General features: G+C 60.5%; 113 protein-coding genes and 2 tRNA genes (2 of these 115 running past the window's edge). 58 read left to right on the top strand and 57 right to left on the bottom strand.

Annotation, left to right across the window (positions count from 1 at the left end):
* Positions 1–1,011, top strand: the 3' portion of a protein-coding gene (locus AB4Z24_RS05480) for a class I SAM-dependent methyltransferase (RefSeq protein ID WP_441706384.1). It extends 240 nt beyond the left edge of the window; 1,011 of the gene's 1,251 nt are visible here — the last part of the coding sequence; its start codon lies off the left edge, out of view; its stop codon occupies positions 1,009–1,011.
* 12 nt (positions 1,012–1,023) lie between these two features.
* On the opposite strand, the gene AB4Z24_RS05475 is transcribed toward AB4Z24_RS05480, so the two are convergent.
* Both AB4Z24_RS05475 and AB4Z24_RS05470 read right to left on the bottom strand, forming a co-directional pair.
* Entirely contained in the window at positions 1,024–1,761 is a 738-nt protein-coding gene (locus tag AB4Z24_RS05475) for a lysophospholipid acyltransferase family protein (protein ID WP_441706383.1), read from the bottom strand.
* Positions 1,762–1,927: 166 nt separating this feature from the next.
* Complete coding sequence (locus AB4Z24_RS05470; RefSeq protein ID WP_441706382.1) at positions 1,928–2,074, bottom strand: hypothetical protein; 147 nt, start codon at positions 2,072–2,074, stop codon at positions 1,928–1,930.
* Positions 2,075–2,444: 370 nt separating this feature from the next.
* Here AB4Z24_RS05470 and AB4Z24_RS05465 point away from each other — a divergent pair, with 370 nt between their 5' ends.
* Complete coding sequence (locus tag AB4Z24_RS05465) at positions 2,445–2,630, top strand: hypothetical protein (RefSeq protein ID WP_441706381.1); 186 nt, start codon at positions 2,445–2,447, stop codon at positions 2,628–2,630.
* Here AB4Z24_RS05465 and AB4Z24_RS05460 read toward each other — a convergent pair.
* Entirely contained in the window at positions 2,627–2,851 is a 225-nt protein-coding gene (locus tag AB4Z24_RS05460; protein ID WP_441706380.1) for a hypothetical protein, read from the bottom strand. The two genes, AB4Z24_RS05465 and AB4Z24_RS05460, sit on opposite strands and share 4 nt — an antisense overlap.
* A gap of 139 nt (positions 2,852–2,990) precedes the next feature.
* Between AB4Z24_RS05460 and AB4Z24_RS05455 the strand changes: the two genes are divergently transcribed.
* From AB4Z24_RS05455 to fcl, 3 genes are all read left to right on the top strand, one after another.
* Positions 2,991–3,272 (top strand): hypothetical protein, encoded by a 282-nt coding sequence (locus AB4Z24_RS05455; RefSeq protein WP_441706379.1) that lies wholly within the window; start codon positions 2,991–2,993, stop codon positions 3,270–3,272.
* Between the two features lie 209 nt (positions 3,273–3,481).
* Positions 3,482–4,558, top strand: coding sequence for a GDP-mannose 4,6-dehydratase (gene gmd / locus AB4Z24_RS05450; protein WP_441706378.1), 1,077 nt, complete (start codon positions 3,482–3,484; stop codon positions 4,556–4,558).
* A gap of 17 nt (positions 4,559–4,575) precedes the next feature.
* On the top strand, positions 4,576–5,529 hold the full coding sequence (gene fcl, locus AB4Z24_RS05445; RefSeq protein ID WP_441706377.1) for a GDP-L-fucose synthase: 954 nt from the start codon (positions 4,576–4,578) through the stop codon (positions 5,527–5,529).
* A gap of 58 nt (positions 5,530–5,587) precedes the next feature.
* On the opposite strand, the gene AB4Z24_RS05440 is transcribed toward fcl, so the two are convergent.
* The gene (locus tag AB4Z24_RS05440) at positions 5,588–5,782 is read right to left on the bottom strand and encodes a hypothetical protein (RefSeq protein WP_441706376.1); all 195 of its coding nucleotides are present in this window, start codon (positions 5,780–5,782) and stop codon (positions 5,588–5,590) included.
* Positions 5,783–6,286: 504 nt separating this feature from the next.
* Here AB4Z24_RS05440 and AB4Z24_RS05435 point away from each other — a divergent pair.
* From AB4Z24_RS05435 to AB4Z24_RS05425, 3 genes are all read left to right on the top strand, one after another.
* The gene (locus AB4Z24_RS05435; protein WP_441706375.1) at positions 6,287–6,514 is read left to right on the top strand and encodes a hypothetical protein; all 228 of its coding nucleotides are present in this window, start codon (positions 6,287–6,289) and stop codon (positions 6,512–6,514) included.
* Between the two features lie 15 nt (positions 6,515–6,529).
* Positions 6,530–6,739, top strand: coding sequence for a histone deacetylase (locus AB4Z24_RS05430; RefSeq protein ID WP_441706374.1), 210 nt, complete (start codon positions 6,530–6,532; stop codon positions 6,737–6,739).
* A gap of 191 nt (positions 6,740–6,930) precedes the next feature.
* A complete protein-coding gene (locus AB4Z24_RS05425) occupies positions 6,931–7,227 on the top strand; it encodes a hypothetical protein (RefSeq protein ID WP_441706373.1) in 297 nt (98 codons plus the stop codon).
* Positions 7,228–8,198: 971 nt separating this feature from the next.
* Here the strand turns inward: AB4Z24_RS05425 and AB4Z24_RS05420 are convergent.
* The gene (locus AB4Z24_RS05420; RefSeq protein ID WP_441706372.1) at positions 8,199–8,645 is read right to left on the bottom strand and encodes a hypothetical protein; all 447 of its coding nucleotides are present in this window, start codon (positions 8,643–8,645) and stop codon (positions 8,199–8,201) included.
* A gap of 382 nt (positions 8,646–9,027) precedes the next feature.
* Here AB4Z24_RS05420 and AB4Z24_RS05415 point away from each other — a divergent pair, with 382 nt between their 5' ends.
* Positions 9,028–9,276, top strand: a complete 249-nt coding sequence (locus AB4Z24_RS05415; protein WP_441706371.1) for a hypothetical protein — start codon at positions 9,028–9,030, stop codon at positions 9,274–9,276.
* A gap of 45 nt (positions 9,277–9,321) precedes the next feature.
* Here AB4Z24_RS05415 and AB4Z24_RS05410 read toward each other — a convergent pair.
* A tRNA-Gly gene (locus AB4Z24_RS05410) sits at positions 9,322–9,395 on the bottom strand.
* A gap of 182 nt (positions 9,396–9,577) precedes the next feature.
* Between AB4Z24_RS05410 and AB4Z24_RS05405 the strand changes: the two genes are divergently transcribed.
* Positions 9,578–10,438 (top strand): aldo/keto reductase family oxidoreductase, encoded by an 861-nt coding sequence (locus AB4Z24_RS05405; protein ID WP_441706370.1) that lies wholly within the window; start codon positions 9,578–9,580, stop codon positions 10,436–10,438.
* A gap of 144 nt (positions 10,439–10,582) precedes the next feature.
* Entirely contained in the window at positions 10,583–10,894 is a 312-nt protein-coding gene (locus tag AB4Z24_RS05400; protein WP_441706369.1) for a hypothetical protein, read from the top strand.
* Positions 10,895–10,969: 75 nt separating this feature from the next.
* On the opposite strand, the gene mscL is transcribed toward AB4Z24_RS05400, so the two are convergent.
* Positions 10,970–11,359, bottom strand: a complete 390-nt coding sequence (gene mscL, locus AB4Z24_RS05395; RefSeq protein WP_441706816.1) for a large-conductance mechanosensitive channel protein MscL — start codon at positions 11,357–11,359, stop codon at positions 10,970–10,972.
* A 294-nt stretch (positions 11,360–11,653) separates the two neighbouring features.
* Between mscL and AB4Z24_RS05390 the strand changes: the two genes are divergently transcribed.
* From AB4Z24_RS05390 to pip (AB4Z24_RS05380), 3 genes are all read left to right on the top strand, one after another.
* Positions 11,654–11,914 (top strand): DUF4212 domain-containing protein, encoded by a 261-nt coding sequence (locus tag AB4Z24_RS05390; protein WP_290991841.1) that lies wholly within the window; start codon positions 11,654–11,656, stop codon positions 11,912–11,914.
* Positions 11,915–11,946: 32 nt separating this feature from the next.
* A complete protein-coding gene (locus tag AB4Z24_RS05385) occupies positions 11,947–13,758 on the top strand; it encodes a solute symporter family protein (RefSeq protein ID WP_441706368.1) in 1,812 nt (603 codons plus the stop codon).
* A gap of 65 nt (positions 13,759–13,823) precedes the next feature.
* Positions 13,824–14,795, top strand: a complete 972-nt coding sequence (pip, locus tag AB4Z24_RS05380) for a prolyl aminopeptidase (protein WP_441706367.1) — start codon at positions 13,824–13,826, stop codon at positions 14,793–14,795.
* Positions 14,796–14,837: 42 nt separating this feature from the next.
* Here pip (AB4Z24_RS05380) and AB4Z24_RS05375 read toward each other — a convergent pair whose 3' ends face one another.
* Positions 14,838–15,488, bottom strand: a complete 651-nt coding sequence (locus AB4Z24_RS05375) for a hypothetical protein (protein WP_441706366.1) — start codon at positions 15,486–15,488, stop codon at positions 14,838–14,840.
* Positions 15,489–15,849: 361 nt separating this feature from the next.
* On the opposite strand from AB4Z24_RS05375, the gene AB4Z24_RS05370 reads away from it, so the two are divergent.
* The 3 genes from AB4Z24_RS05370 (at position 15,850) to AB4Z24_RS05360 (ending at position 20,599) form a co-directional block, all read left to right on the top strand.
* Positions 15,850–18,690, top strand: a complete 2,841-nt coding sequence (locus tag AB4Z24_RS05370; protein ID WP_441706365.1) for a tetratricopeptide repeat protein — start codon at positions 15,850–15,852, stop codon at positions 18,688–18,690.
* A 194-nt stretch (positions 18,691–18,884) separates the two neighbouring features.
* Positions 18,885–19,811: a sulfite exporter TauE/SafE family protein gene (locus AB4Z24_RS05365; protein WP_441706364.1), complete on the top strand. Its 927-nt coding sequence runs from the start codon at positions 18,885–18,887 to the stop codon at positions 19,809–19,811.
* On the top strand, positions 19,811–20,599 hold the full coding sequence (locus AB4Z24_RS05360) for a TIGR02186 family protein (RefSeq protein WP_441706363.1): 789 nt from the start codon (positions 19,811–19,813) through the stop codon (positions 20,597–20,599). The genes AB4Z24_RS05365 and AB4Z24_RS05360 overlap by 1 nt, the downstream gene beginning before the upstream one ends.
* A 2-nt stretch (positions 20,600–20,601) precedes the next feature.
* Here the strand turns inward: AB4Z24_RS05360 and pdeM are convergent, their stop codons facing one another.
* The 4 genes from pdeM to AB4Z24_RS05340 all read right to left on the bottom strand — a co-directional run bounded on the left by pdeM (position 20,602) and on the right by AB4Z24_RS05340 (position 25,508).
* Positions 20,602–21,324 carry a ligase-associated DNA damage response endonuclease PdeM gene (gene pdeM / locus AB4Z24_RS05355; protein ID WP_441706362.1) on the bottom strand — a complete coding sequence of 241 codons (723 nt, stop codon included), beginning with the start codon at positions 21,322–21,324 and terminating at the stop codon, positions 20,602–20,604.
* Complete coding sequence (locus AB4Z24_RS05350) at positions 21,321–23,873, bottom strand: ligase-associated DNA damage response DEXH box helicase (RefSeq protein WP_441706814.1); 2,553 nt, start codon at positions 23,871–23,873, stop codon at positions 21,321–21,323. Before AB4Z24_RS05350 ends, pdeM begins: the two co-directional genes overlap by 4 nt.
* 199 nt (positions 23,874–24,072) lie before the next feature.
* On the bottom strand, positions 24,073–25,161 hold the full coding sequence (locus AB4Z24_RS05345) for a quinone-dependent dihydroorotate dehydrogenase (protein ID WP_441706361.1): 1,089 nt from the start codon (positions 25,159–25,161) through the stop codon (positions 24,073–24,075).
* A complete protein-coding gene (locus tag AB4Z24_RS05340) occupies positions 25,155–25,508 on the bottom strand; it encodes a DUF952 domain-containing protein (protein ID WP_441706360.1) in 354 nt (117 codons plus the stop codon). Before AB4Z24_RS05340 ends, AB4Z24_RS05345 begins: the two co-directional genes overlap by 7 nt.
* 152 nt (positions 25,509–25,660) lie before the next feature.
* Here AB4Z24_RS05340 and AB4Z24_RS05335 point away from each other — a divergent pair, with 152 nt between their 5' ends.
* Entirely contained in the window at positions 25,661–27,454 is a 1,794-nt protein-coding gene (locus tag AB4Z24_RS05335) for a DUF262 domain-containing protein (RefSeq protein WP_441706359.1), read from the top strand.
* A gap of 51 nt (positions 27,455–27,505) precedes the next feature.
* Here the strand turns inward: AB4Z24_RS05335 and AB4Z24_RS05330 are convergent, their stop codons facing one another.
* Together AB4Z24_RS05330 and AB4Z24_RS05325 are read right to left on the bottom strand one after the other, a co-directional pair.
* Entirely contained in the window at positions 27,506–29,158 is a 1,653-nt protein-coding gene (locus AB4Z24_RS05330) for a lysine--tRNA ligase (RefSeq protein ID WP_441706358.1), read from the bottom strand.
* Between the two features lie 87 nt (positions 29,159–29,245).
* A complete protein-coding gene (locus tag AB4Z24_RS05325) occupies positions 29,246–29,956 on the bottom strand; it encodes an alpha/beta family hydrolase (RefSeq protein WP_441706357.1) in 711 nt (236 codons plus the stop codon).
* Positions 29,957–30,142: 186 nt separating this feature from the next.
* Between AB4Z24_RS05325 and mepA the strand changes: the two genes are divergently transcribed.
* Complete coding sequence (gene mepA, locus AB4Z24_RS05320; protein WP_441706356.1) at positions 30,143–31,675, top strand: penicillin-insensitive murein endopeptidase; 1,533 nt, start codon at positions 30,143–30,145, stop codon at positions 31,673–31,675.
* A gap of 51 nt (positions 31,676–31,726) precedes the next feature.
* Here the strand turns inward: mepA and msrA are convergent, their stop codons facing one another.
* Both msrA and AB4Z24_RS05310 read right to left on the bottom strand, forming a co-directional pair.
* Positions 31,727–32,395, bottom strand: a complete 669-nt coding sequence (gene msrA / locus AB4Z24_RS05315; protein ID WP_441706355.1) for a peptide-methionine (S)-S-oxide reductase MsrA — start codon at positions 32,393–32,395, stop codon at positions 31,727–31,729.
* Positions 32,396–32,501: 106 nt separating this feature from the next.
* Complete coding sequence (locus AB4Z24_RS05310) at positions 32,502–32,999, bottom strand: hypothetical protein (RefSeq protein ID WP_441706354.1); 498 nt, start codon at positions 32,997–32,999, stop codon at positions 32,502–32,504.
* A 154-nt stretch (positions 33,000–33,153) separates the two neighbouring features.
* On the opposite strand from AB4Z24_RS05310, the gene AB4Z24_RS05305 reads away from it, so the two are divergent.
* Positions 33,154–33,243: transfer RNA gene (locus AB4Z24_RS05305), tRNA-Ser, on the top strand.
* 220 nt (positions 33,244–33,463) lie between these two features.
* On the opposite strand, the gene AB4Z24_RS05300 is transcribed toward AB4Z24_RS05305, so the two are convergent.
* From AB4Z24_RS05300 to AB4Z24_RS05290, 3 genes are all read right to left on the bottom strand, one after another.
* Entirely contained in the window at positions 33,464–33,964 is a 501-nt protein-coding gene (locus AB4Z24_RS05300; RefSeq protein ID WP_441706353.1) for a GNAT family N-acetyltransferase, read from the bottom strand.
* Position 33,965: 1 nt separating this feature from the next.
* Positions 33,966–34,229: a YjhX family toxin gene (locus AB4Z24_RS05295; protein ID WP_441706352.1), complete on the bottom strand. Its 264-nt coding sequence runs from the start codon at positions 34,227–34,229 to the stop codon at positions 33,966–33,968.
* Positions 34,230–34,547: 318 nt separating this feature from the next.
* Entirely contained in the window at positions 34,548–35,030 is a 483-nt protein-coding gene (locus tag AB4Z24_RS05290; protein WP_441706351.1) for a MarR family winged helix-turn-helix transcriptional regulator, read from the bottom strand.
* Between the two features lie 144 nt (positions 35,031–35,174).
* Between AB4Z24_RS05290 and AB4Z24_RS05285 the strand changes: the two genes are divergently transcribed.
* On the top strand, positions 35,175–35,657 hold the full coding sequence (locus AB4Z24_RS05285; protein ID WP_441706350.1) for an SRPBCC family protein: 483 nt from the start codon (positions 35,175–35,177) through the stop codon (positions 35,655–35,657).
* On the top strand, positions 35,654–36,091 hold the full coding sequence (locus AB4Z24_RS05280) for a DoxX family protein (protein WP_441706349.1): 438 nt from the start codon (positions 35,654–35,656) through the stop codon (positions 36,089–36,091). The genes AB4Z24_RS05285 and AB4Z24_RS05280 overlap by 4 nt, the downstream gene beginning before the upstream one ends.
* A 95-nt stretch (positions 36,092–36,186) precedes the next feature.
* Here AB4Z24_RS05280 and AB4Z24_RS05275 read toward each other — a convergent pair whose 3' ends face one another.
* Complete coding sequence (locus AB4Z24_RS05275) at positions 36,187–37,320, bottom strand: MFS transporter (protein WP_441706348.1); 1,134 nt, start codon at positions 37,318–37,320, stop codon at positions 36,187–36,189.
* Between the two features lie 655 nt (positions 37,321–37,975).
* Here AB4Z24_RS05275 and AB4Z24_RS05270 point away from each other — a divergent pair.
* Both AB4Z24_RS05270 and AB4Z24_RS05265 read left to right on the top strand, forming a co-directional pair.
* Complete coding sequence (locus tag AB4Z24_RS05270; RefSeq protein ID WP_441706347.1) at positions 37,976–40,102, top strand: glycosyltransferase; 2,127 nt, start codon at positions 37,976–37,978, stop codon at positions 40,100–40,102.
* A 193-nt stretch (positions 40,103–40,295) separates the two neighbouring features.
* Positions 40,296–41,375, top strand: coding sequence for a glycosyltransferase (locus AB4Z24_RS05265; RefSeq protein WP_441706346.1), 1,080 nt, complete (start codon positions 40,296–40,298; stop codon positions 41,373–41,375).
* Between the two features lie 77 nt (positions 41,376–41,452).
* On the opposite strand, the gene AB4Z24_RS05260 is transcribed toward AB4Z24_RS05265, so the two are convergent.
* A complete protein-coding gene (locus AB4Z24_RS05260) occupies positions 41,453–41,887 on the bottom strand; it encodes a CBS domain-containing protein (protein WP_441706345.1) in 435 nt (144 codons plus the stop codon).
* Positions 41,888–42,314: 427 nt separating this feature from the next.
* Between AB4Z24_RS05260 and AB4Z24_RS05255 the strand changes: the two genes are divergently transcribed.
* From AB4Z24_RS05255 to AB4Z24_RS05230, 6 genes are all read left to right on the top strand, one after another.
* On the top strand, positions 42,315–44,303 hold the full coding sequence (locus AB4Z24_RS05255) for an FUSC family protein (RefSeq protein ID WP_441706344.1): 1,989 nt from the start codon (positions 42,315–42,317) through the stop codon (positions 44,301–44,303).
* Positions 44,300–44,518: a DUF1656 domain-containing protein gene (locus tag AB4Z24_RS05250; RefSeq protein WP_441706343.1), complete on the top strand. Its 219-nt coding sequence runs from the start codon at positions 44,300–44,302 to the stop codon at positions 44,516–44,518. The genes AB4Z24_RS05255 and AB4Z24_RS05250 overlap by 4 nt, the downstream gene beginning before the upstream one ends.
* A 125-nt stretch (positions 44,519–44,643) precedes the next feature.
* On the top strand, positions 44,644–45,732 hold the full coding sequence (locus AB4Z24_RS05245; RefSeq protein ID WP_441706342.1) for an efflux RND transporter periplasmic adaptor subunit: 1,089 nt from the start codon (positions 44,644–44,646) through the stop codon (positions 45,730–45,732).
* Positions 45,733–45,828: 96 nt separating this feature from the next.
* Positions 45,829–46,008 carry a hypothetical protein gene (locus AB4Z24_RS05240; RefSeq protein ID WP_441706341.1) on the top strand — a complete coding sequence of 60 codons (180 nt, stop codon included), beginning with the start codon at positions 45,829–45,831 and terminating at the stop codon, positions 46,006–46,008.
* Between the two features lie 129 nt (positions 46,009–46,137).
* Positions 46,138–46,626 carry a hypothetical protein gene (locus tag AB4Z24_RS05235; protein ID WP_441706340.1) on the top strand — a complete coding sequence of 163 codons (489 nt, stop codon included), beginning with the start codon at positions 46,138–46,140 and terminating at the stop codon, positions 46,624–46,626.
* 198 nt (positions 46,627–46,824) lie between these two features.
* On the top strand, positions 46,825–47,436 hold the full coding sequence (locus AB4Z24_RS05230) for a Spy/CpxP family protein refolding chaperone (protein ID WP_441706339.1): 612 nt from the start codon (positions 46,825–46,827) through the stop codon (positions 47,434–47,436).
* Positions 47,437–47,586: 150 nt separating this feature from the next.
* Here the strand turns inward: AB4Z24_RS05230 and AB4Z24_RS05225 are convergent, their stop codons facing one another.
* Both AB4Z24_RS05225 and pip (AB4Z24_RS05220) read right to left on the bottom strand, forming a co-directional pair.
* Complete coding sequence (locus AB4Z24_RS05225) at positions 47,587–49,446, bottom strand: DEAD/DEAH box helicase (RefSeq protein ID WP_441706338.1); 1,860 nt, start codon at positions 49,444–49,446, stop codon at positions 47,587–47,589.
* A 300-nt stretch (positions 49,447–49,746) separates the two neighbouring features.
* A complete protein-coding gene (gene pip, locus AB4Z24_RS05220; protein ID WP_441706337.1) occupies positions 49,747–50,691 on the bottom strand; it encodes a prolyl aminopeptidase in 945 nt (314 codons plus the stop codon).
* A 320-nt stretch (positions 50,692–51,011) separates the two neighbouring features.
* On the opposite strand from pip (AB4Z24_RS05220), the gene AB4Z24_RS05215 reads away from it, so the two are divergent.
* Positions 51,012–51,446 (top strand): hypothetical protein, encoded by a 435-nt coding sequence (locus tag AB4Z24_RS05215; RefSeq protein WP_441706336.1) that lies wholly within the window; start codon positions 51,012–51,014, stop codon positions 51,444–51,446.
* 180 nt (positions 51,447–51,626) lie between these two features.
* Here AB4Z24_RS05215 and AB4Z24_RS05210 read toward each other — a convergent pair whose 3' ends face one another.
* The 5 genes from AB4Z24_RS05210 to AB4Z24_RS05190 all read right to left on the bottom strand — a co-directional run bounded on the left by AB4Z24_RS05210 (position 51,627) and on the right by AB4Z24_RS05190 (position 56,127).
* The gene (locus AB4Z24_RS05210) at positions 51,627–52,301 is read right to left on the bottom strand and encodes a response regulator (protein WP_441706335.1); all 675 of its coding nucleotides are present in this window, start codon (positions 52,299–52,301) and stop codon (positions 51,627–51,629) included.
* 98 nt (positions 52,302–52,399) lie between these two features.
* Positions 52,400–52,606, bottom strand: a complete 207-nt coding sequence (locus tag AB4Z24_RS05205) for a hypothetical protein (protein WP_441706334.1) — start codon at positions 52,604–52,606, stop codon at positions 52,400–52,402.
* A 78-nt stretch (positions 52,607–52,684) separates the two neighbouring features.
* Entirely contained in the window at positions 52,685–53,260 is a 576-nt protein-coding gene (locus AB4Z24_RS05200) for a hypothetical protein (protein WP_441706333.1), read from the bottom strand.
* Positions 53,260–55,434 (bottom strand): methylmalonyl-CoA mutase, encoded by a 2,175-nt coding sequence (gene scpA, locus AB4Z24_RS05195; RefSeq protein WP_441706332.1) that lies wholly within the window; start codon positions 55,432–55,434, stop codon positions 53,260–53,262. The genes AB4Z24_RS05200 and scpA overlap by 1 nt, the downstream gene beginning before the upstream one ends.
* A gap of 177 nt (positions 55,435–55,611) precedes the next feature.
* A complete protein-coding gene (locus AB4Z24_RS05190; RefSeq protein ID WP_441706331.1) occupies positions 55,612–56,127 on the bottom strand; it encodes a hypothetical protein in 516 nt (171 codons plus the stop codon).
* A gap of 176 nt (positions 56,128–56,303) precedes the next feature.
* Here AB4Z24_RS05190 and AB4Z24_RS05185 point away from each other — a divergent pair, with 176 nt between their 5' ends.
* The 4 genes from AB4Z24_RS05185 (at position 56,304) to AB4Z24_RS05170 (ending at position 58,985) form a co-directional block, all read left to right on the top strand.
* A complete protein-coding gene (locus tag AB4Z24_RS05185; protein ID WP_441706330.1) occupies positions 56,304–57,206 on the top strand; it encodes a DUF817 domain-containing protein in 903 nt (300 codons plus the stop codon).
* Positions 57,207–57,293: 87 nt separating this feature from the next.
* Positions 57,294–57,569 carry a hypothetical protein gene (locus AB4Z24_RS05180; RefSeq protein ID WP_441706329.1) on the top strand — a complete coding sequence of 92 codons (276 nt, stop codon included), beginning with the start codon at positions 57,294–57,296 and terminating at the stop codon, positions 57,567–57,569.
* A gap of 132 nt (positions 57,570–57,701) precedes the next feature.
* A complete protein-coding gene (locus AB4Z24_RS05175; protein ID WP_441706328.1) occupies positions 57,702–57,905 on the top strand; it encodes a hypothetical protein in 204 nt (67 codons plus the stop codon).
* 285 nt (positions 57,906–58,190) lie between these two features.
* A complete protein-coding gene (locus AB4Z24_RS05170; RefSeq protein WP_441706327.1) occupies positions 58,191–58,985 on the top strand; it encodes a hypothetical protein in 795 nt (264 codons plus the stop codon).
* Position 58,986: 1 nt separating this feature from the next.
* Here AB4Z24_RS05170 and AB4Z24_RS05165 read toward each other — a convergent pair whose 3' ends face one another.
* Together AB4Z24_RS05165 and AB4Z24_RS05160 are read right to left on the bottom strand one after the other, a co-directional pair.
* The gene (locus tag AB4Z24_RS05165; RefSeq protein ID WP_441706326.1) at positions 58,987–60,228 is read right to left on the bottom strand and encodes a chloride channel protein; all 1,242 of its coding nucleotides are present in this window, start codon (positions 60,226–60,228) and stop codon (positions 58,987–58,989) included.
* 139 nt (positions 60,229–60,367) lie between these two features.
* Complete coding sequence (locus AB4Z24_RS05160) at positions 60,368–62,242, bottom strand: methylmalonyl-CoA mutase family protein (protein WP_441706325.1); 1,875 nt, start codon at positions 62,240–62,242, stop codon at positions 60,368–60,370.
* Positions 62,243–62,459: 217 nt separating this feature from the next.
* On the opposite strand from AB4Z24_RS05160, the gene AB4Z24_RS05155 reads away from it, so the two are divergent.
* On the top strand, positions 62,460–63,896 hold the full coding sequence (locus tag AB4Z24_RS05155) for a helicase HerA-like domain-containing protein (protein WP_441706324.1): 1,437 nt from the start codon (positions 62,460–62,462) through the stop codon (positions 63,894–63,896).
* A 109-nt stretch (positions 63,897–64,005) separates the two neighbouring features.
* Positions 64,006–64,302: a DUF4236 domain-containing protein gene (locus AB4Z24_RS05150; RefSeq protein ID WP_441706323.1), complete on the top strand. Its 297-nt coding sequence runs from the start codon at positions 64,006–64,008 to the stop codon at positions 64,300–64,302.
* Positions 64,303–64,392: 90 nt separating this feature from the next.
* Here AB4Z24_RS05150 and AB4Z24_RS05145 read toward each other — a convergent pair whose 3' ends face one another.
* From AB4Z24_RS05145 to AB4Z24_RS05135, 3 genes are all read right to left on the bottom strand, one after another.
* Positions 64,393–65,646, bottom strand: coding sequence for a patatin-like phospholipase family protein (locus tag AB4Z24_RS05145; RefSeq protein ID WP_441706322.1), 1,254 nt, complete (start codon positions 65,644–65,646; stop codon positions 64,393–64,395).
* Positions 65,647–65,801: 155 nt separating this feature from the next.
* Entirely contained in the window at positions 65,802–67,637 is a 1,836-nt protein-coding gene (locus tag AB4Z24_RS05140) for a cyclic nucleotide-binding and patatin-like phospholipase domain-containing protein (protein WP_441706321.1), read from the bottom strand.
* 101 nt (positions 67,638–67,738) lie between these two features.
* Entirely contained in the window at positions 67,739–68,329 is a 591-nt protein-coding gene (locus AB4Z24_RS05135) for a superoxide dismutase (RefSeq protein ID WP_441706320.1), read from the bottom strand.
* 769 nt (positions 68,330–69,098) lie between these two features.
* Between AB4Z24_RS05135 and AB4Z24_RS05130 the strand changes: the two genes are divergently transcribed.
* From AB4Z24_RS05130 to groL, 3 genes are all read left to right on the top strand, one after another.
* The gene (locus AB4Z24_RS05130) at positions 69,099–69,446 is read left to right on the top strand and encodes an H-NS histone family protein (RefSeq protein ID WP_441706319.1); all 348 of its coding nucleotides are present in this window, start codon (positions 69,099–69,101) and stop codon (positions 69,444–69,446) included.
* A 405-nt stretch (positions 69,447–69,851) separates the two neighbouring features.
* Positions 69,852–70,166, top strand: a complete 315-nt coding sequence (groES, locus tag AB4Z24_RS05125) for a co-chaperone GroES (RefSeq protein ID WP_045836945.1) — start codon at positions 69,852–69,854, stop codon at positions 70,164–70,166.
* Positions 70,167–70,210: 44 nt separating this feature from the next.
* On the top strand, positions 70,211–71,857 hold the full coding sequence (groL, locus tag AB4Z24_RS05120; protein WP_290991955.1) for a chaperonin GroEL: 1,647 nt from the start codon (positions 70,211–70,213) through the stop codon (positions 71,855–71,857).
* Positions 71,858–71,941: 84 nt separating this feature from the next.
* On the opposite strand, the gene AB4Z24_RS05115 is transcribed toward groL, so the two are convergent.
* Positions 71,942–72,391, bottom strand: coding sequence for a DUF7282 domain-containing protein (locus tag AB4Z24_RS05115; protein WP_441706318.1), 450 nt, complete (start codon positions 72,389–72,391; stop codon positions 71,942–71,944).
* Positions 72,392–72,687: 296 nt separating this feature from the next.
* Here AB4Z24_RS05115 and AB4Z24_RS05110 point away from each other — a divergent pair, with 296 nt between their 5' ends.
* The 3 genes from AB4Z24_RS05110 (at position 72,688) to AB4Z24_RS05100 (ending at position 74,854) form a co-directional block, all read left to right on the top strand.
* On the top strand, positions 72,688–73,485 hold the full coding sequence (locus AB4Z24_RS05110; protein ID WP_441706317.1) for a hypothetical protein: 798 nt from the start codon (positions 72,688–72,690) through the stop codon (positions 73,483–73,485).
* Positions 73,486–73,767: 282 nt separating this feature from the next.
* Positions 73,768–74,478, top strand: a complete 711-nt coding sequence (locus AB4Z24_RS05105; protein ID WP_441706316.1) for a hypothetical protein — start codon at positions 73,768–73,770, stop codon at positions 74,476–74,478.
* 193 nt (positions 74,479–74,671) lie between these two features.
* On the top strand, positions 74,672–74,854 hold the full coding sequence (locus tag AB4Z24_RS05100) for a hypothetical protein (RefSeq protein ID WP_441706315.1): 183 nt from the start codon (positions 74,672–74,674) through the stop codon (positions 74,852–74,854).
* Positions 74,855–74,873: 19 nt separating this feature from the next.
* On the opposite strand, the gene AB4Z24_RS05095 is transcribed toward AB4Z24_RS05100, so the two are convergent.
* The 7 genes from AB4Z24_RS05095 to AB4Z24_RS05065 form a co-directional block, all read right to left on the bottom strand.
* Positions 74,874–75,527, bottom strand: coding sequence for a class I SAM-dependent methyltransferase (locus AB4Z24_RS05095; protein WP_441706314.1), 654 nt, complete (start codon positions 75,525–75,527; stop codon positions 74,874–74,876).
* A gap of 8 nt (positions 75,528–75,535) precedes the next feature.
* Complete coding sequence (locus AB4Z24_RS05090; protein WP_441706313.1) at positions 75,536–76,780, bottom strand: DUF3419 family protein; 1,245 nt, start codon at positions 76,778–76,780, stop codon at positions 75,536–75,538.
* Between the two features lie 48 nt (positions 76,781–76,828).
* On the bottom strand, positions 76,829–77,638 hold the full coding sequence (locus AB4Z24_RS05085; protein ID WP_290991971.1) for a UDP-2,3-diacylglucosamine diphosphatase: 810 nt from the start codon (positions 77,636–77,638) through the stop codon (positions 76,829–76,831).
* Positions 77,639–77,922: 284 nt separating this feature from the next.
* On the bottom strand, positions 77,923–78,156 hold the full coding sequence (locus tag AB4Z24_RS05080; RefSeq protein WP_441706312.1) for a hypothetical protein: 234 nt from the start codon (positions 78,154–78,156) through the stop codon (positions 77,923–77,925).
* Between the two features lie 97 nt (positions 78,157–78,253).
* Entirely contained in the window at positions 78,254–79,510 is a 1,257-nt protein-coding gene (locus tag AB4Z24_RS05075; protein WP_441706311.1) for a CCA tRNA nucleotidyltransferase, read from the bottom strand.
* Between the two features lie 3 nt (positions 79,511–79,513).
* Entirely contained in the window at positions 79,514–79,819 is a 306-nt protein-coding gene (locus AB4Z24_RS05070; protein ID WP_441706310.1) for a DUF6111 family protein, read from the bottom strand.
* Positions 79,816–80,481 (bottom strand): CoA pyrophosphatase, encoded by a 666-nt coding sequence (locus AB4Z24_RS05065; protein ID WP_441706309.1) that lies wholly within the window; start codon positions 80,479–80,481, stop codon positions 79,816–79,818. Before AB4Z24_RS05065 ends, AB4Z24_RS05070 begins: the two co-directional genes overlap by 4 nt.
* Before the next feature lie 132 nt (positions 80,482–80,613).
* Here AB4Z24_RS05065 and AB4Z24_RS05060 point away from each other — a divergent pair, with 132 nt between their 5' ends.
* Complete coding sequence (locus tag AB4Z24_RS05060) at positions 80,614–81,843, top strand: hypothetical protein (RefSeq protein ID WP_441706308.1); 1,230 nt, start codon at positions 80,614–80,616, stop codon at positions 81,841–81,843.
* A 31-nt stretch (positions 81,844–81,874) separates the two neighbouring features.
* Here the strand turns inward: AB4Z24_RS05060 and AB4Z24_RS05055 are convergent, their stop codons facing one another.
* The 3 genes from AB4Z24_RS05055 to hemF form a co-directional block, all read right to left on the bottom strand.
* On the bottom strand, positions 81,875–82,939 hold the full coding sequence (locus tag AB4Z24_RS05055) for an alkene reductase (RefSeq protein ID WP_441706307.1): 1,065 nt from the start codon (positions 82,937–82,939) through the stop codon (positions 81,875–81,877).
* Between the two features lie 160 nt (positions 82,940–83,099).
* Positions 83,100–86,114: a phospholipase effector Tle1 domain-containing protein gene (locus tag AB4Z24_RS05050; protein WP_441706306.1), complete on the bottom strand. Its 3,015-nt coding sequence runs from the start codon at positions 86,112–86,114 to the stop codon at positions 83,100–83,102.
* Positions 86,115–86,420: 306 nt separating this feature from the next.
* Entirely contained in the window at positions 86,421–87,329 is a 909-nt protein-coding gene (hemF, locus tag AB4Z24_RS05045; protein ID WP_441706305.1) for an oxygen-dependent coproporphyrinogen oxidase, read from the bottom strand.
* A 141-nt stretch (positions 87,330–87,470) separates the two neighbouring features.
* On the opposite strand from hemF, the gene AB4Z24_RS05040 reads away from it, so the two are divergent.
* Entirely contained in the window at positions 87,471–89,348 is a 1,878-nt protein-coding gene (locus AB4Z24_RS05040; protein WP_441706304.1) for an ABC transporter ATP-binding protein, read from the top strand.
* A gap of 20 nt (positions 89,349–89,368) precedes the next feature.
* On the opposite strand, the gene AB4Z24_RS05035 is transcribed toward AB4Z24_RS05040, so the two are convergent.
* Together AB4Z24_RS05035 and AB4Z24_RS05030 are read right to left on the bottom strand one after the other, a co-directional pair.
* Entirely contained in the window at positions 89,369–90,010 is a 642-nt protein-coding gene (locus tag AB4Z24_RS05035; RefSeq protein ID WP_441706303.1) for a methyltransferase family protein, read from the bottom strand.
* 70 nt (positions 90,011–90,080) lie between these two features.
* Positions 90,081–90,554, bottom strand: coding sequence for a tRNA (cytidine(34)-2'-O)-methyltransferase (locus AB4Z24_RS05030; protein ID WP_441706302.1), 474 nt, complete (start codon positions 90,552–90,554; stop codon positions 90,081–90,083).
* Between the two features lie 221 nt (positions 90,555–90,775).
* On the opposite strand from AB4Z24_RS05030, the gene petA reads away from it, so the two are divergent.
* From petA to AB4Z24_RS05010, 4 genes are all read left to right on the top strand, one after another.
* Positions 90,776–91,363 (top strand): ubiquinol-cytochrome c reductase iron-sulfur subunit, encoded by a 588-nt coding sequence (gene petA / locus AB4Z24_RS05025; protein ID WP_441706301.1) that lies wholly within the window; start codon positions 90,776–90,778, stop codon positions 91,361–91,363.
* A gap of 14 nt (positions 91,364–91,377) precedes the next feature.
* Positions 91,378–92,697 carry a cytochrome b gene (locus AB4Z24_RS05020; RefSeq protein WP_441706300.1) on the top strand — a complete coding sequence of 440 codons (1,320 nt, stop codon included), beginning with the start codon at positions 91,378–91,380 and terminating at the stop codon, positions 92,695–92,697.
* A 13-nt stretch (positions 92,698–92,710) separates the two neighbouring features.
* On the top strand, positions 92,711–93,571 hold the full coding sequence (locus tag AB4Z24_RS05015; protein WP_441706299.1) for a cytochrome c1: 861 nt from the start codon (positions 92,711–92,713) through the stop codon (positions 93,569–93,571).
* A 111-nt stretch (positions 93,572–93,682) separates the two neighbouring features.
* On the top strand, positions 93,683–94,555 hold the full coding sequence (locus AB4Z24_RS05010) for an S-methyl-5'-thioadenosine phosphorylase (RefSeq protein ID WP_441706298.1): 873 nt from the start codon (positions 93,683–93,685) through the stop codon (positions 94,553–94,555).
* A 15-nt stretch (positions 94,556–94,570) separates the two neighbouring features.
* Here the strand turns inward: AB4Z24_RS05010 and AB4Z24_RS05005 are convergent, their stop codons facing one another.
* Positions 94,571–94,837: a hypothetical protein gene (locus AB4Z24_RS05005; protein ID WP_441706297.1), complete on the bottom strand. Its 267-nt coding sequence runs from the start codon at positions 94,835–94,837 to the stop codon at positions 94,571–94,573.
* Positions 94,838–95,127: 290 nt separating this feature from the next.
* On the opposite strand from AB4Z24_RS05005, the gene AB4Z24_RS05000 reads away from it, so the two are divergent.
* From AB4Z24_RS05000 to AB4Z24_RS04970, 7 genes are all read left to right on the top strand, one after another.
* The gene (locus AB4Z24_RS05000) at positions 95,128–95,667 is read left to right on the top strand and encodes an adenine phosphoribosyltransferase (RefSeq protein ID WP_441706296.1); all 540 of its coding nucleotides are present in this window, start codon (positions 95,128–95,130) and stop codon (positions 95,665–95,667) included.
* 9 nt (positions 95,668–95,676) lie between these two features.
* On the top strand, positions 95,677–95,898 hold the full coding sequence (locus AB4Z24_RS04995; protein WP_441706295.1) for a hypothetical protein: 222 nt from the start codon (positions 95,677–95,679) through the stop codon (positions 95,896–95,898).
* Positions 95,899–95,900: 2 nt separating this feature from the next.
* Complete coding sequence (locus AB4Z24_RS04990) at positions 95,901–96,611, top strand: alpha/beta fold hydrolase (protein ID WP_441706294.1); 711 nt, start codon at positions 95,901–95,903, stop codon at positions 96,609–96,611.
* A complete protein-coding gene (gene mtnA, locus AB4Z24_RS04985) occupies positions 96,601–97,701 on the top strand; it encodes an S-methyl-5-thioribose-1-phosphate isomerase (protein WP_441706293.1) in 1,101 nt (366 codons plus the stop codon). The genes AB4Z24_RS04990 and mtnA overlap by 11 nt, the downstream gene beginning before the upstream one ends.
* A 5-nt stretch (positions 97,702–97,706) precedes the next feature.
* The gene (locus AB4Z24_RS04980; protein WP_441706812.1) at positions 97,707–98,378 is read left to right on the top strand and encodes a class II aldolase/adducin family protein; all 672 of its coding nucleotides are present in this window, start codon (positions 97,707–97,709) and stop codon (positions 98,376–98,378) included.
* A 129-nt stretch (positions 98,379–98,507) separates the two neighbouring features.
* Positions 98,508–100,016, top strand: coding sequence for a catalase (locus AB4Z24_RS04975; RefSeq protein ID WP_441706292.1), 1,509 nt, complete (start codon positions 98,508–98,510; stop codon positions 100,014–100,016).
* 146 nt (positions 100,017–100,162) lie between these two features.
* Positions 100,163–100,567, top strand: coding sequence for a plasmid stabilization protein (locus tag AB4Z24_RS04970; protein ID WP_441706291.1), 405 nt, complete (start codon positions 100,163–100,165; stop codon positions 100,565–100,567).
* Between the two features lie 29 nt (positions 100,568–100,596).
* Here AB4Z24_RS04970 and AB4Z24_RS04965 read toward each other — a convergent pair whose 3' ends face one another.
* The 6 genes from AB4Z24_RS04965 to AB4Z24_RS04940 form a co-directional block, all read right to left on the bottom strand.
* Positions 100,597–101,211, bottom strand: a complete 615-nt coding sequence (locus tag AB4Z24_RS04965) for a hypothetical protein (protein ID WP_441706290.1) — start codon at positions 101,209–101,211, stop codon at positions 100,597–100,599.
* A gap of 97 nt (positions 101,212–101,308) precedes the next feature.
* Positions 101,309–101,551, bottom strand: coding sequence for a DUF3297 family protein (locus tag AB4Z24_RS04960; protein WP_441706289.1), 243 nt, complete (start codon positions 101,549–101,551; stop codon positions 101,309–101,311).
* A gap of 12 nt (positions 101,552–101,563) precedes the next feature.
* A complete protein-coding gene (ychF, locus tag AB4Z24_RS04955) occupies positions 101,564–102,661 on the bottom strand; it encodes a redox-regulated ATPase YchF (RefSeq protein ID WP_441706288.1) in 1,098 nt (365 codons plus the stop codon).
* Between the two features lie 93 nt (positions 102,662–102,754).
* Positions 102,755–103,483: a hypothetical protein gene (locus tag AB4Z24_RS04950; RefSeq protein ID WP_441706287.1), complete on the bottom strand. Its 729-nt coding sequence runs from the start codon at positions 103,481–103,483 to the stop codon at positions 102,755–102,757.
* A 49-nt stretch (positions 103,484–103,532) separates the two neighbouring features.
* Positions 103,533–104,279 carry an aminoacyl-tRNA hydrolase gene (pth, locus tag AB4Z24_RS04945; protein WP_441706286.1) on the bottom strand — a complete coding sequence of 249 codons (747 nt, stop codon included), beginning with the start codon at positions 104,277–104,279 and terminating at the stop codon, positions 103,533–103,535.
* A gap of 168 nt (positions 104,280–104,447) precedes the next feature.
* The gene (locus AB4Z24_RS04940; RefSeq protein ID WP_441706285.1) at positions 104,448–105,185 is read right to left on the bottom strand and encodes a 50S ribosomal protein L25/general stress protein Ctc; all 738 of its coding nucleotides are present in this window, start codon (positions 105,183–105,185) and stop codon (positions 104,448–104,450) included.
* Between the two features lie 283 nt (positions 105,186–105,468).
* On the opposite strand from AB4Z24_RS04940, the gene AB4Z24_RS04935 reads away from it, so the two are divergent.
* Both AB4Z24_RS04935 and AB4Z24_RS04930 read left to right on the top strand, forming a co-directional pair.
* Positions 105,469–105,891: a Fur family transcriptional regulator gene (locus AB4Z24_RS04935; protein ID WP_441706284.1), complete on the top strand. Its 423-nt coding sequence runs from the start codon at positions 105,469–105,471 to the stop codon at positions 105,889–105,891.
* A gap of 277 nt (positions 105,892–106,168) precedes the next feature.
* On the top strand, positions 106,169–106,720 hold the full coding sequence (locus tag AB4Z24_RS04930; RefSeq protein ID WP_441706283.1) for a GNAT family N-acetyltransferase: 552 nt from the start codon (positions 106,169–106,171) through the stop codon (positions 106,718–106,720).
* Positions 106,721–106,844: 124 nt separating this feature from the next.
* Here the strand turns inward: AB4Z24_RS04930 and AB4Z24_RS04925 are convergent, their stop codons facing one another.
* The 4 genes from AB4Z24_RS04925 to AB4Z24_RS04910 all read right to left on the bottom strand — a co-directional run.
* Entirely contained in the window at positions 106,845–107,837 is a 993-nt protein-coding gene (locus AB4Z24_RS04925) for a ribose-phosphate pyrophosphokinase (RefSeq protein WP_441706282.1), read from the bottom strand.
* A gap of 120 nt (positions 107,838–107,957) precedes the next feature.
* Positions 107,958–108,992, bottom strand: a complete 1,035-nt coding sequence (locus AB4Z24_RS04920; RefSeq protein WP_441706281.1) for a hypothetical protein — start codon at positions 108,990–108,992, stop codon at positions 107,958–107,960.
* Positions 108,993–109,234: 242 nt separating this feature from the next.
* Positions 109,235–110,023, bottom strand: coding sequence for a peptidoglycan editing factor PgeF (gene pgeF, locus AB4Z24_RS04915; RefSeq protein WP_441706280.1), 789 nt, complete (start codon positions 110,021–110,023; stop codon positions 109,235–109,237).
* A gap of 13 nt (positions 110,024–110,036) precedes the next feature.
* Positions 110,037–111,135: the 3' portion of a class I SAM-dependent methyltransferase gene (locus AB4Z24_RS04910; RefSeq protein WP_441706279.1), read on the bottom strand. The gene runs 44 nt beyond the window's last position; 1,099 of the gene's 1,143 nt are visible here — the last part of the coding sequence; its start codon lies off the right edge, out of view — the gene reads right to left on this strand; the stop codon is at positions 110,037–110,039.

The following is a 111,135-nucleotide window of genomic DNA, read 5'->3' as shown; positions in this document are numbered from 1 at the left end:
CTCTTGGGCCGGAATCTCCATAGTCTCACGCCGCCGCAGTTCGGGCATGTACGCAGCATTTTGCGCAATACTGTCGGACGGTGGAACTTGCGGAACTCGCGGCGGCGGGCGCGCGCCAACGTCCATCACCATTACGATATAGACGATCGCATCTATGCGTTGTTTCTCGATTCCGACCGTCAATATTCGTGTGCCTACTTCGAGGTTCCGGGGCAGAGCCTGGACGCAGCCCAGCTCGCCAAGAAAAGGCATATCGCGGCGAAGCTCCTCATCAAGCCCGAGGCCAAAGTTCTAGACATCGGGAGCGGATGGGGTGGGCTTGCGCTTTACCTTGCCGATATCGCTGGCGCCCACGTGACCGGGCTGACGCTATCGCCCGAGCAGCTCAAAGTTGCGCAACGCCGGGCAAGCGAGCGCGGCCTCAGCTCGCATGTCGAATTCCGTCTCGAAGACTATCGTGCGCTCAGCGATAGCTTTGACCGGATTGTCTCCGTCGGAATGTTCGAGCATGTCGGCCTCAAGGATTACGACACCTACTTCGAAGTCGTCCGGCGAAATCTCAAGGACGACGGCGTTGCGCTGATCCATTCCATCGGCCGCATGGACGGGCGATGCGCGATGAATCCCTGGTTCGCGAAATATATCTTTCCCGGCAGCTACGTTCCCTCGCTCGCCGAGGTGCTTCCCGCAGTCGAGAGGGTGGGGCTCATCGTTACGGATGTCGAGATCCTACGGCTTCATTATGCGGATACGCTTTCAGCGTGGCGCAGCCGGTTTCTGGCTCGGCGCGAGGAAGCGGCCGCCGTGCTCGACGAGCGTTTCTGCCGAATGTGGGAATTCTATCTTGCGGCAGCGGAAGCCGGGTTCCGCTACGGTGGCCTCATGGTCTTCCAGATGCAGCTCGCAAAGACCGTCGACGCCGTGCCGCGCCTGCGCGGCTATATGAGTGCGGAAGAGGAAAAGCTGCGCAGTCACGAGCAGGACGTGCATCTAACCGTCGCCGCCGAGTGACGTGACGGCTTCTCAGGTGTTTCGGGTGCTCGTCTCTTGCGACGTCGAAGTGTCGAGCGTCGGCTCGGTTGCCTGCGCGATTTCGTAGGCCCGGCTCGTCACGGCATTCAGTGCATTCTCGACTTCGCGCCGCTTGTTTTCGAGTTCGGCGTCATCGGCGTCCGCAGCGACGAAAATCGGATCTCCAGCGACGAGCGCAAGATCAGAGAACGGCAGATTGATCGTCATTCTGCTCCAGGAATTCAGTACGAAAAATCTCGAGGTCGCGGCGGCGATCGGGATGATCGGGCGGCCGGAGAGGCGCGCCAGCATGACGATGCCTTCACCGGCGTGACGCGGCCGGGAGGGTGGCACGTCCGCCGTCATGGCGACGATGGTCCCTTCCTCGAGGGCACGCACAGCCGCGCGAAGAGCATACGCGCCGCCGCGGTCCCGTTTGCGGTGACCTGCTCCTGCACCACGAATTGCCGAGATACCGAAGGGGCGCAGAAAATGCGCGACGATCTCACCGTCGCCGTGCCGAGAGACCATCGCGGCGACTTTGTATTCGCGGGTGTTGACGTCGGCCAGCATCATGAACTGGCCGTGCCACATGGCGAAGATGAAGGGAACCTGAGCGCGAAGATCGTCAAGGAACGTGACAGGCTGGTAGATCGGTCGAGACGTCTTTTTGACGGTGTTGATCAGCCCGACGACCACGCGGCCCGCGATCGCTGCCAGAATCTTATTTTTTCTCGATACACGAGCCATTCTTCGAACCAGCGCGCTACCTTTGAAATTGACCGCGAGCCCGTGACGCTCGTGGCACCATAAAAGTACTTCATTGAGGCGAGGGCGCAATTATCCCGCCAGCATCGCCGTTCGAAAGTCTTAGGATAACGCCCTGCCGCAACAAATGCTCAGCTGGATCGATATCTCAGCTGAGCATTTCGATACCGACACTCACGAGGATCGCGCACGTGGTTGCGGCGACGGCGCACAAGAGTGTGAGAAAGACATAGTAGCCGTCCGATGCGGCTGTCTCGATCTCATCGAACCGGATTTTCGTTGCCTGCTTCGGCATTCTTGAACTCAAAGGTGGCTGCGTTCCTGGAAACGAGTCCGGCGAGATAAACGTCTGTTCATCTACATTCAAGCCCGTGCGGCTGAATTGACACGGCGGATGCGGCACTTGTTCACACCGCTTGCAAAAAACGAATGGCTCATGCGCGGCCGGGTGGGCCGTGAAACCTTCGTAAGCGCGGCTTTCAACGCGTCCGATCGAATGGGGTTCCGCACCGTGGGTCCCAAGCGGCTTCTCCATTCGCAATCCGTGATCTGCCGCACATGAAACTCACGGATGCATTCATCCAAAATTCAGAAGGCAAATCAGAAAAAGGCCTTGCACGGCGTGGAGATCAATTGCTCGTGCGAAGCGTTTCACGGGGTGGATGATGGAAAAATTTCGCGTGGTCGTCTGGTGTGAATCCTGTCGTGGCGACGACGAGGGGTGCTTCGGTGGCGGCAACGAAGTGATCCAGGGCGCCTTCGAGTCGTTTGAGGCGGCGGAGCAGGCGGGCCTTCATTACTGTGCGGACTTGCCGTACCAATATCGCATCGTGCATGCGGGGCCGGTCTAGGCGCGCAGAAGGTCGCTTTCCTGGCTCATGGCCTCCTTCAACGTTTGTTGGGCCATCTGCAGTTTTCGGATCATATCCTCATAGTCAACGGCCTGTTCCAAGGCTTCAGCGAGAAGATAATCAGCCTGCTGCACTTTGGCTTCGAGACGCGCAATGCGGGTTCGCGCATCGAATAGCTCGGCAGGCTCATTATTGCTGACTGCGAGACTCTCGACTGTCATGTCTGGCTCCTGATCAGACGTTCCAGCGGCAACGCGGCAACCGGCCGAGGGTTCCGCGCGGTCTCCCTCCGGGCATGTTTGTGACGGAACGGTGACAATCAGTTCCGGTTTTCCGCGAATTAGGTCGAGGAGGACCGAAATGATAAAGATCCTTTTACTATCTGCCGGAATTGGAGCGCTCTCGATGGCGTCGCCCGTGCTCGCGCAAGCGCAGCGGGCTTACGACGAGCGCTATTCGACCGCTATGCCGTGGGGCTACGGCAACGGATGGAGCGGAAGCGACGACATCGGTGAAAAGGTCGAAAGACCGACCGCGCCGCAGGAATACGAGTCGACGGATGGCGGTCGAAACGTGCCGCTCAGCCAGCGCGTCGATCCCGAAAATCCGGCCTCGCCTTCGATGAGCGGCACTGCCGATTAGTTCGGCCCTGGGAGAGTCGCTCTCCCTGAAGATTGGCGGCTCCTCTGCAGCCGCGCACGGGTGCTCTGCGCAGTCCCACGTCCCCCAAAGCTTCGTTATCCACCAGAACGCGCAGGCAATCTAAGGTGGAATCACTTTTGTTATTGCATCTATTGCGAGTATGTAGGATTTGAGTACTATCTCAGGTCGTGGGATGGGCGAGGGGGCATATGGCAGAGCGAAGACGGACGGCACTTATCACCGGCGTGGCCGGGCAAGACGGATCATACCTCGCGCGTCTCCTTTTGCAGCAGGGCTATGAGGTTCACGGGGTAAAGCGGCGGTCCTCGTCCTTCAATACGGAGCGCATCGACGATCTCTATTCCGATCCGCGGGAGCGGGTAACGCGCTTTCATCTCCACTACGGGGATTTGACGGATACGACGAACGTCATCCGTCTCGTTCAGGAAATTCGGCCTGATGAAATCTACAATCTCGCCGCGCAAAGTCACGTCGGCGTCAGCTTCGAAACGCCGGAATACACAGGCAATGCCGATGCGCTCGGAACGCTGCGCTTGCTCGAGGCGATCCGCATTCTAGGCCTCGCGGGATCGACCCGCTTCTATCAGGCCTCGACGTCGGAACTTTACGGCAGTGTCCGCGAGACGCCGCAATCGGAGACGACGCAGTTCTATCCGCGATCTCCTTACGGCGTCGCCAAGCTCTATGCCTATTGGATTACGGTCAACTACCGCGAGGCCTACGGGCTGCACGCCTCGAACGGCATTCTCTTCAATCATGAAAGTCCGGTCCGGGGCGAAACCTTCGTCACGCGCAAGATTACGCGCGGCGTGGCGGCGATCGAGAAAGGCGTGCAGCGCACGCTTTATCTCGGCAATCTCGATGCGAAGCGCGATTGGGGTCACGCCCGCGATTATGTCGACGGCATGTGGCGCATGCTGCAGCAGGAAGAGCCGGGCGATTATGTTCTCGCGACGGGCGAGACGCATTCCGTGCGCGAATTTGTCGAACTCGCCTTTCAAAGGGCGGGCCGTCTTCTGCGCTGGGAGGGCGCAGGTGCCGACGAGGTTGGGCGCGACGCGAAGAGCGGCAGAGTGCTCGTGCGCGTCGATCCGGAATACTTTCGTCCGGCGGAGGTCGATCTTTTGCTTGGCGATCCTTCGAAGGCCTTCGCCAAGCTCGGTTGGCGGCACAAGACGTCATTCGCCGAACTGGTCGCCGAGATGGTCGATGCCGATTTGCGTCTCGTCGATAGAGAGTATTGGCGATTGGACCGGTCGGCCTAAGCCAAGCGTGATACCAGATGATTTACGATCTCTCGGGAAAACGCGTGTTCGTTGCCGGTCATCGCGGGATGGTGGGTGGCGCCCTGTTGCGCCGCCTGCAACGCGAGCGTTGCGATCTGCTGACCGTCGGGCGCGAGCGTCTTGATCTCCTCGATCAGGCGGCCGTTCGCAGTTTCATGTTCGAAGCGCGGCCCGACGCCGTTATCGTCGCCGCCGCCAAGGTCGGCGGCATTCAGGCGAACAGCACTTTCCCGGCGGAATTTCTTTACGAGAATCTCGCCATCGAGATGAATGTCATCCACGCCGCATTTCGCGCGGGCGTGGAGAAGCTCGTATTTCTCGGGTCTTCTTGCATCTATCCGAAGTTCGCACCGCAGCCGATACGCGAGGATGCGTTGCTCAGCGGTCCTCTCGAGCCCACCAACGACTGCTATGCCGTCGCGAAAATAGCCGGGTTGAAGCTATGCGAAGCTTACCGTTCGCAATACGGCGCCGATTTCATTGCGGTGATGCTGACCAACCTCTACGGCCCGGGCGACAATTTTCATCTCGACACCTCTCACGTCATTCCGGCGCTTCTGCGCAAGGCGCACGAGGCCAAGATCAGCGGCGCTGCAACGGTTTCGATATGGGGCAGCGGTACGCCCCGCCGCGAGTTCCTGCATGTCGACGATGCTTCGGACGCAATCGTGCATCTGCTGACGACATATTCCGGCGCGCAACACGTCAATATCGGCTCGGGCGAAGACATCACGATCCTGGACCTGATGAAGCTGATCTGTCGAGTGGTCGGATTCGAAGGGAAGATCGTCGCAGATCCTTCGAAGCCCGACGGGACGCCGCGCAAGCGTCTCGACGTTTCGCGTCTTTCGGCAAGGGGCTGGAAGCCACGCAAGCGTCTGAAGCAGGGTCTCGCGGAGACCTATGCATGGTATATGCAAAACATCGAAGGCATGCTGCAAAGGGCGTGAGCCATGCGGGCTGGTTGCGGGATCGCAGACTGAAGCCGCTATGGCCCCCCCGGCCCACTCAGGCCGCGTCCATCACCAGGGCTTGGCGGAATTTCGCTATGTCGCGCTCGCCTTGATCGGCGATGGCGCAGACACGTTGCACGACATCATCGGTCGAAAGCTCCGGAAAGCGGCTGCGCGTTTCCGCAAGAATCTCGCTTATGATGTGCGCGAGTTTTTTCAGTTCATCAGAAGTGTAGCACGTGGTCTGCATGTCAATTCCAGACGTCGACTCCAGACCAATGGAATGCCGGCCCGTCCGCACCGAGCCGGCACCCTAAAAGAGCGGGCTGATGCCGCGCTCCGGAGCTGACAACGCAGTCGATGACGGGTAGTTCCCTCCCCGCGTCACGGTGCAGCGATAGGTACCTGGGGTGTGTCCGGCGCGGCTCAATCGTTTGTCCCGGTTGGCGCCTTGGTTACGTCAGGCTTGACCATCAGCACCCAAATCAGATTGCTTAAGGGATGCCGACAGCAGCGTTTGTGCTGAGTAGTTGTTGCCCATGGATCTACATGGCAACCTCTACCCCAGAGGTTTGATCGGCGCCGGCAGAACCGCGCCGTCCCCAAATGGTTCTGTCATTGAGCGATAAGCTCAAAGAAGAGAGCGGCTTACATGGCCGCTCTCTTTTTCTTTGTGCGGATCAATACGCAGATTTCCCGGAACCACGTTCGTCGCGCGCCGTTCTCCTAGAAAAGTGGCTTGGAGGATCACGCCATGGCGTTCGATCAACAGCACGATTTCATCGACGATGCCGACGAAGCTCTTGCGCGGCAGGAAGCGCGGCGCGTCACTCTGGTCGGTGTATGCGTTGCGTTCCTTCTCGGCATCGTGCTCGTTTCGGTTCTGATGTACGGGCGTATCCTGACCGACGACGCAGGGATTGTTTCGACATCGCCTGCAGCGCTTGTTGCATCCGACGCTCCGAAGCCGAACACGCCTTAACCGAGGAGAGACGACATGGCGCTCTGGAGTGAAGGCCGCAGCTTCGATGAAGCCGTCAGGCGAACCGACAATACGCTCAACGTGCTGGTGGTCGTGCTGCTTATCGCGTTCGCGATGTGCGCGAGCGCCTATTATTATGGACAGATGAATCCGAGAGTGGCGCCTCAGGCAGCCAGCGCTCCTGCTGCGGCTGCTCAACCTTCGGCGATGCAACCCCATCCGTAACCGGCGATCCTTCGCCGGGGAAATTTCCTGCGGCGGGTAATATTTCCCGACTCTGGCGGTTGCCGATTGCGGCCGATCCGTGAACGGATGTTCAGCTTCCCATGCATTTGAATACATTCTCGTAAGCGCACAAATTGCGCGAATTTTCTCGTTAAAGATGGCTCTTGCGTCTAAATCAATGGAGACATCCAATGAGAAAAATTGCGCTTGGATTTTTTGCACTCAGCACCATTCTGTTCACGACCGCGGCATCGGCTGAACCGGTGTTCCCGTCAGCTCCTGCTGCTCAATCGATGGTTCAGAAAGCCTACTACTATCATCGCTGGCATCGCGGCTGGGGGCATCGCTGGCGTGGACCGGGTTGGGGCTACGGTTACGGCTATGGCTATGGATATCGGGGCTGCTATGGCGTGCGGCATCTCTGCGCGGAACGCTGGGGTTGGGGCGGTCCTGGGTTCCGCCGCTGCCTGTGGCGCCACGGCTGCTGACTTGAACTAGGCTTCATTCTTCGCGGCCGGGAGGTTTCAGCCTCCCGGCTTCTTTTTTGCGCGGTGCGCCGCTTTCCGCGCAGAATTTTGCCCGCGCTTGTGCAAACGCACCGGGACTGAATGTTTGTTGACGTAACTGAGCTTCTCCGAAGGGCTTGATGCCGCTCTTCGCAATCGAAGTGCAACTTCGCTGACGCGTGCAGTGCGTCATGAATCGCGGCTCAAAGGAGTTCGCTTGTGAACCCTATGTTCAGCGCGAAGTTCGGAATTTCATTCTGTGGTCGAAACGTCGTTAGAGTCGTCCTGCTTCCAAGCAATCTTCGTGCTTTCAAGCAAGGAGACGCACAATGAAGAAAATAGTGTTCGGGTTGATTGCATGTGGCGCCGGCGTGGTTGCGACTTCCGCCGTTGCGGAGCCCAGTTTTACAAAGGTGCCACCTGTTCAATCGATGTTTCAACGCACGCAGCATTTCGGCTGGCCTGACCGCCCAGGCGGTCCCGGAGGTTGGCCCAACTACGTCAACAGTTGCGATGCCGTGCAGCTGAGTTGCGCCGATCAGTGGCAAGTCGGCAGCCGCATTTATGATAGGTGCATGGCGCTACGTGGCTGCTGAACAACGATAAGACGGAATTTCGAGGCCGGGAGGATATCGTCTTCCCGGCCTTTTCTTTTGTGATGCCGCTGCTCACCAGCAAGATCTCTCGGCTGATGATTTTGGGCATCAGGTGAGCTAAAAGGGAGATGGGATCAAATTTGCAACGCGATGTACTTGGGAGGTCGACTCGCGCGTGTGCTACTCAGTTGATCCGGGATCGTCCAAGGAGAGCGTGCGATGCTTGAAGATTTAAAAATGATCTTGGCGATCGGCGTGCCGATGGCGCTCGGCATCTATCTGATCTCGCTCCTCAGGAACGAACCGCTGAGGAAAAAGCGAAAGGCCAAATAGCTGAGGCCTTTCGCTTTCGGCATTCTATTTCTTCTGCTGTGTCAGCTCATTCCACTTGTCGCCGAGCTGCTTCTTGAGATCGTCGATCTTCTTCGACGCTTCATCCTTCTTCGCCGTGAATGCGGTGCGAGCAGCCGTGTAGTCGGCATCCGGAATTTCGAACTCGGTCATGAACGGACATCCGCCATGGCTGAGATTCGGTGCGCCGTAGCGTACACGCGTCGTCGCCGGTTCGGCGCCGGGGCCGACCTTCATGATGACTGCGTCCTTTTCCAGATGGCACTTATCGCCCTTCGCGAGTTTCTTCATATCGACGGTGACGAACTTGCCGCCTTCGTTGAGCAACGTTACGTCCCTCGCGCTTGGCAGAAATGCGAGCTCGACTCCATTGTCCGCGTCAGCCGCGTGCGCCGAGAACGGTATTGCCGCAAAGGCGGCGGCGATCAACGTGTGCTTCAAATTCAATTTCATGGGAGGCTATCCTCTGGTTCAGAAGTGCAACGCCTATTGACGTTTTGTGGCAAACGCTTTGGTCACGCTATGTGTCCACAATGTGTAAGCTCGTTCCAAGTCCCCGAATTATCACCAGGGCCTGCAAAGTTCACCGCCAATCGTGGCTATTCTTGCCTCGGTTGTTGTCATTCCGGTCATCTCTGGAACGGGAAACGGCCGGAATGCATTGCAATAGGCTTGAGTCGGCTTCGCGATTTATGCGGCAGATTGCGCGGTGCAACTTTTGCGGGCCGGAGTGTAGCGAGGACAGCCTGGCAAAGGCGACCTATAAGCCTATCTAAAGATGGACTCTGCCGGGGAATCAGGGCCGGTTGCGTTCGCTGTGGAAGAAGCCGAGGACATGATGATCCATTGGAAGCCTGTCGGAGAGTACGTCGAGCCCGATTGGGTGAAGCTGGGTACGGAATTGCCGCCGACGCTTTTTTGGCGTCCCAAGCACGGAGCCATTCTTGGCTATATTCGTGACGGCGAACTCTTCGATGCGAAGTGGCTCTATGTCTGCGACAGCAACAAGGTGTCGAACTTCTCACCCATCAATCCGCCGGGCGATAACATTATCGATTTAGACGCCCATCGAGCCGGCGCCTGAACGCCATCCTTCTCGATTGCGGGGTTTCGGAGATTTTCAAAATACTGGAGCGGGCGAAGGGAATCGAACCCTCGTATGCAGCTTGGGAAGCTGCCGTTCTACCATTGAACTACGCCCGCGGCCCTGAAGCGGGGGTTTTGACACTTTCTCGACGATCCAGCAAGCGGTTCGAAATTGTCCGTATAGAGGTGTCGTCTTTTCGGCGTCGTCGACGGTTTTATATTGGTGATGCTGATGATGCCGGATTTTCGGGCGATGCCCGCAAACCGCTTTGCGGCTGTCCTTTCTCGGAGACCTAGCCATGACTGATATCACTGCCGCCGGCACCTACTCGCTAGGCGACCGGACCGTGAACCGCATGGGTTACGGTGCCATGCAACTCGCGGGACCGGGCGTGTTCGGACCGCCGAAGGATCGGAACGCCGCACTTGCCGTGCTGAGGGAAGCCGTCGCGCGGGGCGTCAATCACATCGACACCAGCGACTTTTACGGCCCGCACGTCACCAACCAGATCATTGCCGAGGCACTGCATCCGTATCCGGATAACCTCGTGATCGTGACGAAGGTCGGGGCAGTGCGGGGTGAGGACGCCTCCTGGATTCCGGCTCTCTCGCCGGCCGACATCACGCGCGCGGTACATGACAACCTCCGCAACCTCAAGGTCGATCAGCTCGAGGTCGTGAACCTCCGCGTTGGCGGCATTCACGGGCCGGTCGAGAGTTCGCTCGAGCCCCAGATGATGGCGTTGGCCGAGCTGCAACGCAAAGGACTGGTCCGGCAGATTGGTCTCAGCAACGTGACGTCGAACCAGCTCAAGCAGGCGCGGACTTTTGCCGATATCGGTTGCGTCCAGAATCTCTACAACATTGCGCATCGTGACGATGACGCGCTGATTGACGAACTGGAAAACCTCGGCATCGCCTATGTGCCGTTCTTCCCGCTCGGCGGCTTTACGCCCTTGCAGTCGTCGGCGTTGTCGGAGATCGCGGCGGAACTCGGCGCAACGCCGATGCAGACGGCGCTGGCGTGGCTGTTGCGGCGCGGGCCACACATTCTCCTTATCCCCGGTACGTCGTCGGTCGCGCATCTCAGTGAGAATTTGGCCGCAGCCGAGCTCAAATTATCGCATGAGGTGTTTGCGCGGCTTGCCTCGATGGTGTGATGCGGGTCGGGAAATACCCTCCTCGGGCGGAAAGGCTACCGTTGAGCCTAAACGCAGTTCAGCTTTCCGAAGCGGCCACGGCGGAAATTTTTAGAATCCGCGTTTCAGAAGCGTGTTAGAAGCTTTTGGGATGATGGGGGTGAGATGATGAAGATCATTACAGCAAATCTCTGCGTCGCAGTTGCTGTCGCGTCTTTCTCGCTCGGTGCGGCGGCTCGCGCCGACGATTTGGGGTCTTTAACCCCGCCACATGATCCGGCGCTCGCCGCGAAGATCAATCAGGATATCGATAAGGCGGCGGGCATCAGTGCCGCCAAGCCTTCCACCGATGTGGAGCAGCGGATCAACGATCTGGAAGCGACGCGGTCGGCGGTCGATCAGCGCAAGGGCTCGCCGATCAGTTTGAGCGTGAGCGGCTGGGTCGGCGAACAGGTGCAATACAACATCAAGCAGTAGAGAGCCCGCGCCACGGGCGAGGAAACAGCGAGCGCGCATTTGCTTGGCGCTCGCTGAACGTGCATGCGTGCCGGGTCAGGTCGCGGTCGTCCGTTTTTCGAGAAGGTCGCGAATTTCCTTGAGATAGATCTCGGTCTGGGTCGGGCCCGGAGGCGCAGCAGCTTTCGGCTTCTGGATGAACGAGATCAACTTGATGAGGAGGAAGATTGCGAACGCCGTAATGAGGAATTTGATAACTGCATTCAGGAATATGCCGTACTTGATCAGAACCGGCTCGGTTGGTGTTGGGATTTTGACGGCGAGGCTCGAGAAGTCGACGCCAGCCAGAATATAGCCGATCGGCGGCATGATGATGTTGTCGACGAGCGTAGCAACGATCGGCGCGAATGCGGCACCGATGATGACGCCGACGGCGAGGTCGATAACATTGCCCCGCATCGCAAATTCTTTGAACTCGTTGACTATGCCCATTGCGATGTCCTTCTCAGATGATATTTCGGACCGATCTCACGCGACGCTAATTCAGGAGTTTAGTTGTCGTCATGACGAGGCGAACAATTGAAGCGGCCGTCGCGGAAAGTGGTGCAGTGTTGCAACGACTCGTACAGAACTTAAAGGATGGCACCCGGTAGGACAACGTCGCGCCACGCCGTTTTGGGTATTGGATCGTTGGACAAGGGCCGCCGCGGCTGAGCATAGTGCGGTAAGCCGAGGACCGGTCTTGGGGGGTCCGACGGGCGGCGAGGGGGATCAAGCCGGATGATCGAACGCAAGGAACGCAAGCCCTATTGGCGCCATACCAAATGGCAAGTCCTGGCGAGCATCATCCCGTTCATCGCCCTCGTTATCATTTTGCCACTTTATGCCGAACAGTTGAATGCCAGCAGGTTTCTTGGCTTTCCGCTGGGGTACTTTCTCGCCGCCCACGGGTTCTTCGTGGTCGCGCTGATCACGGTTGCAAGCTACGTCAATCGCCAAAATGCCATCGATCACTGGCATGGCGCCCATGAAGACATGTGAGGCGGACTATGGCGTTCGGCGCGCGTGCGAGGATGATCAATCCCCGCCTCGGCACGTATTTCAGCATCTTTGCGGCGCTCTACACGGCGCTCTTCCTGCTCGTCTTGATTTTCGAGCAGCTCAGCCTCGATGAACATCTACTGAGATTGGCGATCTTCGCCGGGCCTATTCTCATCTATGGCGCGATCGGGCTTTCGGTTGGGACGAACGAGACGCTCTGCTTTTTTGCGGCTGGGCGCCGCGTGCCCGCCGCCTATACGGGGCTGCTGCTCGCGGCTTCGGCGCTCGGCGGGACGTTGATCGTCGCCGGGACCGGAGCGTTCTTCTTTGCCGGGTTCGATGCGCTCGTGCTGCTGATCGGCACGCTCACCGGCTTCGTCTTCATGGCAATTGCGCTTGCGCCCTTCTATCGAAAGTTTGGCGCCTTCACGGTTCCAAGCTATCTCGGGCGGCGGTTCGAGAGCCGGTCGCTTAGGATTGTGACCGCGGCCGTTGCGGCCGTTCCGATGCTTCTGGTGCTTTCGGCCGAACTTCGCATGGGCGGCAGCGTCGCCCAGCGGCTGACCGGCGGCAGTGCCAACGGCCTCATCTGCCTGCTCGCGCTCACCATCGCGATTTCCACCGGCGCCGGCGGAAAGCGCTCCTTCACGTGGGCGGGCGTGGCGCAATCGATTGCACTTTTCCTCGCCTTGCTTGCCGTGGCGACGACGGTCAGCGTCATCGTCACGAGCCTGCCGATTCCGCAGCTCGCGAACGGGCCGATGGTGCGCGGGCTGGTGCGCAATGAAGTGAACGAGGGCTTGCAGCTGGTGCGCGTCTGGCCATTGGCCTTTCAGTTGCCGCCCGAAGGCTTCTCGGCGCTGACGAAGCCCTACACCCAGCCTTTCGGCGCGATCGGCCCTCTGGCTTTCATTATCGGGACGTTTGCGATCGCGACGGGCATCAGCACGGCGCCCTGGCTTTTGCCGCGAGTGGCCGCGTCGCCGGGCGTTTATGAAGCGCGGAAATCTCTCGGATGGGCGACGGTGTTCTCGGGGCTCGCGCTGCTGACGATCTCGTCAGTCGCCGTTTTCATGCGCGATTTCACGCTCGATGTCGTGAGGGAGGAGAGGCTCGGTCCCTTGCCGCAGTGGCTGTTTCAAGCGGCCGCCGACCATTTCGTCGCGTTCGATCAGAGCGCCACGAAGCTCGGCTTTGACGGCTTGAAGTTCGACCGGGATGGCGTGCTCTTCACGCTTCCGGTCGCGGTCGGTCTGCCGTCGGCGTTCTTCTACCTTCTGCTCGCCGGAGCGCTTGCGGCGGCTCTGGTCACGGCGAGCGCCACCACCGTTTCGCTGGCGACGGTGCTCGGCGAGGATGTCGTGCAGGGCATGTCGTGGGAACCGTCGTCGCCTTCAAACCGCGTGTGGGTGGTGAGGGGATTCATCGCCGTCGTTGCCGTTTGCGGCGCGTCGCTTTCAATTGCGGCTCCGACCGATCCGTTGCGGCTCGTGCTCTGGGCGCTCTCGATCACAGGTGCGAGCCTGTTTCCGGTGATGCTGCTCTCGATCTGGTGGAAGAGGCTGACCGTCGGCGGCGCCATCGCGGGCGTTCTATCCGGGTTCGTCGCGGCAGCCCTGGCCATACTCATGAGCGAGATGGGCACGCTCTCGACGCCGAGCCCTATCGCCGGCATCCTCGGTCTTCCGGTTTCGCTGGGACTCGCGCTGATGACGAGCATGATGCGGCCCGAAGCCAACCGTCACGCGCTTTCGATCGTGCGTGATATGCGGGTTCCGGGCGGAGAAATTATTTACGATCGCGAGATGCAGCGATTGCAGCTCAGGAAGCATGCTCGCACATAATTGTGCCCACCGCCGGACGCCATCGTCTAGGATGGCTCGCGCATCCGGCCAGCTGAAGAGCCTTCATGACAGTTCGTGACCGATTGGATCTCTATCCGCCTCTATCGCCTTATCGCGAGCATCGGCTTTCGGTTGGCGGAGGCCATACGCTGCACGTCGAAGAATGCGGCAATCCCGACGGTCAGCCCGTCATTATCCTGCACGGCGGTCCGGGCGGCGGCAGCAATCCGACCATGCGGCGTTTTCACGACCCCGCGCGATATCGCATCGTGCTCTTCGATCAGCGCGGTTGTGGCCGCTCGACGCCGAACGCGTCGCTCGACAACAACACGACGCCAGATCTTGTCGCCGATATCGAACGCATCCGCATCGAACTTGGCATCGAGCGCTTCCAGCTGTTCGGCGGATCCTGGGGGTCGACGCTCGCGCTTGCCTATGCGGAGACGCATCCCGAACGCGTCTCCGCGATGATCCTCCGCGGCATCTTCCTGCTGACGCAGGCGGAACTCCGCTGGTTCTATCAAGAGGGATGCAGCTGGATTTATCCTGAAGCGTTCGCTGAATTTCAGCGGCTCATTCCGCCGGACGAGCGCAGCGATATGATTGGAGCCTATCACCGCCGCCTGACGTCCCCGGATCTCAGTGTGCGCTATGCTGCAGCCCGAGCCTGGAGCATCTGGGAAGGCACGACGCTTTCGCTCATTCCCGAGCCCGAACGCGTCGCGCGCTTCGGCGCGGATCACTATGCCCTGGCGTTTGCACGCATCGAGAGCCACTATTTCGTCAATGCCGGCTTCTTCCGTCGCGACGGCGAGTTGCTGCTCGCGGCAGAGCGGCTGCAGGACATTCCGGGCGTTATCGTGCACGGGCGCTACGATGTGGTGACGCCCGTGAAAAATGCCGTGCTTCTCAACAAAGCGTGGCCGGCTTCGGATCTGCGCATCGTTGCCGACGCCGGGCATGCGATGACGGAGCCCGGCATCGTCCACGAACTCGTTCGCGCAACGCGGAAGTTCCTGCCGGGACGCTCAGCTTAAGCATGTCGAACAGCGCGGCCTTCTCTCGCTTGGCCCCAAGTTTTAGGGGCTGAGCTTCGGGGGCGGAGTGGCGGGCGCGGGCGACTGTGCCGCTGGTGGCTGTGCGGCAGGCGGTTGTGCACTGGGCGGCTGCCGCAAGAGCGGCGGTTGGCCCGGTGGAGACGAATCCTTGTCGAGGTCTCGAACGTGGTCGCGGATCTTTTTATAGACGCGCGACAGGTAATCGAGCGCCTGATCCATCTCCGCGTCGGTCGGCAATTGTAAGTTTTCGCCGGGAGGTCCTGCATTCGGTTCGCCCGGCGTCTGACCGCGCGGACCGGAGCCGTCCGGCGTCGACGGCTTCAAATCGCCGGATTCGATGGCCGCCGTCATTTCTCTGATGCGCTGCTTCAATTGCCTGTTTTCGGCCCTCAGCGCCGCAAGTTCATCGGCCTGCGGGACGTTCGTTCTGTCTTCGATGGCCCTACAAGCCAGTTCGTTGTCGACGCGCGCGCATATCGCGACTCCGCCGGTTTCTCTATCGAGGCGCATGACGCCGCCATCGATGGGCAACATCGAATAGCGTCCCCTCGCGTTCGGGTCCCAGTCCGGTCTCGCATTCCCATCCGGTGCAGGCTGCGCTGCCGCAAGGATTGCGAGCGCCGGCAAGATCAGCAATCCGAGAACGGCTGCCCGCTTCGTTCTTAGGGTCATGTTTCAAGTCCTCCGCATTGGCTAAGCACCGAAATGGTTTCGCTGTAGGTGCATCACAAGACAGGCGTTGTGCTCGCAGTCGCCGAATCATTGTTCGCGAGAGGCCAAATGTATTCTGCTCGAGACGTTCAATGCGCGGAGCGAACGGCACAATAAGGCATTGTAATATAAAAATTTTATCATTTTAGCACGGACCTTAACCCAGCGTTTACTGGGATGCTCCGATTGTTTCAGCGAGCCATGACTTGTGCCGCGTCCGTATGTTCGCATTTGCCCCGCGCGGTAGGACGCCTGCGATTGTCCCATCCCGCTGACATTGCGTTCTCCCGGACCGTCAGCATTGCGTTGCCTCGAGGGGAAAATGTCGAATTCGGAACTGAGCGCTGATTATCCGGAAAGCGAGGGCGCAGGCAGCGGGGGCGAAAACCGCTCTGAACTCAGAGCTATGCTCGACGTGATTGCCGCTCAGCTCGCGGATGCGGACCGTCGCCATACGGCCGCGCTCGCCGAAATGCAGGAACGCATCGACGGCATGGGGCGCGAAGCCGATGCGCTGCGCACTCGCGTGCCGGAAGAGTTCGCACCGGCGTTCGGACGGATCGAGACGGCGATGGCCGAACTGGCGCACCGGTTGGCGGATCCGGCAGACGCGAAAGGCTTCGCTTCCACGGGGCGCACGCCTTCCACCAACGATCCCTACAAGTCGACAATGCCGATGGCGCTTCGCTCCGCTCATAACGATGCGCACGACGAGTATTCCAAGCGCACACCGGATGTCGACACGTTCGACGTGATCGGCGACACAGACGACGATGCGTCGGACCCCTGGGATCGCGCGGCTGCCGATGCTCTGCGGGGGCTATACGAGTCGGATGAAACGAATTTCGCGCCGAAGGCGCGCTCTGCGGCCGGCACGGTGGTGCGCGCAACGGCGCATTCGGAAGCCGGTTCCGGCATTGATGAGGCGTGGCTCGACAAAAAGTTCGCCGAAATCGCGCAGGGCATCGAGCAATCACTGGCGGCGATGCGGCCCGACAACGGCATTTCACAGATCAGTCAGCGCCTCGATCAATTCGAGCGACAGTTCGCGAAGCTGTTCGAGGGCGTTGCCACGCATGACGATCTTGCTGCCGTTCATCTGATCGAGGCGCATGTCGCCGAGGTGGTCAATCATCTCGTGCAGACACAGGACCAGCTCGAACGGCTGAACATCATCGAGACGCAACTCGCGAGTATTTCGCACACGCTCGCCGAGGTGCAGGGCGTGCCGGTCGACGGAATCATCGGCGCGCAGCCCGTGACGCGCGCTCTCGATTACGACGCCATCGCCCGCGCGGCGGCGGAGCAGACGGCGCAGCGTTTGGCGGATCTTCGCGCCGAAGATCGGCATTCCGCGGCGGACGAGCTGCGTCCGCTGATCGAGCGGATGATGTCCCAGAACCGCGAGGGAGAAGAGCACACCGCGGCACTGCTCGACACGATGCAGCAAGCCATGATCCGTCTTCTGGATCGTGTGGATTCGATCGAATTTAGCCAGCAGGCGGCGGCAACGCCTCCGGCGGCAGAGAGCGGCGCCTATCACGCCGGTATGTTCAGCCGTGACGCTACGGGCATTGCGGGATCGGTCGGGGAGGAGACCAGCGGATCGTTCGACTCCGCCTTTGTCGAACTCGCATCTTCAAGGCCTTTGATCGCGCCGGTTTCTGTTTCCTCGCACCCACGCGTGTCTACCGGATCGCCTGAAGAAACGTCTCGCCAAGGCGAGAAGAGCCGGCAGGATTTCGTTGCCGAGGTCCGGCGCGCCAAGAAGCGACTTTCCGAGCAAGACGACATCGCCGCTGTGCCGTCGGTTTCGATCTCCTCGTCGGCCGCCGAAGGCGCAATGGCTATGCCGCCTCCCGGAAGCCGCCCCATCCGTCCGACGGCGGCGCCCGCGAAGAAAACGTCCGGACCGTCTGGGCCGTCGCCGCGGCTCATGGTGATCGCCGCCGTTGCGCTCGTCGCGCTCGGAAGCCTCTGGTACACGTTCGGGTTTGGCAAACCGCACGTCGGATCGACCAACGGACAAGAGACTTCCCTGCCGTCGCCGCAAGCGAATGGCGCTGGATCGGGTTCAAGCGGCTCGTCGGATGCCGCCAAGTCAACGCCAGACGGTTCGGCTCCGGCGCAAAATTCGGACAAAGCGATCGATCCGTCGCGTGATGGCAGCGGGCCGCGCGGCGATCTCGCTCCCACGCATAGCGACGCTCAGAAGACCGCGGCAGAGGAGGCGCCTCAGCGCACCACGACCTTGCCAATGCTGGGCGTTGCCGTGGATCTCGATCAGCCGGTTACGGCGGCGGAGCTTGAACAGGCGAAGCGGCGTCAGGCGATGGCCACGATGTCCGGCGAGCTCGGCAATGCGGCGGCAAGGTCGAGCGAAGGCGCGGCCGTTCCTGCATCGATGGTGCCGAGTGAAGCGGAAACCGAAGGCGCGAAATCCGGTTTGACGACGGGTTCGGTTTTGACAAGCGCGTCGAAGCCGGCGCCTCTCGATATTCCGCCCGCGACAGTCGGTCCGTTGTCGCTGCGTCTTGCGGCGGCGAATGGCGATCCGTCGGCGGAGTTCGAAGTGGGCGCGCGTCTCGCGGAAGGCAAAGGCACGGCGCAAAGCTTCCAGGATGCCGCGAAGTGGTATCAGCGTTCCGCCGATCAGGGCTTCGCGCAATCCCAGTACCGGCTCGGTACGCTCTATGAGCGCGGGCTCGGGCTGAAGCCCGACCGGGCGCAGGCGGCGAATTGGTATCAGCGCGCGGCGGCGCAGGGCAACATCAAGGCGATGCATAATCTCGCCGTTCTCAGCGCCAATCAGAGCGATCAATCTCCGGACTACGTGATGGCGGCGCAGTGGTTCGAAGCGGCCGCGCAGCGCGGTCTCTCCGACAGCCAGTTCAATCTCGCGGTGCTGTATGAAAACGGCCTCGGCGTGAAGCGGGACATGAGCCGCGCCTTCATGTGGCTCTCGATCGCGGCTCGCGGCGGCGACGCCGATGCCGTCCGGCGCCGGGACATCCTTCGCGGCAAATTGACTGCTGACGAGGTGACCGCTGCCAATAAGATGATCGCGGCCTGGAAGCCGATGCCTTCGGCGCACGCCGTGAACGATGCACGGACTGCCGGCGAAATGTGGAAAAACAATCCGAAAAACGGCGTCAACGGCTAGAGGGCTCTTTCCGGGGCCTGATACGCGTGGCGGAGGATACCAGCCTTCGGGCAACGGGATCGATGCCGTTTTTTGACAGGATGTGAGGTTCACGAGGGAGCCGGCGCTTGCCGCATGGCGCCGATTGGTGTCCCTTAGCGCAGCCTTTCCAAGACGCCTCCCGCTTTGCGCCGTTTGCCGCTCAGGACCGCCGGATGACCCTTTATCTGCCGATTGCCGAGATGTCGGTTTCCGTCATCGCCTTTCTGGCACTCGGGGCGACGGTGGGTTTCCTTTCCGGTCTGTTTGGCGTCGGCGGCGGATTCCTGCTCGCACCGCTCTTGACGTTCCTCGGAATTCCACCCGGCGTCGCGGTGGCGACGAGCACGTCTCACGTCGCCGCATCGTCGGTTTCCGGGGCGATGTCGCAATACCGGCGCGGTAACGTCGATATCAAGCTGGCGTCCGTCATGTTGGCGGGCGGCATCGCCGGAAGCTACGTCGGCGTCGCTTTCGTGAAGATGTTGACGGTGCGCGGGCTGTTCGAGCTTACCGTTTCGCTGACCTACGTGATTTTCCTCGGCGTGGTGGGCACGATCATCCTGATCGAAGGCATCAACTCTTCGCGGAAAACGCGCACGGCGGGGAGCGCTTCAGTCCGTAAGCCCGGTCAGCACGGCTGGATGGAGCACTTGCCATTCAAGATGCGGTTCCCGCGATCGAAACTTTACATCAGCGCCGTGCCGCCCGTGGTCATCGGCATGTTCGTCGGCTTCATTTCCGCGATCATGGGCATCGGCGGCGGCTTCGTCATGATCCCGGCGATGATCTACCTGTTGCGCGTGCCGACCGTGCTCGTCATCGGCACGTCGCTTTTCCAAATCGTGTTCGTTTCCGCAACGGCGACGGTGCTGCATGCAGTCGAGAACAAATCGGTCGACATCGTTCTCGCGACAATCCTTATCCTCGGCGGCGTCTTTGGCGCGCAATTCGGAACGATGGCCGGGGAGAAAATTCGCGGTGAGCATTTGCGCGTGCTGCTCGGGGCGCTGATCCTGCTCGTCGCCGCACGCATGGCCGTCGATTTGGCGATCAAGCCGAGCGATCTCTTTTCGCTCGCATCGATGCCGGGAGCATCGTGATGCTTAGGCTCCTATGCGCGATGATCGTTCTGATGTTCGCGATGACGGGCAGCGTGCTTGCCGACTCTCCCGACCGGCCGAAAGAGAACGTCGAAGCCGACGCCTCGACGCGCCAGGTCGCGATCACGTCGAGCTTCACGGGAACCGAGATTCTCGTTTTCGGCACCGTCGAGAACAGCGTGCAGCCCAGCCCCGAAGCTGGAACCTACGACATCATCGTCGTCGTCGAAGGTCAGCCGGCCCCGGCGGTGGTGCGGAAGAAATCGCGCGTGGCGGGCATCTGGATCAATACAACGTCGATGCAGTTCGCCGTGGTTCCGAGCTACTACGCCATCGCCTCGACGCGTCCCATTGACGAGATTGCCGATAAGGCCTTTCTCGATACGCACCAGATCGGCTTCGATCACATCCGCATGGCTCCTTCGGGCGAGGGCGATGCTGACGCTACCGAAAATTTCCGTCAGGCGCTCATCCGGCTGAAGGAGCAGCAGCGGGTTTACGTGAAGAGAGACTTCGGCGTGACGTTCATCGGGCGGAGCCTCTTCCGGTCAACGATCGCGTTGCCGCCCAACGTTCCCGTGGGGCCCCTGACCGCCAAGGTTTATCTTTTCAAGGAAGGCAAGATCCTCGGGCAATACGAGAGCCGCGTCAGCCTCAACCGCGAAGGCATCGAACGCTTCATCCATAATTTCGCGATCTCGCAGCCTCTGGCTTATGGCCTGACCACGGTTCTGCTGGCGGTCGCGGCAGGATTGGCAGCCGCCTTCGCTTTCAGAAAGCCTGTCTGAGTTCAGTCATCGCGGAGGAGGCGCGGCGCGACAGGATAAAGGCCTTCGTGGCCGAGCATCCAAACGTCGAGCCCGTCGTCGCCGAACAGCGGCTCGAACACGGCGTTGAGAATGTTCAAGCCGCCCGTGAATGCGCCAAAGGCGGGCATCACGAGGCGAAGGCGATTGCCGACGAAGCACGGACGGCGCAGCGACGTTCCGTGGAACACCAGGCGGGCGGCCGGATGGAAATGTCCGGCAATCTCGTGCGTGTGGGCTCCGGGCCGCGGCTCGTGGCGCAACGCGATGCCGCCGACGACGATCTCAGGCATCACGTAGCCTGCCAGCATGCGATCGATTTTCGGATCGTGATTGCCGGTGATCCAGATCCAGTCGCGATCTTCCTGCAGCATGCGGAGACTTTCGACGTCGCCTACGTCCATGCGTGCGGCGCCGCCCTGATCATGCAGGCTGTCACCGAGGCAGATGACCGTTTCGGGGTCGTATCTGTCGATCAACGCCGCGAGCTTTTGCAGCGTCTCGCGCGTGTCGTAGGGCGGCAGCATTTGTCCGTAAGCGGCGTATGACGAGCCCTTCTCGAGATGAAGGTCGGAAACGATCAGCGCCTGCTCAGCGGGCCAGAAAAGCGCGCCGGATTTGTGGGCGACGAAGGCCTTGCCGCAGACGTGCACGGGCTGATCGGCGAAATCGTCGAGCCCTATGCGTTCCGGCTTCAGCATGTTCATGTCCGCACGTCCCCCGTTGCTTCGCGGATCAGTTCGTCTGCGGCATCGCGCAAAATTGCGTCGCGGTCTTGGCCGTACACCAGCTCAACTCCGATCTCCAGCAGCACCGGGACGGCCAGCGGAGATACGTGATCGAGAGTTTGATGTCTGATTCGCTCTTTAATGCGAGCCAGAAACGTGCCGAGACGCTTGATATCGAGCAGGCCCGTGGCCGCGTCGGCCCATGCGGCTTCGAGCAGAAGATGGCTCGGATCGTGGCGGCGCAGGACGTCGTAGATGAGATCGGTCGAAATGGTCACCTGGCGGCCGGATTTCACTTTGCCTGGATGGCGGCGCTCGATCAATCCGGCGATGACGGCCGCCAGGCGGAACGTGCGCTTCATCAGGGCGCTTTCGGCGAGCCAGGCGTCGAGATCGTCGCCCAGCATGTCCTCGTCGAAGAGCTTCGCGAGCGAAAGTCTGCCTTCCGAGATGAGGTTCGAGATGTCGCCGCGCGCCCAGACGGCCAACGCATAGTCGTTGGCGACGAAGCCGACGGGATTGGCGCCGATCCGATCGAGGCGGCGCGTCAGCAGCATGCCGAGCGTCTGGTGGGCGAGGCGTCCTTCGAACGGATAGGCGACGAGGAAGTGGCGGTTGCCGCGCGGAAACGTTTCGATGAGGATTTCATCGGGTGCGGGGACGACGGAGCGTTCGGTCTGCAGCTCGAGCCAATTGGCGACGGGATTGGGCAGCGCAGACCAGACGCTTGGATCGGCGAGCATGGCGCGTACGCGTCCTGCCAAATGCGTGGACAGCGGAAACTTGCCGCCGTCGTAACTTGGCACCATCGGATCTTCCGCCGCTGCGCGCGAGACGAAGACTTCCGTATCGCGGATACCTTCGAAGCGAAGGACCTGGCCCGCGAAGACGAACGTGTCGCCGGGCGTCAGCTGCTCGGCGAAATATTCCTCGACTTCGCCGAGAACGCGGCCGCCCATGCGGGCGATGTTTTTCTTGCCGCCGCGCGATGAGACGAGCCGCACCTTGAGGTGGGGCGCGTCCACGATAGTGCCGATGTTCAGCCGGTATTGCTGGACGATGCGTGGATTGGCGACGCGCAGCTTGCCGTTTTCGGCCGGCCGCAATTTTGCGAAGCGCTCATAGGATTTGAGCGCGTAGCCGCCGGTCGAGACGAAATCGACGGTGCGGTCGAATTGGGTGCGCGTCAGGCCTGCATAGGGAAGTGCCGAACGAACTTCGTCGAACAGCGCGTCCGGAGCGAACGGCGCCTGGCACGCCATTCCGAGAACGTGCTGTGCCAGCACGTCGAGCGCGCCGGTACGCGAGAGCGTGGCGTCCTGGTCGCCGGCTTCGGCGGCCTGCTGGGCGGCGCGGCATTCGAGGACCTCGAAGCGATTTCCCGGCACCAGGATTGCCTGAGACGGCTCGTCGAGCCGGTGATTGGAGCGGCCTATGCGCTGCAACAGGCGGCTCGCGCCTTTCGGGGCGCCGAGATGGATGACGAGATCGACATCGCCCCAGTCGATGCCGAGATCGAGCGTCGAGGTCGCGACGACGGCACGCAGCTTCCCCGCGGCCATCGCGGCTTCGACTTTTTTGCGTTGTGCCGCTTCGAGCGATCCGTGATGCAGGGCGATCGGCAAATTGTTTTCGTTGAGCCGCCAGAGTTCCTGAAATGCGAATTCGGCCTGCATGCGCGTGTTGACGAAAACGAGCGACAGCTTGTGCCTGCCGATCGCTTCCAGGACTTCGCGCATCGCATAGCGGGCGGTGTGGCCGGTCCACGGAATTTCGTTTTCCGCTTCGAGGATTTCGATCACCGGCTTGGCGCCACCTTTGACGGTGACGATATCGGCGAGGCGCGTTTCGGTTTCCGGATCGGTTTGCGGAACGAGGTAGCCGCGGAGCTCGCTGGGGCGCGCGACCGTGGCGGAGAGGCCAATCGTCATGACGTCCGGCGCCAGCTTGCGGAGGCGGGCGAGATCGAGCGCGAGGAGATCGCCGCGCTTCGATGCGGCCAGCGCGTGCAACTCGTCGAGAATGATCGTATCGAGATCGGCGAAGAGGTAGGGCGCATCGGGGTGGCTGAGGAGAAGCGCGACCTGCTCCGGCGTCGTCAGCATGATGTGCGGCGGCTTCACGCGCTGCCGTTGCCGCCGCGCCAGGGACGTGTCGCCGGTACGCGTTTCAGTGCGAACCTTCAAGCCCATTTCCTCGATGGGGTGGGTCAGGTTTCGTTCGACGTCGGCGGCGAGCGCCTTCAGCGGCGAGACGTAAAGCGTGAAGAGCCCGGCGCCGATCTTTTTCTTTTGGCCGTTGTGGATCGATATCAGGCTCGGCAGAAAGCCCGCGAGCGTTTTGCCGGCGCCCGTGGGGGCGATGAGCAGTGTCGAGCGCCGTTCGCGGGCAGCATCGAGAAGCGCGAGCTGATGGGGCCGCGGCTTCCATCCGCGCCGCGTGAACCAGGCCGCGATCTCTGGGGGAAGCGGCTCGCTCTCGGGCGTGGAGCGCGCGCGACGCGCTTTCTTCGCGGTCGTCGTTGCGATGAGAGCCGCATTGCGCGGCGTCTTGCGTGCGCCAGCCTTTACGGATTGCCGCGTCGTCGTTTCCGGGTTCTTGGTCGGTTTGCGCGGCACGTTTAATTTGGGCTTGGGCAAAATTGGCTCAGGTCGATCCTATCGCTTTTATGGACAACCTGGACGTTATACCGGCTGCGGCCGGGGAAACCTCGAAAAAAAGTCGCCGTTACAGCGGCTGTTTCGCCCAGTCGTCGGCGCGGCGGCCCCGGATCGCAGAGAGGCTCGTCTGTCCGCCGTCGTGCAGCGTCTTGGCGAGGTGCGATTTGATCACGTCGATCAGCGCGGGGCCTTCGTAAACAAGACCGGTGTACAGCTGCAATAATGTGGCGCCCGCTTCGATTTTTTCGAGTGCGCGCGGACCGCTGTCGATGCCGCCGATGCCGATGAGCGGGATTCGGCCTTCGGTCAGCTTGAAAATGCGGGCGAGCGTGGCTGTCGAGCGCTGGAAGGCGGGACGGCCGGAAAGGCCGCCGGCTTCATGCGCCGCAGGCGACTTCAATCCCTCGCGCGATAAGGTCGTGTTCGATACGGCTATGGCATCGACATCATAAGCGACGAGCTTCTCAACGATGGGCGCGATGTCGTCAGCGGCGATGTCGGGGGAAATCTTGACGACGATCGGACGCTTCTGGGCGCCGTCGTCGATCAGCCGGGTTCGTGCCGCCATGATGCGCGCGAGGAGAACTTCGAGTGCCGCCGGGGCTTGCAGATCTCGCAGCCCTGGCGTGTTTGGGGACGAGATATTGACGGTGAAGTAGCTTGCGACTGAATTGAAGCGCAGCAAGCCGAGCACGTAGTCTTCGCCACGGTCGACGCTGTCCTTGTTGGCGCCGATATTGACGCCGACGATGCCGCCGCGATTTTTCCGGGCTTCGAGACGCGCCAGGGCGGCGGCGTGACCGCCGTTGTTGAAGCCAAGCCGATTGATCAGCGCGTTGTCCTCGACCAGCCGGAAGACGCGCGGCTTCGGATTGCCACTTTGCGGTTGCGGCGTGATGGTGCCGATCTCGGCGAAGCCGCAGCCCATGCCGAGAACGGCATCGGGCACGCGCGCGTCCTTGTCATAACCAGCCGCAATGCCGACGGGATTTGGGAACTCAAGACCGAATACCGTTTGGGAGAGTACGCGATCGCCGGTTCCGAATGATCGCGGATATAGCCCCAATTCGAGTGCCCGCACGGTGAGTTCGTGTGCTTCCTCGGGAGAAAGTGCGAAAAGCGCAGGCCGTGACAGCCGGTAGAAACCCTTCAACACGTGAACAAGTCCTCGTCGAGAAAATGAACGCCGTCGCTATTCTTTGGTAACGGCCGCTTCCATAAAGCCACAGAAACACTCAAGGGCGCGTAGAGGTGAGGAAAAAGTTCACCTCCACGGGATTGTTCCCATTTTAAATCTGCGCCTAGCTTCGATACCTCGAACGCGATAACAACGAGATCGCTCTTCCCTTTGAAATGTTTTTCTAATGTCCCGCGCACCTGATGTTGTTCAGAGAGATGGATGAATCCGTCTCGCTTGTCATCGGCCGAACCATCATACTGACCTTTCGCCATGGCATCAGACCAATCGGCCGCCGTGACAATTTTGTAGACGATTTTTTTCATTTGGTTTTGAACATTGATGAGGCGCGAAAAAAGAGATCATTCGTTACATATGTGAGTTCGGGCGGGGTTGTCTTCGCTATTGTGGGTGGCTAGGGCGCAACTGTTTTGCGGGATGCGTGTTTTAGCCGGAGGCGAGATACTTAGACCCTGGAATGGCAGTCAAGAGGGTTGTGGCATTCGTGTATCCTACGGCATCGCTAAGCATTTCAGAATTATTGTCCGGTCCTTACCTGCTGAATATTCCACTTTTCCAACGGCCCTATTCTTGGGGGCGCGAGCAGGCGGAGCAGCTTCTCGACGATCTTCTTGAAGCCGCGGGTATTTCATCGGACGACCAGGCGGAGCCCGCTTACTTCCTCGGCGCCGTCGTGCTGATGGATGCGCCCGGAGCCGAGACGGTGAAGCTGTCGCCCAAGATGACGGCGCGCGAATTCGGTGTGATCGACGGACAGCAGCGCCTCGTCACACTGATGACACTGCTGGCGGTGCTTCGCGACCTCGAAACCGATCCGAAAAAGGTCGTCTCAAAGCGCGTTCAGAGCATGCTCATCGCGCAGCTCGGCACGCGGTTTTTCCGGACGGAACGCTTCCGGTTGCATCTTTCGACGCGCGAGCGCGCGGTTTTCGAAGACAACGTGCTGCTGCCGGGAAGCTCGGTGCTGCCGGCCAACGTCGCGTCGCCGACGCTCCCGGAAGCGACGCTTCTCGAGGTCCGCGATCGATTCAAGTCCGTGCTTGAGGAACTCACGAACACCGCTCGCGCGAGGCTCGCCGATTTCATTGCGGACCGCTGCTTCGTCGTCGTCATCGTCGGCAACGATATCGATCGCTCGCACCAGATGTTCGTCGTTCTAAACGAGCGCGGCCGGAAGCTGCAGCGCAACGATATTCTGAAATCGGACATCCTCGCGCGCATGTCCTCGGGCGACGCCAAATGGGCCGTCGCGATGTGGGATGAAATGAGCGCCGAGCTCGGCGAAGGTTTCGAGCCCTTTTTCGCCCATCTCAGGACGATCTACGGTCACGGTCGCCTGCAGATCGTCTCGGGCGTGCGTCAGGTCATTCGCGATTCCGGCGGTTCGGAAGCGTTTTTCAAGGAGGTCTTCCTGCCGCTCGCGAAGTCGTATGCGCTCATTCGCGGCGGCGGTAGGAATGTATTGCCGCTGGAGATGCAGCGGTTGCTCACGTATCTCAATCGTTTGCCGGAGGCCGATTGGGCGCCGGCGGCGATTTTCGCGCTGAAGGACTGGAAGCGCGATCCTGCCCGCGCGCTCTTCCTGCTCAGCGAAATCGAACGGCTGGCGATGCTGACGCGGCTGTTGTGCGCCGGATCGGGTAAGCGCGTCCGCCGCTTTGCAGACCTGATCAAGGTCATTCGCTCGGGCGAGCCGATCGACAAATCGCACCCGGTTCTGCAATTGACGCGAGACGAGGTGCGCGGCATCGCATTTCATCTCAAGGATTTTCACAAACGCAATCCGAAGGTGTGCAAGCTGCTTCTGCTTCGCCTCGGCGATGAACTGTCGGGGACGATGGATGCCGTCGATCCCGATCATTATACGATCGAGCATGTGCTGCCGCAGCGGCCAGCGGCTTCGAGCCCTTGGCGGCAGCTTTTCCCTAGCACGGAGGAGCGAGGGCAACTCGTCGAGAGCCTGGGCAATCTCGTGCTCATCACGCAACAGGAGAACGACCGGGCGCGCAACGCGTCTTGGGACGACAAGAAGCAGATCTATTCGAAGGGTTCGAGCCAGGCGCCGATGCTCGCGATCACGCGTGACGTGATCGACGAGCGCGAATGGCGGCAAGGTCAGATCGAAGCGCGCGAGGAGCGCCTCGTCGGGTTGATCGACCGGATTTGGCGCACCGATATTCTGGGCCAGAAGTCAGGCGGCCGAACCGTGAAGGCATCCGGGGAATCCGAGGCTGCGAGCCCGGTCGTCTAACGCGCTGATCCGCGCCGCAGTCTCAACCGCACAACCGCAGTCGCAGTGCGTCTAGGCGTTGGCGAGGGCGCCGGTCAGTGCCTTGGCGATCAAGGCGCGCGTTTCCGGAATTCCATAGAGCGCGATGAACGTGCCGAGGCGCGGGCCGCGTTCCTGGCCGAGAAGGATCTCGTAGATCGCCTGGAACCAGTCGAGCTTGACGCCGGGCCCGCCCGTCGGGCTGACTTTCGTCGGGTCCTGGTAGCGCGGAATGGCGCGGCCGACGTCGAGCACCGCGTTCTGGATGGTGTCGCCGTCGCTCTCGTGCGGGAGTGCCGCCAGCGCCTTGTCAAGGCTTTCGAGTGCTGCGATCTCGACGTCGTCGGGCGTCCGAAACTTCTTCGACGGCTTCACGAAATCTTCGTAGTAGCGGATCGCGTAGCCGGCGAGCTGGTCGATGATCGGATTGTCTTCCGGCGTCGCCCCGTGGGTGTAGCGGTTGAGGAAGCCCCACAGCACATCCTTCGTATGCGCGTGGGAAACCGAAACGAGATTGAGCAGCAATCCGAACGTGACCGGAATTTGCGGCTTCGGCGGCGCGCCCGAGTGGATGTGCCAGACCGGATTATCGAGTTGCTGCTTGGCTTCCTGCTTCGGGTAGCCTGACAGAAACTGCAGGTATTCATCGACGGCGCGCGGAATGACGTCGAAGTAGAGCCGCTTCGCGCTTCTCGGCTTCTGGTACATGAAAAGCGAGAGGCTTTCGGGCGAGGCGTACGTCAGCCATTCGTCGATCGTCAGGCCGTTGCCGCGGGACTTCGAAATCTTTTCGCCCTTGTCGTCGAGGAACAGCTCGTAGACGTAGTGCTCCGGCGCGACGCCGCCCAGAATTTCGCAGATCTTGTCGTAGATCGGTGCGTTCGTCTGATGGTCCTTGCCGAACATCTCGAAATCGACGCCGAGGGCAACCCAACGCATGCCGAAATCCGGCTTCCACTGCAGCTTGACCTGGCCGCCTGTGACTGGAAGCGTGATGTCCTCGCCGTCTTCATCGGCGAACGTGATCGTGCCGGACTTCGGGTCGACCTTCTTCATCGGGACGTAGAGGACGCGGCCGGACTTCGGAGAGATCGGCAGGAACGGACTGTACGTCGCCTGACGTTCTGCGCCGAGCGTCGGCAGCATAACCTTCATGATGTCGTCGTAGCGTTCGACGGCGCGCAGCAAGACCTCATCGAAGCGGCCGGCCTTGTAGTATTCGGTGGCGCTGGCGAATTCGTATTCGAAGCCGAAGGTATCGAGGAAGCGCCGCAACATAGCATTGTTGTGGTCGCCGAAGCTCGCGTAATTGCCGCCGAACGGGTTGGGCACCGACGTCAGTGGCATCTGCAGGTAGGGCTCGAGGGCCTTCCGATCCGGAACGTTCTCCGGAATTTTGCGCATGCCATCCATGTCGTCGGAAAAGCAAAGGAGGCGCGTCTTGCGCTTGCCTTCGGTCAGAACCTCGAAGGCGTGGCGCACCATCGTCGTGCGTGCGACTTCGCCGAACGTGCCGATGTGCGGGAGACCCGACGGGCCATAGCCGGTTTCGAAAAGGACCGTCTTTGTCGCGCCGTCAGGCAGACGCTCCAGCCGCTTGATCAGCCGGCGTGCTTCTTCGAACGGCCAGGCCTTGGAGTCGGTGCTGGCGGCGGCCTGGTCGGGCGTGAAGACGAGTGCGGTCATCGGGTGCTGCTGCGGTCGGTGAGGTTGGTATTACAAAGGCTTGTCTTGAGGCGAAGGCGCGCACCGTAGGTGGGTCGAAGGTCAGCGTCAACGCGGGCCCGAATGCTTCGCGATAAATGCCGCAACAGCATCGGCGGCTGCCGCAAGATTTCCCTTGCGCGTGAAGCCAGAATTTCCGCGCGGACCGAAATCATGATCGCCGTCGCTCATCCAGGCGAACGTGATTTGCTTGGAAAGCCGGATTTTTTCGATTTCGCCGCGGCTTCCGAACGGATCGCGCTCACCTTGGACGATCAGGGCGGGACAGCGAAGCTTCGTCAGGTGCTCGGTGCGTAATTTGTCGGGCGTGCCTGGTGCATGGAACGGATAGCCGAGACAGACAAGTCCACGAACCGCGTTTTGCTCGTAGAGTTCATCGGCGAGCATGCTCGCGACGCGCCCGCCCATAGACTTGCCGCCGATAAAGAGCTTTTGGCGAGGATTTTCGCGGGCGACGGCGCTTACCACGTCCCGGAATTCGGGAATCAGCTTCTCGGCTTTCGGTGGCGGCCGCTTCGCCCCGCCGTCGCGCCGGCTCGCCATGTAGGCGAACTCGAAGAGCGTGAGCGCAATGCCCCGTTCACTGAGCAGTGCGGCAATGGCTTCCATATACGAAGAAGTAATCCCCGCTCCCGCTCCATGCGCTAAAATCAGGCGAGCTTTGGCACCGGATATGCCGTTGTCGATGCGGAAGGCAGGTTTGGCTTCCGGCGCCGTCTCTGTGGAGGCGGATCGGGTAACCTTCTGAACGCGTTTCATAATTGGGTTCGCGATGGAGTTAACGAGTTGGATTGGCCGGGCAGCCGTTATGGCCCACGACGGGTAATGTGGCGCTAGGCAACACTGCAACTGTAATCGATGCCGGGTCTGAATTTCGCCTGAGAATGGTCTAAGATGACGCGAGTCAAAAAACGGGGACAAAGCATGAGGGCCGCAAGGTTACTAATGCTCGCGGTCTTCTGTGCGATGGCTATGGTTGGCGCTTCGTTGCTCCAATCGCCGGGCGTGCCGCTGTCAGTGCCGGAATTCATCGAACCGCTTCGCGCCGACCCGCAACCGGTCGACGTTTCGAGCGGCGTTCCTGTTTCGCCCGATCCCGCACATCCGGACGCCGGCAAGCACCACACGCTGCCGGATTTCGTGCCGAGGAACGGTCTGCTGACGATTTCAAATTCGAATTCAAGTTCGGATGAGAGCGGGCCGCAAGGTGAGGAGCCGGGCAGCGCGGCGCAAGCGCAAAGCCCCGCACCTGCGGACGCCGCCGCAACCACGGGATCGGTGGCGACGGACCATCCGGCGGGCGCGAAGCCTGCGGCAAGCTCTTCGACTGCACGCCCGGTTGCGATCAAGGTCGAGCCCATTCCGGGGACCGAATCTGCGGCAGCAAAAAAGCCGGTCTGGCCGAAGTTCATCGGCGCCAAAAATCTTTTTGGCGCGGCCAAGGCTCCGGCGCCGCTCGAGGCGCGGGCGATTGGTTCGTATTCGCGCGGTTGTCTCTCGGGCGCGGTGCCGCTGCCGATCGACGGTCCGGCCTGGCAGGAGATGCGATTGTCACGCAATCGCAATTGGGGTCATCCGAAGCTGATCGATCTCGTCCAGCGGTTCGCCAAGGATGCGCAGAAGCTCGATGGCTGGCCTGGTCTGCTCGTCGGCGATATCGCGCAGCCGCGCGGTGGTCCGATGATAACCGGACACGCGAGCCATCAGATCGGGCTTGACGCCGATATCTGGCTGACGCCGATGCCGGATCGCCGTCTCAGCACAAAGGAACGCGAAGAGCTGCAGGCGACGTCGATGCTCGACAGCACCGGGCTTGCCGTCGATCCGGCGGTCTTTTCGGAAAAGCAGGTGGCGCTCATCAAACGGGCGGCGTCGTATCCGGAAGTCGAGCGGATTTTCGTGCATCCGGCCATCAAGAAGGCGCTGTGCAAGGCTGCTGATGCGACCGACCGTAAGTGGCTTGGAAAGGTCAGGCCCTGGTTCGGGCACTACTATCATTTCCACATGCGCATCAAATGTCCGGACGGTTTTGGCGGGTGCGCGCCGCAGCCGCCGCCGACGGGCGATGACGGATGCGGGAAGGAAGTCGATCAGTGGCTGGCGAAAGTGGTTCCGTCCAAGGTGCCTCTCGAACCGGTGCCGCAGCCGGCCGACGGCACAAAGCCGCCGAAGGCGCCACTCATGCTGGCTGAGCTGCCGAAGGAATGCCAAGCGGTTCTCGCGTCCGGTCCCGATCCGGTGCCGGTGCCGCGTGAAGCGCTGCTGACGCCGATACAAGTCAAGAAGACGTTGGCGAAGGCTGCGGCCGTCCACTCAGCGCTCGCCAGCGCTGCGGCAGTGCCGGGCTCGGGTACGAGTACGAGTGCGACCGTGAGTGCGGCGAAGGCGTTGCCGGCGCATTTGGCCAATAGCCCAGCCCTTCGGCCGCATTTGCACAAAGCCGCAACGCAGGATCCGAAGCCGGCCGATCCCAAATAAAAAGGCCGCCATATGACTAGCGGCCTTCAATCGGATTTTCCTGCGGCAGACTTAGCTCTTTGCCGTTTCGGAGGTCGAAGCGGGCTTCGGGCAAGTGACGCCCGTGCCAGCCAAGCCGCAGTAGCCGTGCGGTACCTTCGCCAGGTACTGCTGGTGATAGCCCTCGGCCAGATAGATCGGACCGGCGGGCTTTAGCTCTGTCGTGATCGGTCCATAGCCCTGGCGGGCGATGGCTTCTTCGTAGGCCTTTCGCGATGCCTCGGCGGCAGCGAACTGCTCCGGCGTCGTCGTGTAGATCGCGGAGCGGTACTGCGTGCCGATGTCGTTGCCCTGGCGAAATCCCTGGGTCGGATCGTGGGCTTCCCAAAAGGTCTTCAGAAGCGTGTCGTAAGAGATCGTTTTCGGGTCGAAGACGACGACGACGATTTCGGTGTGTCCGGTGCGGCCGGTGCATACCTCTTCATACGTCGGGTTCGGCGTGTAACCGCCCGCATAGCCGACGGCCGTGATCCAGATGCCGTCGCCCAGCTGCCAGAACAGCCGCTCTGCGCCCCAGAAGCACCCGAGCCCGAAGATCGCGACCTCGAGACCGGCGGGATAGGGCGGCTGCAAGGGCCGCGAAAAGATGTAGTGCTCGGCATTGGCGCCGAGAATTGAGTCCGGGCGGCCCTTCGGCGCCTGCTCCGCGGCCGGCATGGCGACCTGCTTCCTGGCAAACATGGATTGGCTCCTTCTTATTATTGGGATGATGCCCAGTATACGATGGCCTATCCCATTTCGTTTCAGTCCTAGCGGGCTGCTTTTGCGCCGGCAGGCGGCGCTGATTTCAGTAGTCGTTCGCAAAAATGCGGATCCGGCGGCGCGGCCGTCCGAGGTAGCCGCAGGCGATCGTGAGCAGCAGAAAGATCAGCGTTCCCGGCAGCGACAAAACCGACGTCAGGACGGGGTCCCAGAGGACCGGCTCCATCGAGTTCGTGACCGATCGCTGCAGGGCCGCCAGAAAGGCTGGCGCCCAGCTTTGCAGGTGCTGCATCAAGGAGATGGAGCCGGGGGACGTGCCGTCGACCGGCACCCGTGAAATATCGGCTGCGAAGGCGATGAGCGTGCACAGGGCGAAGAGCGCGGCGAGAAACCGCAGCATCAGTCTCGGACGGGTTTCGGGGTTCACGACGCTCATGACGACCGCGATGAGGAAGGCGGCCAGGGCGAGGCGCAGCAACCAGCCATTATTCGGCACACCGGCCGCATACCACAGGCAACCGTAGGCGGCTGCGCTCAATACGGCCAGTCCGGCAGAGATTTTCAGTAGCACCGACGAGGTCATTTTTGCGCTTGCTCGTTTACCGGGATCGAGGGCCCGGTGCCTTGCGTCGCACCTTTGTGTGACCGGGGCGGACAGCGGTCAAGTGCCGAGACTTGCCGAGCGGCGTTGCGCTTCCGGCGCGGATGGGTTAAGTGCGCTGCTTCGCGATTGCGATGGAGGGGTGGCCGAGTGGTTGAAGGCGCTCGCCTGGAACGCGTGTAGGCTCGTAAGGGTCTCGTGGGTTCGAATCCCACCCCCTCCGCCAAACCTTGGGCTCACGCGCCGAAAGGCGCTCCGCATGGGCGGCGCTCGCGCCGGGTCGCCTTGCTCCCGAGCCCTTCAGGCTTTGATGCGAGTTCGAACTTAGGCCCGCAATTGCCGCCGATCAGCGCATTTCACCAGTCGGCATGCGAAAATACCGTTCGCCCGTCGCCACGACGAGCGGTCGGGCTGTACGTCTCGACGACACACAGCCCGACCTTTCGTCACTCCTGTTGGTGCAGACCGAATGCCGGGTGATGAATCAGTTCCCCGCGCGGCTCAATGCTGTCGAACGGCAACGCCTGAACCACCTCGGGAGGACAGCCAGTTACGCCGAGACCTGGGAAGGTCCGAAAGCCGAACCGGCCATAGTATGCGGGGTCGCCTACCAGCGCCGCGCCCCGGCTGGTCGCGCGTAGCCGGCGGAGGGCTTCTGCCATCAGGGCCGCGCCGATACCCTGGCGATGCCTTGACGGCAAAACGGCAAGCGGGCCGATCAGACCCCAGCCGTCCTGCGTCCCGATCCGCGCCGCCGAGGTGGCCAGATAACCAATCACCTCGCCGTCCTCCTCTGCCACAAGTGAGAGGGCAAGTGTGCCCTCTGCCCGTAGCTTCTCGATGATGCTCGTCTCGGTTCCAGAGGATTGCGCAAGCATCAGGAAGGCTTCGGTCACAAGCCGGCTGATCGCCGGGATGTCACCGGCGGTCTCATTGCGGATTAGCATGTCATTCCCCCTGATTGTCGAGTTGCGCGCGGACGGTGATGAGGCCGCGTTTTGATATCCGATATGGGCTGCCCGACCGCGATTCGATCAGCCGTTTCCGCCGCAATCGGTTGAAGATAGTCAGGTCGCAGTCAGCAAGGATCATCCCCTCGCGCGTGACGCATGTGACGGCGGTGATTTTGGGACTGTCGCCACGCTTGTGCAGGATGCGGCCGCCAAGGGCCAGAACGTGCAGCGCACGTTGTTCACTTCGTGAGATGTTCATGGAAGTCTCGTATGACAGACGTGAAAAAACGCCCACCAGGTGCGCATGCACCCGGCAGCTTTGAATTCACGAGGCTCTCTGAGATTCAGAGAGCCTTATCACACAAGCTCTAACATCCAGTCCCCAGCTACTACGCAGCGAGCATTGTCACCGCGCGCCTCGCCAATATAGGAGGGCTCGCGCTCCTTACAACAACGGCAAAAGCGGGCTGGCCACGGACGCCGAATCTGGCGCGCCATTTGCCGGTCTCCCTTCTTTTGACGCCGCTACAGCCAGCATCCGACTGAAGTCGGAGGGCTTCCTCCTTCAAAGAGGACTCTAAAGCGCTGCAATCAGTTTTTCGAGAAGCTCGCTGAGCTGCTTCTGTTCGCTTTTGGTCAGTGCTTTGAGTAATTGCACTTCGTTGGCGACATGACGTCCGATTGTTTCATTGATCACAATCAGGCCCCGCTCTGTCAGGGCAATCAGCTTGCCTCGCCGGTCGTCCGGATCTGGGAGGCGCTCTACCAAGCCCGCTTTTTCAAGGCGGTCGATCCGGCTAGTCATTCCCCCCGAGGAGATCATGGTCGCCTCGTACAGGCGCGTCGGCGAGAGCCTGTACGGCTCTCCCGACCGACGAAGCGTCGCCAAAACATCGAACTCTCCAGGCTGTAGCCCTGCCGATGCGAAGAGCGGATTCATGTGCTCACGCAACACCCGTTCCGATGCTTCCGATAGACGCCCGAACACTGCCATCGGTAGTGATGGGAGGTCCGGACGCTCCCGAGCCCATTGTTCGACAGCCATTCTCGCGCGATCCATTGCAATCTCTCGGCAGCAAGTATCTTGACAGCAAGATACTTTTCGTGAAGTAACTTACTGGCGAACTTACCGTGAGATGTCGAGCCGTCCAACATTTTTGCTGGGCCTCTCGCAGGACCTCTCGCCGGACAAGGAGATGACGTGATGGTTGATAGGCTAGACACGGTCGAAGAGTTGAAGATCGAGCGCATCTTCGATGCTCCTCCGGCGGAGGTGTTCGAGGCATGGACGAAAGCAGATGTGCTGAAGCAGTGGTTCGCCCCGCAGCCATGGACGGTGGTGAAAGCAGAACTAGATGTCCGGCCCGGTGGGACATCGCTGATCGTCATGAGCGATGGCCAGGGTAACGAGTTCCCGACGCGCGGTGTCTATCTTGAGGTCGTCGAGAATGAGCGCATCGTATTCACCGACGCCTACATGGACGCCTGGATACCATCGGCCAAGCCGTTCGCAACGATCATTGTGAGCTTCGAGGATCTCGGCGGTCGTACCCAATATATTGCGCGCGCGCGGCACTGGTCGGATGAGGACCGTTCCATGCACCAGAACATGGGCTTTGAGGCCGGATGGAACCAGTGCGCAGATCAGCTTGCCGCGCTCCTTGCCCAGAAAGGACGCAAGCTATGAGCACTCCGAAGTCGGCAGGATCGGCCGCCGATCATCCCTCCAGCACTGCCAACCGCAGCCTCTGGATCGGCAGGGGGATGAAGGCCCTCGTGGTACTTTTTCTATGCTTTGATGCCGTCATAAAGATCATGTTCGTGCCCGATATGCCTGAAGCATCCGCTGGCATAGGATGGGACGCGGCAAAGGCGCCGTTGCTCGGGGTCATTCTCCTCGCCTCCACGCTGCTCTACGCTGTTCCCCGAACGTCGGTTCTCGGAGCGATCCTCCTTACAGGATATCTCGGCGGGGCCGTCGCAACGCACATGCGCGTCGATAGCCCGCTGTTCACACATGTGCTCTTCGGGATTTATCTCGGCCTATTCATGTGGGGAGGTCTCTGGCTGCGCGACCCGAGGCTTCGTTCTCTTTTTCCTCTTCGCCGCTCCGCTGACTGACCCGCGAAGATCGCCGCCGGGAAGTCGCCTAAGATTTTAGGCGACACTTCGTGTGCGGATCGATTTGCGATGGTATCGGACGAGCGTCCAAGACTTCAAACCTTCAGCCAACGGCCGCCGACGGCAACGCCGATCAGAAGAATAGCCACTACAACGAAGGCAAGGGGTAGCCCGACGGCCTGCGCTATGAAGCCGATGGATGCGGGACCTGCGAGGATACCTACGTATCCGAGCATCGTTACGGCGGGTACGGCGATATGCTCGGGCATCGTTGTCTGACGTCCGATCGCGGTAAAAAGGATCGGAACGACGTTCGCGCAACCGATGCCGACGAGACTAAAGCCGATGACGGCGCTCCATGCGAAGGGCACAAGCGTTACCATCAAAAGGCCGATTGCAGCGCAGAGTGGTCCTGCCAGCAGCACGAACGTGCGTCCGGCGCGCTCGACAAAGGCATCGCCAGTCAATCGGCCAACCGTCATCGTAAGTGCAAAGGCCGCGTATCCTAGGCCGCCGTTGGCAGGATCGGCATTTCTGTTTGCGGTCAGAAATACCGCGCTCCAGTCGAGGACGGCGCCCTCCACCAGAAAGACGACAAAGCATAGAAGGCCGATGAGCAGGACCACGCCATGCGGGACCGCGAAGGCCGGGCCGCCGCCTTTCGCGCCATACGTCAGCAAATAGGGCGCCGCAGCAGCCATCGCTACGACTGTTACGGACACGATGGCCATGGCGGCGACGAAGGGCGACGCTCCCGACGCTAGCATCAGCGTCATCATAACGGCGCCGACAAGCCCTCCCAAGCTGAAGAGTCCGTGGAAGCCGGACATCATCGCCCGACCGCTTGCTCGCTCGACGATGATCGCTTGGACGTTCATGACGCAGTCCATGCTTCCCTCACCCGCGCCGAACAGAAAGAGCATGAGGGCAGCAAGAGGAACTGACGACGTGAGCAACAGTACGGGCAGAGACAACGCGATAAGCAATGCGCCGGCGAGTATGATTGGGCGGCAGCCGTACTGTTTCGATAACATTCCTGCTAGCGGCATAGCGGTGACAGAACCGGCGCCGAGGCACAATAGAAGCAGACCCAAGTTGGCATCGCTGAGATCATTCCGATCTTTGACAAAGGGCACGAGTGGTGCCCAGGCAGCGAGCGTGAAACCCGCTACGAAGAACGCAACGTGCGTCGAGAGTTGTTGTGGTCTGCCCAAGATTGGTTCTGACATTATTTACGTACTGTCCCGTTCACCCTCCGCGCCGCGATCACGGAGGGGTTGTTCTTAAATAAGGGACGGATCGACGGAAGGCCGAGGCGTCCGTCGCTGAAAGGAAGTCGAAGCGGAGTTTCGCTCRTCCTTATCTAACGGCGGATCATTTGCGGAGTAATGAGGGGGATGCGGGCAAATGGACGCGGCCGACAGAGAAAGTCGCCACCTTCATGCTTTGCAAAATTCAACGGACGGACTTGTCGATTTTCGACCGAGCGACGAAAGCGATTGTAGGTTGCGATATGCGGAGCGGGGCCGCGTCTCGCTGTTTTGCTCTGCGCGATGCGTGTGATTGGACGCTGCTGTGGTTGTCAATTCGATGCGAACATCACTGAGTGCTTGTGGTTTCGCGTGTCCGAAAATCCAGATCCCCGACTCATTTTTCGAAACGCTTGTTGAATAGCTTTTCTGTGACCCGCCGAACATAGACGTGGACGGATCTTTCGGTTACGACGATTGCATTCCTCGTTTGCGTATTTTTCATTTCAGCTCCGCGCGTATTGCAGAGTCATCCGATATTTTTTCCAGGATGTGCTGCGCCCGGCCGGCAGCTATTTTGTGTGCGTCCCCACTTATTTTTATCATTGATATTATCTCCGACGGAGACGCATCGGTGAAAATTTTATTTGTAAGTCCAGAGGTGCCGTCTTTCGGCGAGACGGCAGGCATCGCCACATATTTATCGGAAGCGACAAGCGCTCTTCATGATGCTGGACACGAGTGCCATGTGCTCACATGGCGTGATAGGGGAAATCGCTTTTACACGTCCGCTGAGTTCAAGCATTTTCTGCATGTCATGCCGATTAAAGTCGACGGCCACAAAATGGTGGATCGGAGACTGTTCATATCGTCGATGGTGGCCGATGCCGTTATCGCTCTGCATCGGCAGCACGGGTTCGACGTCATAGAAGGGACGGACTGGTGCGCGCCGCTTTACTGTCTGTTGCAGCGCCGGAACGTCGAGCCGTCTCTGAACAATTGCCTGATCACTGTGTTCAATCACGGTACGACCTACAATATCTCGCGGCATCAAAAGACATTTATTCCGAGGTCGACATTTCAGGCCGTGAACCTCGAGTATCAATGCTTTCGCCTGGCCGACCGAGTGATTTGTCCTTCCGAAGCGGCGGCAAGAAATCTGGCTATCGTGCAAGATATCGGGACGGAGCGCGTGGAAATCGTTCCAGAGCCGCTCAATCTCGCGTCCAAGAAAATTTCGGCGACGTGGAATCCGTCGAAGATCCTGTGGTACGGGACCGTCATCGTATCGAAGGGACTTTCGCAATTCACGGATCTCGCAAAGCGGTTCCTCTACTATCATCCGCAATTCAGCGTCGAGTTCCTGGGCCCGGTCCAGCCCATGGATCTGTCGATGGACGAATTCAAGCACAAGATACTGCAGTCGTTCTATCCCTTTTGCGACCAGGTCTCTTTCGTCGCCGGAAAGCCTCGCGAGATTTCGCTCGAGCGCGTCGGCGAGGCCGATGTTCTCATCAATATGTCGCCACGCGAAACATTCTGCTATGCGGCGGCCGAGTCCATTCTTTGCGGCGTCGCGCCGGTGATGCTTGCAGGTAGCGCGCAGAGCGAGTTCATACCCGCGGCATTGCGGGACAGATATTGTGTCGACGCCGGTTCGCGCGATATTTCGGCGTATCCGATCGATCAGTTTTTCCGGCATATGGAAGACGATCGCCGCGAGATCATCAATCATGTCGCCGAGCGCACGGCGCCCTCGCGATATGTGGAAGCCTATGAACAGCTGGCTCCAAAGGCCGCTACGACGTATATCGCGCCCGCGCGGATAGAAAGTGATTGGGCCGTCAGCGTTCTCATTCCCGCCTACAATCCGGACCGGTTCCTTCTCGACACCATTGAATCCGCGCTCAATCAATCGGAGATGCCGGCGAAGATTATCGTCGGCAATGACGGAAGCTCGAAACCGTCGTCGCTCGCGATTTTGAAAGAAGCCGCAGCCTATAAGAATGTCTCGGTGATCGATCTCAACTGGAGGGGCCTCGCTGAAACCCGGAACCGCCTGCTGGAGGCCTGCGATACGCCGCTGTTCGCGTTCGTCGATGCGGACGATTTGCTTCTTCGCGACTTCATCGCCGTCAGCCGAAAATATCTGCAAAGCAACTTCTCCGAAAACGTCCGATCGGTTCAGGGCTGGTACGAGATGTTCGGCAGCGAATCCGGCGTTCGGGCCCCGACGGTTTTTCAGCATTTTTCGCACTTCGTGTGGAACGATCTGAAGAACAATCACATGGGGTATACGGAGTCCTTCCAGGAGCTGAAGTACGACAGCGGCCTGACGCGGGGTGAAGCGGAAGATTGGGAATTCTGGCTTCGGTATTTCAAGGCGGGTTATGAAACGCGCGTCATTCCGCAAGTCTTGTGGCGGTACCGGCGCCATCCCGCGGCCATGTCGGTGAAATGGTCGCAAGAGATGTCCGTTGGCACGGCCCGCGCCAATGTAAAAATCCTGAGCGAATATCTGGCAACGGCTACGCGCTCAACGGAGCATATTTGGGAATTCATCGGCGACTATCTTTATCTCGGCGAAGTTTTCTTCCGCGATTTGCCGGCGGAGGGTAGCTACGCGGGCAGCGGATCGAGACGTGTCGCGAAAATCCAGAGATCTTTAGCTGAGTTTCAACGTAGCGGACGTGCGCTGAGCCGGAAGCAACGTTTGGCTCTCAGCCTTATGCGAAGTTTGGCCAAGACTTTTAAAAATTAATTTTTTTATCCGTATGCGTCCAGGATTGTGATCCGGGTATTTCGGCCGGGCGAAATTTATTCAATCGCGGCGACGTAGCTGTCGTCTGCCCCAAGCTGTGCCCACCGCACTCCCATTGTTGGTTGTGAGTCAGTCAGCGCGTCATCAGTTCGCGTTCGCGAATTCATCGGACAATGATTGTGTGGGGGATGCGATGATGCTTCCAAAGGCGGATGTTATCATTCCTGTGCGGGATGGTGAGAGATATATTGCGCCGGCGATCGCCAGTTTAGCCGCCGACGCAGAATTCATAAACAAGCTGATCATCGTCAACGACGGCTCGTCGGATGGGACGGCCTCTTTTCTTTCCAATCTGGATTGGAAGGGAAAGATCGAGATCATCCATCAGCCGCAGCTCGGGCTATGCACAGCGCTCAATCGCGCACTCGACGCAGCGGAGACATCGCTGGTGGCGCGCATGGACGCCGACGACATTTCCATGCCGGGCCGATTGAAAGCGCAAATCGAATATCTGGAAGGCGCGCCGGATGTCGCTGCGGTCGGTGCACAGGTGGTGACGATCGATGCCGAAGGCAGAGTGACCGGCGACCGGTCAAACTACCCGCTCGATGCGAATGCGATCCGCGATCAACTCTACAAGAAGGGCAGCTGCGCGATCTCGCATCCGACGGTGATGATGAGAAAAGACGCGGTCTTGGCTTGTGGGGGATACCGGACAGCTTTCCAGCACGCCGAGGACTACGATCTCTGGCTGCGGCTTTCGGAACGGCATCACATCGCGAACCTGCCCGATGCATTCTTATATTATCGCCTCCATCAATCGCAGGTGGCGTCGCTGTTTCGCGCGCGGCAATCGTTCTCGCGTGATCTCGCGCTCTATGCGGCGCGCGAGAGGGAACGCTCCGGCCGAGATCCCTGCGAGGGACTTTCCGAGGCGCCGAATTTCGAAGAACTCATGCGTTCGGCAAGCGGGCCACGAACGACCATTCAGGCACTCGCGACTGCCTATGACGCCATCGACGCCATTCAAGAGAAGCGCCGCACATCGCTGACGCTTGCGGCGGTCGGGGCGATCCCGGCGCTGGCGAAGATGCGGTATCTCGGCGAGAGCCGGCGCCGCCGGTATGCTCTGATAAGAACAGCCGCGTGGACGGCGTTGACGCGCTTCAATTTTACGACAGCGCTCGAAGCCTATCTGGCGTTTCTGCAATGCCGTATCGGCGACAGCAAGATGTTCCAATCGATGGCGCGAAGCCTTGGTGCGACGGGTTAACCGTCGGAAAGGCGCCGTGCAGGTGATAGCCGGCGTGGCACGCGAGCCATGCCGGCTATCGCTGAGCGCGGCGCAAATCAGCGGACTGCCAACGCGATATCTCGCAGCACGCGCGTCTCGAGCATCACTTCATCGAGGCGGTATTTCAAAATGTCGCCGATGCTGATGATGCCGACGATGCGGTTGCCGTCTTGCACCGGAAGATGCCGGATCCGGCGGTTGGTCATCACTCTTGCCGTGTCCGAAATGGAATCTTCCGGCCCGCACGTTACGACGCCGCGAGTCATCAGGTCGGATGCGAGTAATGTCCCAATGTTCGGGCCATGGAATGCGAGTCCGCGCGAAATATCCCGTTCCGAGATAATGCCTTCGAGCGTGCCTGCGCCCCCGCTCACGACCAGAGCACCGACATTCTCCTCAACGAGCCGGTGAGCGACATCGCGAATGGTATCGCCGGGTCGCACGGTCATGACTTCGGTTCCCTTCACCTCCAAGATGTTTGCAACCTTCATGGCTCGTCTCCGGGTTACACCCTGAATGCTCTCAGTGGGACCTCATCGGCGCGGAAGGTCAAGTGCTAGCGTCATCGTTGCTTGAGAACTTATTTGTGAAGAGCGTTTTGGTCGGAGATTGCGACATACTTCCGATTTTCGAGACGGAATTAATGATCGATCAAATGTTTTGGGAGCTTCGCGCACTTAGCTTCGTCTTGAGCAATCGTCATTTTGCTCCGCGCGCGATCAGGGAGCGTTTGCTATCAACGCCCCGACGATAGCTGGAGCGCGAGCGGTCGTTCCGAGGCAGGGAATTGCGATGGCGATTTCGGTGGCCAAGCGAGACCGAGACGAACATCGAAGTACGATCTCTTAACATCTCGGAGCCGAAATCCTCTTATGTTTGTAGGTCGGATCCCAGGCGCTCTTGATTTTGATGGACGCCATGACATCGTCGGTAACGCAGGAAAAATCTGGTGGCGGCTTTTCGAACTTCTTAGCCACGGCTGTGCCGGCGCTGCTCTTCGGGTTGCGTCTCGCGACTGCGGTGTGCCTTGCGCTGTTCACAGCATTCTATCTCGAACTCGATACGCCATACTGGGCAGGAACGTCGGCTGCGATCGTCTGCCAGCCGATCGTCGGGTCGTCGCTGCTTAAAGGCTTCTACCGGTTGGTTGGGACGATCGTCGGAGCGGTTGCTTCGGTCGTGCTCACGGCCATCTTTCCGCAGGACCGCTTCGGATTCCTCTTCGCAATGCTCGTCTGGGCCGCGGCCTGCTCTTTCGTTTCGACCTTGCTCAAGAACTTTGCGTCCTATGCGGCCTTGCTGGCGGGTTACACGCTGATCATCATCGCCAACAATTCCATTCCGGATCCCGACCAGATCTTCTTCATCGCCATCAATCGCGCTTCTGAAATCTGCATAGGGATCGTCAGCGGAACTTTGGTGATCGCGCTGACGGATCTCGGCGACTCGCCAAAGAGACTGCGAATGCAGCTATCGCAGCTCATCGAGGAAATTTCTCAGCATTTCGTGGCGCTACTCGCAGACCCGTGGAACTCAACGGGGCCTGAGACGCGGCGCGCTCTCGTAAAGAGGATTTCGGCTCTCGCCCCGGTCGTCGATCAGGCGGCAGGCGAATCCGCGGAAATCCTGCAGCGAAGATCGATCCTTCGCGTCGCGATTGATGGTTTGTATACGGCGATTTCCGGCGCGCGGGTCGTGGAGACGCATTTGCGCGGGATTGCTCCCGCCGATGCGCGGCGCGTTGCGGCGGCGATTGCGGATGATCTTCCCTCGGATTGGAGTCGCGGACCGTCGCGGGATCGAGATACCGACGCGCTGCTGGTCCGCAAATTCATGGTCATGAAGACTGATGATGTATCGTTGCGACTTACCGCAGACGCGAGTGCAGAAGTTGCGTCGGGCCTCGAGTCGGCAGCCAACGGGCTCGCGCTGTTGTCTGATCCGGCGCATGCGCGCGATGTCGTCCGCATTCCGAGCATCGTTGTCGCCGATTATCTTCCGGCTCTCGTCAATGCCGTGCGCGTCTTCGTCGGCGTCGGTGTCGTGGTGATCTATTGGATCATCTCGCAATGGCCGAACGGACTTTTCGCCGTGACGTTTACAGCGGTGACGATCATGCTGTTCGCGCCAATGCTGGACGGGTCCGGGAAGGCTTCGTTGGGGCTGGTGGCTGGCACGCTGTTTGGGGCTGTGGTCGCCGGTATTCTCAAGTTCACGGCGCTGATCAATCACGAGACGTTTCTCGCATTCAGTCTCATCTTATCGATGGCTCTCGTTCCGATAGGGGCGTTATCGACGTTGCCGTTTTTCGCGCCTTACTTCGTTCCTGCAACAGTCAATTTCGTGCCGCTCGTTGCGCCGACAAACGTGATGGTTTTCGATCCACAGGTGTATCTGAATACGGCGTTCGGGCTGGTTGCGGGATGCGTGGCGGGAGCCGCTACGCTTCTGCTCATACCTCAGCCGTCTCCCAGTTTTCGAGCTCAGCGTCTGGTCGATCTATCCATTCGCGATCTTCGGCGTCTGGCCGGAGGGCGACGGCGCTGGACGTTCAGGCAGTGGCAGGGGCGGATGTACTCGCGGTTGGTGGCTCTACCTGCAGAGTGCGAGCCGGTGCAGCGATCGCGGTTGGCGGCGACACTGACCGTCGGGGTACAGGTCATTCGATTACGTCATCTGTCGACGGATCGCCGTGCCGGCGCCGAAATTTCGGACATTCTCGCAGCCTTGGCCGCCGGAGATTTACCGAGGCTTCAGCATACATTGGCAGAGCTTGACAAGGAGATAGCGTCGATCCCAGTTGATCGACCCGGCATGCGCGGGCGGATGAGAGCGCGAGCGATGCTGCTCGCCATTGCCGAAGCCGTCGACCGTCAGGGCGATTATTTCGGAAGCCAGACGTCATGAGCTTCGTCGAAATCAATATTCTGGGCGTTCTTATTTCGCCGTTCGTACCGCTGATGGCGTTGGCCTTCGCGATCACGATGATATGGCGGGTGGTCGCCGTAGAGTTTGGCTGGATGCGCCGCGTTTGGCATCCGGCCCTCTTCGAATTTTCGGTATTTCTCATCGTCTTGACGGCCACGGTCCTGATCTTTGGACACCTTAGAATTTATAACTAGGTCGAGGCATCATGCCGGAGATCGCATCAACTACCCGGAAGTTGCCGCCGGCGAAGCCAACGGGCCAGGAGCAGGAGACGACAACTGTCTACAGCCCGCCCTCGATAAAAAGGCGGCTCCGGATAATGCCCGTCCTTGCGACACTTTCCATGGCGGCGATCGGGGCGGGGGCCGTGTGGATCCTGTGGCAGAATTATATGGGGAAGCCGTGGACGCGCGACGGCACGGTCCGTGCTTACGTCGTCTCGGTTGCGCCGGAGGTGTCGGGAAGGGTGGTCGAACTTCCGATCAATGATAATCAATTCGTCCACAAGGGCGATTTGCTGATGAAGATCGATCCGCGCGACTTCCGTGTTGCGGTGGACCTCGCCAAGGCAGGCATCAAGCAGGCCGAGGCCGATCTGGCGAACAAGAACGCGCAGCAGGCGCGACGGAATGCTCTGACCGATCTGGCGACTTCGGTCGAAGAGAAGCAAACGTATACATCGGCAGCAGAGATGGCCGAGGCCACGCTCGCCCAGCAGAATGCGAACCTGACACAGGCAAATATCAATCTCGAGCGGACCGAGCTCAGATCGCCGGTGAACGGATGGATTACGAACCTGCTGATACGGCAAGGCGATTACGCGAGAGCAGGGCAGCAGGCGTTGTCCATCGTAGATTCGGATTCGTTCTGGCTCGACGGCTATTTCGAAGAGACGGCGCTCAAACAGATCCGCGATGGCGATCCCGCGAAGATCTGGTTGCTTGGCTATAACAAGGTCTTGCACGGACGCGTCGACAGCGTTGCGCGTGGTATTGTCGTGTCAAACGCCACGCCGGGTAACAGTGGCCTCGCGACCGTCAATCCGATCTTCACCTGGGTGAGGCTGGCGCAACGCGTTCCTGTGCGGATTCATTTCGAGGATGTCCCAGAGGATTTGCGTCTTGTCATCGGGATGACGGCGACAATCGAGGTTCAGCCGAAGTCCGAGGGCGCAAAGTCTGGGGTTGCAAAGCCTGGGGCTCATGAACCTGAACCCCAGAAGCCTGACGTTCAGAAACCCGACACCCCGAAGCCTGAGGTCCAGATACCGGAGGCCGAAAAGCCGACGGGCGACAAGGGTGACGACGGCGAAAAAGCTGGGAAGAGCGAGAAAAACGACAGCAGCACTACGAGTGATAAGATCCGCAAGAGCGAAAAACACCACAAGAGGTCAGCTCACGGACAATGAACGCTCATCAGGCGCTGCATCGCGACAGATTATTTCAAAATGGAAGGAACTGAGGGCGGACGCTGCTGTTGTCCCCCAAACCTGAGGATCAGTTCCATGTCGCCTTTTTCGCAAAGCATTGCCAAGAAAATGAAGCTCGCTTCCAACGAAGAATTGGCGCGGCGCTACGCGCGGCGTCAACAACGTGCCCGAGCAGTACAGGATCGGCAGGGGAGGACTGTCACTGTCGTGAACGTCCGCCGCTGCAACCGGTCGAACGGTCTGCTCGACGAGTAGGCCGAGTCATTGTCATTGTCGTTTTCGCTCGTATTTGAAACCGTCCCTCGGCGCGCTCGGGAGTAAGCCTTTGTTTACCCCGCTACGGCACATTCGTTCGAAATCTATTCAGATTTGGAGCTGTCCGTCATGCGTCGCTCGTGGGTTTTGGGCTCAGCCGCCCTCGCTATTCTCGTTGTGGCTCTGCCGCTGACACGGGTGCTCGCGGAAAACGCGGAAACGGAGGGCTCGCAGATCGAGGCGGCGGGCGCCGACGCCGATCCGCACGGTTCGGCGAAAAATCTCAATACCGTTCCCGAGGATGGCTTCAGCTCACAGCGACTCGCGGGACCTGATAATTCTTTCGTTCGCCAGTTGATCGCATCGCGGCCGAACGAAGACCTGGTGATCTGCGTCGCGGGATGTTTTGCTGGACGCGACCCGGTCGTCTACGCGCAGCCGATGGCAAAGTCCGCTCGCGCAGCGATCGCGCCGCAAACGTCGCTCAACGGTCCGATGCAGAACCCGGGTCAGAAAATCGACACGTCTCGGAAACCGGGAAAGGCAGCGGCGGCGGACGTACCGTTCATGCCGTCGCAAAATCCGCATGCGCCGGCCATCATCAACCGGACGAACTAGCGGCTTCGAGCTTCGCCCGGAAATAAAGCGGGGGCGAGGCGAAAGCCCCAGATTTTCCCTCGATTTGTTCATTTTGTGCAGCTGATTGTTGCGCCGATGTAATTCGCGCGACCGCGACGGATCAGCTGCGCGTCCTCGTTGTTACCTCCGACGGCCGGCAAATTCCCCTGCCTATCCCCGGCCCGAAGGAGACTGCCAATGAAGACTTTATCTCGCGGTACGTGGATCGCACTTGCGGCCGTCGTCGCAGTTCCCGCGACCGTTGCTATCGCAAAAACGGCTGACAAAGCCGGTTGGAACCTATCGCCTGAAACGCGTTCCCGCCTCGAAGAGGGCAAGCTCGCGATGGTGAAAACCGCGCTTCAGCTCACGCCCGATCAGGAGAAGCTCTGGGCTCCTGTGGAAACGCAAGTTCGCGAAGGGTTCAAAGCCCGGCAAGCGAGAATGGAAGAGTGGAAGAAGAAGCGCGAGGAGCGCAAGGCCGAGGAGGAGAAGGGTGGCGAGCAGAAGCGTCCCGATCTTGCCGACCGCTTCCAGAAAGTCAGCCAGCGGATGAGCGAGCGTGCTGACCGTATGAAAGCGTTCTCGAGCGCGTTCACACCGTTCTATGCATCGCTCTCGGATGATCAGAAGGACGTACTGCGGCCTCTGATGCATCAGCTCATGCCGGGCGGTCATCACGGCCACAGGTTTGCCGGCGGATGGGGCCCTGGCGGCCGTCACGAAGGCGGCTGGTTCGGCCACGAAGGCAAAGGCGGTTCGTCCCACGACAACGACGATGATCGCGGTCCTCCTGACAAGAAGGGCTGAGCAAAGCTCAGCCTCGCGACTTCACCCTATTCCCCAACTTGCCGGGCATAAAAAGCCCGGCCTTTTTTATGGGCCGGGCTGAAACTTCTTTGTTTGCCCTGGCGAATCTCCTCCGGAGAGCCGGCCGCCAGGGCAAGTATTTGAAACCGTTTAGCGGGGCGGACGAACGCGGCTGCGATCGCCGTCCTCGCGGCGCTTCATGAACTTCGGGGCATCGGATCCGCCCTTCCATGAGGGACGGCCTTCGCCGCCGCCATGATGAGGCTTTCTCGGTCCGTGGCCGCCTTCGCGCTTGGCGGTGCCGGTTTCGTCACGATGACGTCCGGCAGGCCCGTGATTGCGGTCGGGACGCGCGCCGTCGGCATGGCGGACGCCGTCCGTATGGCGCGCATCGTCGCCATGGCGTGATGGGCGGGCATGTCCACGGTGATCGCCGCGATGGCCGCCAGCGCGATGTTCGCTCTGACGATGCTCGCCTTGGCGATGTTCGGACGGACGGTGTTCGGATTGACGGTGTTCGCCGTGACGATTTTCAGATTGGCGATCGCCGCGCGGGCCACGATGGGGGCCCTCATGACGAGGACGTTCCGCCGAACGCGGTTTGTGTTCGCGGTCGGCGACGCCGAACTTGGCCGCGCCTTCCGGGCCGCCGGTGAGGGCTGCGGGGTCGTACGGGCGGCGTTGCGGACGATCGCGGCGGCGGTCATCCGAATGGCCGTTGGAACGCTCGCCAGCCGGATGTTCGGAACGGTGCCGGCCGGCTCCGCCCTGGAATCCCGGACGGCCACGGTGCCCTTCACCGCCGCGTCCGCCGCGCGGTGCGCCTTGGCGGCGGGGACCGTCGTCGTGACGGCGTTCCGGCATCGGCAGAGCTTCGCCGCCGACATCGTCGATCACGACGAGCGGCTGTTTCATCATGCGCTCGATGGCGCGGATTTCGCCGCGCTCTGAGGGATCACACAAGGAAATCGCGATGCCGGTCGTGCCCTTACGGGCCGTGCGGCCGACGCGATGGACGTAGGTTTCGGGATCGAGCGGCATGTCGAAGTTGACGACGTGCGTGATGTTCGAAACGTCGATACCGCGGGCGGCGATGTCGGTTGCGACGAGAACGCGGATGTGTCCCAGCGTGAAATCGTTGAGGGCGCGCTGCCGGGCGTTTTGCGCCTTGTTGCCGTGGAAGGCTGCCGAGCTGATGCCCGCCATGCCCAACCGATCAGCGACGCGGTCAGCGCCACGCTTCGTTCGCGTGAAGACGATGACGCGCTTGGCTTCCTCGTCGGCGAGGATCGTGTGGAGGCGGCTTTGCTTTTCGGGCGTCCGGACCATCATGATCTTCTGATCGATACGATCGACGACGATGGTTTTCGATGAGAGGTCGACCCGGTAGGGCTCGTGCAGAATGTCGTAAGCGAACTTCTTGATCTCGTCCGGCATCGTCGCCGAGAACAGCGCGGTACGACGCTTCTGCGGGATCAGCGAAACGATCTTCTTGATGTCGCGGATGAAGCCCATGTCGAACATGCGATCGGCTTCGTCGATGACAAGCGTCTGCACGCCGGAAAGATCGCAGCTTCGCATGTTGACGTGATCGAGCAGGCGGCCAGGGGTCGCGACAAGGACATGAACGCCGCGTTTCAACGCGTTGATCTGCGGGCCCTTGCTCACGCCACCAAGAACGACGGCGCGGCGGATGTTCATGTTACGCGAAAGCTTCGCGACTTCCTGGTCGATCTGAACTGCGAGCTCGCGAGTGGGCGCGAGAACGAGAGCAACGACCTGCTTCCAGCCCGGCTCCAGTCCCTCTGCAGCGATCTTGTTCAGGATGGGAATAAGGAACGTTGCGGTTTTGCCCGAACCCGTCTCGGCCATGCCGAGAAGGTCGCGGCCGTCCAGCTGCGGCTGAAGCGCCTGCTGCTGAATAGGAGTCGGCGTCGTGTACCCGCATTGTGTCAGGGCACGCGATAGAGGCTCGGCAAATCCGAAAGCCTCGAAAGTCTGTGTTGTCAAAGTGGAAAAGTCCCAAGGGCTTCGCCCCCCGCGCATCCTGTGCCGAGGTTTGTCCCATGGCCCACACCGGCGCTTTCGGGGTGCGGCCTTGTCTATAAGGATTGATCTCAATGCAGGGTCGAGCGCGGTGATTGAACCGCTTAAAGTGGCACGAGGACCCGAGCGCCATCGAAGAGCAATGAGGGGGTGTATCGTGGTGTTTGCATCAAATGTCAAGCAGCCGAAGACGCGCGTGCGTCTCTGACGCGGCCATAATCAGCAAATGTTTCAAGATCTTGACGGTGCTGCGGGAGCTGCACGTCAACGGTGATCGCCGGCGATTGCGCGGCGCATGGCTTCCATGATTCCCGGTTCGGTCATCGAATGGCCGGCGTGATCGATGATCTCAAGGCGGGCGCTGGGCCATCTGGAGCTGAGCGCATAGGCGTTCTTCGGCGGGCACAGAAGATCGTAACGGCCCTGCACGATTGTGCCCGGAATGCCTGCGAGCCGGGACGCGTTAGCCAGCAGTTCTCCGGGCTCCAGGAAGAAGCTGTTCTTGATGTAATGGGCCTCGAAGATGGACGTCGGTGGCAATCTCGCGTCGTCCGCGACCTTCTCCGGCAGGGCGGCGTGCTTTGGCGCGAGTTCGGACAGGGCGCGCTCATAGGCAAACCAGACGTGTGCGGAGGAAGCCTGGACGGCGCGATCCGGACTGGTCAGCCGTTCGATATAGGCCGCCAGCGGATCGTTGCGCTCGCCAGGCGGGAGATGATTGCAAAAAGCCTCGTACAAATCGGGACGGAAAACCTTGGGTCCGTTGACGAAGGCCCAGCGAACCTCTTCATCCGTACCAAGAAAGAGTGCGCGCAGAACCAGGCCTGAAACTCTCTCCGGATGGCGTTCGGCGTAAGCGAGGGCGAGGGTTGAGCCCCAGGAACCTCCGACGAGCAGCCACTTTTCGATGCCGAAGTGATCGCGGACGTGTTCCAGGTCGGCGATCAGGTGTTTCGTCGTGTTGGCTTCGCAGGAAAGGTACGGGTGGCTGCGGCCGGCACCGCGCTGGTCTATCAGAAAGACATGATCGCGCGCCGGATCGAACAGTGTGCGGTGCAAAGTCTGCGAGCCGCTGCCGGGGCCGCCGTGCAGAAAGACGACGGGGCGTCCGCCTTTCGTGCCCACCTCCTCGACATAAATCCAATGTCCGTCGCCGACGTCGAGCATGCGGGCATCGAAGGGCCGGAAGGTTTCGGGAAGAGTCTTCATGTTCAATTTGCTGAGCACGCTTTTTGATAAACGGCAAGAGCAGCCGGTAAGGCGTTCGCAACCATCGGCAACGGAATGACAACCAGAAACATGGCCAGCCGTCGTAGGACCATCACGGTGGGTATGTCAGGTTTCGGGAATTGCGGCGCCGAGAGGAGGTTATTATGCGTCTTATAGCCGTCAGGCAGACGTTGCAAAACTTCTGGTTTCCAGCTCGCGACGAATTGACGAAATTCGACACGATACTTACGTCCCCACACGCCACGAAATGGATCGTGGCGCGTTATGAAGATCAGGCGCCGGTCTCTAGGGAGTAGAATATGATCCAGAGCGAACTTCGGATTGCGCACCGTGCATTGACGATTGGCGTAACGCTTGCTGCAGCCCTGGGCATGAGTTTTGCGGGTTTCACTGCTGCGCACGCGGCGGAATCTGCGACGCTCGTGGGGACATGGGCCGGGAATGGCTCGATCAGCTTTTCTTCCGGCACTAAGGAAGGCGCGAGATGCCGGGCGCACTTCGCGAAGACCGGCGCGACGAGCTACATCATGTCGGCTTCGTGCGCCACCGCCTCAGCCAGGGTCGACCAGTCAGCCGAGCTGAGCAGGGTCGGTGCAAACAGCTACGTCGGAAGCTTCTTCAATCAGCAATATAACACCGGCGGCCAGATCCGCATCACGGTCAACGGCCGCAGCGGGTACGTACGGCTTTCGGGCGAGGCTGGCAGCGCGGTTTTCAACTTGAGCAAGCGCTAGTTCCGAAAGATTTCGAGCGATCGCGGCATGCGGGGCTGGTGCGCCGCGTGCTGCTTGAGCTGCGCATATTTTTCGCTGCCATATACTGCGTGCTGCCGGCTGCCGATCTTTTCGATCCGCGCTGGTCTCGATGCGCCTCCTTCTGAGCGCAGCTACAGCTGTGCTGCTGCTCGTAACAACCTATTTATGCTCGCGACCAAGAAATTTTATTACGTTATCGACCAACTCCAACATGTCGTTGGTCGATAACTGTGCACCTAGCTCGGCAGCCTCGCGTCGAAATTTAGGTGTATCCGAGCCCGCAAATACAAAGAACGGAATCGCGGGATCGAGCGCGCGCACAGACCTTAGTAAATCGTATCCAGCTCTCATGTTTGAGCCACGGCCCATGTCGGAAATAATCAGGTCGAAGTGGCGATTTTCGATCGATGATAATGCCGCTTCGGTACTCTCAACCTGTTCGACGTCCAACTGAAGCTTTCGTAGCGCCCTGACGCCGAGTCGATTGTTTGCAGGATTATCATCGACCCAGAGAACGGCTTTTCCGATTAGATTGTTTGCAATTTCTGGCTGAAAGGCTGGGGCCAATGTTGCTTGTATGCGAGGGATATCGACCTTCTGATTTGGCGAGTTCCCTTTCCATGCCCGATCGGCCGCGGCTGTTGCTTCGACGGCAGCCCTGAACTGGAAGCCAATCGGTCCTAGATTGATGCCACTTAACGATCCACGGCGCCAAAGAAGGATCACCGTCGGAATAGCAATACACCAAGCAGCAAGGCTTACGACTGAACTAATGGCCTGTGCGGCGGAGAACCAAACCTTGTTTGTCTCTATAAAATCGAGCACAAATTCCATTATTACTCCGCCGTCCGCCCGTCGATAAAGCCGAATAAAGAATTGAGCAGGTCGATGATCTTTGCGCCTGGGCCGAACTTCTCTTCCGGCGCAGCTGCTTATTCCCCGTCTCGCTGTTCGCTGGCGAATTCTTCCTCGAGCTCGTGCTCGAGCTTCACGAGATCATCCGGCAGGGGCATGCCGGTTGCCTTCAATTGATTGAGCTTCTCTCTCAGCGAGAGGTAGATCTCGTGCCTATCCTGGGGCTCGTTCTGCATCTCAGTGAGCAGCAACGAGATCTCCGTCTTGAGTTGTTCGAAGGCCATGATCGGTGCCTTTCGGTTGTTGGGCGACCTATTAGGCTGCCTGCGCACTGTGTGACGACAGTAGCGTAGCTTTACAAACTACCACACGACAGCATTATTCACGTATTTTGCGCGGGCTCGGACCGTAACCGTTATCATTATTTCCACATCATACGGTGAAGGCGCTGCAAGTAGTCTGTCTGCGGTCACCGATAAGCGCGTAATCAGGCGGTCGTCCTGCAGCAGGCAGAAGAAGGGATGTTCTCCTTCTCGCGGTTCGTCTTCTTTTGGTAGTTCATGGGCGTTATCTGGTTTGCGCAGTCCGTCAATCAGCGCTTTTATTCGATTGTCTAAGTCACCCTTGAACTTGACCACAGATCCGGGCGTCTCAGGACGCAGGAAAAGAATATCGAGTTCAGCAATGGTGTTCCAAGCATAAGCGTCGCTTACCAACGGCAAGAAGTCGAAATTGCCCAGCTTTTCGATAAGGCCTAACTTTTTATTCTGAGGATCACGAGAGTTTTGATACTTCGGCACACCAGTATCGATCAGAGAAATGTTATCCCAGTGATCCTTCAGTTGAGGATGAAATTTACGCCTAAGTGCCTGTTTTCCATCGAGGGAATTGATATCGGCATGTCTGAGTGGTCCGGAATATCTCAGACGAAATTGCATTACTCCGCCGCCTGCTTGTCGGCGTAGCCGAGCTGAGCGTTGAGCTTTTCGACGAGATCGGCGGCGGCTTCCGGGATGTTGGTGCCGGGGCCGAACACAGCCTTGGCGCCTGCCGCGTATAGCGCGTCGTAGTCCGCGGGTGGAATGACGCCGCCGACGACGATCATGATGTCGCTGCGGCCTTGCTTGTCCAATGCGGCCTTGAGTTCCGGAACAAGTGTCAGATGGCCCGCCGTCATGGTCGAAACGCCGACGACGTGGACGTCGTTTTCGACGGCCTGACGTGCCGCTTCATCGGCCGTTGCGAACAGCGGTCCGATATCGACGTCGAAGCCCAGATCGGCGAATGCGGACGCAATGACCTTCTGGCCGCGGTCGTGTCCATCCTGGCCGAGCTTGGCGATCAAGATGCGCGGCCGGCGGCCGTCATTCTTGTCGAACTGCTCGACAAGCTTCTTGACGCGCTCAAGGCTCGGGTTCATCGCCGCTTCCTTCTTGTAGACGCCGCTAATCGCGCGAATTTCCGCCTTGTGCCGGGAATATACCTTCTCCAGCGCGTAGGAAATTTCTCCGACGGTCGCCTTCTTGCGGGCCGCCTTCACCGCGAGATCGAGCAGGTTGGCGTTGCCCTTGGCGCCTTCCGTCAACGCATTGAGCGCGTCCTCGACATCGGCTTCGACGCGTTCGCTGCGTAGGCGGTCGAGCTTCGCGAGCTGCGCTTCACGCACGGCGCGGTTGTCGACCTTGAGGAAGTTGACCTCGCGGTCGCCCTGGATCTGGTACTTGTTGACGCCAGTGATCGTCTGGCGGCCGCTGTCGATGCGGGCTTGCGTGCGGGCGGCGGCTTCTTCAATGCGTAGCTTCGGAATGCCTGCGGCGATCGCCTTCGCCATGCCGCCCTGGGCTTCGACTTCCTCGATGTGGGTCATGGCTTTCTTCGCCAGCTCGTAGGTCAGCCGCTCGACGTAGTGGCTGCCGCCCCATGGGTCGATGGTGCGGGTGGTGCCGCTTTCCTGCTGCAACAGGAGCTGGGTGTTACGGGCGATGCGGGCGGAAAAGTCGGTCGGCAGCGCGATCGCCTCGTCGAGGCCGTTCGTGTGGAGCGACTGGGTGTGGCCCTGAGTGGCGGCCATCGCTTCGAGGCAGGTGCGCGTCGCGTTGTTGAAGATGTCCTGAGCGGTCAACGACCATCCGGACGTCTGCGAGTGCGTGCGCAACGACAGCGAGCGCGCGTCCTTGGGCTTGAACTCGTCCTTGATGAGCTTCGCCCAGAGGAGACGCGCGGCGCGCATCTTGGCGATCTCCATGAAGTAGTTCATGCCGATTGCCCAGAAGAACGAAAGGCGCGGCGCGAAGGCGTCAATATCGAGACCGGCGGCGACGCCGGCGCGCGCGTATTCGATGCCATCGGCGATCGTGTAGCCGAGTTCGAGGTCCGCCGTCGCGCCCGCTTCCTGCATGTGATAGCCGGAAATCGAGATCGAATTGAACTTCGGCATGTTCGCGCTGGTGTAGGCGAAGATGTCGGAGACGATGCGCATCGAGGGCGCGGGCGGGTAGATGTAGGTGTTGCGCACCATGAACTCTTTCAGAATGTCGTTCTGAATGGTTCCGGCGAGCTTTTGCGGGGGGACGCCCTGTTCCTCGCCCGCGACGATGAAGAGCGCGAGGATCGGCAGCACGGCGCCGTTCATCGTCATCGAGACGGTCATGTCCTGCAGCGGAATGCCGTCGAAGAGGACGCGCATGTCATAGATCGAGTCGATCGCCACGCCGGCCATGCCGACGTCGCCCTTAACCCGCGGATGATCGGAATCGTAGCCGCGGTGCGTCGCGAGGTCGAAGGCGATGGAGAGGCCCTTCTGTCCGGCGGCGATGTTGCGGCGGTAGAAGGCATTCGAATCTTCCGCCGTCGAGAAGCCGGCATACTGGCGGACGGTCCAGGGCTGCAGTGCGTACATCGCCGGGTAGGGCCCCCGCACGTAAGGTGCGATGCCGGGCAGGCCGTCGATAAAGCCGAGGCCGGCCGTATCCTCGTCGGTGAAGACCGGCTTGACGGGGATCCCTTCGGGGGTTTCCCAGACCGGCGCCTCGGGAGCAACCGCCTTCGCGGCCGGTTTTCCGGGGGCGGGAGGATCGAGAGGCACCTGGGCGAAATTCGGGATCGACGTCATTTAGGGCACTGATCCGGTATGAGAGGATGGTTTCTGTATTGCTTCAAAACACGGTACGGCAAAACCGGGTGCTCAGACAATCGCCGTGCGACGTCTTGCTTGCCTCGGGGTGGCCGCGGAACCGGCGCCGGTGCTGGGGCTGGGTGAGCCGGTCATGCCCTATCGGGTCGTGCTGGCTCATCGTGGCCGTTGGCCGAGGAGGTAGTCCCTCCGGCGAAGGAGAAGATCGTAAACAACGGCGAACAGCACGCCGCTCAGGGCTGCCGTGATCAGGTCGTTCCGCTGAACGCCGGGCGGCGCCGGGGCGAGCGGAGCGAGCACGACGTAGATTGTCTCGCCAACCACCAGCCAGATGACGGCTGCCAGCACCACGAACTTGAGCAGCCTGGCCGTGCTGCTGCCCGTGTTCGCGCCGACGAACTTGGCGACGGGCGGGAAGACGCACGTGCCGATCGGGATATACCAGAGGAACGCCATGAGGATCGCGCTGGGAAGATCGTCGGCGTAATTCTGAATAGGCGACCCGGCAACTTCGCCGGTGTGGGGAGCGGCGAAAAATTGGTGCTCGGCGAGAGCCAGCATTGTCGTCGCCGCGATGAGGGCGGAAATGATCCCACTCAACAGCCCCATCAGTGTCAGCCGCAAGAGCGAATGGTTTTGCGTTTCAGGGTTCGGCGCCGGGGACATGGTCATGACGACATCCTGTGACGTTCCCCGATAACAACCGCAGCGCCGCATGCCGGTGGCGGGAATGAGGACTCGCAGCGTCAATCCGAAGACATTGCAAAACGCCCGCTGGCGGAAATGAGAATGCCACAAACGCCAGCATGATGTCCAAACCCGCCTTACCGTCTCTTTCAAGGTCAGACATGCAACGCAAGGTCTCCGACAGGACCCCTAAGGACAGCGCCGCGCGCCTTTGGGCGCCGCTCGCAGGCTTCATCACTTGGGAAGCGGAACTCGGGGAGGCGGCCGAGGCGCGAGGTCCCGCCGCTCACTTCGCCTATGAGTTCGTTCGCTTTGGCGTCAAGCAAGCGTGGGCCTGCCTGTTCGGCGCTTCGTTGCTGGCTTTGTTGATCGCGACGCATTTTTTCTATCCGAAAGACGCGGTGATTTCGCGCTATGATTTTCTGGTTGTCGCGGCGGTGCTGATCCAAATCCTGATGGTCACGTTCAAGCTCGAAACGACCGATGAAGTGAAGGTCATTTGCATTTTTCACATCGTCGGCACGGCGATGGAGATTTTTAAGACGTCGGTCGGGTCGTGGCTTTATCCGGAGGCCAGTCTTCTTCGTATCGGCGGCGTTCCGCTATTCACCGGGTTTATGTATGCCGCGATCGGTTCGTATATCGCCCGGTGCTGGCGGCTCTTCGATTTCCAATTTGCGCGGCATCCCCCGGTTTGGGCGCTGACCATTTTGAGCGTGGCGATCTACGCCAACTTCTTCGGCCATCACTATGTGTGGGACGCGCGGCCGATACTTTTTGCAGCGGCGATCATTCTCATCGGGCCGTGCACGATCTACTACAAGATCTGGAAAGTGCACCGGCATATGCCGTTGCTGCTGGGGCTGATGCTCGTCGCGGTCTTCATCTGGCTTGCGGAGAATATCGGCACATTCACCGCGGCCTGGGCCTATCCTCACCAGCGGCATGGCTGGGAGCTTGTCGGGATCGGCAAGCTCGGATCATGGTTTCTACTGATGCTGATTTCGTACACACTGGTCGCTTGGCTCAACCGGCCAAAAGCAATGACCATTCAGAATAACTAAGGACATTATTTACCGCGAATTCGGGTGGCGCCATTCGGCCCCGGCACTTTGGCTTACAATGGGCCATTAACGCTCGGAGCGGATTCCATGGCGCAATCATCCCATATCGCAACCGCTTTATTTCTTGCAGTCATTGCCGTTGCAACGAATGCCTCGGCTGCAGGCAGCGGCGCCGCAATCGATCTTGCCGCCCAGGTGCGCGGTCAGGGTTTCCCTTGCGAAAAGCCGCAGGGCGCCGAAAAAAACAACAAGGCGTCGAGGCCCAACGAAGAAGTTTGGATTCTCAAGTGTGAGAACGCCTCCTATCGGATGACGGTCATTCCGGACATGGCGGCCAAGGTCGAAAAGCTCGGCAAGCAATAGTCCGGCTCATCCAGCGACCGGCCGGTATCTCGAATGGGTGTCACGAGCGGAACAGCGGCGGCTGGGCGGTTGGCGCATTCTTCCTCTCATCAGACCGCAGCCGGTCAGCATCCATTCGGGAGGATCACAATCATGTCGGGCATCGTCGTTGCATCCGCCGCCGCAGCAATCACCACCGTTGCGACTGTCGTGGTCGCGGCTCTTCCGGATGCGCAGGCACTTCTCTCGCCGCTGACAGAAGGCGGCAACGAGTATGCGGTCACGACCATTTCGGTGCTCGCTTCCCTTCCGATGCTTGGCATCATGGCCGTGTTCGCGACGACCGCTCGCGAATAGCGGCGGCCCACTTTCGAATTCCTCTGCCCTCCTCGCTTCCTCCCCCAGCACCTTGCCGGCTCTTCATCGGAGCCGGCATTTTTGTTTTCGCGGCCGGTGCCTTGCGCTCAATCGGAGCACGCGAACGGCCATTCTCCTGCCTTGGTTGCTCCCAATTATCTTGAGGGAAGATGGGGGGTTACGGAGGGGAGCTTCTAACCTTTCCTATTGTGTAAAAGGGTGCCACGGCGCCGGGGCGGGCCGGAGTCGACGAGTGGTCCCATGTATCGCGTGGGGGTGTGCGTCGTGAGATTCAGAGCATTTGTCATTGCCGCCGGCGTCATCGCGGCGTCGTCTTTTTCTACTCCGGGTACATTTGGGCCGGGTAGTACCGCGGATGCCGCCGATGCCGCGCATCTGCCTGCACAGGATGCCGTTACGGTTCCGGAGTTCGTGCCTATCTTGAACTTCAGCCAGTTTGTGCTCGCCACCGACCAATTCGGCGAGGCGAACCGCGCGCGCGCTGCAGAAATGTTGAGCGCGAAATTTGCTGCGGCATCCGATGGACAACACGTCCAACTCAATCAAGGTCCGCAGCCAACCCCCGCAATCGTCGAAACCGCGATGAGTTTTGCGGTTCCGGATCCCGCTGAAAAGCCTGCAGAAGCTTTTGCCGATCCGGTGAAGGTCGCGACGGCTATCTCAAAAGCAACGGAAACTCCGGCGGCCCCTGAAGAAGAAGAGGCGGCGGCGAAAGAGACGGAGACGAAGTCTTCAGCCCGGGCGCGCTCGGAAAAGCGTTTCCGCCCTGCCATGGGCCTAGGCATGGCGGTCGATCAGGACGACACGGCGATGCAGTGGTGGTTCTCATCGGACAAGCCAAAGAAGAAAAGCGCTGATCGATCGAAGGTTCGCCACGTCGCTGAAGCGGACGGTTCGGCGGGTGGCAGCGCGCCGAACGCTGCGGCGGCCGCGGCCAAGGCGGGTGGAACGCCGAAAGAAGATTTTCAGATCGGCATTCCCGGGCAATCGATGGAGCCGACGATCTCAACGTGCGCGACGCGGGAACGGACGTGCTGGGGAAAATTCTGCGGCTGCTGAGTTAGTCCGCTCGCGACGGCGAAGCCTCATTGTGTTGCGGCTTCGGCCCGTAGGCATGAGACAACGCATGATAGAGAGGCTGGCGGCTGATCAAGCGCGATATGCCGGCAGCCAGCAGCGCGGTCCCCATCAGCGGCACGACCATGTTGCGGTCGCTGGTCATTTCCATCACGATTACGACGGCGGTCAGCGGCGCTTGGACAACGGCTGCGAAGTAGCCGACTGTCATCAGAAGCATGAGTGCACGCGGATCGACGAACGTAACGACGGGCGTCAGCATGGAGCCGAGTCCTGAGCCGACCGCGAGCGATGGGGAGAACAGTCCACCCGGTATGCCGCTCGCTGACGAGAGCATTGTCGCTATGAGTTTCGACGGGCCGTACCAGAAAGGCAGCTGCTCTCCCAACAATAGGCCTGCGCGCGTTTCGCCGTAGCCGTTTCCGGATGCATAGCCTGCGGTCGCAATGCTCAGGATCGCGACGATGAGCCCGCAGATGCCCGCGAATACCGCGGGTTCCTTGCGGAGCGCTGCGATAAAGGATGGCGGCCTGCGCGTGATCGTGATGAGCGATCGCGAAAAGAAGCCACCCATCACGCCGCCGATCGCCGCGCAGATCGGAACCGCAGACCAATCCGCCGCGCGGATCATCTGAGCCGAAACTTCGCCGAAATAGGCGTAGTTGCCGAGGATCAGCCAACTGACGCCGCCGGCAATCGCCACCGATGCGATGACGATATCGTTGATGCGGCCCGCGAAGGATTTGGCCAGTTCTTCGATCGCAAACAGTATTCCTGCGATCGGGGCGTTGAATGCCGCGGCGATGCCCGCTGCAGAGCCCGCGAGCACAAGTCCGTTGTGGCGTCCGATGCCTGCAAAGCTTGCGACCGCGAACATCACCGAAGCGCCGACTTGGACGGTTGGGCCCTCGCGGCCGACGGAGGCACCGACGACAAGCGCGAGCGCCGTCATGACGATTTTCGCGACCATCGTCTGCCAGCCGAGAAGGCTTTGGCGGTGCGCTGGGTTTGAACTCGCGCGGGCGGCGATAACCTGCGGGATGCCGCTGCCGGCGGCGGCTGGGAACCATCGTGCGGTCACATAGGCGAGCGCGACGAAGCCCAGCGGCGTCATCACGAGCGGCAGCCAATGCCATTGATTGAGTATGGCGTAATAGAGCGCCTGAGCCTTGTCGGAGAGTTTAGCGAACCCGACTGCGGCAAGGCCGACGAATATCGCGCCCAAAAGAAATACGGCGCGCCGCTGCCATACGCGACGCGAGAAGCCAACATAGCGGTACCTGCGTAGCCGCAGGCCTCTGCGGCTGCGAGTGTTCGTGCGTATTGGTCTGGATGTATGCTGCACGAATACCGCAAGGTTCGATCTAGGCCAGTTTCTGCTGCAGGCCCTTGAGGGTTGCCACGGCGTCGGCGCCCGCGAAGAGGAACTGGTCGACGCCGGCCGTTTTGAGCGCGCTTTCCTTCTCACCCGGCCGTCCCGCCATCAGGACGAACTTGGCGCCCGCGGCCTTCAATGCTTTCGCTACCGGTTCGGCGAGCGTCGCGTTGACGGCATCGGACGAGCAGATGCAGGCGGCATCGGCGCCGGATTTGCGGAAGGCCTCGACGGCGTCTTCCGACGTTTTGTAACCGTCGCTCACGAGCGCTGTGATGCCGCCTGCCGCGAGGTAGTTCTTCGTCCAGGTCGTGCGGACGTTGTGCTCGGCGATTTCGCCCATGCTGGCGAGAAAGACTTTGTAGCCGCCGTGAGCGTCGGCGGCATCGCGCAGCGCTTCGAAGGCTTCGCCGAGACGATGCGGCTTCAGCGGTGCAACTTCGATTGCGGCTTTGGCCGTCGGCGGAGACGGCGCGGACCAGGGTTCGGCGTGCACGCCATCGTCGCCGAGCAGCGGGAAGGCGTTGACGCCCGTCAGTTCCTGCCGGACCGTCGCGATCGACTTGGCGCGTGCTTCGGCGGTCGCCGCGATCGTTTCCTGGATGTAGCCTGACTGGAGGGCTGCGAGCAGGCCCCCGCGTGCCTCGATGTCCTGGAAGATTTCCCAGGCCTTCTTCGCGATGTCCTCGGTGAGATTTTCGACGTACCAGGAGCCGCCCGCCGGGTCGTTGACGCGGCCGAGATTGCTTTCTTCCTGACAGACGATCTGAATGTTGCGGGCGACGCGGCGCGCGAAGGCATCCGGTTTGCCGAGCGCAAATGTGAAGGGAAGGACGACAATAGCGTCGGCGCCGCCGAGGGCTGCGCCTGCGCAGGCGATGGTCGTGCGCAGGATGTTGGTCCAGGGGTCGCGCTTCGCCATGATGCGATAGGATGTCGGGCAGTTCAGCTTGACGGCGGAGGCGGCATCGCCGGCACCGGACGCATCGGCGACGCGCCAGATCAGGCGGCGGGCGGCGCGCAGCTTCGCGATCGTTGCGAACTCGTCGATGTCGGCTGCAAGCGCGACATTGATTTTCGGAAGGGCCTTCGCGGGCGGAATTCCGCCGTGCTCGGCGGCGCGCAGATAGGCGACGAGGGCGGAGAGCATGAAGGCGAGTTCCTGCGCCTCGCTCGCACCGGCAACGTGCGCTACGACGCCGTCGGCGGTCATGACCTGCACGCGCGGGCTAGCCTCGGTCGCATTCATCAGGGCGACGGCGCGCGCCAGTGCCGTCTCGACGGGCTCGGAGAGGCGGCCGCTCATCGCCAGCGTTCCGAGCGGATCGGCGCCGAAGGAGCCCTGCCGGTCAGCCGCCTTTATGCCGCGCGCGTCCCATTCGGCGTTGAGCGCCAGGGCGGCGTCGAAAAAGTTTTCCTGGGCGACGAGCACGATCGGGCATACGTCGAGCAGCACTTCGTCGAGAGCCAAGGCGAAGGCTTCTTTCGCAATCGGCAGACCATTGCCGCCGACCTGGAGGGCGACCGACGTCACGCCGCCGACGAGATCTTCCATGATCGCGGCGTTGAGGGCCTTCGGATCCGTTTCGCTGTGGAACGTGCGGATATCCCAGCCGAGGCCGTCGCGGACGGGTTTCGTCCCGCGGGTGAACGGGGCGAAGCCGGGAACCGTATTCACCGCGCTCTGGAGGGCATCCCCCCTGGTATAGAGCGGATTAATCTTGATGCCGTCGGCCGTGCGGGTGACGAGCCGCTTCTCGAAATCGGCGCCTTTCAGCGCCTTGTCGACCAGCCCGCGCCACTGCTCAGTGCTGGCGGCGGGAAAGTCTTCGGCGAGATGCAGATCGGTCGTCGAGGTCGTCATACAACTGGGCTCCCACAGGCGAGGGGGCGTTACCGGAACGCCCGCTTTCCGATATACCCGCTCAGGTGGCCGGTGCGAGCGTGAAATATTCGTGGCAGACGGCCCAATTGCCGCGCTCCGAGGCCATTTCGGGCCGGTTTGCTTCAGGCCGCGGCGCATGGCATCACCGGCCGGAGCGGCGCAAAACGAGTCGAGTTCGAGGATACGTGGAGGCGATATGACTGGAACGCACGGCGCAGACCGGGCTGGCGAGCCCGTCGCCGATCCTCGCGACTATGTGCAGGATGGGCTCATCCTCATCGGCGTCAGCAAATCGGGCGCAGAGCTGAAGCCCGAATGCATCGAGCTTGCGCTCGCCAATCGCCACGGCCTCATCACGGGTGCAACGGGCACCGGCAAAACGGTGACGCTACAAGTCCTGGCGGAAGGGTTTTCCGCGGCGGGCGTTCCCGTCTTCGCGGCCGATATCAAGGGCGATCTTTCGGGCATTGCCGAAAAGGGCAAGCCGTCGCCGAAGCTCGTCGAGCGGGCTGAAGAAATCGGGCTGACACGATACGGCAATACGTCGTTTCCGACTGCCTTCTGGGACATCTTCGGCGTCGACGGACATCCCGTGCGCGCGACGGTGCAGGAGATGGGTCCGCTGCTGTTATCGCGCTTGATGGAACTGACGGAGCCGCAAGAGGGCGTGCTGAATATCGCGTTCCGCTGGGCCGAAGATCAGCGCGCGGCAGGCGACGACAAGATGACGATCCTCGATCTCAAGGATCTTCGGGCGGTCATCGACGAAATGGGCCAGAAGGCTTCGACACTCAGAAGCAAGTACGGCCATGTGGCGCCGGCGACCGTCGGCGTCATTCAGCGCCGCCTTCTGGTTCTCGAAGAGCAGGGCGCGGCGAAATTCTTCGGCGAGCCGGCGCTCGACATCCTGGACTTTCTCAAGGTGCAGCCGGACGGGCGAGGCGTGGTGAACGTTCTCGCCGCCGAGAAGCTGATGAACACGCCGCGCCTTTACGCGACGTTCCTGCTCTGGCTGCTGACGGAGCTGTTCGAGAAGCTTCCCGAGGTCGGCGATCTCGACAAGCCGAAGCTCGTGTTCCTTTTCGATGAAGCGCATCTTCTTTTCAACGACGCGCCGAAGGCGGTGCTGGAGCAGATCGAGCGCGTCACGCGCCTTATCCGTTCGAAAGGCGTCGGCGTCTATTATGTGACGCAGAGCCCGGGCGACGTACCGGATCGCGTTTCGGCCCAGCTCGGCAATCGCATCCAGCATGCGCTTCGCGCCTTCACGCCGAAGGAGCAGAAGGCAATTCGCGCGGCAGCGCAGACGTTTCGTCCCAATCCCGAGATCGACACCGAGCGCGCCATTCAGGAGCTGAAGGTCGGCGAGGCGCTGGTCTCGCTTCTGCACGGCAAAGGCGAACCCTCGATGGTGGAGCGGACGCTCATCCGGCCGCCGATGTCGCGCGTCGGACCTCTGACGCCGGAAGAGCGGAAGGCGATCATTCAAAGCGATGGAGATAACCTGCGGAAATACGGGAAAGAACTCGATCGCGAATCGGCGCACGAGCGGTTGCAATCGCGAAATACGGTCGTCGGGCAATTAAAGCAGAGGCTTTCATCGTTCTCGAACATCCTCCGGGGCAAGGGATGATTGGAGGATGAGCGGGGGACGACGGCCGCTATCCGTTGAATGTAACGGATAAAACCATTAGCTTTTACGGGAGAATCGCGCGGCACTTCTTGCCGCTGAGGAGAACGATATGGGTTACTTCCGCTTCCGCAAGACGATCAGCATACTGCCCGGCGTTCGCATCAATCTCAGCAAGACGGGTGTCAGCGGCAGCCTTGGCGGCCATGGCGCGACGGTCAACGTCGGCAAGAACGGCGAGCAGGTCACGCTCGGCATTCCGGGCACGGGCCTCAGCTATCGCACGCCGCTGAGCACGACGCTGTTCGTCGGGTTGATACTGGTCGCGATCGTCATCGGCGTCGCATACATCGTGTCTCCGACGATGGTGAAGGCGCTGCTGCATTGGTGGCAGCCACACTGGTTCTGATCGCGGTCGGTCACTGACTTGATCATAGGGCGCCGGGCTAGCTGCCGGGCGCCTTTGCTTTTTGATGGCGAGGACGGTGTGCGTTAGCGCTCAGCCGTTGCCGGGCGCGGCGACGGAAGATGTCTGTTCTCTTTCAGGCGACGGCAGAACCGGCGCTTGTCCGGGGGGCGATTTCAGCCAAACATTCTTGCGGCCTTCGGAGAAGCCTTCTTCATAAAGGGCTGCCTGATACTTCGGATCGTAGATCTCTTTCGTCTTCATATTGAACGAGGGCGGCACGGCCATGAAATTGAAATCTGCCCCGCCATCGTGCGCGATCCGATAGATCTTATAAAGCTCGCCCTGGTTTTGGCTCTTGATCAACGTCGAGATTGAGCGGGCAGCAATCTGCAACGTCGTCGCCTTGACGACTTCTTGCTCCGGCGCAGCCTTGCCATTCTTGATGATGTAATAGCGGCGCAACGGCGGATTCGGATAGAGCGAGTCGAAGGCGCTGAGTGGTGCTTCGACAGGGCTGACAAAAACTTCTCGCGTCGTGCCGCCGTCGACGTGCAGCTCGTCGTAGCTTTGCCCGCCTGCTTCGACCTCGATCTTGACAGGCGGAAAGGCCGCCGGGATGGCGGCGGACGCGAGAATGACCTTGCGGAAAAGCTCCGTCGCTTCGGGGCTGCGGTTGCGCGCGATCTCACCCATGTTCCAGACGACCGGGCGCTGGGCGTCGATATTTGTCGTCAGCACGAGGAGGACGCGGCCGCGCTGGTATTGGGCCGCAACCCTGTCGAGGAAGCGCCGGTCGATGTACTGAGCTATCAAGCTCTCGAGCGGCGCGGTGCTCGCGAGGGCCGGTCCGCCGAATAGGCCCGAGAAGATTTCCGGCGTGACGACCTGGTCTTGCTTGTATTGGGTCCAGATGGTGTGGAGCGCATCGTCTTCCAATGGTCCGAGGAACGCGAAGGGCGCGATGATGGCACCGGCGCTGACGCCGGTTACGACCTGGAACTCCGGACGGTCGCCGCGTTTTGTCCATCCTGCGAGGACACCGGCGCCGAACGCGCCGTCCGATCCGCCACCTGACAGCGCGAGCGTATCGATGATCTTCCGGCCGTTCTGCGTTTTGGCGGTCAGTCCGACCGGCGGCATATGCGCGGTGCGGCGGCGGATTTCAGCAAGCGGATTGCGGGGGACTTCGTCCGCCCAGAAGCGAACGCCGGGCATGCCAGGGATCTCGGCGGTCTCGGCCAATTTGGCGCTGCTGATGCCGTTGCGGGGCATCGTTGCCGCGCAGCCGGACACGGCAAGCGCTGCGACCAGCATCAGCCCGACGTGAAGCCTCGGCCTTGCCACGCTAAACAACCCCCGACGACATCCCAAGCCCCAGATACAGCTTACGGTTTACGGCACCGTCAAGGCTGCTGCAATGCCGCGGAAGGCTCAGTCGGACGATAAAATCGCGATTCACCAAATATTGGGCTGCCCAAACGCCATGCAGGCTGCAGAATTCAGGAATTCCTTGTCCAGTCATGACGGCCACGCAATTCGATTTCCGCGCGGGTGTGATGGTAGGCGGTTTCCATGATTTCACGGTGACGGCGCCAATCGAGCGCGCCCATTTCGGCAGGTGCCGGTGGGACAAGCAGCCAGTCGGAGGGCTCGAGGCAGCGCTCAAAACTGCCGCGGTTGGCCATCAGGCTGCGGACCAGAACCGTCGCCGCGGAGGGCGCGGGTGGAAGCGAGCGCTTCGAAAACGGATTGAGGAGGTGCCTGATAAGCTCGCCGCGTTTCGGAAGGCTCGCGTAGTCGACGGAGAACTTCTGGCCCTCGCCGGCTTGAAAACTGACAACGATGTTCGGGCCGCGCTTCAGGCTATGCATCGTCTCAATAGGCACGTTCGATATCACCGAGCCATCGACGAGCATGCGTCCGTCGTCCGTATAGAGCGGCGGCAGGAGGCCCGGTATCGCGGCGCTCGCGCGAATGGCTTTCCATAGATGGCCTTGCACGTGGACCTCGGTTTCGTAATTCGAAAGGTCGGCCGAGACGGCGAAGTAGGGCTTCCAAAGATCCTCGATGCGGATGCTTCCGTACTCGCGTTCGAGATGGGCATCGAAATGCGTGTGATCGAGGAGGCCGTATTTCGGCAGCGTGTAGCGCGCCATCGCGCGTCCTTCGATGAACATGCGATGCACGCCGTCGTCGATGGCGTGGGGATCGAGGTCCTCGGCGAAGGCGGCGGCCATAGCTGCGCCGCCCGATGTTCCGCCGACCATATCGAAGCCGATGCCCGCTTCGCGAAAGGCGCGGTAGACGCCGATGTGGGCCGCGCAATATGCGCCGCCGCCGCAGGCGACGAAGCCGAGTGCGTTTCCGGTCAGAAACCGCCAGAGGCGCGCGACGTCTTCGGTATCCCCTAGAGCTACATGGTGGTGCATTGCCGGCTGGCGGTGCGTCAGCCAATGCCGTGTGCCTTGCGCGATGCCGCGGCGGGCGTGGATGATGGCGAGCCTCCGAGCCGACGGCGGATGGATCGATAATGCAAACGCCTCAAGGCGGCCGAGCGGCACGGCCGAACCGACAGGCTCGTCCAGCGGCGATGCGACGAGCAACACCTCGTCGGCCTGGCGAACGGCTGTCTCGCTCCACGATGTAAGTTCGGGATCGGCGACAAATACGATCGTGCTGAAGCGGCTCTCGAGCGAATTCAGTGCTTCGGTGAATTCGAGGCTGGATGCAGATGGGCGAGGGGCGATATCGCCGATGGTGGCGCTGGAGACGACCAATGAATCGGATCGTGCGGTTACCGCCTTGATAAGCGCCGCCAGGAAGGCAGGAGGCACTGATCCCGACGCCGCGCCGACGATGGCGATCGTTCGCGGCCTTGGCCGTGCATGCCTGGCGTCCGTGGTGCTTTTCAAGGTCGCGCTGCGGCGGCGCGTCTCGGCGGCGAGGCGATCGGCAAGCGTCGCGGTGATGGCGGTCCAGATCGCGGGGGAATCTCCCGAGATCGCGTCGAAGTCGGTGCGGGTCAGGCGGACGACGATGCCATCGCGAATGGCGGTGACGGTCGCTGTTCTCGTGCCACCGGCAAAGAACGCGATCTCGCCGATCGTCGAGCCGCGCGAGATTTCAGCGACGGTTCCCGAATGGCCGTCGACTTCGACGGCAAAGCGGCCGGAGATGACAATGTAGAGGGCGTCGGCTGCCTCGCCTTGGCGAACCACATGGTCGCCGCGCAGCACGAGAACGGGCTGCAAGCGATCTTCGAGACGGCGAACGGCCTCCTCGGGAAGATCCTTGAAGGTGGCGACGCTCGAGAGCGTGAAAGGCGTAGACGACATCGGAGCGCCGCATGGCAGGCTTTTCGAGCCTTATACCATAGCGGCGCCCCGATGATCGAAACGCTGCGTTGCGAAATGGCAGACGAGCTTAACCGGCCAAATTAGCCAGCTAGGGCCTCGACGTGCTCCCAGTTCACGAGATTGTCGAACCACGCCTCAAGGTACTTCGGGCGGGCGTTGCGGTAGTCGATGTAATAGCTGTGCTCCCAGACGTCGACGCCGAGGATGGGCTTCGAGCCGTACATCAGCGGGTTCTCGCCGTTCGGGGTTTTGACGACCTCGAGCTTGCCATCCTTGATGGCGAGCCAAGCCCAGCCCGAGCCGAACTGGCCCTTGCCGGCTTCGATGAAGTCATTGCGGACCTTGTCGTAGCCGCCGTAGCCGTCGACGAGTTTCTGGACGCTGCCAGGCAGTTTCTTGCCGCCGCCGCCCTTCTTCATCCATTGCCAGAAATGAAGGTGGTTATAGTGCTGGCCGACGTTGTTGATGAGGCCGACGGCCTTATCGGCGTAGGCATTCTTGACGATATCTTCGAGCGATTGGCCCTCGTACTTGGAGCCAGCGAGAAGCTTGTTGCCGTTGTCGACGTACGCCAGGTGATGCTTGTCGTGGTGGAACTCGAGCGTCTCCGCCGACATAAACGGGGCGAGGGCATCATAAGCGTAGGGAAGATCAGGTAATTTCAGCGTCATAGGACGACCATTCATTGCGGTTGGGGGTGGATCGAAAGTCGCGGGAAGGTAACTTCAGCGGTCCGCTTGCACAAGTCATGGGCTGAAGACATGGGCTGAACCTGCCGTCCGTCTTCCGGTTCCAACTTACCGGCCCGTTCGTCATCACGCCCGTACTTTCTTGCATTGCGGAAAAAGTGTGAAAGGCGCCGGCCCTGAATGCGGCATTTCCTTATTGGCCAGAGCAATTCCCTTCAAAACATTGCCTGATTGAGACGGTCGCGAATTCGAGGGGGCAAGCCCCAAATCGTCCGGTTGGAAATGCCGGAAACCGTCCGGCAGCGTCCCGGTGAGCGTCTTTGTGTCCGAGGCAATAAAAGGCTCGCTTGAATGACGGCCTTATTGGAACCGCCCTTATTAAGGGTAGGCCGGCCGGCTTATACCGATTTGTCATGTGCGGGGTTGTGAGAAAATACATATCTGAGATTGCGAACCGCCGGTTCCGGATCTATTTTTCAACCCGTGCGTTTGCTCTGATATTCGTTTGTCAATATGAGACTGGCCGCTTTTCATTTATATATATGATGCGTGCCGCATTTTGAAATAAGAAGTGGGCAGCCTAAAGGTCACCGAAATCGATCCGTCCTCGCATTAATAAGTGTTTGCTGAAAATTCACGACTATTGATGAGTGTGCGTTGACAAGGTGACACATCGCGGAGATTTCTGCTGCGTGGGCTTACCTAAGTGGTTACACCGGCCGTCGGCATTCAATAGAGGTTTCAGTTAGTCATGCGAAAGGTTCAGAAGATGGCGGCGATCAATGTCGACAAGCTCTCGCTCAGAGATCTCGTCGAACTTGAATCCAAAGTGCAAAGGGCTATCGCCTTAGCTCGGGATCGCGAACGTTCCGAGCTGAAAAAGAAAGTGGCCGATATGGCCGAGACGCATGGATTCTCGGTTGCCGAATTGTTTGGCGGCGTGCGGGGCCGCGGGGTAGGAAAAAACAAGTCGGTCGGCGTTGCGAAGTACGCCAATCCGGAGAACAAATCGGACACTTGGACCGGCCGTGGCCGGAAGCCCAACTGGTTGGTGGAGCGCCTGAGAAAGGGTGCAAAACTCGCCGACTTTTCGATTTAATCAATCTGACTATTAGTCGGTTCGATGCTGAATTATTGCGAATAGGCGGCGATATTCCCGAGTGGATATGCGCCGCCTATTCTGTATACGCGTTAAATTGATTTTTCATTGGCTGTGAGCCTTTTTCTCGCCGTATCCAAATTGGTAAATAGCGATCGTACTTTCCGACGTTTTGCGCGTGCAACTCGATCGGATTCAGTTCCCGGCGGGACGGGATTTTCACATTCATCGCAGGTCTTAGCACTCACCTATTGACAGTGCTAGCAGGCGCCCGCATATAGCCCGCAGTGCTCGGGCTTTACAGGAACCGGTCACGGTTTAGCTAGGTGAGTTTTTCATCCTTCGGACGATCGCTCTCCGAGCCCAGAGCCATAGAATTGTTCATCAAATCATGAGGTTATTCCCATGACGTTCCGTCCGCTCCACGATCGTGTTGTCGTGAAACGTATCGAGGAAGAGTCGAAAACCGCAGGCGGGATCATCATCCCCGATACCGCCAAGGAAAAGCCGCAGCAGGGCGAAGTCGTTGCTGTCGGTCCCGGCGCTCGCGACGAAGCGGGTAAGGTCAACCCCCTCGACGTCAAGGTCGGCGATCGCGTTCTGTTCGGCAAGTGGTCGGGCAGTGAGGTCAAGATCGACGGCGAAGATCTCCTGATCATGAAGGAGAGCGACATTCTCGGCGTGCTCTCGGCTCCCGCTAAATCCAAAGCCGCCGCTTAATTATCTGTCCCCCCAATCTCAGCACAGCTTAGGAGTTGCTCCACATGGCAGCTAAAGACGTCAAGTTCGCCCAGGACGCGCGCGAGCGTATGCTTCGCGGCGTCGACATCCTTGCCAACGCGGTCAAGGTCACGCTCGGTCCGAAGGGCCGCAACGTCGTCATCGAGAAGTCGTTCGGCGCCCCGCGCATCACCAAGGACGGTGTGACGGTCGCGAAGGAGATCGAACTCGAAGACAAGTTCGAGAACATGGGCGCGCAGATGCTCAAAGAGGTCGCTTCGAAGACGGCCGACCTCGCCGGCGACGGCACGACGACGGCAACGGTTCTCGCGCAGGCGATCGTTCGCGAAGGCGCGAAGTCAGTTGCTGCCGGCGCCAACCCGATGGACCTGAAGCGCGGCGTCGATCTCGCCGTTCAGGCGATCGTCGAAGACCTCAAGACGAACTCTAAGAAGGTCACGAAGGACCAGATCGCTCAGGTCGGCACGATCTCGGCGAACGGCGACGAAGTCGTCGGCAAGAAGATCGCGGAAGCGATGGACAAGGTCGGCTCGGAAGGCGTGATCACGGTCGAGGAATCCAAGACCCTCGATTTCGAACTCGATGTCGTCGAAGGCATGCAGTTCGATCGCGGCTATCTCTCGCCGTACTTCATCACCAACGCCGACAAGATGATCGCCGAACTCGAGAGCCCCTACATCCTCATTCACGAGAAGAAGCTCTCGGGTCTGCAGGCTATGCTGCCGGTTCTCGAAGCCGTCGTTCAGTCGGGCAAGCCGCTCCTCATCATCGCTGAAGACGTCGAAGGCGAAGCTCTCGCAACGCTCGTCGTCAACAAGCTGCGCGGTGGCCTCAAGGTTGCTGCCGTTAAGGCTCCGGGCTTCGGTGACCGCCGCAAGGCCATGCTCGAGGACATCGCTGTTCTCACGGGCGGCACGGTGATCTCGGAAGATCTCGGCATCAAGCTCGAGACCGTTACGCTGCAGATGCTCGGCCGCGCCAAGAAGGTGACGATCGACAAGGAAAACACCACGATCGTCGACGGTTCGGGCAAGAAGGCCGACATCGAAGCGCGCGTGAAGCAGATCAAGGCGCAGATCGAGGAAACGTCCTCCGACTACGACCGTGAGAAGCTGCAGGAGCGTCTCGCTAAGCTTGCTGGCGGCGTTGCCGTCATCAAGGTCGGCGGTGCGACCGAAGTCGAAGTCAAGGAACGCAAGGATCGCGTCGACGACGCGCTGCACGCAACGCGCGCAGCCGTTGAAGAAGGCATCGTTCCTGGCGGCGGCGTCGCTCTGCTCCGTGCAGTCAAGGCGCTCGACGCTCTGAAGCCCGAGAACGACGACCAGAAGGTCGGCATCAACATCGTTCGCAAGGCGCTGCAGGCTCCGGCTCGTCAGATCGCAGCTAACGCTGGTGAAGATGGCTCGGTCATCGTCGGCAAGATCCTCGAAAACTCGACGTATGCATACGGCTACAATGCTCAGTCGCATGAGTACGGCGATCTCTATAAGCAGGGCGTCATCGATCCGACGAAGGTCGTGCGTTGCGCACTGCAGGACGCCGCTTCGGTCTCGGGTCTCTTGATCACGACGGAAGCGATGATCGCCGATGTGCCGAAGAAGGATGCCGGTCATTCGCACGGTGCTCCCGGCGGCGGCATGGGCGGAATGGGCGGCATGGACTTCTAAGTCCGCCGATCGAGTTCAAAGAAAAAAATGCCGTCGCGGAGTTTCCGCGGCGGCTTTTTTGTTGAGGGGGAGGGAGTAAGTCCGTCAGTCGATCACGAACCGGTTTTCGAGAGGTTCGCCATTCGGCCAGAGCGCAATATCTTTTTCCGCGTTCAGGACTTTGTCGCCGTCGACATCCTTATAGAGGCTCGCCCACATTGCCGAGCCAGGCTCAACACGGTTGCTGATCTTGACGCTAACGTCGTTATGATTGCCCCTCGGCAGCGCGGTAAAGCCGAGGACTTTTCCCGACCGCTTGCCGTCTTGGTCAGCAAAGACCGCGACGTAACCATTCTCCGGTAAATGGACATAGCTGATGCTGACAGCGTCGCCCTTGAGCTTTTGGTTGAAGGCAAGGACGGATGCGGGGACCTGAGCGGTTGCTTCCGGGTTTGCCGGCTGGTCGGTCATGGCGACCGCTGGGTGGGCAGCGAGGGCGATGACCGCGGCAGCAACGGCCGACAGAACGAATTGAGATTTGGGGGCGTGAGGCATGAGGCGTCTCCAAATTTTGGTTCGTGGTTCGAGAGGCGCTTAGGTGCGCTTTTTCCATTTGGGGACAATCGCGAGGATTTCACCGTTCAGTTTTTTCACGACCGCTCACGATCTCATCAGGAAAATTCATCGCTGCCGCACCCGGTGAAAGCTTGAATTGAGGCTCCGACTTCATACGGGCAGAACGAGTGAGTGGATTCCGTTTTTGCATTGCAAATGCCGATCGCCATTTGCTCGCCACGGATTGTCGCGATCTATCCTTGGGCGCCTAGGCAAATTTTTTGCGGAATTTTCTGATGCTTTTTTCCTTTTGGTCCGGCGGCGTGACCTGGATGGAGCGCCTTTGCGTTGCGTCGGCCAAGGCCGTCGGTGAAGAGATCACCGTTTTCACCTATGAAGACCCAGACAAGCTTTCCGCCAAGCTTGGATGCCGCGTTCTGGATGCCGCGTCCGTTTTCAGCGCGTCCGACAGGGATGAAATTTTTCGGTTAGGTGTCCCGCACTTTTCCGACTTCTTCCGGCTCGAGGGAATTGCGCAAGGGTTCGGGACTTGGACCGATCTCGATGTGATCTACATTAAGTCGCTTCCGAAATCGGAATATGTTTTCGGCTGGCAGAACAAGGATCGGATCGGCAATTCCGTGCTTGGCCTGCCGCCGGACAGCGAACTTCTCAGTCGATACTTGGCCTTTTGCCGTAAGCGGCCGATGCATCGCTTCGTGATGCCCTGGATGCCGTGGCCGACGAAATGCAGCCGGCTTATCAAGGGCATCGGGGCCGCGGCAATAGGGGTTCGTGTGCCGGCGCCGAAGTATGGGCCGGCGGCGTTGACGTATTTCGCCGAGCGTTGCGGCGTCGATCGCCACGCGCTACCGACGAAGGTTCTTTACCCGCTGCCAATCAGAGGGCCGGCCATCGCGCGCGTCTACGAGCCGGGATTCATCGAGTCGCTCATCACACCGGAGACGGTGTGCGTGCACCTCTGGCGATCTACGTTCGACGGCATCCACGGATCCGCCCTGCCAAAAACAGGCTGGCTCGCCGAACGCGTCGACGCGCTGCTTCCCTCGCTGAAGGAAACTGCGGATCGCTGATTGGGCGATCGGCGGGCCCTCGCGGGATTCGCTTCCATCCAGGGCGACGGTCGCTCGGGGCGCCGCGTGCGGGGTGCCTGCGAGGGACACGGCAAGCCAGCAAACGGTCATCACAATTTATAGCTGTGTACAGTCTGTCGCAGCTGTTCGCACTGAACAGAATTCCTGTACATTTATTCTTGCGCATTACTGCAAAATCTGAAGACGAGCGTCCGCATGAACAGTCATGCGCAGGCGAAGGGGATGCTTATTCTCTAAACACGAAGACAAGGGGAAGAATAGATGTCGGCCGATATCCTGTCCAAGCTCAAGACGTTACACGACGATGTTCGAGCGCGCATTGAGGCGTCGCCGGACTTCAAGGCCATGAAAGCTGTCGAAAGAGCCATCGGCGAGCTTTCGGAAGTTGTGGCCGAGGCAACGGCTCCACACAGCGAACCCGCTGCCGCGGAACCGGCAGCGGAGGCAGCCCCAGAGGTTGTGGCTGAAGCGGCCGCAGAGGCTGCTCCAGAGGCCGCTCCGGCGGCTGCAGAAGAGCCTGTGGCTGCGGAAGCTGCTCCGGAAGCGGTGGCAGAAGCGGCTCCTGCGGAGGCTGTCGAGGCAGCACCTGAGGCCGYTGCCGAAGAGGCTCCCGCGGCGGAGGCGCCTGCCGAGACTGCGGCTGAAGAGGCTCCTGCAGCGGAGGCACCTGTCGAAGCTGCTGCCGCAGCTCCGGCCGCTGAAGCCGTAGCCGAAGAAGCGGCGGCTGCGCCTGAGGCTCCGGCGGCGGAGGCTGCCGTCGAGGCGGCTCCGGCTGCCGAAGCTGCAACAGCCGAAGCTCCAGCGGCGGAGCCCGCCGCGGAAGTGGCTGCGTCTGAAACCGCCGAAGCTGCGGAAGCTCCAAAGGCTCCGATCGAGATCCCGGCCGAAGACAAGCCGTTGGTCGCGGCGATCGTCGCGAACGGGGCGGCGCCACCGCCTGATGCCACCACGACAACTTCAAGTGCTTCTTAAGGGAACTTCGGGGTCACTCTCACGACGGAAGCCCCGGCAGGGAGCGCCGGGGCTTTTGCGCGGATGCGAAACGAGAGAGAGCGCGCGAAGTTGGTGGGAACCTCGCGGGCGATACTGAATTCGAGGGTTGAGAGCAGGCGACGGAGTTTCGTTGAAGGTCGGAGATTGACCGGACAGCCGAGGAGGCTCACCCATGAACGCGGTCGAAATTCATGATCATGCCCGCAAACTCTATGGATCCCGTGGACCCAAAGCGCTGGCGGAAGCGGCGGAGATGGTGCGCCGGTACGCTCAAAGCGGAGATAAGGGACGCGCCGAAGATTGGCGGCGCATTCAAGCGGCACTGAAGGAGCTGATCGGGCCGAGGGTCAGCTAAGCGGCGAAAATTTTTCCGGTCAGGCGTGCTTGGCGCCAATGCGTGCTAGCGCCGAATAATCGTAGCGACCCTGATTGAAGGCTGCGGTACGGCCGTGACGTTTCGCAGTTTCGCGAGTGACGGTTTCGAGATCGTGCCGCGGTGTGACGCTGAAACGGGTGAGCCACGCGCGCATCGCTTTGCGCGGCAGCGCGTGCATCGATTGCATGGTGCCGAAATCAACGATGTGCAGCTCCCCGCGTGGGGCGAGCTGCGAGACGGCGCGGTCGATCACCGCTTCCCAGGGCGGAATCATCGAAAGTGCGTAGGAGATGAAAATCCGGTCGAACTTTCTGACGCCAAAGAGTTCCGCGGGCGAAAACGTCGTGGCGTCGGCTTGCGCGACCGAAATAATATCGCGGGCCGGGCTGCGTTCGATGGCGGCGCGCGCGGTTTTGAGCATCTCTTCGGAGACGTCGAGACCGTAGAATTGCACGGCGGGATAAAGGTCCGCGGCGCGAAGCAGATTGCGCGCCGTTCCGCATCCGATCTCGAGCACCGCTCCGGCGACCGGCGGATTGATCTCTTCGATCAGCTGGTCGCGGCCGAGGAGATAGTAGCGGCGCGTGAGGTCGTAGATGTAGCGCTGGTGGCGATACATTCCATCCATCGCGCTTGCGGCCGTATCGGTCATCGCGGCGGTCACGCGGTTTTGACGTAGAGATGGAAGCCGCCGTAGATCGCGGAACGATCCTTGCTGTGGATCTCGGCCGACTTCGCGATGTCGTAGGTCCACTGGCTGAGAATGGCGTCCGAGACACGGCCGGGGAGAATGCTTTCCTCGCCTGCGGTGCGGAAGATGACGCGCGCGCCGGCGCGGGCCGTTCGCGTGATCTCGCGCCAGAGCGCATTCAGCGCGGCGTCGTCCATCCAGTCCTGGGCGTCGAGCAGCACGTAACGGTCGAGGCTGTCTGCCGGTTCGTTCGAAAGAAAGCGGATCATGTTGTCGTGGACGACTTCGACCCGGCTGGCGCGGGCTTTGACGGCCATGAAATTGGCTTTGTCGAGATATGGCGGGCAGGGGCCTTCGCCTTGTGCCGCGTAGCGCCGGCCGAAGGCCTGCCAGGCGAAATAATTGTCCTTGAGGTCGAAGCCGGTCGCCAAGCGCTCGGCGCGTTCTTTCAGAACATCCGCCATCGGCCGCGTGTTGCCGTTCGACAACGCATCGTATTGCACCGGCGGAATTCCGAGGCCGAAGAGCGAGGCGCGGTTGGACGTGATCCAGCGCAAGACCGGATGATTGAATGCCGGCGCGATTTCGCGGGCGAAGATTTCGCGCTGCTCTTCGATGTTGCGGGCGTCGAGAATACGTTTCGGGTTCGCGCCGAAGACGCGGGCGGCGAGATGTCCGGTCGCGATGAAGCGTCCGAGCAGCCCGTAATGATAGAAGTTGCGGGCGAATCGCGTGATGCGGCGGCGTCCCGTCAGATCGCGGCCTTCCCAATAGCTCCGCGTATCTGCGTCGAGATGCTGTGCGATGAGATCGTTATAAAGGGCGACATTACGGCGATCGTTGGCGGCGCCGAAAAAGCGAAAGAAGGTCGCGTGGTTCGGTAAGTGCTGAGCGGCGGCGAGTTTCAGCTTGAGCAACGCGATGTGCGTTTCATTGAGATCGATCGCGTAAATGCGCGCCGGGTTGCCGGTGAGATAGCTCATGACGTTGCAGCCGCCCGAGGCGATCGTGAGCATGCGGCTTTGCGGGGTGAGTTCGAGCGCTTCCATATCGGCGCGCGGATCTTCCCAGATTTGCGGGTAGACCATCGACCGGAACGCAAACGTAAAGGTGCGTTCGAGAATGCCAGCAAAGCTCAGCGCGCTGTTCTGATGAACTGCTTCGCTCAATAGATCGGTACTCGCCGGCTCAAAAACTTTTGTGGTGACGTTCAATGGAGATCTCCGTTCGCCGGGGCTTTTCGCTGCCGGACGTGATGCCGCTTATGCCGCTTCGATGAACCAACGGCCTGAAGGCGCCTGCGAACCGCGGACGGCCATGTGCTCTTTCCAACGAATGATTTCGAATTGGCCGTCGAAGCGCTCGCCGATGGCGGTGCAGCTTTCGACCCAATCGCCGCAATTCAGATAGTGAATGCCGTCGATCATGCGTTCGTTGGCGTGATGGATGTGGCCGCAGATGAGACCATGCGTCTCGCGGCGGCGCGCTTCTCCGGCAAGAGCCTCTTCGAATTCGCCGATGTAGTTGACGGCGCTTTTCACTTTGTGTTTCAGGAACGCCGATAGCGACCAGTGGCCCAGGCCGAGCATGCGGCGCATGAAGTTCAGCGGGACGTTGAGCGCGAGAGCCGCGTCGTAGGAACGATCGCCGAGGAACGCCAGCCAGCGGGCGTAGCGGACGACGACATCGAATTCGTCGCCGTGCAGAACGAGATAGCGCTTGCCGTTAGCACCTTCGTGAATGGCGTCGCGGCGAAGTTCGACGCCGCCGAAATTCATACCGGTATAGTCACGCAAGCCGTCGTCGTGATTGCCGGGGATGAAGACTACGCGCGTGCCCTTGCGGGATTTGCGCAGCAATTTCTGCAGGACATCGTTATGGCTCTGCGGCCAGTGAGGACCGCGGCGCACCTTCCAGAAATCGACGATGTCGCCGACCAGGTAGAGCTCCTGACATTCAACGCATTTCAGGAAGTCGAGAAGAGCGGTCGCTTGCGAATTGCGCATCCCTAAGTGGATGTCGGAAATGAAGACTGCTCGGTATTCGATGTGTTCCGGGTTCGGTGCGCTCAATGTCGGCCCCCAGTCAGTACGCTTCCCATCAAAGCGACTTAGCTTTCATGTAAAACGTAGGACCGGATTCATGTTACAGGCGTGTGACGACAGCCTGCGGCAGCTTCAATGCGCTCGCCAGCAAATAGGTGCTCCCCAGGATTTACCAAGACCCGCGGATGAAATTTATTCCAGACACCGTGCTTCGGCTGCACCTTGGCTTAATCCGCACAGTGCGGAACCGGCCGCCAAAACGGGGCCGGTAGGACGGGGACTTCGCGCTCGCTCAGCGGCGATTCCCGATTTCAGAGTTCTGTTCTTTGGGAGATGCGTTCCCAGGCGAACAACAGAGCCGTGTCGACAGCGCCGACGAGAAGAAAGGCCAGCGCGATCGGATATGTCGATGATTCAGGCAACCCGAGATCGACTCCGCGAGTCGAAACGGCGAGTGCTGAGATGAGGCTGAGAAGGGCGAGTACGGCGAAGACAACTTGGACGAACTTCAACGAACGCTCACGTTCGCGACTGATGGTGTCCATCAAGGGTTTTCCTCAACGCAATACAAAATGCTGACCCGGCGACGGGCGGGAACTTAGCTTGAGCAAAAGCCGAGGTGAAGTGAAATTTGATGGATAGCTATGCAAGTGACTTCGCCGCCAGATCTTTGAGCACGTTGCGCTGCAGTTCGGCATCAGAGGGGAAATTATTCCCTATCCACCAATTTTCGAAAGCCTGAAGCACGTTACCGATGGCGGGGCCCGGCGCGATGCCGAGCGCGATCACGTCACTGCCCGAGACGGGCAATTTGGGGGCGGTCCAACGATCCGGCAGCAGCGCCCTTGCGCGCCAGTTTTGCGAACTGGGCGGAGCTTCGGAGCGCGCCCAGGCAAGGAGAACCGCGCGCTTGAAGTTTTCCGGGCCGAGTTTGTAAAGGGCGGCACGGCCCACCGCTTCGGACGTCTCCGGATCGATGCCGGGTTCGCTCGCGAAAACGGTTGCGATGCGAGAAGCCTCTGCGTTCGAGAGCTTCAGCTGTTCGGCGAGAAAGGTTTCGTCGCCGGGATGAATGACTGCGAGCGCGGCGAGGCGTGTTATCGGATCGGGCGTTTCGCCGAGGGCGGTCTCAATCGCGGAGAGACGCGCGAAACGATCCGGCTCGATGAGCGTGCGAATTGCGAGTTGCACGATGCCAGCTTTGTACATGACTGCGAGAACTTCCGGAGCGTTCGGCGCGGCGAGAAGTTTCAGCATTTCGGCACGAACACGTTCGGCGGAGAGAAGGATGATGCCATCCTTCAATTCTTCCGCAGCTGCGAGGCCCGTGGGATCGATCTGGCCATTGCCGTATTGGGCACTGAAGCGGAAAAAGCGCAGAATGCGAAGGAAATCCTCGCGTATTCGCTGTTTCGCATCGCCGATGAAACGGACGTGGCGCTTGCGCAAATCGTCGAGGCCGCCGACCGGATCGTAGAGAGTTCCGTCGGGATCGCAGTAGAGCGCGTTGATCGTGAAGTCGCGGCGCGAGGCGTCTTCCTTCCAATCGCCGGTGAAGGCAACGACCGCGTGCCGGCCATCGGTTTCGACGTCGCGGCGCAGCGTCGTGACCTCATAGGGCTGTCCGTCCGCGACGACTGTTATGGTGCCGTGATCGATGCCCGTCGGATGGGCACCGAGGCCAGCGGCGCGAGCGAGGCGCGCGGTCTCATCGGGAAGCGCCGTCGTGGCGATATCGATTTCAGTGACCGGGCGATCGATCAGTGTGTTGCGCACGGCGCCACCGACGACTCGCGTCGTCGCGCCGCCTTTGGCCAGCGCAGCGAACACCTTTTCGAGGGCGGGAGCGTGTAGCCAGTCGGCATTCACGCGCGGCCATTTGATTGCGGTATCCATCATGGATTACGGCTTCGCCGTTTGCGGTTCGTCCGGCTCCGGAACATGGACGCTATGGGCGGGCGCGAGCTTCCCATCCTCCATCGAGGCCGGCACGTAAACATCGCGTGGGTTGTTGTGAGAGCGGGAGGAGAACGCGACGAGCGTTCCGAGCATCAACGCTGCACCTGCGAAGAACAGGCGAAACAGGGGTGCCCGCGCGACGATCGACGGCAAGCCTGCCCATTCGTCTTCCTTGAACGCGACCCACATGATGTAAACGAGCGTCGGCAAGAGGAAGAAAAATATATTTTCTATGACAATTCGGATCATGCCGTGAACAGTCTCCGGTAGAGCGTGCGAATGATGCCCGCCGTCGCGCCCCAAATATAGCGCTCTCCGTAGGGCATCGCATAGAAGTGACGCTCGACACCGCCGAAGACACGGCTGTGGATCTGATGATTAGCTTCGTTCATCAAAAAAGCGAAAGGAACTTCAAAGACGGCGGCGACTTCTTGTGGGTCGGCGGTGAGGTCAAAGCCCGTCCGGACGAGCCCGACCGTCGGCGTGATGACGTAGCCTGTGCCAGTGCGGTACGGCGGCAGGAAGCCAACGGGCTCTATGAAGGATTTATCAAGCGCGATTTCTTCCCGGGTTTCCCGCAGTGCAGCAGCAAGTGGGCCGGCGTCGTCAGATTCGACCTTCCCGCCTGGAAAGGCGATCTGACCGGCGTGCGACGGCAAATGATCCGTTCGCGCGGTCAAGAGGACCGTCAGGGGCGATCGTGCGATGACCGGCACGAGTACGGCGGCGTGGCGGAGGTCCGTCCGCGGCCGCGTGCTCCCGGGGTTGAGGTCGTCGTCGCCGGGTGCGTGCGGCTCGTCGACCTCCGGCGGGGCCGCGAGAAGGCGCGATCGTGCCAATGCCTCGAACGTTGTGGCATCGAGTTCCGGTATGTTCATATCGGTCATATTGGGGGCAGAAAACTGGTTCATTGTTCAAGCGTAATGGAATTTGAAGGATGATGCGATCGGATGGCCGGGCTCCAATGAATCACGGTACCTTCTTTTCGTGATTTCAAACTGCGTCTCGTTGAAAAACTAGATACCAGGCAAGCGGGGCTTAGCGTGGCCTACCTAGTGACGACATCACCGTTGCGCGTGCTGGGCCTCTGCATGATGGCTCTGGCGGTGCTGTTTTTCGTCCCTTCGAGAGAAGCGCAGGCGCAATCGACCGCGGATTTTCTCGCCTCCCTTTCCAGTAACGAGGTGGACCAGTTTCAGGAGTGGAAAGCCGCGCGTCGCATTTTCGAGGCGCAACTCGACCAATACTGGGCGGCGGTCGACGGCAAGCGCGAGGTGCGCAAACGGAAGCGGTCTCAGAAAATTCCGTTCAGCGCCAGCGATTACGTGATGAGCTTTCCGCCCGCGTATCAGGGGCCGGCGCTTTCGGGCGAACTCGCCGCGAAATACGAACGGTTCCTCACGGTGCAGAGGCAGAGCGATCCCACGCAGCCGAAAGAACTTGCGACGATCCCGGATTACCTCGCTGCGGCGAAGAGCGTTTACAATTTCGTTCCGGAACGCGTGTCCGAGAAAGAATTCAAGCTTCGCTATGCGAAGGAAGCGGCGGCGCTTGGTCTTTCGAAGGAGCAGGTCGTCAGAGTTTACGCGCTCGAGACGGGCGGTGTCGGCACTTACGATATGCAATCTGGAATTCATCCGACGAAGAAGACCGGCCGGGCGATTTCGAGCGCGCTCGGCTATGCGCAGCTTCTCGATGCCAACTCGATCAATGAACTGGCGCGGAGCGGTCCGGCTTTCATTTCGCGCATTTCTGCGAAACTCCGCGATTCGGGCAACACGCCCGAGCGAACGGCGCTGCTCAAACGCAAGCTGGCGGTGCTGAAGAAGATGTACGCCAACGTCAAGCATCAGCCGTTCGAATGGACCGTGCAGCAGGCCTACGCGAAGACGCGCGAGGGTATGGGCATTCACACGCTCAATATCGACGCCGACGTCGGGCCGATGCTGCAAGCAATGAAGCTCAAGACACTGCAGGATACAGCGCAGAAACAGGGCCGGTATTCGCTTTCCGGCGCCGAGCTCGAACTGATGAACCTGGCGGGGCCGATGACGGGCCTCGAGATGATGCAGTCGCCCGGATCGGAAGCGCCGACGCCGAATTTCTTCGCAAGGCGCGCGTACTACATCAACAAAATGGTCGTTGGCCTCAGCGGATCGCAGCTGCAAGCCGAACTCGACCGGCGGATGACATTTGCCATTTCGAAGCCGGGTTCGGTCGAATTTGCGGCGGCCTTCGACAGCGTTTCAACACGAGGGCGCGCCGAGCGTTGAGCCCGGCGCCGCCTCGTGTCGTGGTCCGGCTTCAGACTTCTTCCGGCGCGAGGGCCGGGTAATCGGTATATCCCTTGGCGGTGCCGCCGTAGAACGCCGAGGGATCAGGCGGGTTCAGCGGTGCGTTCAGTTCCAGCCGTTTCGGCAAGTCTGGATTGGCGATGAACTGCTTGCCGAAGCTGACGGCGTCTGCGGTGCCGGATTTGATGACCGCCTCAGCCGATTCCTTCGTGAACTTCTCGTTGACAATGAACACGCCGCCGAAAGCCTTCTTGAGTTCCGGGCTGATCCAATCGGGACCTTCATGTTCGCGCGTGAAGATGAAGGCGATTTTCCGCTTACCAACTTCGCGTGCGACGTAGCTGAAGGTTGCGAGGCGGTCGCTATCGCCCATCGAGTGTGAATCGCCGCGCGGTGCGAGGTGCAGTCCGACGCGATCCGCGCCCCAAACCGCAATGCAGGCGTCGACAACTTCAAGCATCAAGCGTGCGCGATTTTCGATCGGGCCGCCGTAGGCATCGGTTCGATGGTTGGTCGAATCCTGTAGGAATTGATCGAGCAGATAGCCGTTGGCGCCATGCACTTCGACGCCGTCGAAACCGGCGCGCTTGGCATTTTCGGCGCCACGGCGATAGTCGGCGACGATGCCGGGGATTTCGCTGATGTCGAGCGCACGCGGCACGACGTAATCGCGCATTGGACGCACGAGGCTCACGTGGCCCTTGGCGGCGATGGCGCTCGGCGCGACGGGCAATTCGCCGTCGAGATAGACGGGATCGGAGATGCGTCCGACGTGCCAGAGCTGCAGAAGAATGGTGCCGCCGGCGGCGTGAACGGCATCGGTGATGCGCTTCCAGCCCGCGACCTGCTCATCCGACCAGATGCCTGGCGTGTCGGGATAGCCAACGCCCATCGGCGTAACGGACGTCGCTTCCGTGAGCAGCAGGCCGGCGGATGCACGCTGCACATAATATTCGCGCATGAGATCGTTGGGCACGCGTCCGGCGCTGGCGCGGCAGCGGGTCAATGGGGCGAGCACAACACGATTCTTCAGCGAGAACGCGCCGGCTTGGAGCGGGTCGAAGAGTGATGCCATGTGGGGGATGTCCGGATTTGCCGAGGAAGGGCGAATGTCTGGTAGTACCAACCTCTCGAACATTTGGCACGACTATGTTTCCATTCAACTGCGGCGATCCGGCGCTGCTGCCTAAGAGCCGTCTAAGAGGTGGGCAACGGTTCCAACATTTTTCGATGCGTCAGGATCTCGAACGGACTTCGTCGGCCGGCAGGGGCCCGGGAACGGCGGAAATATCTCGCAGCCATTCTTCAGCCATGTCGTCGCTTATCGCTTCAGCGATCTTTGCGGCTTTAGCAGCGCTCAGTCCGTTACGGCGGAGGGCCGCGGCGAGCAACGCGATGAATTCGTCGATCTCGAAGTAGGATGTGTGGATCAACTCTCTCCACGAGAGCTGCTGCGAGAGATCACGGCCGACATCGCCCACGGCAGTGGCCGTTGCCGTCATGCCCAAGAGTTCCCGTGCTTTCCGCAACGTCTCGGTCGCGTGCATCTCGCTATATCTCGCAATCTTTGAAGCGACTGCATCGGGCAGCGGTACATAACGCGGTGAGAACAAAGGCGGGGTCGGAGAAACGGATCGCACGGATTCCCCTCGGCGGTCGTTGCCCCAGGTCTCCTGCCGCACGGAATCCCAGACGAGGCGATCGATGGCTTTCGCCAGCGGGATACCGATGAGGTGCGCGAAGCCGCGGAAGAGACCGATGCCGACCGTCGTTATCAGAAGATAGATGCCGATTATCGGTCCCATGATGAATGTGATGGACGTCGCCAAGGCCGAGATCGTCGAGAAGAGCGATTGCAGTGTCCAATCTTTCTTGGGATCGGCGTCGACGGTCGCCAGCTTGGCAAAGATATCTTTGAGCCATTGCGTATCGGGGTTCCACGAATGGACCAGATAGAAGAAGGCATACCCCAGTCCGAAGATCGTAATCAGGAGGGGAATGAGCGAGAAAACGGGCACAAGAAAATTCGATGGAATGATTGCCCGATGCAGCGCTCGCACGTTCGCCAGCGCACTGATCGCCTCGTCGTCATGGTGCCACAGGCCGACCCATTTCTTTTCGTAAAGGTCCCGAGCGGCCGTTTTGTCGCGATCCGAATACCAGCGTTTCGTCAGTCTCTCGATGACCGTGAGAATTCCGAAACACATGATAGCGTAGCCAAAGAAGAAGCTGAGCATCGGGTAGTAAAAATTGGCGAAGGCCTTGTCGCCTAGAGACGCTGAAACCGTCTGCGCGAACGGAAGATCGAGATATCTCGATGTGAGGATGCCGATCGCCAGCAACAGAATTCCGATGCCGGTTACGTAGACGACCTGTCCCCAGATGTTTAGGCGGTTGAACAGCAGCCAGCTCGGCTTGAAGTCGAGAAAAGGCGTCCCGACGGTGAGCCACGATTTCAACCGTTCCAAAGGCGCGGCTTTTGCAGCTGAGCGCAGCAATGCATCGTAGATCACCGAACCGCCGTGACTGTGGCCGATGACGTAGTAGTCGATGCCCGCTTCATCATATCCGCGAAGCTGCTCGTAGAGCTTCGCACCCGCTGCGCGCCTCATCGTTTCGCTGTTTGGCCCAGCACCCCAATGGAACGGAACGACCTCGATGCCGTCGCCCGCGAGTTCGACGATCTCCGCCGTCTTCTTCTGGAATGCACTGTCCTTCTGCCACCATGATTGACCGACATCGTCGGGAACGCCTGCTCCGGTGCCGTGAACGGTTACGATTTTAATTTTCGCGGGTGCAATTTCGACTGCCGGCATGTCACTTTCAGCCGGAATCACCGGGTCGCGGGCTTTGAGAGCGGAATTCGTTTCAGGCATATCGACACCTTCTCGAAGGTCGTTCGCCGCACCGTTCTTGGCGGTGGCGTGTTTTTCTGTTTGCATCGTCTCGGCTTGAAGAATTTCGGCGGCCGGATTTTCGGGGTCGGGTGGCGGTGGCGATGCCGGAGGTTCGCCGATGGCTTCGGCCGCGATATCGTCGGCAGCAGGAATGGCCGGCGCCGCAGGTATCAGCGTGTTGAGCGGCGATTGGAGTTGACGGCGGCGCACTGCGGGCAAGGGCGTGGGAGCTAACGGGATGGCGGCGTTCGCTACGTTGACGAGCGTCGGTGGTTCGTACACGATATCCTGAACGACCTTGGCGCGTGCTTCCTTGACGGTCTGGCCGAGGCGCATGAGCGCGCTCTGGTGAATTGTCTCGTTGAGAGATGTGAGGCCATGGCCGAGTTTGCTCGTTCTCCAGCTTCGAGACGGGACATGACTTTCCAAACCCTGCCGGATGAGACGCACGTAAGGCACGATGCGGCTGAAGGCATAGATCCAGCCGTTCAAGGAATAATGCTGGAGCCCGAGATGATCGGGGCTGCTCTCGCGCTTCAATTTCTCGATGTCGATCGCGAGGTCCGTCGTCGCCAGGATGCGTTCGGCCATCCAGAGCAGCGCGATATCCGAGAGAGCCGTTTCGGGCCAACCGCCGCCGACATCGGCATGTGTTCCGGCGAACCAAGTCTGCTCGACGTGCTGGTGCGCCGGCAATTGGGTATCGTCGGGATAGCTGAAGAGCGACGGGCGAAACGGGCTTCGTGTCTCGTCGATCGAAAGGGCATGCAGCGCGACGTCGATGGTGTCGTGCATTCGCATGTCGTGGTAGCCGAATCTGCGGCTGAGCCACGCCGACGACCAGAAGGGATTGCCGATATTGCCGACGGTATCCCAGACGCCGAGGCAGCGGATACGAACAGGATAATGGCAAGATGCACTGATTTTGGCGACGGCGTTGAAATCGCGTTTGTGCTCGGGCTGGCGATAGATCGCCCAGGCTTCGTCGATTGAGAAGTCACCGTCTTTACGAGCGAGGCCAAAAAGAGTGATGAAGCTCGCGAGGCTGCGGGCTTCGTAAGCGCCCCGGGAAAAGCCAAAGAGGTAGATCTCGTCGCCAGGTTCGTAGGCGTTGCTCAGAAATCGATAGCCCGCCTTGATCCGATCGCCGATCTCAAAGCCGAGTGCGCCTTTCAGAAAAGACCACCCCTGGTTTTGTGAGGTTGCGATGCCGACAACGTAGCGGACAAGCTGGCGGGTGCCGTGAGGGTCTTCTAAGGGAATGGCGCGGTTGAGTTTGGCGACGTTCGTCAGCGGAGACGCGCCGTCATCGTCGTTCCAGGTACCGTCGAGGGAGCAGATGAGCCGTTTCATTCTGCCGCGCTCCCGAAGGCCTCCGCTGCGGACCTCATGACGCGAAACCCACGCACACCGCTACTTGCTCCTCACGGCTATAAGTCCGGGGATTAGGCTATCATGAGGTTATACGGTGGCCCGCGCGAGCGTATACGGCCGCGACCATGCGGGCGCAACAGGGGCGCCCGGGGATGGCGAAATGGCCACAACCTGTCCGGGAAGGAAAATGACGTTCTTTCAGAAACGTCGACCGGCTGCGCAAGCAATGCGGGTGAACTAGGGAATTTTCACCCGCGATCTCGCTCCGTGATCATTCTGAGGGGGTCAGGGCCACTTCACCAATGGCGGCATCGACGAAAGAATGCTTTCGACGTTGCCGCCGGTTTTCAGTCCGAACATCGTGCCACGATCATAGAGAAGATTATATTCGACGTAGCGGCCGCGGCGTACCAATTGCTCATCGCGCTGCTCGTCCGAGTACGCCAATGTATAATTGCCTCTGACGAGCATGGGATAGACGCTCGCGAAGGCGCGTCCGACGTCCTGCGTGAAAGCAAAGGCTGCATCCCAGCCGCCTTCGGCTTCGGCCGGCGTCAGGTAATCGTAGAAAATACCACCGACGCCGCGCTTCTCTTTTCGGTGCGGCAGGTAGAAGTATTCATCGCACCAGGTCCGGAGCTTGCTGTAATCGACAATCGGATGTGCGGCGCAGGCGCCGTACATCGCCGCATGAAACGCGAGCGTATCTGCGTCGGTGTCGGTCCGTCTCTTGTCGAGCACGGGTGTCAGGTCGGCGCCGCCGCCGAACCACCATTTTGACGTGGTGATCATGCGGGTGTTCATGTGAACTGCCGGTACGTTGGGATTGCGCGGATGCGCGATCAACGAGATGCCGGATGCCCAGAATTCGGGGCTTTCGTCGGCTCCGGGAATTTGTTTGCGGAATTCGGGCGCGAATTCACCATGCACAGTCGATGTATGCACGCCGACCTTTTCGAAGACGCGGCCATTCATCATGCTCATGACGCCACCGCCGCCCGGAGCGCCGGTGTGATCTGTGCGTGACCAGGGCGTACGTGTGAACGTGCCAGGCGCATCTTGGCCGTGGGGCGCCGTTTCCGGAAGCGAAGCTTCGAGCTTTTCGAACGCACCGCAAATGTCGTCGCGCAGTTTCTCGAACCAGGCGCGCGCGGCTGCTTTCTTTTGCCCCAGGGGCGTATCGGATGCGTTCATCTAGAAGTGGCTACCGTGTCTTGTTTTTGACGGAAAAGACCCTTAGCCCTAACGGGCACCCACTTTCAATATCCGGTCGCCGTCGCCCATCGGATCTTCCGATCTGCGATTATGCGCCGCTTTTTGGCTTGCGATAACATCATGCTCAGCCGCCTCATGCGTTGGGGGGAAACCCAAATCAAGCCGTTTGACGACCGGGCCATTGTCCGGCCGCCGGATACGCTTTGGGCATTCTATTGGTTTTTTATCAAACCTCTGTGGCCCTATTTCGTGCTTCTGCTGATCGCGGGTTGCCTCGGCTCGACGATCGAAGTGGCGCTGATGGGGTTCGTCGGCACGATCGTCGACAAGATGCGCACGGAGAGCGATCCGGCGAATTTCGTCTCCACGCACGCGACGATGCTGGCCTTCATGGCATTCGTGGCCCTTATTCTGCGGCCGGTCGTTTCTGCAGGGCACGACTTCGTCAAAAATCAGATTATCTCAGCCGGCTGCACATCACGCATTCGCTGGCAGACGCACCGCTATGTCCTGCGGCAGAGCCTCGGTTTCTTTCAGAACGATTTCGCAGGCCGCGTCGCCAACAAGATCATGCAGACCGGAACGTCCCTGCGTGAAAGCGTGGTGCAGCTGATCGACGCCCTTTGGTACGCAAGCGTGCAGTTCGTCGGGTCGGCCCTGCTTTTCGCCGCCTCCGACTGGAGGCTGACGATACCGCTCATCATCTGGCTCGCCGCCTATATCGTCGCGCTTCGCTATTTCGTGCCGCGCATCAAGCAACGCTCGACGGAAGCCTCGGAAGCGCGCTCGATGCTGGTCGGCCGCATCGTCGACAGCTACACCAACATCATGACGGTGAAGCTCTTCGCTCACGCCGAGCGGGAGGACGCCTACGCGCGCGAGGCGCTGACCGAGCAGATGGAGAAGTGGCAGGCTTCGCTACGGCTCATCACGGCGATGGAAATCGTTCTCTATGTGCTGAACGGCATCCTTCTCGTCGCGACGTGCGGAATGGCGATCTGGCTTTGGACGATGCAGTACGTCTCCGTCGGCGCCATCGCCGTAGTCGCGGGTCTCGTCATTCGCATCGTGACGATGTCGGGATGGGTGATGTGGACGATTGCGGACGTGTTCGAGAACATCGGTGTCGTCCATGAGGGCATGGAGACGATTTCGCGGCCGAACCTCCTGGTCGATGCTCAGGATGCGAAGCCGCTCACGGTTCCGCGGGGCGAGATCCGGTTCGATCACATCCACTTCCATTATGGCGCGGGCCGTGCGGCTTCGGCGGATGCACCGCCGCGCGTCATTGAATCGTTGTCGCTGACAGTTCGTCCGGGCGAGAAGGTGGGTCTTGTCGGCCGTTCGGGCGCCGGCAAGTCGACGCTCGTCAACGTGCTGTTGCGTTTCTACGACCTCGAAGGCGGGCGCATCCTCATCGACGGCCAGGATATCGCGGGCGTGACGCAGGACAGCCTTCGTGCCGAGATTGGGATGGTGACGCAGGACACGTCGCTTCTGCACCGCTCGGTCCGGGACAACATTCTCTATGGGCGTCTCGACGCGAGCGAAGCGGAAATGATCGCTGCGGCGAAGCAGGCCGAGGCGCACGAGTTCATTCTCGGGCTCGAGGACCTGAAGGGTCGTCGCGGCTACGACGCGCATGTGGGCGAGCGAGGCGTGAAGCTTTCGGGCGGCCAGCGGCAGCGCATCGCGATCGCGCGCGTTTTGCTGAAAAATGCTCCCATTCTGGTTCTCGACGAGGCGACGAGTGCGCTCGATTCCGAAGTTGAATCGGAAATCCAGTCGAGTTTCGAAAGGCTTATGCGCGGCAAGACGGTGATCGCGATTGCCCATCGGCTTTCGACGATCGCGGCGATGGATCGTCTCGTCGTCATGGAAGACGGGCGGATCGTGGAGGAGGGCACGCACGCCGACCTTCTGAAGCGCGGCGGGCTTTATGCGCAGCTCTGGCGGCGGCAGTCCGGCGGCTTCCTGGCGCGCGAAGCGGCGGAATAGGCGGCGGGGAGAATTCCCCGCTACCGTTTGGGCCCTGGCCCTCGCACGAGCGACGGCTCTTTCTTCGCTGCGATGGCGGTGAGCGTCGCGACGCCATGGCGAAAATTGAAGAAGCGCGGCACCTCGGCTTTGTAGGCGAGGTAGTCGCTGCCGTAGCGCGCCTCGAGCCAAGGTTCCTCGGCAATCGCCATCATCGCATAGACAACGACAAGCGCCGCGGCGAGCAAGGTCGCGTCCCAGGCGGCGGCGGCAAGTCCCAGCGTCGCGAACGCTGCTATGGCGGTGGCGTACTGAGGATTTCGGGTCCAGCGGTAGATACCGCCCGTGGCCAGGCCACTCGCCTGGCAATAGGTTGCTTTCCGACCGAGCGACCAAAGCGCGTTGATATACGCCACTCCGGCGATTGCCGAGAGAGCTGCAAGGGCAACCCGAAGCGGGAGCGCCGGGCCGCTGAGCGTCGTCAAAAAGCGCTCGATGCCGAGGACCAGCACGACGACGTTCAATGTGCGGAAAAGCGTCCAGACGCCGAAGCTCTTGAGCGAGCCCGCAGGCGGCGCGGGCCAGATGCGCCATTCGCCGTTCAGTTGGCCGGCGCTCAAGCCCGCCAGCAGCAACAGGGCCGATGCGGCGCCCGCGATTTCCAGAAACGTCTCGATCGGCATGGGTGTGATTCGTGAAGGCGGCATGTGACGAATGCAGCAGTCACGTGTCAGGTGTGCGACAGCGAGCCGGTCAGGCGTGAGGATATCCGTTCGTCTGGCGCAGTGCTTCGCCGAGAACAATGGCGGCGGCGACGGCGACATTCAGCGATCGCAATCCCGGCCGCATCGGGATCGTGATGCGGGCATCGACCCGGTCGTGGACCGAATCCGGAACGCCCGCGCTTTCGCGGCCGAGCATCAAAGTGTCATCCGGCGCGAAGCGGAAGTCGTAGTGGGACGTTGAAGCCTTCGTCGTCAGCAGGACGAGGCGGCCAGGGGAAGGACTGGAGACCGCGCTTCGCTCGGCCATGAAGCTGTCGAAACCCACGTGACGCGCAATCTCGACGTGCGGCAAATAATCGAGCGCGGCCCGTTTGAGCGCGCGGTCGCTCATGTCGAATCCCGCCGGCCCGATGACGTCCACGGGGATGCCGAAGCAAGCACAGAGGCGCAGAATCGTGCCCGTGTTTTGCGCGATGTCGGGCTGATAAAGTGCGAGTCGCATGGTCGCCGGGACCTGCGGTAATGAGGGTTCTATGTCCAGTACGGAATATGCGCCAAATTGCCTCTCGCCTTATGTCGCGGTGGTTATTGATAGCAGAAGCAAAGGCTGTCAGAACGATGCCCAGGGAAGTGAAACGAACAAGCCAGAGACAAAAATAGGCATTTGGCTGCGAGGATTTTCCTCACACGATCAAAAAGCCATCACATCGTCTCGGGTTTCCAATGCGAGAGGCATCCGTGACTACTGACGCACTAGAACCGAACCGCCGGGATTTCTTGGTGGTTGCTGGTAACGCGTTCGCCGCTGTCGGCGCCGCGTCGCTTCTTTGGCCCTTCATTCAGCAAATGAATCCCGACGCGAGCACGAAGGCGCTTTCGTCGGTCGAGATCGATCTGTCTCCAGTCAAGGAAGGTCAGGCGCTAACAGCGATGTGGCGCGGCAAGCCCATCTTCATCCGCAATCGCACGAAGAAGGAAATCGAAGCGGCGGAGAACGTCGACGTCAAGACGCTGCCGGACGACAACGCGCGCAACGAAAACTTGCCAGGCGACGAGCCTGGGACCGACGCCAATCGCACCATCAAGGGCCATGAGAACTGGATCGTCCTCATCGGCATCTGCACGCATCTCGGCTGCATCCCGAAGGGACAGTCCATGGGTGACGATCGCGGCGAGTACGGCGGCTGGTTCTGCCCATGCCACGGATCGACGTACGATACGTCGGGACGCATTCGTAAGGGGCCCGCACCGCGCAATCTCGAGGTGCCGCCCTACGCGTTCGAAACAGATACAAAAATAAAAATCGGTTAAGAGGGAGAGCACAAATGGGAGGCTCGACCTCTAGTTACGTGCCGACGTCACGTTGGGGCAAATGGCTCGATGAGCGGTTGCCCATCGCCCGGCTCATGAACGACAGTTTTGTCGATTTTCCGACGCCGCGAAACTTGAACTATCTCTGGACGTTCGGCGGGATCTTGACGGTCTGCCTTATCGCGCAGATCGCGACCGGCGTCGTTCTTGCCATGCACTATCAGCCGAGCGACGCTGCGGCCTTCAATTCCATCGAGCACATCCGGCGCGACGTGAATTACGGGTGGATGCTGCGCAACCTGCATGCCGTCGGCGCGTCGATGTTCTTCTTCGCCGTCTTCATCCATATCTTCCGTGGCTTCTACTACGGTTCGTACAAGGCGCCGCGCGAGGTGCTTTGGATTCTCGGCGTCATCATCCTGCTGTTGATGATGGCGACGGCGTTCATGGGCTACACGTTGCCGTGGGGCCAGATGAGCTTCTGGGGCGTGACCGTCATCACCAACCTCTTTTCCGCGCTCGACACGATCTATAACGGGCTCGGCACAGCGGTCGTCGAATGGCTGTGGGGCGGTTATGCGGTCTCGGGCGTGACGCTCAATCGCTTCTTCGCGCTGCATTACCTGCTGCCGTTCGTGCTGACGGGAGTCGTCGGTCTGCACATCTGGGCGCTGCACGTTGCCGGACAGAACAATCCGACCGGGCTCGATATCAAACAGCCGTCCGACTCCGTGCCGATGCATCCCTATGCGACGGCGAAGGATGCCGTCGGGATTTTCGCCTTCCTTATTCTCTTCGCGTGGTTCGCGTTCTTCATCCCGGATTACCTCGGGCATGCGGACAACTATGTCGAAGCCAACCCGCTGGTGACGCCGCCGCACATCGTGCCGGAATGGTACTTCTTGCCGTTCTACGCGATCCTGCGCGCCTTCACGAACTCGTTCCTCGGCATTCCGCTCGGGCAGTACGCGAAGCTTTGCGGCGTCATCGCGATGTTCTCGGCCGTGATCATCATCGCGTTCGCGCCCTGGCTCGATACGTCGCGCGTGCGCTCGGCGAAGTACCGGCCGATCTTCAAATGGTTCTTCTGGTTCTTCGTCTTCACGTGCGTGGCGCTGGGCTATCTCGGCTCCAAGCCGGCGGAAGGCGTCTACGTCACCGCGGCGCAGATCTTCACGGTCTGCTACTTCCTGTTCTTCCTCGTGGTGATGCCGGTCGTCGGTCTCATCGAAACGCCGAAGCGGTTGCCTCGCTCGATTACCGAAGACGTATTGAGCAAGAGCGGTGGCGCGGGCTTGCCGACCGGAGCGCACGCCGCTCCTGAAGCGCGCTGAGGAGGAGAGTGACATGAAAAAGCGTTTCTCTCTCACCCTGATGTCCCTCTTCGCCGCGACCGTTGCGATCGGCAGCGTGTCGGCCGAGGAAGCGGCCCATCAGGAGATCGAGCGGCAGAAGTGGACGTTCGGCGGCTTCACCGGGCAGTTCGACAAGGCGCAGCTTCAGCGCGGCTTCCAGGTCTACAAGGAAGTCTGTTCGAACTGTCACGGCCTGAAGCGGCTGGCGTTCCGCAATCTCGTGCAGCCAGGCGGACCGGAATTTCCGGAAGACGCGGTGAAGGCACTCGCCGCGGCGTGGCCGAACCAGATCACCGACGGGCCGAACGACGAAGGCAAGATGTTCGAGCGGCCGGCGTTGCTCTCCGACCCGATCCGCGGTCCCTATCATAACGACAAAGAAGCTCGTGCGGCTCAGAACGGTGCGCTTCCGCCCGATCTCTCGCTCATCGCGAGGGCGCGCGACAGCCATCGGGAAGCGAGCTGGTACGTCCATCCGTTCCTGATGCTCGGCGACATTGTGAACGCCTATCAGGAGGGCGGCGCCAACTATGTGTATGCGCTTCTGACCGGCTATTCCGAGCCGCCGGCTGACTTCAAGTTGATGGATGGCCAATATTATAACAAGGCTTTCCCGGGCCATCAGATCGGCATGCCGCCGCCGCTGACGGACGGGGCCGTTACCTACCAGGACGGCACGCCGCCAACTGTCGACAACTATTCTCGGGACATTGTCGCATTTCTGTCATGGGCAGCCGACCCGTCGCTCGATCAGCGCAAGCGGATCGGATGGCAAGTCCTGCTATTCCTGATCGTCACGACCACTCTTCTCTATCTGGGGAAAAAGCGCATCTGGGCCAACATCAAGCACTGACCTTGGCACTAACCCTGGCGGTTGTGACGATTTGCAAACTGAGAAAGCCTCGCTTGCGAGGCTTTTTTTCTTTTAATTGTCGCCACGGGCGGGACAGGGAGATCAGTGAGCATGACGGCTACGGTTCTAGGCATTGTTGGCGGCAGCGGCTTTTATCATCTGCCGGGTCTCGCCAATCCCGAATGGAAGGCGATTGAGAGCCCGTGGGGGACGCCTTCGGACGAAGTCCTGTTCGCAGACATCGACGGGCTGCCCATTCGCTTTCTGCCACGGCACGGGCGCGGCCATAAGTTGTCGCCGAGCGGCATCGACTATCGCGCGAACATCGACGTGTTGAAGCGGGCGGGTGTGACCGATCTCGTTTCGGTCTCGGCTTGCGGATCGCTCAAGAAGAAGTACAAGCCCGGCGACTTCGTGCTGCCCGATCAGTTCATCGACCGGACGTTCGCGCGCGAGAAATCATTCTTCGGCAACGGCTGCGTCGCGCATGTCGCGATGGGCGATCCGATCAGTCCGCTCTTGTTCAAGGCGCTCGAGAAGGCGGCCAAGCACGAGAAGATCGAAGTTCATAGCGGCGGCACTTATCTGGCGATGGAAGGGCCGCAGTTCTCGACGCGTGCGGAGAGCAATCTCTACCGGTCGTGGGATTGCGACGTCATTGGCATGACCAACATGCCGGAGGCGAAACTCGCTCGCGAGGCCGAGATCTGCTACGCCAGCGTTGCGATGGTGACCGATTACGACTGCTGGCACAGCGACCACGGGGACGTCGACGTGGCGGCGATCCTCGAAGTGATGAAGGACAATACCGAGAAGGCGCAGCGGCTCGTTGCGCGGCTGGCGCGTGATTTTCCGCGCGAGCATCCGGCTTGCCCCATCGGGTCCGATCGCTCGCTGGAGGTTGCGATCATCACGCCGCCGGAAGCGCGCGATCCGGCGCTTCTCAAAAAGCTCAAGGCCGTCGCGGGCCGCGTTCTTCCCTGAAATCCGTGGGGTTGCTCAATTCGGGAAGCTGATCAGGATCTTCATCTTGATCAGCGCCGGAAAGACCGCCTCCAAAGCCGCGCCCATCACCCATAGGATTGCGCCGAGCAGGAAAAGTGCCGGGATACTCGCAACTACAGCCTTCAGAAAGAAGGTGACGAGATCGACGAAAGGCACATCGAACCGGCGCACCGTAGCGGGAACCGGATCTTTGCCGGTGTCCGGTTCGTCCGTCGCGTAGATCTGTGGCCGCGGGCTAGAGCTGCGCTCCGCTGCTCCCATGGGCAAGCTCGGGGCCGCCGCACGCTCCTGGGCCGCGCGTTCACGGGCCTCTCTGGCTCGGGCCTCCTTTTCGCGGCGAAAAGTCCTCGGCAGGTCCTCTCCATCATCCGAGAGGGGGTCGAAATCGGGGCTGGCCGTTGCGGAGGGGCCTTGGGCTGCCATCGCGAAGTCCTTTAAGAGCGTGTCATAAGCCTGCGCAGAATCATTCAGCACATGCGCGTTGCTCTAAAACTACCTAGAAGTAAGAGATATTGCTATTTTGCGCCGTCAATTTGGCGGGAGTGAGCCACGTGAAGAACCTCGACGGTCTTGAAGAGCTTATTCGAACGATCCCCGATTATCCCAAACCCGGCATCATGTTCCGGGACATCACCACGTTGCTCGCCGATCCCATTGGGCTCAAAAAGGCCATCAAGGGAATGGCGAAGCCGTTCGAGGATGGCAAAGTGGACGCGGTCGCCGGCATCGAAGCGCGAGGCTTTATCCTCGGCGGCGCCATCGCCGATCGTCTCGAATGCGGGTTCATTCCGATCCGGAAGAAGGGCAAGCTGCCTTGGAAGACCATCGGACAGGAATATTCGCTCGAGTATGGCGTCGACGTGATCGAGATTCATGAGGACGCCGTGGAGCCGGGTTCGCGCGTGCTCATCGTCGACGATCTGATTGCGACAGGCGGCACCGTGGAGGCTGCCGTGAAGCTCATTCAGCGTTCGGGTGGAAACGTCGTCGGCGCAACATTCATTGTGGATCTTCCCGATCTCGGCGGCATGCAGCGGCTTGAGGCTCTCGGTGTTGCCCGTCATGCACTCGTCGAGTTCGGAGGGCATTAGGGGTTCCCATTGGACCTGCCGAAAGAACATCTGAGAGATGCGCTGGATCGGATCGCCGCCTGGCGGACCGATCCTGACTCGGCGCTCCCGTGCCCCGTCTGCGGAGCATCCGGTGTCGAGATCATCGACCGGTCAGCGCGGCCCTACTCGGAATGGTACGCGCTGCGCTGCGCGCGATGCGGCCTCGATACCGCTCTTCATATTCCGTTGGCTGGTCCTGCAGCGTATTGAGCATGGCGAATGACGCGCCCGAGATCGTGCTACTGCCGGGTCTCGATGGGACGGGCGATCTGTTCGATCGCGTCGTTCCATATCTCGCACGCGATTTCACGGTGACAGTTGTCCGCTATCCGCCTGACCCGACGCTTGGATATGCGGGCTACGTCGAGTTGGTTCGTAACGCAATCGGTAGCCGGCCGGTCTACGTGCTGGGTGAATCGTTCTCCGGACCAGTCGCTGTGCTCATTGCGGCGCAACTCGGAGCGCAAGTGCAGGGTATCGTGCTCGCAGCGTCGTTCGTCAAAAACCCATGGCCGGGCTGGCTCATTCGCAGGTCTACCCGCGTCGACCCGCGCGCAACGCCGCCAAACATAAGGAATGCCATTCTCATGGGGCCCTACGGCGACGGGGAGCTTCGGGACGAGGTCGAGAAAATCGTTCAGGCTCTGCCGCGTCCGGTGCGGAACGCCCGGCTTCGCGCCGTGGCGGAAGTCGATGTCGAGGCGGACTTTATGCGGCTCAACTGTCCGATCCTGGCACTGCACGGACGCTCCGACTGGCTGGTGCGCAAATCGCTCATGCAGAAAGTCATCGGCGAAAAGGGACGGGCGCGTATGATCGTCTTCCCGGCGGCGCATATGCTACTGCAGACGCAAGCGGCGGCGGTCGCCACGGAAATCATTGAGTTCACAAAATCATCGGCGGAGGAGAACTATGAAGCTTGATGGGATTCCCTCGCGCACGATCTGGCTCGAAGCCGACGGGTGGTCGGCCGGCATCATAGATCAGACGGTGCTGCCGCATAAGCTCGTGCGATTGACGCTCAAGACGGTCGAGGAAGCTGCTCACGCCATCAAAGCGATGCAAGTGCGCGGCGCGCCGCTGATCGGCGTGACCGCGGCTTATGGCGTGGCGCTCGCGATGCGTGCCGATCCGTCCGACGTGAACCTTGAACACGCGGTCAAGTTTCTCGGCGAACAAAGGCCGACGGCCGTCAATCTGCGCTGGGCTCTTGAAGATCTTCGGGCGACGCTCGCTCCGCTTCCGCCAAGGTCGCGCGCGGAAGCGGCTTATGCCCGTGCCGGCGAACTGGCGGAAGAAGATGTCGAGACGTGCCGGCGGATCGGCGTCAACGGGCTTCAGCTGATCCGAGACATTGCGGAGAAGGCCGGCGGTCGCCCGGTCAACGTTCTCACCCATTGCAACGCCGGGTGGCTCGCCTGCGTCGACTGGGGAACGGCGACTTCGCCGATCTATCAGGCGCATGACGCGGGCATTCCGGTTCATGTCTGGGTCGACGAAACACGGCCGCGCAATCAGGGCGCGGCACTGACCGCATTCGAGCTTCTGCAACACGGCGTTCCGCATAGTCTGATCGCCGACAACGCGGGCGGTCATTTCATGCAGCGCGGCGATGTCGATCTCGTCATCGTCGGGACGGACCGGGTGACGGCCAATGGCGATGTCGCGAATAAGATCGGGACGTATCTCAAGGCGCTTGCGGCGAAGGATACGGGCGTGCCGTTCTATGTCGCGCTTCCCTATTCCACCATCGACTGGCGGACGGATAAGGGCGCGGACATTCCGATCGAAGAACGGAGCGAGGACGAAGTTCTGCGGGTGCAGGGCAAGCTTTCGAATGGCGATGTCGGGTCGGTCCTCATCGCGGCGGACGGAACGCGTGCTCGAAATCCGGCTTTCGACGTGACGCCCGCAAGGCTCGTGACCGGGTTCATTACCGAGCGTGGCATTTGTCCGGCGTCGCGCGAAGGGCTTCTGTCGCTTTACCCCGAGAAGACGAGCGCAGCAGCGTGACGGGCGTGAAACGGGTCAGCGAAAAAGCGCTGAGGAAAGAGATCATCGCAACGGCGCTGTCGATGAGCCGTTCAGGGCTGACGGCTGCGCGATCCGGCAACGTCTCGTGCCGTTTCAAGGATGGGATGCTCATCACGCCATCCGGAAAGCGCTACGAGGAGACGGAGCCGGAAGACATCGTCTTCGTCGCAGCGAACGGCAGCGTTCCGAGGGGGCAAGGAAAGCCCTCGAGCGAATGGCATTTTCACCTTACCGCGTATCATGCACGCCCGGACCGTAGCGCTGTCGTGCACACGCATTCGACGCATGCGACAGTTCTCGCTTGCGCGCATAAATCCATTCCGGCGTTTCATTACATGGTGGCGGTCGCGGGCGGGAAAGACATTCCGTGCGTGCCTTACGCGACATTCGGAACGGAAGAACTCGCGCGACATGTTGCTGCGGGACTGAAGGATCGCGACGCCTGTCTCATGGCCAATCACGGTCAAATTGCGCTTGGCAGATCGCTCACTTACGCGCTCGAACTTGCCATTGAAGTGGAAGTCCTCGCGGAGCAGTATTACAAACTTCTGAGTACTGGCACTGAGCACTTACTCAGCGACGCCGAAATGCGAAAAGTCGTCGAGAAATTCAAGGATTACGGCAAGAACACCGAACTGGATCAAGCGGATAATTAGTTTGGGCGCATTTGTGAGTTTGGAACCACTATAAGATTGTCTTATAAGAATTTCCTGAAAAAAAGATTTGAGGCGAAAGTTTTTCTGATCTAGTCCGGTTTCTGTTTCCTCCAGGAAGGACTTCTTACGATGACCGACACTCGGAAATTAACGACAACTGCTGGCGCCCCCATCGCGGACAACCAGAATTCGCTGTCAGCAGGGCCGCGCGGCCCGCTGCTTATGCAGGATTACCAGCTGCTCGAGAAGCTTGCGCACCAGAACCGCGAGCGCATTCCCGAGCGTACGGTTCACGCCAAGGGCTGGGGCGCTTTCGGTACCCTCACCATCACGGGCGACATTTCGAAGTACACAAAGGCCGCGGCCCTGCAGCCGGGTGCCAAAACCGAGATGCTGCTGCGCGGCTCGACCGTCGCCGGCGAACTCGGCGCCGCCGACGCCGAGCGCGACGTGCGCGGCTTCGCGCTCAAGTTCTACACGAGCGAGGGCAACTGGGATCTCGTCGGCAACAACACGCCGGTGTTCTTCGTTCGCGATCCTTACAAGTTCCCCGACTTCATCCATACCCAGAAGCGGCATCCGAAGACGAACATGCGTTCGCCGACGGCGATGTGGGATTTCTGGTCGTTATCGCCGGAAAGCCTGCATCAGGTGACCATCCTGATGTCAGACCGCGGTCTTCCGACCGACCTTCGCCACGTCAACGGCTACGGCTCGCACACCTATTCGCTGATCAACGCGAAGAACGAGCGCGTGTATGTGAAATTCCACTTCAAGACCCTGCAGGGCCATAGGCACTGGACGAACAAGGAAGCGACCGAGATCGTCGGTCATACCCGTGAATCGACCCAGGAAGACCTGTACTCCGCAATCGAGAAGGGTGATTTTCCGAAGTGGAAGGCTCAGGTCCAGATCATGCCGGAGGCCGACGTCGGCAAGCACTGGTACAATCCGTTCGACCTCACCAAGGTTTGGCCGCACGCCGACTATCCGCCGATCGACATCGGCGTGATGGAGTTGAACCGTAATCCCGAAAATTACTTCGCCCAGATCGAGCAGGCGGCGTTCTCGCCGTCCAACATCGTGCCGGGCATTGGCTTTTCGCCAGACAAGATGCTGCAGGCGCGCATCTTCTCGTATGCCGACGCGCACCGCTATCGCCTCGGCACGCACTACGAACATCTGCCCGTGAACGCGCCGAAGTGCCCGGTCCATCACTATCACAAGGATGGTCCGATGAACTTCTTCGGTCAGCAGACCGGCGTTACGGATGCCTACTACGAGCCGAACTCGTTCAACGGGCCGGCCGAAGACAAGTCGGCTGCGGAACCGCCGCTCGCGCTTTCGGGCGATGCCGAGCGCTATAACCATCGCGACGGCAACGACGATTATCGCCAGGTGACGGCGCTCTTCAACCTGTTCAACAAGGATCAGAAGGCGCGGCTCTTCAACAACATCGCGGAAGCGATGTGGGGCATTCCGGATTTCATCACCGAGCGGCAGCTCGGGCACTTCAAGAAGGTGCATCCGGACTATGAGGCAGGCGTGCGCTCGGCTCTCGAGCACATGACGCGCCAGAAGGCTTCGGAGACCGCTCAGCAACAGAAGATGCCGCAAGGCGCGGAAGCTGCTGAATAGGCGGATTTCATTCCCGGCAACGAAAAAGGCCCTGCTCGATGCGGGGCCTTTTTTATTCAGCGGGCTTCCTATGACGACTTCTTGCAACCTCTGAAGGTGTTGCAGCGTTGCTCTGGCAGCGCTCAATGTAATGAGGAGGAGCGAACATGCCGCGTGGAGACAAATCCAGCTACACCAGCAAACAGAAACGCCAAGCCGAACACATCGAAGAAGGCTACGAGAGGCGTGGCGTTCGAAAGGGCGAAGCCGCAAGGCGCGCCTGGGCCACGGTTAACAAGGAAACCGGCGGCGGCAAGAAGAGCGGTTCCGGCCGCGGCAAGAAGATGTCGACTGCATCTTCGCGCCGGGGAGGCAAGATCGGCGGCAAAGCCGCCGCTGCGCGTCCTGCGGCTGCCCGGAAGGCTTCGGCTGTGCGTGCCGCTGCTACCCGCAAACGTTCGGCAGCCCGCCCGACCGCAGCCGCCCGGAAGGCGGTGGCGACGCGTTCGACAGCTGCCCGCAAGGCTGCTGCCAAGAAAGGTGCCGCGACGCGGAGGCGGCGTGCGAGTTGATGTGATGCGACCGAAGCGCCGGTCGCCCTTTATCTGGTCGGCATTTCTATGGTCTGATTAATCCGAACGGTATCGTGTCGGGTAACCGAATACGTTGTAAAGATCGTTGCGATGCCCATCGCAACGATCGCTCCAATGGTACAATTGTAAAAACGACGTAACTTGTATTCGGCAGAGGTTTTTTTGGCTGGGCTCACAGCATCTGAATCCGAAATCGCTCTCTTGGACCGGCTGTGAAAGGTAATTGATTCCGCCAATCCCCTTTCGACGCCCATCAGCTCTTTGAATGCTTTTGTTCGTTCAATGTTTTGCGTGAATGCTACGCTGCCGCGCAGCATTCTGTGATGCAAGTGAACGTCCAGAAATTTGGTCATCGCGATTGCGATCCCAGCAAGGATCATGATCAATCCGGCGAGATGTGTTGCGTAATCGTATCCTCGATAAGGGACCGAGAGCTTCGCCTCTGGAAACTGCGTGAGAAGTGTGACCGCCAAAGCTAGGCCGCCAACCCCAGCGGTCATTCCCATTTGGCGTGTCTTGTGTGAGATATCGGTGAAGGATTGAGTTACACGGATAGATTCCTTCCAAACCTCGAGCCGAAGCCTCAGTAGTTCGGGAGAATCAGTTCCGAGTTCTGCTTCCATGCTGCGATTTTCGTCCGTGATCGTCGCATCGGCAAGATCCGGTGGTTAATCGCCTTTGGATATCTGTGATTATAACTCTAGAAGAATCTAAGATTCCTCATTCTGCCGCGCGGAAGTACGGCTCGACCTTGCCTTTGAGCTTCAGCGTCATCGGCCGGCCAGCGCGATCTTTGGCGTTGCCGGCTGCGACGCGAATCCAGCCTTCGCTCACGCAGTATTCCTCGACGTTCGTCTTCTCGACGCCGTTGAAGCGGATGCCGATGTCGCGCTTCAGGATGTCTTCATTGAAGTAGGGGCTTTTCGGATCGTTGCTGAGCCGGTCGGGAAGCTCTGTGGACATGGCTATCAACCCCTAGTTCGCAAATCGGAAGTGCATGACGTCGCCGTCCTGGACGACGTATTCTTTGCCTTCGAGGCGCATTTTTCCAGCTTCCTTCGCGCCCGTCTCACCGTTGCCGGCGACGTAGTCGGGATAGGCGATGGTTTCGGCGCGGATGAAGCCCTTCTCGAAGTCCGTGTGGATGACGCCGGCGGCCTGCGGCCCCTTCGTTCCACGCGTGATCGTCCAGGCGCGGGCTTCTTTCGGCCCGACGGTGAAATACGTCACGAGGTCGAGCAGGCTATACCCGGCGCGGATGAGGCGGTTGAGGCCGGGCTCTTCGAGACCCATTTCGGCGAGGAATGCATCGCGGTCTTCCGGCGCCAGACCCGCAAATTCGCTTTCGATCTTGGCCGAGATCACGACGACGGCTGCACCTTCCGCCTTGGCGCGCTCTTCGACCTGCTTCGAATAGGCGTTGCCGTTCGCGGCGGCGCTTTCTTCGACGTTGCAGACGTAGACGACGGGCTTCGACGTCAAAAGCTGCAGCGCGCGGAAGGCGGGCATCTCTTCGGGTGTCATCTTGGCGAGGCGCGCGGGCTTGCCTTCACGGAGAAGCTGCAACGGCTTCTCCATCACCGCGTATTGTGCCTTGGCTTCCTTGTCGCCCGTCTTGGCCTTCTTCTCGATTTGCGAGATGCGCTTCTCGAGGCTTTCGAGATCGGCAAGCATCAGCTCGGTTTCGACGACGTCGGCGTCGGCCAGCGGATCTATGCGGTTCTCGACGTGAGTGACGTCTTCATCGACGAAGCAGCGCAGCACGTAGGCCACGGCATCAACTTCGCGGATGTGAGAAAGAAACTTGTTGCCGAGGCCTTCGCCCTTCGAGGCGCCGCGCACGAGACCTGCGATATCGACGAAGGTCAGACGCGTCGGAATGATTTCTTTGCTGCCCGCGATCTTCGCCAGCGTGTCGAGGCGGGCGTCGGGAACGGCGACCTCGCCGACGTTGGGTTCGATCGTGCAGAACGGATAGTTGGCTGCCTCCGCCTGCGCGGTTTGCGTCAGCGCGTTGAAGAGGGTCGACTTGCCGACGTTCGGCAGGCCGACGATGCCGCATTTGAAGCCCATGGCGGGGAGATGTCCGGTTGAGTTGCTGCCGTCGGGTTAAGCGAGCGGCGCCCTAATGTGAAGCCTTATAGGCTGCTTCTGCGGCCCTATGGCTCACCGCGTGAACTTCGCAAACGCAAAAGCCGAATAGCGCGATGGGGCCGGCAGGTTGGTCGTGTAGGACATCGCCTCCGCGAGCGCTTCGGAAATATGCGTGCCCTGATCGACCTGGCGGACCGCGATTACGATGAACGGGCGCTGCCAGCTGGTGTCTGTATCTTCGCAATCGGCGCAGGGATCGACGTAGCGTCCGAGGTTCAAGGTCCACATAGGAATGCGCTCGCCGAGAGCTTCCTGCACCCACTGTGCGGTGCGGACGGCGCGCTCGCCGCCGCGCTGCTCCTCGCGCGCGACATCGCCTTCCTGGCTCGCAAGGCCGACGGCGATCAGGCCGCGTGCTGACCCCAATCCCTCGCGGAGCTGAGGCGCCAGAACCTCTTCCTGAATTTCCTGGGGCGAGAGGCGGCGGTCGTCCTTCGCGAGTTCGGTCGTCGAGCCGCGGACCCAGCCATAGTTCTTGGTGAGGACGACGACGTCGAACAGGGCACGGCGTCCGGCCCGGTCGTTGCCTTCGATGGGGAAGACGAGCGTGCGGTCGTTCCATCGCTTGGCGAAGATGCGGCGGACGCCGGTTTTGTCCTTGTCGGCGGAGTTATAGGCGTCCCAGCCGACAGCGGTGAAAACGCCGACCGTGAACAGGAGGATGAGCGCGCCGACGATCGTCTGGAGGGTACCGTCCGTACGCGAGCCGCTCGAATAGCTCTCTTCCTGATATTCGGACATGACGCTTAACCCCCGAAATCCAGACGCGTAAGTGTGCGTGACGAAACGATCACGAGCCGTCGCCGGATTTTCGCGCGCCCAGCCATTTTTTCAAGTTCTCGGCCAATGCCGACTGGCGTTTGGAGGCGCGTTCACCGGCGGGGTGTGGCCCTGATGCCTGCTTTTTAGGGGCGCGCGGTTCTTCTTCCCGGGAAGTGCGTTCGTTTTTGCGTGCGGGGGCCTCAGGCTCGTCCTGGCTCAGGCGCGCGACGTCGCTCAGGAAGCGGGCGTCGTCGCCTTTGGCAAGGTAGCCCGCGGCGTCGGCAACGGCATCGAGCAGCGCGTTGACCCATTCGCGATCGGATTTTGCAAAGTCGTTCAGGACGTGATGGATGACGACATCCTTCGAGCCTGGATGGCCGATGCCGAGGCGCACGCGCTTATACTCGTTCTCGATGTGCGCCGAGATCGAGCGAAGGCCGTTGTGACCGGCATTGCCGCCGCCAGTCTTCACTTTCACCTTGCCGGGGGCAAGATCGAGCTCGTCGTGAAAAACGTAGACGTCGTCGAGCGGAATTTTGAGAAAGCGCTGGGCTTCGCCGACGGCGCGGCCGCTTTCGTTCATGTAGGTTTCAGGCTTCAGAAGCGTGACGCGTTCGCTGCCGATCGAGCCTTCCGAGACGAGGCCCTGGAACTTCTTTCGCCAGGGGCCGAAGCCGTGGCGTTCGGCGATGCGATCGACCGCCATGAAACCGATGTTGTGGCGATTGGCGCGATATTTCTCGCCAGGATTACCAAGTCCGACGAAGAGCTTCATTTTGGTGGCGCCTTCCGACTTGCCTCCGGCAAGCCGGCCGGAAGGCGCGCGCTTCGCGGAGGTAATTGTGACGCGCCTGGCTTTGCGCTTCGCGGAGCTGCCGATGGGGCGCGATTTCCGCCGTGAAGACCGGCGCGATCACAGGACCGCGCCGGTTTCGTGATCGTCTTACTTCTTCGCTGCGGGCTTGGCGGCAGGTGCCGCCTTGGCAGCAGGAGCAGCCTTGCTGCCGGCAGCAGCTGCGGGTGCCGCCTTGGCGCCGGCTGCGGGAGCCGCGCCCTTGGCGTCGGCGGCCGGTGCGGCAGCATCAGCCGTTGCGGTCGCTGCTTCGTCGTCACCCTTGAGCGCGCCTGCGATCGTTGCGATCGTGAAGTCGCGGTTTTTGATGACGGGCGAAACGCCTTCCGGCAGCGTGACTGCCGAGATGTGGATCGAGCGGCCGATTTCCATGCCTTCGAGGCTGACCTCGAAGAAGCGCGGGATCTTCTCGTAAGGGCAGTACACTTCGACATCGTGGCGAACGATGTTGAGTACGCCGCCGCGCTTCAGGCCGGGCGACAGCGTTTCGTTGACGAAGTGAACCGGGATCGAAACGCGGATGACGCCATCCTTGCCGACGCGCTGGAAGTCGACGTGAAGGGGGGTGTCGCGCACGGGATCGACCTGCACGTCGCGGGCAAGCACGATGTGCTTCTTGCCTTCGACGTCGAGTTCGATGGCCGTCGAGGTGAAGTGGCCGCGAAGGACCTGCTTCCAGAGCTCGTTGTATTCGAGGTTGATCGTTTCCGAGGGTTCGTGGTTGCCGTAAATAACGGCAGGTACACTTCCATCGCGGCGAGCTTGGCGTGCGGCCCCCTTGCCGGCACGCGGGCGCGCCGTAGCCTTGAGCGTGATGAGCTCAGACATGGCATCGTCTCCGAGTGTTGAAGCTCTCCTGCCTATCAGAAGAGCCAAATAGCCGCGTACCGGCCTCCAAGGGTGCCGGGCGGCGTCTCAGGAAGGTCTTCATGAGATTGCGCGTGTATACCCGGGGTTGCGCATAGGTGCAACGGCCCAAACGCGGGCGATTGCGCCCATACAAGGCTAACGGGAGCGGGCCGGGCCGCTGGAAAGTTGCCGCGAAAATCAGCATATTGGGGCAGATTTACCTCGCAAGCGATTATTGACCCCGTGACGGCGGGTAATGGAGATGGCTGGAGTGATCGCCAAAAAGTCTACGAAGCGCCGCAGCGCGGCCGACCAGGACAAGATCATTGTCGAGGCGCTGAGAGGCGTCGGGCGGCCTATGAGCGCCTATGAGCTGATCGAGGAGGTTCGGGGCAAGGGCGTCAGCGCGCCGCCGACGGTTTACCGGGCGCTCCAACGACTCATCGAGGATGGCCTTGCCCATCGGCTCGAAAGCCTTAACGCTTTCGTCGCGTGCGATCATCCGCACCATCACGGCAAGGCGGTATTCGCCATTTGTGACTCCTGCGGTACCGTTAAGGAATTCGACAATCCGGCTGCCGTCAAAAGCCTGCAGGCCTGGGCCGGGAAGAACGATTTCAAGGTGCGGTCGATGACGATGGAAATCCGCGGCCGCTGCGGCGACTGTGCGGCGGGCCACGATTAGCATTCGGGGCGAGAGGCGGGCGGGTTCTCCTCTGACCCGCGGCGATCGAGCCCTGCAGGCGGCGCAATCTGCCCGGCGCCAAAAGCGAAGCCGACCGGCGAATCCTCTCCGGCATCCCCCATGTGTTCACATCGCGTTGTCGCTGGCGGGATTGCTCTGCCGCATCCGGCGCTTGGGCGGGGATGGCAGCTACGATGCGGACTGGCGGCTGGCGGCGCGCCGATCTAAGGGGCAAGGCAGCACGCCTTCCTCGATAACAGCCCGATAGAGAGATTGAATGGACGCTATCGAGACCGGCCGACTAACGCTGAGGAATTTCAGGAAGGGAGATGCAACCGATCTGCTCGCGTATCTGCGCCAACCCCGGGCGAGTTGTTTCTTCTCGCTCAAGCTGGACGATCTTCACGAGGCGGAAGCAGAAGCGGAAGCGCGCAGCCGAAGCGATGAGCATATCGCCGTGTGCCTGCGAAGCACTGATAAGCTGATCGGTGATGTGTTCTGCATACTCGAGCCCCCTGATACATATTCCGTTGGGTGGAATTTCAACGCGGATTTCGCGGGCGCTGGGTTCGCCACAGAGGCTGCGCGGTCCCTTTTCGAATACCTGTTCTCAGTGAAACAAGCTCGTCGCCTATACGGCTACGTAGAGGAAAACAACATTGCTTCGCAGCGTTTGTGCGAAAGGTTAGGAATGAGGATGGAGGGACTTTTCAAAGAGTTCACATCCTTCGAGAAGGATGACGAAGGCGCCCCGATCTTCGTGAACACGATGCAGTACGCCATCCTGCGAAAAGAATGGGTGGCGCTACGATTACGGGACCGAACCTAGCGCGGCTCGCGCGGCGGGACGCCCTTGTCTCCCAAAGCGTTCGGTTGATCGTCGTGAATTGCGACCGGCTCTGTCCGGGTTAGGGGCGCGGGCGGTTGCTACACTTCCCCTCAAAGCCGAGGCGTCAGTAAAAGAGGCTTGAGACGCTTTCTTCGCGGCTCGTCCGCAGGATGGCTTCGCCGATCAGCGGCGCAATCGAGATCACGCGGATATTCTTCGCGGCTTTCACGGCTTCGGTCGGAAGGATCGAGTCGGTGATCACGAGCGATTTCAGGCGCGAATTCTGGATGCGGCTGACTGCGCCGCCTGAGAGGACAGCGTGCGAGATGTAAGCCGATACCTCCGTCGCGCCGTTCTTGAGCAAGGCTTCCGCCGCGTTCACGAGCGTTCCGCCTGAATCGATGATGTCGTCGATGAGGACGCAGCGCTTGCCGTCGACTTCGCCGATGACGTTCATCACTTCGCTTTCGCCCGGACGTTCACGGCGCTTATCGCAAATCGCGATCGGTGCGTTGATGCGCTTGGCGAGCGCGCGGGCGCGAACCACGCCGCCGACGTCCGGCGAGACGACGACAACGTCTTCAGTGCTGCCGAAGTGCTCTTCGATATCGCGCGTCATGACGGGCGCGGCGAAAAGGTTGTCTGTCGGGATGTCGAAGAAGCCCTGGATCTGTCCGGCGTGCAGATCGAGCGTCAGAACGCGGTCGGCGCCGGCGCGTTCGATGAGGTTGGCGACGAGCTTGGCGGAAATCGGTGTTCGGGGGCCGGGTTTGCGATCTTGCCGGGCATAGCCGAAGTAGGGGATGACGGCGGTGATCCGGCGGGCTGACGAGCGCTTCAGTGCGTCGAGCAGGATCAGCAATTCCATAAGGTTGTCGTTCGCGGGAAACGACGTCGACTGGATGACGAAGACATCCTGGCCGCGCACATTTTCCTGGATCTCGACGAAGATCTCCATGTCCGCGAAGCGCTTCACCTGGCCTTTGGCCATGGGAAGCTTCAGATATGAACAGATTGCGTCGGCTAGTGGCCGGTTACTGTTTCCCGCGACGATCTTCACGCCCAGCTTTCCCCGGCCATCCAAACTTCGAGCGTCAACCTTGGTGTCAAAAGGCATTTGCGCTCCAGAAGCCTCGTTATGCGCGGGCTTGTAGCAATTGGGCCCGGACTGTTCAACTGTCCGAGCCCAATGTTGTCATCGTTATGAAGCTTAAGGGTGATATCGCGCACAGTTTGCTTAATCTGTGCTCTTCGCCGGTAAAAGCTTGATAATTCCTTGTGCTGCCGCGGCCGCGGCCGCGTCAGCCGTCTTGCCCCAGGAGCCATCGAGCGAGCCCTGCGGTACTTCGTTCTTCTGCGACACGGTGCCAAGCTTCTTGCCGGATGGATCGATGACGTTCCAGTCGATCTGAATGGGCTGCTTGCCGTCCTTGCTCTGGCCCATCGCGACCTTGCCTTCGACCTTGTAGGCCTGGGCGTTGGGCGTCGTCGACAGAGCTAAGCCGCTCTTGGTCAGCTCGCGCTGGATGGCGGTCGTCAGCGTGGTGCTGCCGTCGCCAGGAGCGCCCGTCACCATCGGCACGATTGCCGTGATCGGTCCCGAGGTCGTGATGCTGCCGGTGGTCGGCGCGAGCGGCGCGGCGTTCGGCGCTGTCGGATAGGATGGGCTCGGCGCCGGGCCGGCGTTATTCGAGGCGACTACGGTCGAGGCTGCGCCGGGCGTCGAAGCGGTGTTCGCTGCGACCGGAACGCTGGCGCTCGCGGACAGCCAAGTCGCGATCTGCTTCGACGTCTTGTCGGCGATGCTCTGCACGACAGGCGCGGTAACGGCGGCCCAGGGATCCTTGCCGGCTCCGCCGATGATTTCTTCGCCGGTGATGCGATGGACGCGCTTGCCGCTCTGATCCGTGATGTCCCAGATGTAGGAGATCTTCGCCTTCGTCTTTTCGCGGGCGGCGACGATGTAGCCTCTCACGACGTACTCACCCGTCGCGTTGTTTGCGGTTGCAACCTGAATGCCGTTACGGCCGATCGACGAGGCGAGCTGCGCTTGCAGATCGCGAGCCACATTGTCCGGGGAACCGATGACAGGCGCGATCGCAATTTTTGCCGATTGCGCGGCAGCCGGGGCTGTGGTTGTGGGCGGAAGGGTCAGCGACGCCTGAGGTGTGTTTCCGCCGCCGCTCAAGATGTTCGACGCCGACTCGCAGCCGCCTAATCCCAACGTGGCGAAGGCGGCCAAGAGCGCTGCCCCGATCACCCGTAAACGCATTCCGCGCTCGCGCGCAGGCTCAAACGAAAAGGTCGTCAATGGACGTCCCCCCTTATCCAACCGCGACTTCCCGGCGGCCGGAAAACGCTACCCCCGCGGCCTGAACTCCCCTGAAAACTACCGGAACTGACCTTATCCCTCTAGATCAGCCTTTAACTACCCGTCCAGATGGCAGCCCGGTGAAACTGTTGTCAGGTCGTGCAAACGTAGGTCTCGGCTTGGCATTGCTGTGGATTGTGCAGTTACGCCACGACGATGGCAGAGATTTGTCGGCCGTAATCCGCCTCACCACGATGGGTTTTACGCCTGTAGCTGAAGAAAAGCGATTCGTTCTCGCGGGTGCACAGCGACAGGTTCTCGGTATTACTAACGCCCGCATCGACGAGGCGGCTCATGACGAAACCCGGCAAATCGAAGTGCGGTCGCGAGCTGTCGACATTTCGCGTAAAGAACCGGGAGTTTCCGGCGTCGCGTGACAGGAAGGCGGCTTCGAATTCGGGGCCGACCTCATAGGCGGCCTGGCCAATGCAGGGACCGACCGCGGCCGAGATACGCTCACGGCGAGCACCAAGGCGCTCCATTTCTCGGATGGCGCTATCGACGATCCCATCGAGCGCGCCGCGCCAGCCGGCGTGGGCGGCGGCGACGACGCCAGCTTCCCCGTCGGCAAGAAGAACCGGGGCGCAATCGGCCGTCAGGACGCCAATGACGAGGCCCGGGGTTCTCGAGACGACAGCATCGGCGTGGGGAAGGGCATCGCGGGACGGTGCCTCGGTGACTTCGAACGCGGTCGTGCCGTGCTCCTGGTAAAGCGTGATCACGCCGGGGCCGAATTTCAATTCGTCGCCACCGAGGTGCAAGCCGATGCGCCGCCGGTTCTCGATGACGCGGCTCTGATCGTCATTCGAGCCGAGGCCGCAGTTGAGGCTGTCGTAGAGGCCGGTCGAAAAACCTCCGTTGCGCGTGAAGAAGCCGTGTCGAATGCCGGTAACGGCGTGCAGATTTCGCGCTTCGACTGGTTTGAGCGTCATCAGAGGCCGGCTTTCATGGCATTGATCCAGAGGCTTCGCTTGTCGCGCGGGCCGCGCTGAATCCCGGTAGTGACGGCAAACCCGGCGAACGGGCGGCGAGCACCTTGAAGCGCGAGCCCATTCCGTTCGGCGCCAGGAGCCGCGCGACGCCCATCTCGATCTCGCCGGCGCGTGCAGGGTTGGCCGACATCAGCCGAGACGCCCTTTCAACGATGCCGAGAGAGCCGAGAAATTCCGCCTGGGTGACGGGGCCGTCGAGAACAAGGCCGGCGCGGTGCAGCGTGGAGGCGAGGTCGTAAAAATTGACGTGAACCGTCAGATCGGCTTGGCCGGGCGACGTCAAAGGCGATTCATACTTGTGCTCGCGGACCGCCTGCAGCGTGTCGCCGGCGGCGGGTGTCGTGTGACCATAATCGATCATCAGAAAGGCAACGGGGCCACGCTCGGCGAGGGCCTTCAGTGGTTCGGCGAGCTGGTCGAGGCGCTGGGATTCAATCACCGTTCCCGTCGGCGCATTCGGCAACAGGGCTTCGAACGCTTCGTGCGGGCAATTCTTGTCGATGCCAGCGAATTGCAATTCGCCCCTGGCATCGAGAATGACGCCGCGGATGTGCCAGCCGGATTCCGTTTTTACCCATTGAGCGACAGGCCAGGCATCTAGGAACTCATTGGCGAAGATGATTGCGGGCGGATTGAATTCATCGAGCTCGCGGCCCCAGCTCAGAACGTCGCGGAAGTCGGCGAGTGTCGTGCCTTGAATCTCGGCGAGGCCGTCGCTGCTTTCCACCAGATGGACGCGTGTGACCTTAGCGAAGCCCGGAACGATGCGGGCGGCGCGGAGCACGTCGCGCATCATCGTGCCGCGGCCTGGGCCGTATTCGACAAGCGTGACGGGATTGGGCGCGCCGAGCACGCCTTGCCAGACGACGCCCGCCCAGACGCCGATCAATTCGCCGAAGACCTGGCTGATGTCGGCCGCGGTGATGAAATCGCCCGCGGCACCGAACACGGGTTGCGTCCGGTAGTAGCCGTAGTCCGGGTCCCAAAGGCAGACGGACATGTAGGTCTGGACCGTCATCGGCCCGTCGCGGCGGATTCTCTCCTTGATCCGC

The organism is Hyphomicrobium sp. 2TAF46 (assembly GCF_052114865.1).
GTDB lineage: Bacteria > Pseudomonadota > Alphaproteobacteria > Rhizobiales > Hyphomicrobiaceae > Hyphomicrobium_B.
Note: the sequence above shows the minus strand (reverse complement) of the source record. Positions and strands in the feature narration are given on the sequence as shown.

Coding starts and splice junctions, on each gene's coding strand:
- AB4Z24_RS05115 (WP_441706318.1), bottom strand. CDS start 72,391: ATGCCTCACGCCCCCAAATCTCAATTCGTTCTGTCGGCCGTTGCTGCC.
- AB4Z24_RS05255 (WP_441706344.1), top strand. CDS start 42,315: ATGACATCGTCGGTAACGCAGGAAAAATCTGGTGGCGGCTTTTCGAAC.
- AB4Z24_RS04925 (WP_441706282.1), bottom strand. CDS start 107,837: ATGCCTTTTGACACCAAGGTTGACGCTCGAAGTTTGGATGGCCGGGGA.
- AB4Z24_RS05385 (WP_441706368.1), top strand. CDS start 11,947: ATGATCAATCCCCGCCTCGGCACGTATTTCAGCATCTTTGCGGCGCTC.
- AB4Z24_RS05180 (WP_441706329.1), top strand. CDS start 57,294: ATGGCGCAATCATCCCATATCGCAACCGCTTTATTTCTTGCAGTCATT.
- AB4Z24_RS05015 (WP_441706299.1), top strand. CDS start 92,711: ATGAAAAAGCGTTTCTCTCTCACCCTGATGTCCCTCTTCGCCGCGACC.
- pip (WP_441706337.1), bottom strand. CDS start 50,691: ATGAAGACTCTTCCCGAAACCTTCCGGCCCTTCGATGCCCGCATGCTC.
- AB4Z24_RS05020 (WP_441706300.1), top strand. CDS start 91,378: ATGGGAGGCTCGACCTCTAGTTACGTGCCGACGTCACGTTGGGGCAAA.
- AB4Z24_RS05375 (WP_441706366.1), bottom strand. CDS start 15,488: ATGACCCTAAGAACGAAGCGGGCAGCCGTTCTCGGATTGCTGATCTTG.
- AB4Z24_RS04930 (WP_441706283.1), top strand. CDS start 106,169: ATGGACGCTATCGAGACCGGCCGACTAACGCTGAGGAATTTCAGGAAG.
- AB4Z24_RS05100 (WP_441706315.1), top strand. CDS start 74,672: ATGAACGCGGTCGAAATTCATGATCATGCCCGCAAACTCTATGGATCC.
- AB4Z24_RS05175 (WP_441706328.1), top strand. CDS start 57,702: ATGTCGGGCATCGTCGTTGCATCCGCCGCCGCAGCAATCACCACCGTT.
- AB4Z24_RS05415 (WP_441706371.1), top strand. CDS start 9,028: ATGATGATCCATTGGAAGCCTGTCGGAGAGTACGTCGAGCCCGATTGG.
- AB4Z24_RS05240 (WP_441706341.1), top strand. CDS start 45,829: ATGTCGCCTTTTTCGCAAAGCATTGCCAAGAAAATGAAGCTCGCTTCC.
- AB4Z24_RS05070 (WP_441706310.1), bottom strand. CDS start 79,819: ATGATCCGAATTGTCATAGAAAATATATTTTTCTTCCTCTTGCCGACG.
- AB4Z24_RS05200 (WP_441706333.1), bottom strand. CDS start 53,260: ATGCAATTTCGTCTGAGATATTCCGGACCACTCAGACATGCCGATATC.
- AB4Z24_RS05340 (WP_441706360.1), bottom strand. CDS start 25,508: ATGAAAAAAATCGTCTACAAAATTGTCACGGCGGCCGATTGGTCTGAT.
- AB4Z24_RS04940 (WP_441706285.1), bottom strand. CDS start 105,185: ATGTCTGAGCTCATCACGCTCAAGGCTACGGCGCGCCCGCGTGCCGGC.
- AB4Z24_RS04965 (WP_441706290.1), bottom strand. CDS start 101,211: ATGGAAGCAGAACTCGGAACTGATTCTCCCGAACTACTGAGGCTTCGG.
- AB4Z24_RS05065 (WP_441706309.1), bottom strand. CDS start 80,481: ATGAACCAGTTTTCTGCCCCCAATATGACCGATATGAACATACCGGAA.
- msrA (WP_441706355.1), bottom strand. CDS start 32,395: ATGTTTGCCAGGAAGCAGGTCGCCATGCCGGCCGCGGAGCAGGCGCCG.
- AB4Z24_RS05285 (WP_441706350.1), top strand. CDS start 35,175: ATGGTTGATAGGCTAGACACGGTCGAAGAGTTGAAGATCGAGCGCATC.
- AB4Z24_RS05400 (WP_441706369.1), top strand. CDS start 10,583: ATGATGAAGATCATTACAGCAAATCTCTGCGTCGCAGTTGCTGTCGCG.
- AB4Z24_RS04970 (WP_441706291.1), top strand. CDS start 100,163: ATGCCGCGTGGAGACAAATCCAGCTACACCAGCAAACAGAAACGCCAA.
- AB4Z24_RS05365 (WP_441706364.1), top strand. CDS start 18,885: ATGACCCTTTATCTGCCGATTGCCGAGATGTCGGTTTCCGTCATCGCC.
- AB4Z24_RS05290 (WP_441706351.1), bottom strand. CDS start 35,030: ATGGATCGCGCGAGAATGGCTGTCGAACAATGGGCTCGGGAGCGTCCG.
- AB4Z24_RS05205 (WP_441706334.1), bottom strand. CDS start 52,606: ATGGCCTTCGAACAACTCAAGACGGAGATCTCGTTGCTGCTCACTGAG.
- AB4Z24_RS05035 (WP_441706303.1), bottom strand. CDS start 90,010: ATGCCGATCGAGACGTTTCTGGAAATCGCGGGCGCCGCATCGGCCCTG.
- AB4Z24_RS05435 (WP_441706375.1), top strand. CDS start 6,287: ATGGCGTTCGATCAACAGCACGATTTCATCGACGATGCCGACGAAGCT.
- AB4Z24_RS05275 (WP_441706348.1), bottom strand. CDS start 37,320: ATGTCAGAACCAATCTTGGGCAGACCACAACAACTCTCGACGCACGTT.
- AB4Z24_RS04990 (WP_441706294.1), top strand. CDS start 95,901: ATGGCGAATGACGCGCCCGAGATCGTGCTACTGCCGGGTCTCGATGGG.
- AB4Z24_RS05075 (WP_441706311.1), bottom strand. CDS start 79,510: ATGATGGATACCGCAATCAAATGGCCGCGCGTGAATGCCGACTGGCTA.
- hemF (WP_441706305.1), bottom strand. CDS start 87,329: ATGAACGCATCCGATACGCCCCTGGGGCAAAAGAAAGCAGCCGCGCGC.
- AB4Z24_RS05300 (WP_441706353.1), bottom strand. CDS start 33,964: ATGCTAATCCGCAATGAGACCGCCGGTGACATCCCGGCGATCAGCCGG.
- scpA (WP_441706332.1), bottom strand. CDS start 55,434: ATGACGTCGATCCCGAATTTCGCCCAGGTGCCTCTCGATCCTCCCGCC.
- fcl (WP_441706377.1), top strand. CDS start 4,576: ATGATTTACGATCTCTCGGGAAAACGCGTGTTCGTTGCCGGTCATCGC.
- AB4Z24_RS05440 (WP_441706376.1), bottom strand. CDS start 5,782: ATGCAGACCACGTGCTACACTTCTGATGAACTGAAAAAACTCGCGCAC.
- gmd (WP_441706378.1), top strand. CDS start 3,482: ATGGCAGAGCGAAGACGGACGGCACTTATCACCGGCGTGGCCGGGCAA.
- AB4Z24_RS05295 (WP_441706352.1), bottom strand. CDS start 34,229: ATGAACATCTCACGAAGTGAACAACGTGCGCTGCACGTTCTGGCCCTT.
- AB4Z24_RS05335 (WP_441706359.1), top strand. CDS start 25,661: ATGGCAGTCAAGAGGGTTGTGGCATTCGTGTATCCTACGGCATCGCTA.
- AB4Z24_RS04960 (WP_441706289.1), bottom strand. CDS start 101,551: ATGTCCACAGAGCTTCCCGACCGGCTCAGCAACGATCCGAAAAGCCCC.
- AB4Z24_RS05460 (WP_441706380.1), bottom strand. CDS start 2,851: ATGACAGTCGAGAGTCTCGCAGTCAGCAATAATGAGCCTGCCGAGCTA.
- AB4Z24_RS05265 (WP_441706346.1), top strand. CDS start 40,296: ATGATGCTTCCAAAGGCGGATGTTATCATTCCTGTGCGGGATGGTGAG.
- AB4Z24_RS05475 (WP_441706383.1), bottom strand. CDS start 1,761: ATGGCTCGTGTATCGAGAAAAAATAAGATTCTGGCAGCGATCGCGGGC.
- AB4Z24_RS05390 (WP_290991841.1), top strand. CDS start 11,654: ATGATCGAACGCAAGGAACGCAAGCCCTATTGGCGCCATACCAAATGG.
- groL (WP_290991955.1), top strand. CDS start 70,211: ATGGCAGCTAAAGACGTCAAGTTCGCCCAGGACGCGCGCGAGCGTATG.
- AB4Z24_RS05310 (WP_441706354.1), bottom strand. CDS start 32,999: ATGACCTCGTCGGTGCTACTGAAAATCTCTGCCGGACTGGCCGTATTG.
- AB4Z24_RS05455 (WP_441706379.1), top strand. CDS start 2,991: ATGATAAAGATCCTTTTACTATCTGCCGGAATTGGAGCGCTCTCGATG.
- mtnA (WP_441706293.1), top strand. CDS start 96,601: ATGAAGCTTGATGGGATTCCCTCGCGCACGATCTGGCTCGAAGCCGAC.
- pdeM (WP_441706362.1), bottom strand. CDS start 21,324: ATGAACATGCTGAAGCCGGAACGCATAGGGCTCGACGATTTCGCCGAT.
- groES (WP_045836945.1), top strand. CDS start 69,852: ATGACGTTCCGTCCGCTCCACGATCGTGTTGTCGTGAAACGTATCGAG.
- AB4Z24_RS05430 (WP_441706374.1), top strand. CDS start 6,530: ATGGCGCTCTGGAGTGAAGGCCGCAGCTTCGATGAAGCCGTCAGGCGA.
- AB4Z24_RS05420 (WP_441706372.1), bottom strand. CDS start 8,645: ATGAAATTGAATTTGAAGCACACGTTGATCGCCGCCGCCTTTGCGGCA.
- AB4Z24_RS05280 (WP_441706349.1), top strand. CDS start 35,654: ATGAGCACTCCGAAGTCGGCAGGATCGGCCGCCGATCATCCCTCCAGC.
- AB4Z24_RS05110 (WP_441706317.1), top strand. CDS start 72,688: ATGCTTTTTTCCTTTTGGTCCGGCGGCGTGACCTGGATGGAGCGCCTT.
- AB4Z24_RS05210 (WP_441706335.1), bottom strand. CDS start 52,301: ATGGAATTTGTGCTCGATTTTATAGAGACAAACAAGGTTTGGTTCTCC.
- AB4Z24_RS05150 (WP_441706323.1), top strand. CDS start 64,006: ATGGGTTACTTCCGCTTCCGCAAGACGATCAGCATACTGCCCGGCGTT.
- AB4Z24_RS05140 (WP_441706321.1), bottom strand. CDS start 67,637: ATGTCGTCTACGCCTTTCACGCTCTCGAGCGTCGCCACCTTCAAGGAT.
- AB4Z24_RS04950 (WP_441706287.1), bottom strand. CDS start 103,483: ATGTCCGAATATCAGGAAGAGAGCTATTCGAGCGGCTCGCGTACGGAC.
- petA (WP_441706301.1), top strand. CDS start 90,776: ATGCGAGAGGCATCCGTGACTACTGACGCACTAGAACCGAACCGCCGG.
- AB4Z24_RS05130 (WP_441706319.1), top strand. CDS start 69,099: ATGCGAAAGGTTCAGAAGATGGCGGCGATCAATGTCGACAAGCTCTCG.
- ychF (WP_441706288.1), bottom strand. CDS start 102,661: ATGGGCTTCAAATGCGGCATCGTCGGCCTGCCGAACGTCGGCAAGTCG.
- AB4Z24_RS05095 (WP_441706314.1), bottom strand. CDS start 75,527: ATGACCGATACGGCCGCAAGCGCGATGGATGGAATGTATCGCCACCAG.
- AB4Z24_RS05425 (WP_441706373.1), top strand. CDS start 6,931: ATGAGAAAAATTGCGCTTGGATTTTTTGCACTCAGCACCATTCTGTTC.
- AB4Z24_RS05055 (WP_441706307.1), bottom strand. CDS start 82,939: ATGGCATCACTCTTCGACCCGCTCCAAGCCGGCGCGTTCTCGCTGAAG.
- AB4Z24_RS05080 (WP_441706312.1), bottom strand. CDS start 78,156: ATGGACACCATCAGTCGCGAACGTGAGCGTTCGTTGAAGTTCGTCCAA.
- pip (WP_441706367.1), top strand. CDS start 13,824: ATGACAGTTCGTGACCGATTGGATCTCTATCCGCCTCTATCGCCTTAT.
- AB4Z24_RS05325 (WP_441706357.1), bottom strand. CDS start 29,956: ATGAAACGCGTTCAGAAGGTTACCCGATCCGCCTCCACAGAGACGGCG.
- AB4Z24_RS05330 (WP_441706358.1), bottom strand. CDS start 29,158: ATGACCGCACTCGTCTTCACGCCCGACCAGGCCGCCGCCAGCACCGAC.
- AB4Z24_RS04920 (WP_441706281.1), bottom strand. CDS start 108,992: ATGCGTTTACGGGTGATCGGGGCAGCGCTCTTGGCCGCCTTCGCCACG.
- AB4Z24_RS05190 (WP_441706331.1), bottom strand. CDS start 56,127: ATGACCATGTCCCCGGCGCCGAACCCTGAAACGCAAAACCATTCGCTC.
- AB4Z24_RS05160 (WP_441706325.1), bottom strand. CDS start 62,242: ATGACGACCTCGACGACCGATCTGCATCTCGCCGAAGACTTTCCCGCC.
- AB4Z24_RS05135 (WP_441706320.1), bottom strand. CDS start 68,329: ATGACGCTGAAATTACCTGATCTTCCCTACGCTTATGATGCCCTCGCC.
- pgeF (WP_441706280.1), bottom strand. CDS start 110,023: ATGACGCTCAAACCAGTCGAAGCGCGAAATCTGCACGCCGTTACCGGC.
- AB4Z24_RS05405 (WP_441706370.1), top strand. CDS start 9,578: ATGACTGATATCACTGCCGCCGGCACCTACTCGCTAGGCGACCGGACC.
- AB4Z24_RS05470 (WP_441706382.1), bottom strand. CDS start 2,074: ATGCCGAAGCAGGCAACGAAAATCCGGTTCGATGAGATCGAGACAGCC.
- AB4Z24_RS05040 (WP_441706304.1), top strand. CDS start 87,471: ATGCTCAGCCGCCTCATGCGTTGGGGGGAAACCCAAATCAAGCCGTTT.
- AB4Z24_RS05030 (WP_441706302.1), bottom strand. CDS start 90,554: ATGCGACTCGCACTTTATCAGCCCGACATCGCGCAAAACACGGGCACG.
- AB4Z24_RS04935 (WP_441706284.1), top strand. CDS start 105,469: ATGGCTGGAGTGATCGCCAAAAAGTCTACGAAGCGCCGCAGCGCGGCC.
- AB4Z24_RS05235 (WP_441706340.1), top strand. CDS start 46,138: ATGCGTCGCTCGTGGGTTTTGGGCTCAGCCGCCCTCGCTATTCTCGTT.
- AB4Z24_RS05005 (WP_441706297.1), bottom strand. CDS start 94,837: ATGGGAGCAGCGGAGCGCAGCTCTAGCCCGCGGCCACAGATCTACGCG.
- AB4Z24_RS05360 (WP_441706363.1), top strand. CDS start 19,811: ATGCTTAGGCTCCTATGCGCGATGATCGTTCTGATGTTCGCGATGACG.
- pth (WP_441706286.1), bottom strand. CDS start 104,279: ATGAAGCTCTTCGTCGGACTTGGTAATCCTGGCGAGAAATATCGCGCC.
- AB4Z24_RS05230 (WP_441706339.1), top strand. CDS start 46,825: ATGAAGACTTTATCTCGCGGTACGTGGATCGCACTTGCGGCCGTCGTC.
- AB4Z24_RS05185 (WP_441706330.1), top strand. CDS start 56,304: ATGCAACGCAAGGTCTCCGACAGGACCCCTAAGGACAGCGCCGCGCGC.
- AB4Z24_RS05215 (WP_441706336.1), top strand. CDS start 51,012: ATGATCCAGAGCGAACTTCGGATTGCGCACCGTGCATTGACGATTGGC.
- AB4Z24_RS05250 (WP_441706343.1), top strand. CDS start 44,300: ATGAGCTTCGTCGAAATCAATATTCTGGGCGTTCTTATTTCGCCGTTC.
- AB4Z24_RS05465 (WP_441706381.1), top strand. CDS start 2,445: ATGGAAAAATTTCGCGTGGTCGTCTGGTGTGAATCCTGTCGTGGCGAC.
- AB4Z24_RS05245 (WP_441706342.1), top strand. CDS start 44,644: ATGCCCGTCCTTGCGACACTTTCCATGGCGGCGATCGGGGCGGGGGCC.
- AB4Z24_RS05155 (WP_441706324.1), top strand. CDS start 62,460: ATGACTGGAACGCACGGCGCAGACCGGGCTGGCGAGCCCGTCGCCGAT.
- mepA (WP_441706356.1), top strand. CDS start 30,143: ATGCTCGCGGTCTTCTGTGCGATGGCTATGGTTGGCGCTTCGTTGCTC.
- AB4Z24_RS05050 (WP_441706306.1), bottom strand. CDS start 86,114: ATGAAACGGCTCATCTGCTCCCTCGACGGTACCTGGAACGACGATGAC.
- AB4Z24_RS04975 (WP_441706292.1), top strand. CDS start 98,508: ATGACCGACACTCGGAAATTAACGACAACTGCTGGCGCCCCCATCGCG.
- AB4Z24_RS05260 (WP_441706345.1), bottom strand. CDS start 41,887: ATGAAGGTTGCAAACATCTTGGAGGTGAAGGGAACCGAAGTCATGACC.
- AB4Z24_RS05010 (WP_441706298.1), top strand. CDS start 93,683: ATGACGGCTACGGTTCTAGGCATTGTTGGCGGCAGCGGCTTTTATCAT.
- AB4Z24_RS05370 (WP_441706365.1), top strand. CDS start 15,850: ATGTCGAATTCGGAACTGAGCGCTGATTATCCGGAAAGCGAGGGCGCA.